Here is a 115,343-nt window from a genome sequence, read left to right as displayed (position 1 = left end):
ACAGGGCTTCGGCAAGCGCCAGCATCCGCTGCGGGGCTTTGCTTTCAGCCAGAATATAGCCTGAGAATGTAAAAAGCGGTATCGCTATAAGGGCGGGCAGGGACGCCAGCCGCAGCATTTCCACTATTACCGCCGAGGAATCTATGCCCGCCCCATAGAAAAGGTATATGGCCAGCGCCCCTATAAGGGAAAATACCGGCGCCCCCAGGAAGGCCAGCAGAAGGATGATTAAAGCGACGATAAGGGCCATATGATTAGCGAATAGCAACTAGCGAATGGCGAATAGCGAACAACGACTAGCGAATGGCTAATAGCGGACAGCGAATAGCGAATAGTGAGTGAGACCGAACCCTTAACCTCTGATCTCTTCCTTAATCACTCAATCACTTAATCTCTATATTTCCCATTCCGGGCGCTACACTAGCCGTCCTTTCCCTGAAAAGTCCTATCAGGGTATGAAAAGCGATCAGCGCGAAGGCGGCGGGCATTATTATCTCCGACCAGCCGGCTGAGACGGCCAGCCTGTTTATATAAAAAGCCACGGAGCCGGCGGCAAATTCGTCCTTTATGAATTTATAGGCGGCATAAAAAAGCAGCAAGGAGGCGGCAATGGTAAAAAGGCCCGCCAGTATTTCAAGCGGGCGGCGCAGCGCGCGCGGGGCGAATTTAACGAAAGCTTCAAGGGCGAAATGGCTGGAATATCTGGCGGCGAGCGCCGCCCCGGTAAGGCCCGCCCACACCACCATGTGGCGCATCAAAGGGTCCAGCCAGACTATGCCGGAATGGAGCAGAAGGCGCAGAAGCACCTGCGTAAACGACATCCCCACCATGGCAAAAATAAGGACGACCACCAGGGTCTTTTCCGCCTTTACGAAGTAATCCTCAAATTTGAATACTCTCCGCATAGTTTTATTATCCCGGGCTAGTGTAGTGTCTCGCAAATAGCTTTACTTTTGACTGGCCGATTTTGGAGCGAAACAAGGAACGAGGAGCGCGCATAGCGGGGCTATGTAAGTGACGAGTGACGCAGTTGCAGCCCAAAAGCGGCCAGCCCCCCGGGGGAGGCTCATCTTTGGCCGGCTGTTTCGTTGCTCCTCACTCACAGACCCCCGGTATGCTCATTCGTCGCGCCTCGCATCCGGCTCAAATCTGAGCCTTCAAAAGTAAAGCTATTTGCGAGACACTACACTAGCTTTTTTTGCCGGCGCGGAAGGTTTTAAGGGCGTCCTCCACTTTTTCCAGCAGTTCTTTTGAGTAAAGCTTGCCGACCAGCGACTGCCGGGCTTCCGCGCCGTCGCGTTCAAATTCGGCAATAACCGCGGGGCCGGCGGGGTCGGTGAACGCCAGTTTTTTGGCCCGCAGGATCTTGAGCGACTGTTCGTTATCCTTGCGGCTCTGCGCGGTGAGAGCCTTAAAATATTTATCCCCCAGCTCAAGCATCGTTTTCCGGTCCTCTTGCGACAGGGTGTCAAAAGCCTTCTTCGAAATTACCACGGCTCCCGCGGCGTTCGCTATGGGCATGGAGAAAACATATTTCATGCGGGCGAACCACTGCATGGCTATCACGGAAAGTGGAGAGCCGTAAACGCCGTTTATCATGCCGGTCTGCAGGGAGGTCATTACGTCGGTTATAGAAAGCGGTATGGGCTTGATCCCGAGGGCCGCGAAGGTGGCCTCCGCTACGGGGTCTCCTTCCCATATCCACATCTTGACCGCTTTCAGGTCTTCCGGTTTTGTTACCGGCGAAGTGGAAAAAATATTAACATTGCCCACTTCCGCCCAGCCCAGCAGGATATAGCCGCGCGTCTCAAAAATTTTGCGGAAATCGGAGTCCAGCGTTTTGTAGATATGGTCTATTTCTTTGGCGTTCTTGAAAAGGAAAGGCGTGTCCAGTATGCGCGCTTCGGGGGCGATTTCGCCTATGCCCACTCCGGTAAAACCGGCCGCCTGCAGCTGGCCGAGGCGTATTTTCCTTACCACGTCTTTGTCTTCCCCTGATACGCCGCCGGGGTAAATTTTAAATTTCACGCGCCCCGCTGTTTTTGCCGTGGTTTCGTCGGTGAACTGCTTCATAGCTTTCATCCAGGTGGAACCGTCCGGCGCCACCGTCGCGAATTTGACCACGGTTTGTGCCGCCAAAGGCAGGGGGGAGCAAATAGCGAATAGCAGAACAGCGGAGGCTGTTCTCTTCGTCCTGACCCCTAGCCCCTCGCCCCTGTACCCTGTCCTTTTAAAACAATTCATCTTTTTTCTCCAGTAATTTTTTCGCCTTGATCTTAGCCACCTCGTCCGGCAGGCGCGTGGAGCCGTCTTTGGGTTCCGCAGTCAGCACGGCGTTAAGGAGATTTTCAAAAAGTCCCGCGTCCTGCGCCGCCACGGCGGCCATTTTCGCGTACATGAAGCGGTTTAAAAGGAAGCCCTCGCCGGCTCCTTTCAGCGCCAGTTCAAAATGCGCCTTGGCCTTTTCAGGGTCGCCGCCAAGTATGCGGGGGCGTATGGAATAGTAAGCGCCCAGAATGCTCTGTGCCCCGTTATAATAATAGTCCGGGTCCAGCGCCAGTATTTTTTCGGCCGCCGGTTCGATGTCCGGCAGTTCGGCCACGGCTTCCGGCTTGTCCCTGTTGAGGTTTATGTATGAGGCCTTGCAGAAGGTCTGCCAGAAAAGCGGGGGGACATCGGCCTTACATGCTGTTTCCGGCTTAACGCCTTTAAGAGCGCGCGAAGCGTAGGCCCCGCCTTTGGCGTAAAAAATGGAGGCGCGTTCCGGGTTTTCGTCCTCAATGAACATCAGGGCGTAGCCGCAGAAACCCTGCGCGGCGTTTATCAGAAGTTTGCGGTTTGAGGGGTCGTTTTGCAGCAGTATTTCCATTAATTGCAGGTTGCCCGGCAGGGCTTCTTTAACGTATTGCGGGTCGCTTTGTGAGAAAACCGCCGGCAAGCCGCCGTCTATTATATTCGCCGTCTGGCGAACCACAAAGCGGTTTAATGAGCATGCCGAAAGCATGCTCATCGCCGTAAGCCATAAGCCATAAGCCATAAATCTGCGGGCTTGTGGCTTGTGACTTGTGACCTGTGACTTGAGACTTGTCTTATTCACTTGCGCTCCTCGCCGACCAGTTTTTTAAATTCGCAGACAAGCCCGGCATGCTTTTTTAAAAAGTGCTCAGCCGGGGTGTTAAAGCGCCAGGTCCAGTTGTGTAGGCCCAGGGTGCTGGGGGTATTAACGCGGTCTTTAATGCCCATAATATCCTGCATGGGCAGCACCACAATGGCGGAGGCGGCCTTCAGTATTTTTCGCAGCATCTGCCACTGCGCCTTATGGAAGGCGGGCGGCTTGGAATCTTCGCCGGAGATCATTTTCCAGAAAAGTTTTTTTTCAACATGGTCAACGGTGTCCCACCAGTCGGCCAGAGGTTCGTTGTCATGGGTCGAGGTGGTTGCAAGCGATACCCGCGGATAGTTTTCCGGGGACCTGTAATTTCCGTCCTTTTCTTTTTCCCAGCGCATTACCTTGTAGCCGGGCACGCCAAGTTCGGAAAGAGACTGATAGACGAACTTCGGGATAAGGCCCAGGTCTTCGGCCACCGGCAGCATGGGTCCGGCGGAAATAACGGCCTTAAGAAAACGCTCCCCTCTTTCACGCTGGCCTTTTTCGTCTTTAATGTCAAAATCTGCCTTATGGGCCGCGTCATGGGGTATCACCCAGGTTCTGAAAAAGCCCACCATGTGGTCTATCCTGAAAAAATCGTAGAAGTCCGCGGCCTTCTTTACCTTTGAGCGCCACCAGTCAAAATTATTTTTTTCTATTTCAGGCCAGTTATAAGCCGGAAGGCCCCATTTCTGCCCCGTCTCGCTGAAAGCGTCGGGCGGAGCGCCCACTTCCTTTGAAATATCGAATTCCGCCTGTCTCGCCCACACATCCGAGCTTTCCTGGTTCACCATGAAAGGCAGGTCGCCAAGTATTTTTATATTAAGAGAGGCCGCCTTAAGCCTTGCTTTTTTCCACTGACGGTGAACCAGCCACTGCAGGTATTTGAAATAAAGAACCTGGTTTTCCTCCCTGCTTTCCAGTTCCTTCAGCGCCGCGCCGTCGTGGGTCTTAAGCGGGGTTTCCCAATGCGTCCATGAGGACCAGTTATGCGTGTCTTTCAGGCGTCTGAAAAGGGCGTAATCGTCAAGCCAGGCCGAATTCTCTTTCGTGAAGGCGAAAAAATCTTTGGCCGCCTGCGTGTCTTTTAAAATGTGCCGCTCGTGGAAATGGGTGTAAATTTTCCAGAGAAAAGCAAATTTCAGGTGGCGGACTTCTTCGTAAAGTACGTGTTTTGAACGCCGCAGGTTTCTGATCTCCGTCTGAAAACCGTGGGAGCGCATTTCCCCTGCCAGGTCCGGAAAGCCGGCGAGCTCCTCAATTTCGGGCACGGCGATATAAATGGGGTCTATTGCAAAAGCGCTTAAAGCCGTGTACGGGCACGATACTCCCGGCGGCATTTCGTTTACAGGCAGGACTTGCAGAAGATCTATCCCCATTGCGCTGAAAGAGTCGAACCACAGGGCCATGGCTGAAATATCGCCTATCCCCCAGTCCTTTTTTGAACGCATGGAGAAAAGGGGGAACAATATCCCGGTATGTTTCTTTTCAAGTAATGGGTGCATAGTGGGTAGCGAATAGCGAATAGCAAACAGCGATTAGCGAATTAGATAAGAATGTAAGTTCTGCCGCTACTCGCTATTCGCTAATTCCTTACCTTGCCGCAATGGCTTCAATTTCCACCAAAGCGCCTTTGGGCAGAGCTTTTACTTCAACCGCCGCCCGCGCCGGCGGAAGTTTTGAGAAAAAGCGGGCATAAACCTCGTTCATTTTAGCGAATTGGGTCAAGTCGGCCATGAAAACCGTGGTTTTTACCACCGATTCAAGCGTGAGTCCCGCGGCCTTGAGTATAGCTTGTATATTTTTTATCGAGGCTTCCGTCTGTTTTGCTGTGTCAGCTTCCGCCAAAGCGCCGGTTGTAAGATCTATCGGCAGCTGGCCGGAGACAAAAACAAAGCCGTTGGCTTCCACTGCCTGGGAGTAAGGGCCGATAACGGCAGGGGCGGTGTCGGTCAAGATTATTTTTTTAATCATTTTTATTCCTTTTTTAATGAAGCGGTGAAATTTGCAAAAGAACGGTCATAAGTTCTTTCCGCGTCCGGACTGAATAAACAGCCGGGAAGTTCCCCGTTCGCCCTATGATAGGCTACGCATTCGCAGCAAACCCCCTTTCTGGGGCAGGGCTCGTAAGTGCAGGAGCAGCTTTTTAAGTTGGTCTTTTTTTCACATTCCATACATGTAGCCTTCTTACTATAGTATAAAATTAGAGTTCCACTTTGAAATACCGCTGCGGGGAATGGGGGGCTTCCGGCAAGATTGGCTGGGTCCCTGTGCGGGAGCGGGGGGGCTGCGCGGCAAAGTTTCAGTTCATCGTTTTATGGAGAGGTCCTGTCTTCCGGACGGAATAACCCACGCTGTCAAATAACCCCGGATGCCGGTTCGTTCAGGTTATCTTTTTAGCCTGAAAAATTCAGGTGGATTTTTCCCTTCGCGGAGCTCAGGTGTCCCGCCCTTTTGGCTGAACATTAATCCAAAAGAGCGGAGCTTGATTTGCGACCCGCAAAGCGGGGAATCCTGCATATTTTTATCCCTAATGTTTTTAAATGAGAATAACCCTGAACTGCAGGATTCGGGTTAATCCACTATGATGCCCTGCACCCTGACCGTATGAGTTATTTTCTTGTCGGGTTGGACGTGGGAAGCCCCGGCGGCAGACTTCACTTTTATGGTATCGCTCATTACTTGGGCGGGACCGGCTGAAACGTGTCCCTGTCTGGCTGAAAGCCAGGCGGAGGCTTCGGGCGGGCAGTTCCCCGCGTTGCCCGTCAGGCAGGCGTTGACCCCGCCTATAAACCGCCATATGCGGTACGGGTCGTAATTTTTGAATTTCCGGTTCTTGTACCCCGGGTAAGTCCAGTTCTCCCCGAGGCCCCCGGTAAGTTCGGAAATCGAAACTTCGCGTATGCGTCCTGTTTCGTCCGGTATGCCGCCTATAAGCCGCTCAGAAACATCAAGCCTGAGCGTTAAAATATCGTCCAGCATATAGTCATATTTCCCGGCGGCTTTTAACAGCCCGAGCCCGTAAGGAGCGCAACCCCCGCCGATTTTCGTTTCCCTGCCCTGCCTTCTGGCCAGATAGCCCTCATATGGGTCCATATTGCTGGAATAATAAAGGATTTGTTGCGGCGGGCGGGCCTGCAGAGCTTCCAGCGTGGAGCCTTTCGGGAAATGGAAGCTTTTGAAGAACTCGTTCATGTCGCGCACGCTGCCGCAGGTTTTGGCGTCAATATTCTGCTGCCAGTAGCGGGGCAAATTGCCGTTCTTCCCGTCATAATATATAAGGAACATCTTGTTCTCAATGCCGCTGATTATATGGCCGTCTATGTAGTCATAAAAAAGAACGCCCAGGCCGAGCTTTTTGTTGATCAGATTATCCTTGTCCACTTCGCGAAGGTCCTGGCCGGAAAAGCTTGTCCAGGAGTCGTAAGCGGCGCCGTCGGGCAGCGCGCACTGCACGTGGGCGAGTGTATGGCCCATTGGGGACCTGTATGACTGTGGAACGCTCCCATCTTCTCCGAAGTCGGAAACAAAATCCACCGTGTCGGAATGAAGATACTGTCCCAGGGTGGTTCCGGCGAAGTCGGCCATGGCTTCCTTGGGGGAGGACCAGTCAAGAATATTTCTCGGCGGGTAAGAGTAGATGGTCAGGGTCCCGCCCTGCAGATTGGATACGGCCGCCGGAGCGTGCGGTGCTTTCTTGGCCGGCACTTCCGGTATGGCGGTATCTTCCAGGCTCAAGCCGGCGGACTTAAGCGCCGCGTTCTCTCCCGCGGAAGCATAGGAAATAAAATTAAAAGATAAAAGTGCCGCAGCCGCAACTTCGGTAAAATTCGTCATTTCTCAGATCTCCTGTAACCGTTTGTGCTGTCACTATATTGAAACATTAGGTAAGACCTTCGCACAAGACCCATTAGGGGCTGCCTTGTCAGGATATTCGGCCCATGCATAAATGGGCACAATGGCCCCGCCGCCATGTGCCAAACGCCAGGCGGGGGGGTGAAAATTGATAAAAATACCGCCGCTTTTTGTATTATTTAAGAAAAGGTACCTTTTTGATGCCTTTTTGTATGTGGAGGGAAAAATGAAAATTTTCATCAGCGCGGATATAGAAGGAATATGCGGGGTGTCGGCCTGGGAAGAAATAACAGCCGCGAGCCCCGAATATGCCGCCTGCCGCCGGCAGATGACCGCGGAAGTGCGCGCGGCCTGCGAGGGAGCCATCGCGGCGGGCGCGGCTGAAATACTGGTGCGGGACGCCCACGGCTCCGCACGCAATATAATACATTCCGAACTTCCCCGCGAAGCCAGGCTGGTGCGCGGCTGGAGCGGCGGCCCCATGATGATGATGGACGGTCTGGAGCCGGGCTTTTCCGCCGCGGTCTATATCGGCTATCACGCAAGAGCGGGCTCCGCCGCCAGCCCGATGTCGCACACAATGTCCACCTCGCTGGCGGAATTTATCATTAACGGAAAACCGGTTTCGGAATTCGAGATAAACGCCTGGGCCGCGGCGGGGCTTAAAGTGCCCAGCGTTTTTATATCAGGCGACAAAAGCGCCTGCGCGCAGGCCAGGCGGCTGCTTCCGAACATAGGTTTTACGGCCACCAAGGAAAATATCGGAGAGGCCACGGTGCACATGCATCCGCTGGCGGCGCTGGACCGCATCTCGGCCGGGGTGCAGGCGGCCCTTATGTCGAAGGCGGCGAAAAAGCTCCCCGGGCTCCCGAAGAATCCGGTGATGGAACTGCGGTTCAAGGAGATAAAAAAAGCCCGGCGCTTTTCCTGCTACCCCGGCGCCGAACGCACCGGCGACGCAACAGTGCGCCTCAAATGCGCCGACTGGCGCGAAATAATGCGCGCGATACAGTTCATATACTGACAAGTATGAAAAAAGCACATTTCAGCGCGTTTCTGTTCGCATTGTTATTTTCACTCGCCCCCGGCAGCGAAGCACGGGGCGGGGCGAATGGTCCCGTTATCGTATTTTTAAGCGATTTCGGTATCGCCGACGATTCGGTATCGCAGTGTAAAGGCGTTATCGAATCTGTATCCCCCGGAACCGTCGTGGTGGACATGACGCATAACATCCCCCCTTACGACATCCGGCTGGCCGCGTTTTACCTGGCGGATTCCGCGCTCGCATGGCCCGCCGGGACGGTATTTCTCGCAGTGGTGGACCCGGGAGTGGGAACCTCGCGCAAAGGCGCGGTATTAAAAACCAAATCCGGACATTTTTTTGTGGGGCCGGACAACGGCCTGTTTACCCTCGCCGCGCGGCGGTTTGGGATAGAAAAAATGGTTTCCATTGAAAACCGTTCCTTTATGCGCAAGAGCGTCACCTCCACCTTTCACGGCCGCGACGTCTACTCCCCGGTAGCGGCCCGGCTCGCGCGCGACCCGCTGGTTTTGGACAAACTTGGCCCGGCCATCTCCGCGCCTGTGCTGCTGGATTGGCCCGCGCCGGTGGCCGGAACGGCGACAGTGACCGGCTCATTGCTGCGCGTTGAAAGTCCGTACGGAAATATCTGGACCGATATCGACGCCGCGGCGGTCAAGCGCAGCGGATTAGTTGAAGGGAGCGTCCTGGTGATTGATCTTGGCGGCCGCGTTTTAACCGTTCCTTTTGTCTCTACGTTCGGGGATGTGCCGGAGGGCGCGCCCCTGGCTTATATCAATTCGCGCGGGCTGCTGTCCTTCGCGCTTAACATGGGGGATTTTTCCGGGAAGTACGGGGCGCGGGCCGGCGAGCCCGTAACCGTCAGCGTCTCCAGTTCCGCTTTTGCGGCTGACGGGAGATAATTTTTCAAAATATAGCACAGCAGGCCGGCCTGTCGTGTTATGCACGGTGCCCATTTTGCTATTATTGCCTTTTAAGCCCAGGACATTGTATGGAAAATACCGGCAAAATTCATTTTTCAGGTATAGGCGGGGTGGGCATGAGCGCTTTGGCCCAATTGTCCGCCATGGAAGGGAAACCGGTTACCGGCTCCGACCGCGACTTTGACCGGGGCCGCAGCCTTGAGCTTAAAACCAAGCTCCGGTCCCTTGGTATTGAAATATTCCCGCAGGACGGTTCGGCCGTTTCGCCCGCTACCTCCGAGCTTATCGTCTCCACCGCGATAGAGGATTCAAATCCTGAAATAGCCGCGGCCAAAACCCTTGGCGTTAAAATTTCCCATCGTTCAGAATTGCTTGCCTCGTATGTCAACCGCTATAACACCATAGCCGTGGCGGGAACCAGCGGAAAGTCGACGGTTGTGGCCATGATATTTGAAATACTTGAGTTCGCGGGCCGCCGGCCGGGTTTAATTACCGGCGGGGCCCTGATCTCGCTCGGAGAACGCGGCATGGCGGGCAACGCTTTTCTGGGCGGGTCGGACCTTCTGGTGGTGGAGGCCGACGAATCCGACGGCACCATAACCCGGTATAGGCCGAAAACGGGCCTGCTTTTAAATATCACCAAGGACCACAAGGACCTGGAAGAATTGAAAAATATTTTCGGCGTTTTCGCCGGCAACTGCGGAAAATTTTACGTCAACGCGGATGATCCGGCTTCCGTGAGTTTAAAGACCAAAGCGGAATTGTTCGGCCTTAACACAGGCAAGCACAAGGTTTCAGATATAAGCTTCAGCGGTTTTTGTTCCTCTTTCAAGGTGAACGGGGTTGCTTTTAAACTTCCTGTCCCGGGCCTTTACAATATAGAGAACGCCCTGGCGGCCGTTACCGTCGCCGCGGGCCTTGGTGTGCCGCTTGCAACATGCGCCGCCGCGCTTGGAAATTACAAAGGCGTGGACCGCCGTTTCAGAATAATAGGCGAAAAGAAAGGGATAACGGTGATAGACGATTACGCCCATAACCCGGCAAAAGTCGCAGCCGTCTTAAAAGCCGTTCACATGGATAAAAACAGGCGTGTCATAGCCGTTTACCAGCCGCACGGTTTTACCCCGACCAGGCATTTAAAGAACGAACTGATAGAAAGTTTCGCCTCGGGGCTTGCGCCGGAAGACATTCTTGTCATGCCTGAAATTTATTACGCCGGCGGCACGGCGAACAAAGACATTTCCTCAAAAGATCTGACGGACGAAGTTTCGCGGAGAGGGATAAAAGCCCTGTTTTTCCAGCGCCGTGAGGAGATACCCGCGGCTGTAGCCGCGCTTATGAAACCAGGCGGCATAATACTGGTGATGGGCGCGCGCGACGCCACGCTTTCCAATTTCGCTTCGGATATTTTCAAGGCGCTATGAAGAAGCGCAAAATGCAAAGTGAAACATGCAAAATGGAGACGTGAAAAATGGCTAAAGCGCTTGTGATGATCTATACCACGCTCAGGAAAAGGCTTGGCATTTCACGGGCTGAATTCGAAGGCGAAAATATTGGCGAGCTTATAGAAAAGCTCTGCGCCCTGAAAGAACCGGAGGTTCGAAAGCTGATCCTGGACGGAGACGGCAGGGTGAAAAATTATTTCGTGCTTACCCTTAATTCCGAAATCCTTGACAACGGCAAAGCCGCGGGGGTGAAAGTAAAAGACGGAGACATACTGCATGTTTTTCCGCCGGTTTCCGGAGGGTGAATAGGGCAGGGGCGAGCGTATAGGGGATAGGTGTTTAGGGAAGGAGTTTGTTCATCCCCTCACCGCTAACCTCCAGCCCCTAGCCCCTGATATAAAAGGAGTTACTTATGAACCCGGTTCAAATAACAGAAGGTGTGTATTCTCTGCGCGTCAACCATTTCAACAGGCATCTTTTTGATTCCCTTATTCCCCTGCCTGACGGTACCAGTTATAACGCTTATCTGGTAAAGGGCTCCGAAAAAACAGCCCTGCTTGACTGCGCCGACCCCGAGAAAAAAGAGGCTCTTCTTGCCTATCTGAAGGGCATTAAAAAACTTGACTACATAGTCGCGCATCATGCCGAGCAGGACCATTCGGGTTCCATCCCCTTTGTGCTTGAGAAATATCCTTCAGCCAAAGTGGTGACAAACCCCAAGTGCAAAGAGCTTCTGATGAGCCATCTGCATATTCCCGCCGACAAATTCATGGAGGTAAAAGACGGGGAGACCCTTTCGCTCGGCGGCAAAACGCTCGAATTCGTTTATCTGCCCTGGGTGCATTGGCCCGAGACCATGGGCACTTACCTGCGCGAAGACAAGATTCTGTTTTCTTGCGATTTTTTCGGTTCGCATTTAGCCTCGGGCGAATTATTCTCGCGGGAACATACGGTTTATGTGCCCATGAAGCGCTATTACGCCGAGATAATGATGCCGTTCCGCTCAAACATTAAGGCGCATCTGGAAAAACTTTCAAAATACGAAATTAATTTCATAGCGCCCAGCCACGGTCCGGTGCATAAGAATGTCAAATTCGCGCTGGACATTTACAAAGACTGGGCCTTCGGGGAGCCGAAAAACAAGGCGCTTGTGGCCTATGTGTCAATGCACGGAAGCACTTATGTTCTGGTAAACCGTCTGGTAAGCGCCCTTGAAGATGCGGGGGTGAGCGTGGAAAAACTGAACCTGGAGCAGTTTGACGAGGGGAGGGTTGCCATGGCTTTGGTGGACGCCGCCACCGTTGTTATAGGAACGCCCACGGTCCTTGCGGGACCCCATCCCAAAGCGGTTTACGGGGCCTATCTGGCGAACGCGCTCAGGCCTAAAGTAAAGTTTATTTCCGTTATCGGTTCTTACGGCTGGGGGGGCAAAGCGGTTGAAACGCTGGCGGGTATGCTGACGAATTTAAAGGTTGAAATACTTCCGCCAGTAATGGTAAAAGGCCTGCCGAAAGAAGATGACTTGAAAAAAATAGACGATCTGGCCGCCGCCATAGCGCTCAGACATAAAGGATTAAAGGATAGTTAGTTGCAAGTCACAGGAATGGGCCCTTGAAAAAAAGCGTTTCCTCTGCTAGACTCTAATTAAGGATATTCCTTATCTTCCAGCTTCCGGCGCCCGGCGGTGCGGGAGGGGTGGAAGTAAGGTGCTTTTGTTTGTATCTTTTTCGGGGGGAAAATTAATATGGCTGAAAACGACAAGGGCAGGCCGGATGACAGCGCCAGAGACCGCCGGCACGACGGAGGCAGAAAAAAGGCGCTTATAGTATCCCTGCTGGCCTTCCTTCTTTGCGGCGGCGGGATTTTTCTTTTTTTCGTGATCCAGGGCGCGGAAGATCTAAAAGACAATAAGACGCAGAACTTTTCCTATGGCGCCGAGGCCAGGGCCGGAGTGACCGCTTTCATGAAGAACCTCGGTTTTGTCTCGGATGAGCCCGAGTTGTCGCAGGACGCTCAGAAAAGAAGCCTGGCTAGGGAGCTTGCCTCTTCCGTGTCCGATTTGGCGTCGGAGATTTCGGACTGGATGGATAAAAGCGGGCCGACGCCGAATTCTCCGGGGAATCGTTATCCTTCGGCCTCGCTGGCTTCCGGCGCTTCCGTCCCCAGAATGGCGGGTAAAGGTTCCGGCCTTGGCTCCGTAGGCGGCGCGGAGACTAAATCTTCATCCGGGCTTTCCAGGTTCGGTTCCGAAGACGACTCCGGCAATGTGAGTATTTCAAAGGCGGGCGCATTCGGCGCCAAGGGTCAGGGCGCGAAAAGCGGCACTCTTTCGTCTTTGCGAAATTCACGGGCTTTTCTTGGAGACGCCCTTAGAAGTTCTTCCGCCATGGAAGCCAAAACCAAATGGGGACAAAGCTTCGGGGTGGGGAATGCCGGTTCGGCGTCGGGGCTTGCTTACGGAAAAAGCGGCCTGGCCAAGCTTGACACTATAAAAAGCGGTGAAATTGACAGCCTTAAAATGACCGGGGCAAAATCTCTTAAACCCGGGGAAGTGAGTCCCCCTACAAGGGACAAATCGGCTGAGGCTAACGATCCCGCCCTTAATAAGATGAAAGAGGCCGCCAAAGACGCTGCAAATCCCACATCCGGTCTGGCGAATTCCATGTTCAGCCCCATGGCCAATAAGCTGGGCGCCCAGGCCCCTGAAGGAGGGGACGCAAATTCCGCGCCTCCCGCACAGGCGACCCAGATGGCGAATAAGCCGACTGCTTGCTGCGAGCCGCCATGTGAGTACCCCGGTGGTGCGGGCTCATTCAAAGATAATCCGCCGCCGTATCCTCTTGTGAGGACCAATGATGGCTGGAAGGTCACAGTATCCGGAGAGGATACAGTCAATGGTAGCGTGAGCAAGTATACCGATACACTGTGGGAATGTAAAAACCCCTGTAAGTAGCCGGAAGGGATGATCGTTTTGGCAGAGTCTGACAAAAAAACGCCGAAAAGCCCCCGTATATGCGGCGTGTGGGTGGTAGGCCGGGCCCTTGACAAGTCAAGTGTTTTCTGCTATAACATATTTGCGGTCGGAACTTTGCCTTGAACATTCCAGTAATTGTGTCAAGGAAAGTTTATAGTTGTTTGTGCGTTCTGGGTTTGAACCGGTTGAGTGGAATAAAGTATGCGGTTTCCTCCTGTGTCACCGGCGGTCGTTGCCGGGTGGCTGGAAAAAGAGAGGGGTTATGATACGGATACAAAACAAAAAATCCAAGTCCGCTCAGTACCTTGTAGGCGGCATTATCGCGATTCTCATCCTTATCGCGTGGATTTCGTTGCCGCTCATGAGTAATTCTTCTCTTGACTCTTCCGCCGCTTCCGGCAATCCTTTTAAATCCAGGGTATCCGATATAGGCGCTTTGGGCGAGGGTATCCCTTCGGAGGGCGGGGCCCCCGGCTCGCCTTTAAGCGGAGAAATGACGGATAATCCTGCGACTTCCGGCGAAAGTATGGCGTCTTCGCTTTTCCAGTCCGGTTCCGACACGGAAGACGCGCAGGCCGCGGATAAAAGCGCTTCAGCCGAAGCACAGGCGCCTGATTTGTCCGGCAAATTTTCAGCCTCAGCCGCGGCGCCGGCTCCCAGGCCTGGCGCGGGCGGCGCGAAGCTTACTCCGCAGGCCTCGATCACGGCCGGCAATGCAAATTCCATGTCCACGGGCGGCGCGCATAATAAATTCTTCGGCAATGGAAGCGCCAAAGCGGACATCGCCCCGGCCGGCGATCTGAAACCTGTAAAAGCCCCCCCCGCTAACAAAGGCGTGCTGCTGGCCATGCTGGGCAATGCCGCGGATAAAAGCCAGCTGGCCGCCAAAACCAACAACATGGATGCGGCCAAGGGTGGCGCCACCACGGCTTTTGAAAAAAGCGCCAAGGCCGATACTTCGGATCTTAACACGGGGTTGGAGAACGGCGCGGCTTCTTCGGGCCTTGCTTTGGGCCAGGCCGCTCAGGACCTGAAAAAGAGCGACCCCAGTCTGAATTCCAATAAGAGCAAGCCTCCCGAAGTGTCGAAGCCGAAAGAAGATAATACCGACGAAGAAATGAAGAAGATGATACTGCAGATGATCATACAGGCTACGCTCGGGTCGGTGTTCGGCGCTATAGGCCAGTCGATGGCCATGGCCATTAATCCCGACTACCAGCAGAAGCCTGTAGGCTGTACCCCGGGGCAGTACAATCAGACAACCGGGAAACCCTGCTGAAGCTTGACGCCGTGAGTTGCAAGCGATATGTGCGCCGGATTTAAAGGAGAAATTTATGAACTCTCAAAATGACAAAGAAGAAAAGAAAGGCGGGTTCTGGTCGGCCCTTTCCGGGCTTTTCAGGGGCGGCTCATCGGCTATGGGCGGCGCTTCTTCGGGGCTTGGTTCCGCCGGAGGCATAGGCGGATTGTTCGCCACCAAGGCCGGTATATTGGGCGTGGTGCTTGGCGGGGCCACCATAGCCGCCGGAGTGGGTGTGATCTATAACTTTGTCGGTTCGTCCTCCAAATCCGTTTACACGCCTCAGTTGTTCCAGAACAGCTATTTAGAGGAAGAGTCGCAAAAAGCCGGCATGGAAAGGGCTAACAGGAATTCGGCGTCGGGTGACATATCCAGCCTGGATATGTTCAGGGAGCAGGCCAAAAAAGACGGCCTGGGCGGCTCGCCCGACGGGGCGGGAGATAAATCGGGCAAGGACGCTTCAGCTGATGCTTCAGCCGAGGCTCCGGCCGTGGATAATAATTATGCGGCTGGCGCTTCAGGCGCTGACGCTGCGGGAGCCGGAGCGCCAAAATTGCAGGCAGCCCCGGGCTTCGGTTCAAAGGGCGGCGGTGGCGGTGGCGGCGCTTCAGGTACCACTATCCCCAGGATGCAGGACGGCGGCGGGCTTTCAAGCGGCATAGGAAATCAGTTCGCTTCCGTTTACAGGCCGCCGGCCGGCACGGGCAAAAGCTCAGCCATGAACGGCTCCCTGGCCTCAAGGGTCGGCAATTCCCCAAAATACACGGTGCCGAATTTTAACAAAAAAGGCGCCTTTGGACAGGCCAAATACGCCGGCAAGATGGGCTCCAAAGCTGCCTACTCGACCAACGCGAGCGGGTCGAGAACTGAGGCTTCACAACCTTTTGATGGCGGGAATACCGGCACAGGGGATGCGGGCGCCGCCGGTACGGGCGCGGGCCTTGGCGGGGCCGGTGTTTCAGCCGGGGCCGGCTTAAAGGGGAACGATCCCAGCCTTAACAGCAACAATTCCACCCCGCCTAAAGTGTCGGATCCGGTAAATGACGATTCAGAGGTGAAGAAATGGACCGACAGGGCGATGTACGGGATGCTGCTGGCCGCCGCTTTAATTTTCGCGACCAGCATTTTCGCCAAGAAAGCCAACGCGGCTTTGCACCAGGCTGCCGTTGACTCCGCCGCAGGCCCCGTCGGCATGGCTAAAGTGGCCGGGGATATGGCTACATACGCGTCTATGAAATCATATGCGATGTACTGCTGCATAGCCGCCTGCGTGGCCGCCGGTTTCGTTATGATAGCCGGCATGAAACTCAGGGGCCTCGACCAGAAAATGACGGGTATGATCTACATGGGGGTCGGCGCCATCCTTATGTATCAGGCCTACGCGGCTTACTCCGGCATAGGGGAGGGTGGTACTGCTGCGCAGGATATTTCAACCTTAACAGGAAACGGCAACGCTGAGTTTACGAACTTTGCGGCAACGAATAATATTAATCTCTCGAGTATCGGCGGGTCTGCTAATGCGGCGGTGGCGCCATGATTTGCAAAACTCTGGAGCGGTGAAATATGTTGATTTTAATGGGAGGTAATTATGAACGAAAATCTGCCGGAAATAAAATTTAAGGAGAAGAAAGAAAAAAAAGGTCTTCTCCCCTGGCTCAGGGCCCGCTTGGGCTTCGGCGCCAGAAGTTCCATGGGCGGGATTGAAGAAGCCGGCGGCGCGTTTCGGGGCGCGGCCAACTTCGGCAAGTTGGGCGGCTTCGGCTCGTCCTCCGGCATAGGCGCCCTGTTCGCGGGCAAGGCCGGGTTGCTTATTACCGCAGCCATAGTGGCCGTGGGAACGGGGGTTTACCTGGCCAATAATGGCCCGGCTCCCGTGCAGAACTCCGCTTTTAACAGCGGTAAAACGCCCGACAACTATGTGCCGTCCATCCTGAGGAGCCAGGCCCGGAACCAGGGCTCTTCTTTGGATATGTTCAAGGACGCCAATAAGAACTCCGGGATAACCTCCGAAGAGGAAGCCGCCAGAAAGGCCGAAGAGGAAGCCGCCGCCAAGGCGGAAGCGGATGCCGCTAAAGGCGCTTCGGCGGACCAGAGCCAGAACCAGCCTGCGCCCGGCAATAATATGCAGCAGGATATGATGGGTAAACTGCAGGGGGCTTCGATGGGCTCTCTTACCAGTTCCCTTGGCGGAGGGGAAAGCAAGTTCAGCGGCATGGGCGGGTTCGGCAATAAGTTCGGCAAGGGGGCGGTGGGTCCGCAGGTCGGCCTTAGCAGCGTAGGCTCCGGCTTTCAGGGTATGCCTAAGTTTGACCAAAGGAAGAAAGTGCTGGCCATGAAGGGCAGTTCAAGGCCCGTGTTTTCAAGCGCGAAGAGCGGCAAAGGCGCCAAGTCCGGCCCGGGGTCGTATAATCAGGCCAAGGGTATAAAGGCCACGCAGAAATCTTACAGCGGCTCAAATGTCGATTCCGCCCGCTCAACCCAGGATAAGGCCTGGGAAGGTTCCACCGCGGAAGGAACCACCGGCGGCGCAGGCGTTGGCGCCGGCGACGGCGGGGCCGGCGTGGTTACTTCTCCTTCGCTTGACAATACCAGCAGCAGCGGAGGAAGCAGCACTGCGGGAACAGGTGATGAACCGGTTGTCCCTGACACGACAGGAAAAACGGATGCGGACAAGGCTTTGACCAGCATGTGTAATATGGCCATGATGCTGATACTGCTTTCCGCTGTCTTGTCCGCCATTGGCGGAGCTTTGGTAGCGGCGGGAGAAGCTGCTGAGGCAGCTTTCGGTTCGGGTTCTGCCTTGATAACAATCGGCGATATACTGAACGTTATAGCCATAATCCTCGGTGTGGCGGCTATAGCTTTGGGCGTCATGATCATGACCAGCAAAGGGCAGGCTATGATGGGCGGTATATATATTATCGGCGGAGGTGTTGCTGTTATGGCCGGCATTGCGGCCTTTAGCGGCGAAGCGCTCGGCGTAAGCGCGCTTATGTGGTCAGCCATAGCGGGAATAATCGGCCTGCTCGGCGCTATGGCCGGCGGTTCGATCGGTAAGTAAAGGCGGTCTGTTTTATCCGCGGAGCAGCGCGGTTTGTCGTCCCGCCCTTTTGGAACGGAGTGGCCGCTTATAGGCGATGCCATGCGTTCCAAAAGGGCGGGACGGGAGGTTTTTTATGGGCGGCAAATTTACAGAGAAATATAAAAAAAGATCCCTTTTAGCCACTCTGCTTCTCCTTTTCAGGGGCAGAGCCAAGTATGTGACCATCGCCCTGTTGATGGCCGCCACTTCTTTGCCTTTTGTGGCCTCTACCGAAACCATAGAACGGATGCTGGAACTGCCGCCTGTGGCCGCTTTTCTTAAATCGATGGGTTTGGGCAGCATCCTTTCAGCCATAAATCCCAGGTACTCCACCGCCGGGTTCAAGGCGGCTCTGGATAAGGCCACGGCCGACAGTTCACGGGACTCTTTTTGGAATAAGTTTTTAAGCAGCCTGAATTCAACCCTGCCGCCGGCGGGCAGTCCTTCGTCCATGGCCATGATTCGCGGCGGGGGAGACCTTGACCTGTTCGGCATGCCTGTTATGAAAGACGAAAAATCCGCGGGGCCGGTTAAGGGCGTGGTGAATGCCGAAGAGAAAGCGCGCGGCGAGGACGGGAGCACTGTGAGCCTTGATGGTCTGAAGGCGGGCGGCGGCGCTGATGCCGGTGGAGTGTACGGCGACCTGATGGGCTCGAATCTTGCCGAGCGTCATGGCGACGGCAGCTATGGTTCAAGCCCGTTCAGCAGAATGCTCACTGCAGGAGGCAGCGTTATCTCCAAGAGCCAGGGCGTATATAATTACGCCTTATCTCAGGCCGGCAGCAGAATACCGGTGCCGGGCAGCCCGCAGAAAGTAAAAGGCATGAAAATGGGCAAGGCCACCGGCTTTTCCTGGAAAAATGTGGGTTATAAGACCAAAACCAACAAGATCAATGTCGTTAACACCTCAAAAGCGCCCCTTTTCCAGCTTGCGGCTACTTTTTCAATGACCGACTCCGCTTATAGATCAAAAACCGCCGCACCCGAATACCAGGCGGCATACGAGGGGTCCACCTATGACGGCAACGATGTAAACGAAAAGATAGCACAAACCAACTACGACACGGCTTCTGCTGTTCCGGTCCCCCCGGCAGCCTTTGTGGTCCCCGATCCGTCAGCGCCGCCTACGGTCGTAACCCCAGGGGTACCCCCCGCCACTCCCCCGACTAATTTTGGTCCCATACTGGGAATGTGCCAGCAGGCGTTGTCGCTTATAATGCAGTCTGTAATGCTGTCTATTGCCGGCGCCGCCATGGTATTGACTGGCATGGCGATGATGGCGAGCAGCTGGCCGCCCACCGTCATCGCAGGCATCATGCTGTATATCGCCGGTATAATGGTGTGCATTAAGGCTCTTATGATGGCGATACAGGCTATGATGATCGGCATGGCGCTTATTGGTATGAGTCAGTTGCTGCTGGGAGGCATTTATGTCCTTGGTGGCTCCCTCGCGGCAGCGGCGGCGATCGCTGCGATGACCGGTGTGGGCATCGTAGCAACTATCATCTTAGGCGGCATGGCCGTTGGAGCGGCGGTCTTAGCCGGCATGGCCGCTGGCGCGGGACCGGTCGGTAGCCCGGTCGGCACCCCGCCGCCAGCACCTGACCCATCTACTGACCCGGTGACGACTGATCCGGCCACGACCGACCCAGGCCTGGCCACTACTGACCCGGTGACGACTGATCCGGCGCCGGCATCTTCGCCATAACGTTTCCATGCCGGAGTATGACGTTAAAAGTGAGTTGTATTTTTTGTCTCTGAGCCCGAGGTTTCAAACTTAGTTTGCCCCGTTAGACGATCAGTAAGCGGTGTTCAACGGGGTATAAGGAGCGTAGTCCCTTGCAAAGAGAGTTTTTTCGACGGTGCCGCCGGCCTTTCGAGGGCCTATGGCGCTGTCCGCGACCGAGGCGCGTCCGCTGTTTCAGCGGGCAGTCTTTTGAGTGTGAGTCTCTTTCGCAAGGAACTATCTCCAGGTTTGCGCCCGGGCTTTTTCTATTGGAGGGAACAGAGGCCTTTGTGCCTAGCCGGCTATAGGACGATTGGCACTTGGCTTTCGGTGTAATATTAGCTAGATTATATCAGGCCGTCGGAAAGCCATAGGCTTCGGTACGGCGCCTGGGTGTGTATTGGGAACGGAGTATTTTGCCGCTATTATGTTTTGTCGTTGACGGGTATTGAACGAAGTTGCCCGCTACACGTTTACGAATCGAAGATTCGCCTTCGGTAAATAAGCGGGCGGCGGGGTTAAGCAGCCGCGGAAGCGGAAAAAATCCTGGTTTGAGATATCGGAGGAGTTTATGAACTTACATAATGACGACGAGAAAAAAGACGGTCTGCCGCCCATCATGGGTTCGGCGTTTAAAAAAACCGCCTCTTTCGGCAAGACTACCGGCTTTTCAAGGACCGCGGGCAGCATTATGGATAAGCTGAAGAACCTTTCCAGAAAAGACATGGCTTTTGTCGGCATAGGCCTGAGCATTCTGGTTATGGCTCCCGTGGCGGAATACCTGATGTCCAAACCCGCGTCCGATGGTTTGCTCACCCCCGGTTTCGGCGGAAGAGAGAAGGGCTCCGCTTCCGGGCTCTACGAACCCGGCATTAACGGGCTCAGCCAGGGCTCAACGGACGGTTCCGGAGAGGTAATAACGCCTTTAAGCTCAAGGGACCCGATGTCGCTCATACTTGGCTCACAGTCTTCAACACCGCCGCCCATTACTTCCCCCGCGCCCAATGTCAGCATGCGCGACGCAATGAAAGATGCGGGCCGGATGGGGTTTTCTGAAGCGGCAAAATCAGCCGGAGCTCCCACGCCTATTCCCAGGCTGCAGAGCGCTTTACGCTCTTTCGGTTCTTTCTTCAGCGGCGGCGAAAGTTCCCGCACGTCGGGCGCGCTTAACGGAGATAAGATAATACAGGACGCTAAAAACGCTTCAAGCAAGACCACGTCCAGGTCCATGCTCGGGCCGGTTGCCATGGCCGGTTACAAGGGCGTGGCCTCAAATACGCCGAACAGTTCAAGCAGGAGCGCTTTTGAAAAACTGCGCTCGCAGGCTGATAAATCCGCCGGCAACTTTACCGGAGGAAGCGCCATGAACTCGCTGGACAGGGCGGCCGCGGACGCGATCGACATAGGAAAAGGGGCCGGAGGCATGGGCGGGGGCGGCACCAGCGACGCGACCAAGGGCACCTCAAATTCCACCGTTAAAGACTCGAATAGCCACGGCACCGAGTGTCAGTCGCTGGAGTGCAAGGCGAACGAGGAGAGACAGAAGAACCAGCTTGCCTGGGAGGAATACCTGAAGCATGGGATCAAAAAAGAGATAGTAGAAGCCATGGTTCAGAATCTGGTCATTGACGGCCTGATAAAACCCCTGGGCGATATGATGTCCAGCAACATGAACAGCCTGCTGGGGAATTATCCGCCGACCCAGTTCTGCTGGCAGCCGTTCACATGTCCGACCGGGGACTGCGCCGCGCAAGTAGCTAAATATAATGTGCTTGGGCCTGGAGATCTCTGCCAAAAGCAATATGGCGGCGCGACAAGCTTCAAAATGACAGCGGCTGGCGGCAAGGATTCCACCGGCGGCGGGCAGATAAAGTATTGTATATGCGGTGAAGGGTCCAAACCTACCACCGGTGTGCCGCATGACGGTTCAAGCGTTACTCCGCCGCCGCCCCAAGGAGGCGGCGCAGCACCCGTGGCTCCTGTGCCGCCCGGAGGCCCGGGTAGCACAACTGATAACGGCGGAACTCCGCAGCAGGTTTCAGATACCGCCGCTAAATCGTTCACGGATTATGACACGGTACTGAAGGATATGGTAAACCAGACCGGAGTTGCCGAGAAAAATTCTTCCGATGCTGTCACGGTGGAAAAGAGCGCAAGAAGCGTGAGAGGCGGTTTTGACAACCTCCGTGACCAGGCCAGCCGGGTAATAGAGCAAAAACTGAATCCCGCCAAGAGCGACGCCCAGGCAGCAAAAAGTAGTTATTCCGACGAAGTGGCCAAGGCGCAGTCGCTGGTCAGCAAAGCGCAAGAGAACTACGGTAAATTCGTCGGGCAGATCGCCGTGTTGCAGAAAGACGTGGATAATAACACGATCAGGATGAAAACCAGCGCCGCAAGCGGTCTTGGTGATACTAAGATCAAAGCGGTTGCCGACACGGGCAGTGAGCAACGAAAAGCTATAGTTGCCGCTCTCGCCAAATGGAAGAAGCAGGGTTCCCTTGGTATCAACGCTGCAGCCAGCCTGTATGCTTCTCACCGTGACTGGTTAAGCGCTTACACGGATCAAATTGCCAATGTGGGCGACGGAATAACCGCCATTCAGAACAAACATGGCGACGTATATACGGCGGCAAGTAATATAAACATGGACGACGGCAAAAAAGACTGGCCGGCTAAACTGACACAGATGACCGGCAGGCCGATAAGCGTCGCGCCCGTTGTCGCCGATGAGACCAAAAAGAAGGCCGCCTCGACTTCCGGCATTCCCACTAAAGCGCCCGAAGTTCCCGCCGCCAATAACACGGATAAAGGTCCTTCCATGAAACAGGCGGCCTATGGAGTGCGCGCCCTGGACTGGGATGCTCTTTGGCCGCCGGGGCTTAAGTTTGACAGTTCCAAAGCCGCCGGTGACGAAATAAAGGCATGGAACGCCTGGCAATCCGGCGGAGGCAAGGGCGATTTGGTTAAGCCGGATAATTTTGTGTCCAACAATATGCGCAGCAACGAAATAAAAGTGGATATAACGTCAAAAATAGCGGATATTAAAAAGAATATACCGCTTGGTCTTAAGGACACTGCGGATATTATGTCTCTCACGAAAGGGGATATACTGGGCGCCGGCGCGGATCCGTCTTATTTCCCGGAGAACGGGGGCGGTACGAACCCTAACCCGATCGCCCCGGTGATCACTCCTCCTGTCTCCGGCGTGAGCGACACTCAGCGCAAGCAGGCCATGGAAGCGTACACCAACACGGATGGTTACATCAGCGGGGTGAAGAACACCTCCAGACCGTGGGAGAGCGAGCTCTCAGGGATGAAGAAAAGCAAACTGGCGCAGGGCGCGGTTTCCGCCTATAGGACAGAGATGGGCGAGATAGACAAGCGCAAGGCCGATATACAGGTGAAAATCAACGACCCCAAGCTGACCGACCCCAAGCTGCTTGAAACATATACCGCGAGCCTTAAGAACCTGGAGCAGCGGGCCGACAAAGCCTCCGCCACGCTTGCCAAGGCTTATGAAGATATAACTCACAAGCCCAGCAACGGCAATACTAATCAGATCAACATATCCGGCGCGCACAACAACACATTCATCCAGCCGCTTAAACCTCCGGTTCAGCCGATTAAGCCTGACTCGAAAATACCCGCTCCGCCGCGCGTGATAAACAGCCTTATACTGTACAATGGGCCGGCGCTGATCAGGGCCTGGGACAAAGACGGCAAGGCCATCCTTTACTGGGCCTGTGACGGAAAGATAACTCCCAAACCTGCGTGGCAGATAGGCGGTGAGATCTTTATCGGCGGCACTTATGACATCGTCAAGAAGATGTTCGGCAAAGATCCAAGGAACACCAGCAGGTGCAGCACCGGCTGGGTGAGTAAGCAGGCCACTGTTAATATCGAGGACATGAACCTGGCACCCGACGGCATGGTGCCGCCTTTCCAGAGCCAAAAGCTGCCGTATGTCCTGCCCTACAAGGAACGTATCTGGATAGGCAATGCCGATGCTAACCCGCAGGTAGCCAATGGAATGGTGCATTATGCCAGGGAACAATGGAGCGCTGTGGAACGCGGCCATTACAAGATGGATGTGGATGTCACCTGCGTATACAACAAAGCCAAAGGGTTTTGGGTGTTCGAAGACGGGGAGGTCAGGATGAGCCACGGAGGCGGCGATACTGTCACCGCGTACTCGGTAGAGGGAGGGATAAGCGTGGGTATAAAAGTGGTGGATGTGAGCGGAAAAGTGAGTTATACCCATGAGCAGCAGCAATTCAACTTCGGCGTGTTGACCAGGTATCCCAAGTTCAACGGCCTCCAGTGTAAATAGTTTCCGGCGAAAACCGGCCAGGCCCCCCGCCGAAAGCGGGGGGCCTTTTTTTGCCCAAAAGCCGCCGCAAATCGTATAATGTATACGGACCAGACAGCTTGCCGGCTGCATGTTTCCGTCCGACATCCAACGGAGTAAGAACAAATGCCAAAATTTAAAAAATCCGATTACTTAAAGGAGACCGTAAAACACATTGACATAACAAAGCACAATGTGGTGCCTTTGGTCGACGCGATGGGCGATATGGCTTTCTCCGCCCGCGATCTTGCCAGGGCCGCCCGCATCTACAGCATGATGCTCTCCGACAAAAACTGCTCCGTTATTTTAACGCTTGCCGGCTCCCTGTTCTCGGCCGGCCTCAAAAAAGTCGTGGTGGACATGGTGAGAAACAATATGGTGGACGCCATAGTTTCCACCGGAGCCGTTATAGTGGACCAGGACTTTTTTGAGGGGCTGGGCTACAACCATTACAAGGGCTCCCCTTACGGCGTAGACGACAATGTTCTGCGCGCCCTTCACATAGACCGTATTTACGACACTTTCATAGACGAGGACGAACTGCGCGTCTGCGACGAAACCACCCGCAAAATCGCGGATTCCCTCGAGCCCCGGCCTTATTCCTCACGCGAGTTCATCGAAGAGATGGGCCGCTATCTTGCAAAACACGGTAAAAACGATGAGTCAGTGGTGCTGGCCGCTTATGAAAAACGCGTGCCTGTTTTCGTGCCCGCTTTCTCGGACTGTTCTGCCGGCTTCGGCATGCTGGAGCACCAGTGGAATAACCCCGCCAAGCATATGTCCATGGACTCGGCCAGGGATTTTCTTGAGCTGACCAGAGTTAAAATCGAGGCCAAAGACACCGGCCTTTTCATGATAGGCGGCGGCGTGCCGAAGAACTTCACGCAGGACACCGTGGTGGCGGCCGATATCCTTGGCGAAGAAGCGCCCATGCATAAATACGCGGTGCAGGTAACCGTGGCCGATGTGCGCGACGGCGCTCTTTCTGGTTCCACGCTTAAAGAGGCCAGCTCCTGGGGCAAGGTGGAAACTGCCCACGAGCAGATGGTTTACGCCGAGGCCACGCTGGCCATGCCTTTAATAGCCGGCTACGGCTATCACAAAGGCGCCTGGAAGAACAGAAAGGCTAAATGCTACTCTGATTTTCTGAACAAGGAATTGGTGAAAGTGTAAATAGGCAGTAAAAAGGTAGCGTCTACCTTTATGTACTTCAGCACTGGAATAGTGAATAAAAAAACATGGAGGGAAAATGAAAAAAATAATGTTGGCGGCGGTCGCTTGCGCGGTTTTAGGACTTAACACGGCGGCGTATTTTGACGGGGGGGTTAACGCTGTTTCCGGCCCTCACGGTTATCGCGGAACGAACATTAACCTGGTTATAGGTTCCGATAACTTCGCCTTTGAGCCCTCATTGGTTTCTTATACCTCCAATGCGCTGGACAGCACTTATCGCACCTACGCCCTGCGCGGCGCCTGGGAAACCGACAAGCGCACCATCGGCGCGGATGCCGGTGCGACTCCTGAAGTCAACGGCTACTCAAATTATTTTGGCGGCGCCGATATAACTTTTTCCCTTACTCCCGGCTCGGGCGGACATTCCCGTCTTGCCGGGCCCGGTTCCCGGGGTGCTGCGCGCGGCGGACAGGGCGTAACCCGCATTGACGTGGGCGCGAGTCTCAAATACACGTCGCATACTCAGAAGGCCCCGAGTGTTGATAACAAAACAGGCCAGGCCGAAGCTTCGCTTTTTGCAGGGGCCAAAGTCTTCATGATCAACCTTTCGGCCGCCTATACCGGCTACAGCTATGGAACTAAAAACGTGACGCCGCAGCTCTTCGTAACCGGCCTTAACTTCGCCCTGGCGGCTCTCCCCAAATCCAGCGTTAATGTTAAACTGGATCTGCCGGGACAACCCATGGTCACTCCTTTCGTGTCCTACACCAGGACCCAATACAAGGACAGTGCCAAAGACAGTTCCGCCTACCTGCTTGGCGCGTATGTGGACCTGAGCATGGTGACGGCAAATGTCGGCTACCAGATATTTAACGACGGTTCCAGTACAAACAATTTCCTGTCGATCGGCGCGGGAATAAAGTTCTAGCAGCAGGGGTTAGCGTATAGAGATTAGAGGATAGCGAAGGAATCGGATTCCCCATACCTTCCCTAACCGCTAGCCGCTAGCCGCTAGCCCCTATCCCCTTGTCCTTACTATGTACGAAAATCTTGCCGCCAAATACCGCCCCAAAAATCTCCAGGAGGTTTTGGGCCAGGAAACCGTAAAGCAGACACTTGCCAATGCGGTTAAGCTGGGCCGTATCGCGAATTCCTATGTTTTTTACGGACCGCGCGGCTGCGGTAAAACCACCATAGCCCGCATACTCGCCAAAATATTAAACTGCCACGATCCGAAAGACGGCAAGCCCTGCGACAAGTGCGCCTCCTGCATTGAAATAGCCGAAAGCAAATCCCTGGATGTGATAGAAATAGACGCCGCTTCCCACACGAAGGTGGAAAATGTGCGCGATATTATAATTGAAAATGTGGAGTTCTCTCCTTCCCGCGACAAATATAAGATCTACATTCTGGATGAAGTGCACATGCTTTCCGAAAAGGCTTTCAACGCGCTTTTGAAAACCGTGGAAGAGCCGCCGGACCATGTTGTGTTTATTATGGCCACCACCGAACAGCACAAGGTGCCTGTCACGATACTTTCGCGCTCGCAGTGCTTCCGTTTCAGGCCCCTTGCCGAAGAGATTATGTTTGAGCGGCTGAAGGAAGTGGCGGAAAAAGAAAAAATAAAATCCGAGCCGGAAGCCCTGAAAATAATAGCCAAAGCGGCTTCAGGCGCCATGCGCGACGCCATGACACTGCTTGACCGCGCGGTTTCATTCGGACGCGGCGAGGTAAAAACCGAGGTTTTAAACGAGCTTCTGGGCCACGCGGGCGAAGACCTTATAAATTCCCTGGCGCTTGCGCTTGTCGGGCGCGACGCCGCGGCGCTGCACGCGGCTTTTGACAAGCTTAACGCCGAGGGCTACGACATTCTTACGGCGCTTCGCGACCTGCGCAACCTTTTAGCCGGGACTTTTTTTTACATGCGGGAATTTTCCGGGGCAAAAACGACTTTGGCGGCCGTTTTACCTAAGGACTTTTCGGCTTCAGCGCTGGCTAAATTATCCAGAAAAGTGAATTTAGCGGTGGAAGAAGTGAAGTTTTCCGATTCACTTTCCATAGCGGCCGAAATGGCGCTGTTTACCCTTATAGATACGCCTCAGGACCTGGACGCTTTGGTCAGGCGGCTTGAGGGCCTTGAGCTGCGTCTTGCCCCGGGTTCCCACATTAGCCCGGTCGGCATGGGGGGAGGGCAATCCCCGGCAATTGAGCCGGCTGCCGCGCCCGCGCCGTCCGCGCGGCAAAAAAAAAATGACATTTTGAACTCGGAGCCGGCAAAACCGGGTACAGACACCGGTTTCACCTCCCAAAAAGAGCCCGCCGCCGCTTACCGATCAGTTCCCGATTCTCCGGCGCGGCCATCCCCGTCCATTCCTCCTTCCGCCCTTTGGAAAAAGCTGCTTGCCCATATAGCCGGGAAAAAGCCGCTGGCTTATAATATGCTGCTTTCTGTAAAAATAACATTTGACAGCGAGACGAAGTGGCGTCTCAATTCTCCGACTAAACTTGAAGCGGATATGATCGAGAGGGTCCGGCCTGCGCTTGAAGAGGCTATGGAAAACCTCTCCGGCAGAAAAATAGAATTTATCGTGGGACATTCGGCTTCCGTTAAATCCGCGGAGCCCGTGCTTGAGGATTTGTCCGCTCCGCAGACCGCTTCTGAGGTCGAACCGGAGGCTGAAGCGCAAAACGAGCCCCCGGCGGTGGAAGGCCGCTGGGAAGATTTGCCGGAAGCCGGCGTCTCCGAAATTGAGCCGGAACTTAAAAAACTTTCAAAAGTGTTTCACGGCAGCAAGATAACGAAAGTGACTAAAAAGCCTGTAACAGGAAAAAGCGAATAATAAAAGCAGAGTAGAGCGGTTAGCGGATAGGGGATATGAAAGGAATACCTTCCCTAAAACCCTGACCTCTAACCCCCAGCCGCTGTTTTCTTATATGAAATCCCTGGACAAACTTGCCTCGCTTTTCCGCCGCTTGCCCGGCGTTGGCCCGAAGCAGGCGGAACGTTTCGCCCTTTACGCCGTAAAGGCCTCCGAGGGGGAAATCGAGGATCTGGTCGAGGCGCTGCGGGCGGTGAAAAGTTCGGTAAGTTATTGCGCCGAATGCTGTAATTACTCGGAGGAGCGCCTTTGCTCCATTTGCGCCGATTCCGCCAGGGACAGACGCATTATATGCGTGGTGGAGCATCCGCAGGATGTGGCCGCCATAGAAAAAACCAAAACTTTTAACGGCGTATATCATGTCCTGCACGGCGCAATTTCTCCCACCGAAGGCGTGGCGCCGGGCGCCATAAAACTCAAAGAACTTACAGACAGAATAAAGGCCGCGGATGGCGCGGTGGAAGAATTGATCATTGCCACCAATCCCGATACCGAGGGAGAGGCCATGTCCCTGTACCTTACCCATCTTTTAACCAAGTATGTGCCCAGGATCACCCGTATCGCTTACGGCGTGCCCCTTGGCGGGGATATAGACTACCTTGATGAAATTACCCTTGGCTACGCTCTGAAGGGCCGCACGAAAATATAGGGATAGATGACAGGGGCGGGCGTATAGGGGTTAAGGAAGGAGTCCCTTATTTCCGCGCCCTCTACCTAGCCCCTCACCCCTATACGCTATCCCCTGCTTTTTATGCTTTTTTCCTATTACAAAAGGCCGCTTTTCATTTTAACCGTCCTCTACGCCCTGCTCATTATTGCTTTTCGCCCCTGGTTTGAGCGCCGGGCCGCCGGCGACACTATAAACCTTCCGCTTTACGACGCCGAAGTTGAAGGCGTAATAAAAGAATACCCCATAAAACATTACAAACTCTGGCGCATGGAACTGGAAACAACAAGCGTGGACAGCCGCCCGCTTAAAACCGAAGTTATGGCGTACACCGGCGATCTGGGCGGCGCTTCTTTGGGCGATACGGTGATTTTCAGGGGCGACTTAAAAAAACCTTTCAGTAATGTGGTTCCGGGAAATCTGGACTGGCCGCGCTATCTGTCCCGGCGCGGCATAAACACGGAAGCGCGCGGTGGAGCGTTCAGTATAAAGCGCAAGGCCAGTTTCGCGCTCGGAAAAGCGGCGGATTTCAGGCGGGCCGCGCTGGCTGTTTTTGACTTAAAACTCAGTTCCGAGGCCGCCTCGGTGGCCGGCGGGGTGGTTATCGGTGAAAAGAAGAATATCTCCCCCGGGCTTAAAACCGCTTTCCAGGATTCCGGTTCCATGCACCTGCTTGTGGCCTCGGGTTCAAATGTGGGTTTTGTGGTGATAGTGGTTTATTTCCTCTGCGCCGGGGCCGGGCTGAAAAAGCGGCATTCCTGGCCGCTCGCGCTTCTATCCGCCGGTTTTTATGTAATGGCGGCTGGTTTTGATCCGCCCCTTACCAGGGCGTATTTTATGTTCGGTTCCGGTCTTGCGGCTTTGCTTCTTGAGCGCCGTCCGGGCATTTTCCAGGGCCTCGTAATCGCCTGCCTGCTGATCCTTGCTTTTGAGCCGCTGGCACTCTTTGATGCCGGCTTTCAAATGTCTTTTGCCGCCGCGTACGGTTTAAGTATTGGGATGACACTTTGGGGGGAGCGCCTCCGTTTCAAGGGCCTTACCGGTATTTTGGCCGGGCTGTTCGCGGTAAGCTTTTTCGCCCAGGCGGGGCTGTATCCGCTGATGGCCTACTATTTTCATAAGATCTCCCTTGTATCGCTGGTCTCGAACATAGTGCTTGTGCCGGCTTCGGGAGTGATAATGGCGCTTGGTTTTTTGCTGGTTTTTTCTTCGAAGATCTCCGTTTTATACGGATTATTTTCCGTTATCACACAGAGGGCGCTGGATCTGTTCATCCTGTTTATCAGATTTTTCGCCGGTTTTTACTTTTCCGCTGTGCGCGTGAGCGAGCCCTCCGCCTGGTCCGCGGCGGCGTTCTTCGTGCTGGTTTTTATTTTTCTTCACGCTCCGCTTTTTAATTTCAAAAAAAAGCCTGTTTGGGCGATGTTCGCCCTGGCGCTGCTTCTGTTCGGCTGCGGTAAATTTTTTCCCTCGCGTCCCGGCGCCTCCCTGTTTTCAGACGGCAAAAGCGCGGCCTTTCTGTTCAGAGCGGGCGATGGCGGGCTTTTTCTGGTTAATGCGGGATTGAGCGGAGCCAAGCTTTCAAACGCCGTTCTATCCTCCGGCGAGCGGGAGTTAAAGGGCGTCTTCCTGCCGTCGCTTGATGAAAACGATTCAAGCGGGCTTGAAGAGCTCGGGAATTTAATCAGAGTGCGGCGCTTATTTCTGCCCTACGGCCCGCTGCCTGACGGCCTTAATACCGAAATTGAACAGCTTTCTAAAAAAGGAACTGTGATCTTAAAGCTTTGGCCCGGAGAAAGCGTTCTTCTGGATGATATAAAGGTTTCCGCCGCATGGCCCTGCTATGCCCGCGGAGGGGAAAAAACGGAGGCCGCGCCGGGCTATACCGGCTTTATGGAGGAAAGCCGATTATCTTTTGTTTTTAGTTCGCGCGGCGGCGACGCGGAGGTTTGCTCAGGCGGCAGGCAGGTTTTTCTGCAAGGCCGGGCTTTTGAGGAAGGCGGGCGGTTCCTGGAGGCGCCGCGCGGAGCCTCTATTGAAGTCCCCCTGTAAGCGTATTGCGAATGTGGAACCTTTCTCGCAGCTCTAACTCTGTCTATCTAAGTGTAACTAATTTGCCATTGACTGCCGGTAATATATAATCTAAAATTACACATATAGTTAACCAGCTTGAAAGCGGGGGAGATTTTATGAAAAGAACTACAGCTATGTTTGCCGCGGTCGTTGTGTTGGCGCTGTCGGCTTCCGGAGCTGCGGCCGGGGAAATGGACATAAGGCTGCAAAAGATGGTGAAGACCTTTGTGAAAACCGCGACGGATGCCAAGCTCGCCAACGTTGCGCTGGCGGTATTCCCGTATACGGCGGACAAAAAACTTTCGTCCCGCCGCATTGATTTTGCCTGCACGGAGCTGGTTACCACCCGCTTTATGGCCGACGGCGCTTTCAAGGTGCTGGACAGAAGCCAGGTGAATACGGTCATGACCGACCGCAAGCCGGGGGCCGCCATGGATATCGCGACGGCGGCGCAGCTTGGCAAGCAGGCGGGCGCGCGGCTCGCGGTGTCCGGCATCGTTACGAAGCTGGGGGACTTCTACCACATCAGCACCTCGCTGATCAACACGGAAAAGGGCGAAATAATAGAGACCGATGTCACCGAGGTGCCGACGCAGCTTCTGGACGAGGAAGCTTCGCATTACGGCGCGAAGGCGAAGGAGCCGGAAGGCGAGCAAGGCGAGCAATCCCAGTCCGTCGGCTTGTATGTGGTTATGGGCGGCGGTCCGCTGAAGATGGAGAAGCTTCCCTCGCAGAACTTTTATTGGAACGTGTCCCCCAGCCCCGTCAACGCGACAGTTACTCCTAGAAATGCCAACGCTTCATTTATGGCCGGGGGCTTGGGCGTGCGTTACTGCCCGGGGAAAACCTGGATGTTTGACATTACCGCCTTTCTCCACTCCGAGTTTTCGCCGCGTTCCGTATTCAATGTCGCTTCAAGCGGCTCCAACTACGGCGGCCAGTTCCCGCCAGAGACCAACGTCCAGGGCGACGGGCCCATGATGCGGCTTACGCTTAATAAAATAGTCAATCTTTTCGGCCCGTTCCGCGCGATAATCGGCGGCGGCATCCTTGGGATGAAAATGAGAATACAGGATGGGCAAGGGTCGGGGTCGTCACCGATCTGCAACGGGAGTGTATGCATTGGCTACAACAACAACAATAACAATAACAATAACAATAACAATAATAATAATAACAACAATGGATATACCACTCCGACGGCGCGGCTGGGTCTTGAATGGAAACTGCAGAAGCGGCTGGGGTTTTCGGTGTTCGGAAATTATAACTTCAAAAAAATGGAATACACCGATACAATAGAGATTTATCCGAACAGCGCCAACTATCCCAGCAACCACCGGACTATGGTAGTGCGGAAGTTGTATTATCCGCAGTTTTTCGTGGAAGCCGCACTATCGTTGTACTTCTGAATATTCGCCCGATCGCGTAAACTCCGCCCCGCGCAAACGCGCGGGGCGGAGTTTTATGTGCGCAATGCGTCCGCTTTGGGATGAAGGATGAACCGGAAGCCGGATTTACCTGCTTTTGGAGAAAATGCCCGCTTAAAAGTTGTATTATATCGCTATGAAACGGATAAAAAGCGTTGTGATCTTTTATAACTCCAAAAGAAGGAAAGCCATTGTCTTCGCAGCCGGCATAGAAAAAAGGCTGTCCGCCGCCGGAACGCGGGTTTCCAAAATATGCGTTAACGACGCCTTTTGCGGTTTCAAGGCCGCGGACGCCGCCATTGCCGTGGGCGGCGACGGCACGGTGCTTTACGCCGCCCGCCACCTGATGAAACACTCCGTGCCCGCGCTCGGCATAAACGCCGGGGGGCTCGGATTTTTAAGCGGAATGGAGAACGCGGAATTTATCTCAAGGATCGATGATTTTTTGGAGGGAAGATTTAAAAAAATAAAACGCAGCCTGCTTTCAGTGGAGGTCGTGCGCGGTTCCAAAAAAGTATTCGGCCCTTTCCCCGCCTTAAACGACTGCGTGATACGGAGCGCAGAGGCCAGGGCTTTCAACCTTAATGTGTCGTATGGTAGCCAGTTCCTGTCAAATTATTTCGGGGACGGGCTGATAGTGTGCACTCCCACCGGCTCCACCGCCTATAATCTGGCGGCTTTGGGACCTATAGCCATGCCTGAGCTTGAAGTGGCATTGCTTTCCCCTATATGCCCGCATACCCTTACTCACCGGCCCCTGGTGCTGTCAGCCGGAGAAAATATAAAAATCAAAGTGCTTTCGGCGCGTTATAGCCCGCATAATGTGATGTTATCCATTGACGGCCAGGAAAATTTTGAGTTGAAGGCCCGTGATGAGGTGATTATTAAAAAACATCCGCAGATATTTGAAATGCTGGTGCCGGAAAACTTCTCCTATTTTGATATTTTGAGAAAAAAGCTCAGGTGGGGGGAGAGGTAGGGGCTAGTGGATAGGGATTAGCGGTCAGGGAAGGAGTTCCTTAATGCCAGGGTGTGGTGGCAGTATAGAGAGCGCAGAAATAAAGATTTCCTCCCCTAACCCCCTAACCGCTCTTCTCTAGCCGCTGATTCTGTTCTATGCTGAAAAAACTTACCATAAAAAATTTCGCGCTCATAGAAAATCTGACGCTTGAACCGGGGCCGGGGCTCAATGTTTTCACCGGCGAGACGGGGGCCGGTAAATCCATAATTATTTCCGCCCTCGGTTTTCTTCTGGGGGAAAGGGCCGGCTCGGACATCCTGCGTCCGGGGGCGAATTTGGCGGAGGTTTGCGGAGAGTTCTTGACCGCCGGCCTTGGGCGGGAGCTGAGCGAAAGTTTCGGTCTTGAAAAAGATTCTTTTACGCTTAAAAGGCAGAGCGATTCCAAAGGCCGCGCCAGGTCTTTCATCAACGCCAGGCAGGTCCCGCTTTCCACCGTCTCCGCTCTGGGCTCGGCGCTGGTGGACTTCCACGGACAGAATGAGCATCAGAGTCTGCTTAAAACTGAAGTCCAGCGCGCGCTTCTTGACCGCTATGGCCGCCTTGAAAAACAGGCGGGAGCCGTGCGTGAGGCTTTTCTCAAAGCGCAGGCGCTGCGCGGCCGCCTTGAAGCGGTTTCAATGTCGGAGCGCGAGCGGGAGCGCCTGCTTGAACTTTACCGCTTCCAGATCAAAGAAATAGAGGACTCCGCGCTTAAATCCGGCGAGGAGGCGGAGCTTGAGGCGCTGTATCCAAGGCTTAAAAACGCCGAAAAGCTTTATCTGCTTTCAAACGCCGCGTATGAACTCGCGGCCGGCTCCGACGGCGCGGCCAAGGCAAATCTTGAAAAGGCCCTTGAGAGGCTCAAAGCCCTTGGCGAATTGGACGAGGGCGCGCCGGAACTTGCCCCCCGGCTTGAAAACGCCCTGATCGAGTTAAGCGATATCTCGGAGGAGCTTTACAAGTATTCAAAAGGCCTTGATACCGACCCCGCAAGGCTTGACGCCTGCCTGTCGCGGCTTGAAAAAATATCTTTGCTGAAGAAAAAATACGGCCCGGACGAAAATGCCGTGCTCGCAAAAGGCGCGGAACTTAAAAACAAAATAGCGGAGCTTGAAGACCTTACCCTTAACCGCGAGCAGGCCCGGAAAGAGCTTGAAAAAAGCGAAGCCCTGCTGCTTAAGCTCGCGCGCTCTCTGCACGCCGCCCGTAGCGCCGCCGCCATAAAGCTGGCCGCCCGGACAAAGGACGAGGCGGCGGATCTTGGTTTTAAAGAATTGCGCTTTGAGGCGGCGGTGGACGGAGATGAGGGAAACATCTCCTCCTATGGCATGGACGCCGTTGAATATCTTTTTTCCGCCAATCCCGGCTACCCGCTGCGCCCTTTAAGGTTCACTGCTTCGGGAGGGGAAATGTCGCGCCTTATGCTTGCCCTGAAAACCGTGCTGGCCGCGGCGGACCGGATAGGAGCGCTTGTATTTGACGAGGTGGACACAGGCGTAGGCGCGGTAACGGGGCGCCTGGTGGGCCAAAAGCTCCGCCGGCTTGCCTCGGAGAAACAGATTTTCTGCATCACCCATCTGCCGCAGGTGGCCGCTTTTTCCGAAAAGCACTTTATCGTTGAAAAGACCTCGCTTAAAAACTCAGCGGCCGTCACGGCGCGCGAACTTTCAGGCGCTGAGAGGACCGCTGAAATCGCCCGCATGCTTGGCGGTAAACAAAAATCCTCCGCCCAGGCCGTAAAACACGCCGCCGAACTTCTTGAAGAAAGCCGTCAGGTTACAGGCAACAGAAAAAGTTGAGAGTTCAGGGTTTCAGCGTTAAGGAGTTCGGAGTTAAGAGTTCAAACTTGCAGCTTCCCGGTTTTTAGCTCCTGACTCTCAACTCCAGACTCCCTGCTCCGCACTGATTCTATGAAAATAGCTTTTATCTGCCCGCCATCCTTGATCGTCTACGGTTCAATCCATGCTAAAAAACTTTTTGGTTTTCCATTGGGAGTGGGCTATATAGCGGCTTATGTGCGGAAAGCCGGTCACACGGTGAAAATTTTTGATCCCGAGCCTTGCGGGATGCCGCTGGAACTGATGTGGAAGAAAGTAGCGGAATTCAGGCCTGATATCGTAGGTATTACTTCGGTAACTTCTAATTTCATGTGGGCGCGGCAGGCGGCCATAGAAGCTAAACGGCGCTTGAACTGTATGGTGATCATGGGGGGGCCGCACGTAAACGCGGTGCCGCGCTCAACCCTGCAAAGCATGCCGGAACTTGACGCCGTGATATTGGGGGAAGGGGAAATCCCCATGCTTGCCTTAGCCAATGAATTCGACGCGCGCGGGAAAGTTGATTTTAATAAAATACCGGGGGCCGCGTTGATGGAAGGCTGGGAATACAGGGAAATTCCCCGCCCTGAAATAATCTCCGGGCTTGACCGCCTGCCGTATCCGGCCCGCGACCTGCTGGACATCGATTTGTATCTTCCGGGTCAAAAAACCGTGACGCTTATTTCCAGCCGCGGCTGCCCTTCCCAATGCACGTTTTGCGCTAATATCTGTATGGGCCGTAAATTCCGCGCGCATAGCCCCGAATTCGTAGTGGGTGAAATGGCTTATGTGGCGGAAAAGTACGGTATCCGGCATTTTAGGATCTATGATGATTGTTTTACGGCCGACCCCGTGCGGGTCTCCAGGATCTGCGATCTGATCATCAATGAACATCTGAATATTACCTGGGATGCGGCTGGACGCGTTAATACGCTTCAGGATGACGCTTTAATCCTGAAAATGAAGCAGGCCGGCTGCATCTGCATACTGCTGGGAATTGAAACGGGCAGTCAGCGTATCCTGGATTTGATGAAAAAGGGGACTACGCTCGCAATGGCTGAGGAATGCTGTTCCAAGTTGCGCAAGCGCGGGATATCGTATGTTAATTCGTTTATGATAGGCAATGAGGGCGACACGAAAGAAACTGTTATAGCTACCATCGCTTTTGCCAAAAAGTTAAAATCCGCCGCGGCGGTGTTCAACATACTGATCCCATATCCCGGAACACTTTTGTTCGACAAATACTACAAGGAATATGACACGCCGGAGACGGATTGGACTCACTGGTGTTCACAGCGGGATGACCGGCCGTATGAACCGAGGCAAACGGCTCTTTCCAAAAAAGACACCATACGTTTGAGAGCCCGTGCGTATCAGCGATACTATTGTAACCTTTCCCAGATCCTGCGCACTCTGGCTTTTAACAGGTAAATCCGGTGACCCTGCGCGTTATGGAGGCTTATTGCCGGGATTTTCCCGGTTTTATCTGTATGTCCTTTAAGGCCATAAATCGCGCTGAATTGAAAATGGCCGGCTTTTTATGAAGATCGCTCTTATCAATCCGCCATTCCCGCTTTCCTATGGACTGATCCGTTTTGGGAATTATTGCGGTTTTCCGCTGGGGCTGGGCTATATAGCGGCGTATGCGCGGAAAGCCGGTCACACGGTAAAAATTTTCGATCCGGAGCCTTACCGGATGCCGATGGAGCTGATGTGGGCGAAAGTAGAGGAATTCCGGCCTGATATCGTAGGTATTACTTCGGTAACTTCCAATTTCATGCTGGCGCGGCAGGCGGCCATAGAAGCCAAACGGCGGCTGGGATGTCTGGTGGTCATGGGGGGGCCGCACGTGAATGCTCTGCCGCGCTCAACCCTGCAAAGCGTACCCGCGCTTGACGCCGTGATACTGGGGGAAGGGGAGATCCCCATGCTTGCCTTAGCCAATGAATTTGACGCGCGCGGAAAAGTTGATTTTAATAAAATACCGGGGGCCGCGTTTATCGAAGGCTGGGAATACAGGGAAATCCCCCGCCCCGAAATGATCTCCGAGCTGGACCGCCTGCCGTATCCGGCCCGCGACCTGATCGACATCGGTTTATATTACCGGCATCGTTTTTCCAGGCGGGGGCGAAAAAGCGTGACGCTTATTTCCAGCCGCGGCTGTCCGTCGCAATGCACGTTTTGCGCCAATCTCTGCATGGGCCGTAAATTCCGCGCGCACAGCCCCGAATATGTAGCGGGTGAAATGGCTTATTTGGTGGAAAAATACGGTATCCGGCATTTTCATATTTATGACGATTGTTTTACAGCCGACCCCGTGCGGGTCTTCAGGATCTGCGATCTGATCATTCAGAAACATTTGAATATTACCTGGGATTCGGCCGGACGCGTAAATACGCTCAGGGATAAGGCGTTACTCCTGAAAATGAAGCAGGCCGGCTGCGTCTGCATACTGCTTGGAATTGAAGCCGGCAGCCAGCGTATCCTCGATTTGATGAAAAAAGGGGCTACGCTCGCAATGGCGGAGGAATGCTGTTCCATGCTGCGCAAGCAGGGGATCGCATATAATAATTCGTTTATCATCGGCAATGAGGGGGAAACGGAAGAAACTGTCATGGCTACGATCGCTTTTGCCAAAAAGTTGAAATCCCCCACGGTCGCGTTCGGCATACTGACCCCGTATCCCGGAACGCCGTTGTTTGACAAATATTACGGTGATTATGACACCCCGGAAATGGACTGGGCACATTGGGGTTCACAGGGGTCTGACAGGCCGTATGAACCCAGGCAAACGGCTCTATCTAAGAAAGAGATCATGCGTTTGAGAGACCGCGCTTATCAGCAATACTATTTAAGCTTTTTCCGGTTCATGCGCGCTGTGAAGGGAGTTTTCAGAAATCTTTAAAAGAGCTTAAGTCAGGCCGCTTCTCTTTTTCAACGGCTGACTACAGCCAGCCGCCTGCTTTCCCTATGCAATTTGCTATTATTGACAATCTTAATGAAAGGGGACTTTAAACTATGGAAGTGAGAACCAGATTCGCGCCCAGCCCTACCGGGTATATGCATATCGGCAACCTTCGGACAGCTCTGTATGCGTATTTGCACGCGAGGAAGAACAAGGGCAAATTTATACTGCGGATAGAGGATACCGATCAGGCCCGGCTTGTGGCGGATAGCGTCAAGGTAATATACGACAGCCTCGCGGTCACCGGTCTGGAGCACGATGAGGGGCCCGATATTGGCGGGCCCGTTGGGCCTTACGTGCAAAGCCAGCGTCTGCCGATCTACCGGCAGTACGCCGAGAAGCTGCTGGCCGAGGGCCGCGCCTACCGCTGCTTCTGCGAGAAACAGGAAAAGCAGGAGGAACCGGGCGAGGAGCAGGACGGCCTGATACTCGGCTACGACGGGCGCTGTGCCAGGCTGTCCGAGGCAGAGGTGAAGGAGAACCTCGCCAAGGGCATGCCTTACGTCATCCGGCAGAAGATAGACAAGGAAGGCTCGACCACATTCAATGACTTCGTCTACGGCCCCATAACCGTGGACCATAAGCAGCTGGACGACCAGATCCTGCTGAAGCGCGACGAGTACCCGACGTACAATTTTGCCAATGTAGTGGACGACCACCTGATGGGCATCACCCACGTGATGCGCGGCTGCGAGTACATCTCCTCCACGCCGAAGTACATCCTGCTCTACAAGGCTTTCGGCTGGGAGATCCCGGAGCATATCCATCTGCCGCACATCCTTGGCCCGAGCGGTAAGAAGCTCTCCAAGCGCGAGGGCAGCGTGGCGCTGTCGGATTTCCTCAACAAGGGCTACCTGCCTGAGGCAATACTGAACTACATAGCCCTGCTGGGCTGGAACCCCGGCACCGAGCAGGAGTTCTTTACCAAGACGGAACTGATAGAGAAGTTCGATATCGCCAGGATAGGCAAGGCGCCGGCGATGTTCGACGAGACCAAACTGCTCTGGCTCAACGCCCAGCATATTAAGGCGCTCGCTGGTCCAAAGGCACACGATGAATTTCTCCCTTTTTACCCGGAAAGCATACGGAATAACGATGAATTGGCGCGGGGAGTTACCGGCTATTTTCAGAGCAAGGTGGAAAAGCTCTCCGATCTGCCGCAGATGACCTCTTTCTTGACGGCTTTTGACGGGAACTATTCCACTGAGCTGTTCATAAACAAGAAGAATAAGACCACGCTGGAAGGGAGTCGCGCCGTTCTGTCGGACCTTCAGACCATTCTTTCCGGGCTGGCCTCCTGGGACCACACCTCTATCTATGGCGCTGTCAATTCCTATGCCGTGGAGAAATCCTCCAAGATCGGCCCGATAATGTGGCCGCTGAGAATAGCTCTTTCAGGTTTGGCCGTCACCCCGACCGGCGCCATTGAAATAGCCGAGCTGCTGGGTAAGGATGAAACCCTGCGCAGGATCTCGGCGGGTATCGGGAAATTGTAGCCGCTTCGGAGGGGGAAAGGCTGCCGCTTTGCCATGCGGCTCCGGCGGCGCAAAAGATTTCGCTTGGTTGATATCCCGATGAACCGCCTCCCGGCCATACCGGCTCGGGTATCCAGTGGTTTTACTGTCCGGATTTTCCGCAACAATTTTGTCATATCTTGGCCTTAAATTCTAAATACTCTCTTGGTAGAATTACACTGTGAAAACTTTATGAAATACTGGTTCTACTCCGAAGGCAATATCCTTGGTCCCTACGCGCCCGATGAACTGCTGACTCTTCCGGCTTTCGCGCAGGACAGCCTTGTCTGCCGTGAAAATTCCACCGGAGATAATCCGGTCGATTGGCAGGCGGCTTCCCAGGTAGGGGAGATCGCGGAAGTCATGAGTGTCGGGACCGGCAAAATAATTTCTTCAGGCTATGGCGGCGGCGACCTTTACGCGCTTGAAAACGCTTTTTCACAGGCTTCACAGCCCGCGTATGAAAGCGCTCCCGATCAGGATTATTCCTACGAAAATCTGCTTAACACCATTGACGGCATCCTTAAAACCGGGGCGGGCGTTACCGACAGCGCGCCTGAGCAGGAAAAGTCTTTTGACTACGGGCTGATGGATAAATTCGATATCCGCCTCTCAAAAATACAGGAGGAGCTTGAGGCGGCCCGCTGGGAAAAGAACCTGTTGCTTGAAAAAATGAGAATGAAGGAGCTGGAGGACAAAGCGCAGCGTGAACGGATAGCGGAGCTGGAAAGCAGGCTGAAAGCGGCGCTAGGCCAGGAAGGAGCCAAGGATAAAGAGCTTGAGGCGGCCCGCTGGGAAAAAAACCTGTTGTTTGAAAAAATGGATATTAAGGAGAGGGAGGACAGAAAACAGCGCGAGCGGATATCCGAACAGCTCCGTCACCTGGCGGACCTTAAAGAAAAAAATGAAAATGTAAAAAAAACGGAGAGTGCAAAGCAGGAGGGTTTCTACAAAGCCCCGAGTTCTTTCTCGTCCGAGGAGCTGGTCCGTAACGCTTTAAACGGGCAGCCTGCGGCTGAGCCGGAAAACATAATTAAAGAAAAAGACGGCAAAATTTTAAAAAATCTGACAGCTTCAGGCGAAATAAAACTGGAACGGCATGACGGGAGCGATATGGCCGCCCAGGAGGGAACCGGTATAACCAGCGGTAAGCTGAAAAGCCTGGGCGGAAGCGCTAAAAGCCTGGCCGACTTCGGACCGGGCTACGGCGAACCGGCGCAAAACCCTCCCGCGAGCGAGCCTGAAAGAGTTGTAAAGCCGATTGGCGAGCCGCCGCCGCAGGCGGCGCCGGAACAGCCTCTGCCGGAAAAACCTGAGCCGCTTCCGCAGCAGGCCGGCGGGGTGGTTTATGATTTTACCGTGGTGACCGCAAAAAGCGTTGAACCGACCGAGAAAGTTCAGTTTAAGATAGAGACGCAATTCCCGGACAATGCCGGCAGCCCGGCGGTGCGCCAGTGGCAGCAGGAGGCCTCTCCGGCGCCGGCTGTCAGTCCTGGCGGCGGCCAACCCCAGCCGGCGTATCAGGTACCCGGCGTCTCGGCCGGAAATTCACAACAGCCTTCCCAGTTGGCCCAAGCGGGCGAGGCGGACAGGCCAGGGTCACGGCCACAATTTCAGAGCACCTGGCAGGCTACGGAGAGCCGCGCCGGCAAGCGGGCGCCTGAATCGGGCCCGAAGAGCGCCGCGGACAGCGCCGGCGGCCCCGCGACAAGCCAGGGGCAGCCCGCTGCCGCAAGCGGAGCCGGATCCGACAAACCTCCAACACCTGTGAGTGACATGGAGAAGACCGAACGTATAACCATTTCCCCCGTAAAGACGCAGCCTGAGACAAAAACAGCCGCAAAACCGGCCCGTAAGGGCGGAAAAATGGCTTTCCTGATAATTTTAATCGTCTTTGGAGCTATAGCCGCGGGTGGGCTTGGTTTCTTTTTTCTGGGAGACGGCTTGAGCTTTTCCGAATTTTCAATGCTTGATTTTAATTCTTCAAAGCGTTCCAAAAAAGGCATAATGCCTTCTCAGCTTGAGCCGCAGGCGAAGGATAAAAATGCGGCCCAGACGGCGCCGGAGGATGCGGCAAAAAAAGCGCAGGAAGCCGCGGCGGGAGGATCACAGAACCCGGCGGTTCCGCAGACGCCCGAGAAAGCCGCAGCCCCGTTAGCCGCGAACGAGAGCGTGAAAAATGCGATCGTTATAGTTAAAAACTACAAGCTTTCCGGAGGCAGGGGCGCCATCAGCGGCTGGTTCGCCAACTCTTTTCTTTCCGGCTCTTCCAGCGGCGCGAGCGAAGAGTGGTCGGCCACGCCTCTTCACGGGGATATACTGGTCGTGCAGTACCGCCTGATAAGGCAAAAACATGATCCGCTTATTTATCAATTCGAAGTGGACGCGGTAAAAAATGACATAATCCGCGGAATAAACAATAACGCCATAGAGCTGCTGGATTTTTCCCAGGAAAACAAGGCTCAAAAGGAAGTGGCCGGCAAAGCCGGGCAGGCGGGGGGCGGAGTGACGGCGCCGGAGGCGGGAGCGGCGGATAAGAAAATATCCGTAAAAAAACTTTCCGCAAAGGCCAAGCCGGCGAGAAAAACGCGTAAGCCCGGAGAAATTGCCATACTCCCGCTGCCTGACGCGCCCAGGGCTGTGACTAAAAACGAAGACCCCACCGGTTTTGAGGATGCGCAGGGTGAGGGCGGAGAAAAGGTAAAATACATAAAAGCGCAGGAATCCGACGAGGAGCTGTTTTAGGACCGCAGCGAACGGGGATGCGGTAAAATTTTTGAATAGGCCCGATCCTTCACGATCCGTTGCCGTTATAAAGCCGGCTTCCTCCCTAAAACACTATTCACTATCCGCTATCCGCTGTTCACTCTGTTCCCTTGATAATAATGTTAAAAATGGTAAAATAATTCTGTTCAAAAGAAAGGGCCGCTGAAGACGGCTGCAAAGGTCGTGCTGGTATTCACGCAATACTTGACGATTTCTGTTGCCTGTTTTCTATTGTTTAACGTATTTTTACGTGTTTTTTAGGAGCTATTTATGGTTACAATGAGCGAACTGTTCATAATGATGCACGAAAAAAACGCCTCCGATATTCATCTTACCGCCGGAGCGCCGCCCATGATGAGAATTGACGGCGAACTGCTTCCCAGTCCCTTCGAAAAACTTACCCCCGACCTGGCCCAGACTCTGGTCTTTTCGCTCATGACCGACGCCCAGCGTCAGCGTTTTGAAGCCACCAATGAGCTGGATTTCGCTTTCGGCATAAAAGGCATGGGCCGCCTGAGGATGAACGCATACCGCCAGCGCGGCGTGATAGGCGCGGCTATCCGCTCCATTCCGAGCAAATTCAAAACTTTTGACGAGCTGAACCTGCCGCCGGTAATTTACGAAATAATGAAGCTTACCAAGGGGCTGCTGCTTGTCACGGGTCCGACCGGCTCGGGCAAATCCACCACGCTCGCCTCGATGATAGACTATTTGAACGAGCACCGCAATTACCACATAATCACCGTGGAAGACCCCATTGAATATGTGCATACCCACAAAAAGAGCATTGTAAACCAGCGCGAGGTCGGTTCCGACACCGAGACTTTCGGCTCGGCCCTTCGCCATGTGCTCAGGCAGGACCCTAATGTGATACTGATAGGCGAAATGCGGGACCTTGAAACCATAGGAGCGGCTTTGAATATCGCGGAAACCGGACATCTGGTGTTCGCCACGCTTCATACGTCTGACGCCGCCCAGACCATAAACCGCATTATAGACGTGTTCCCTCCGCATCAGCAGGAGCAGATACGCGTTCAGCTTTCCTTCGTCCTGCAGGGTGTTTTTGCCCAGCAGCTTCTGGCTTCCTCTTCCGGCACGGGCCGCGTGCTTGCCTGCGAGGTGCTGATGGCCAACTCCGCGGTAAGAAACCTTATCCGCGAGCAGAAGATAGAGCAGATAAACACCATCATACAGACCGGCGGAAAGTACGGGATGGTCACCATGAACCAGGCCCTGGTGGATCTCTATAAGAAACAGAAAATTACCTATCAGGAAGCCGTCACCCGTTCTTCCGACCCGGAGGACTTAAAGAAGCTGCTGCAAAAAACACTATCTGTGTAAAGCTGAGTTTAGTGTAACTACTCAGGTTGTTCGGTTCACGGTTCAGGGTTCTTCAAAGTGATTGTTCTTTATGCTTTGTCTGCCTTTGAACCATTAAACCGCTGAACCGCGAACCTGGGTAGTAACGTTTAATAACCATGAAATTTTCATACACAGCAAGAGGAACCGATGGCGAGACGCTGGAAGGCGTGCTGGAAGCCTCCGACCAGAAAACGGCCATTGCCCGCCTGCGCGAGCGGAAACTGGTTGTTGTTGAGGTAACGCCGCAAGCCAAAAAAAAGTTTTTCAGATCGAAGGTCTCCAATAGTGATATCGTTATTTTTTCCCGCCAAATGTCCACTTTGGTGTCTTCCGGCGTGCCGATAGTTCAGGGCTTGAACATTCTTGAAGAGCAGGCGGAAAACCCGTACTTTAAAACCGTGGTCGGAGCGCTTCGCCTGGATATAGAATCGGGGCTGTCTATCGCGGATGCCATGCGAAGGCATCCCACGGTGTTTGACGAACTTTATGTGGCCATGATAAGAGCGGGCGAGGTGGGCGGTATACTTGACGCCATCCTTGAACGCCTGTCCTCTTACCTGGAAGCCACGGAGGCCCTGAAAGCCAAGGTCAAAAGCGCTTTAATGTATCCTTTGGTTGTGTCCATAGTCGCGGCGCTCATTACCGTTTTTCTTATCGTATTCGTAATCCCGATATTTAAGGGTATCTTTTCAAGTTTCGGCGGCCAACTGCCTTTTCTCACCCGGAGTATAATTGCTATATCTGAGATACTGCGCGGCCCGGCAGGCATAGTGCTTTTGGTGTTCGTTATCCTGTTTATCTGGGGCGTGAAGAAATACATTAATACCGAGCATGGCCGGGAACACTTCGACGACTTATCGCTGAAGCTGCCGGTATTCGGCATACTGCTCAAGAAGGTCGCCATCGCCAAATTCACAAGAACCCTGGGTACGCTGATAAAGTCCGGCGTGCCCATACTGCAGGGGCTTGAAACCGTGGCAAAAACTTCCGGCAATGTGATGATAGAAAAAGCCATTAACAGCAGCCGCGACTCCATAAAAGAAGGAGGACGCATCTCCGATCCGCTTAAAAAAGCCAATATCTTCCCGCCCATGGTCATACAGATGATAAGCGTCGGGGAAGAGACCGGCAGCCTGGATAACATGCTTAACAAGATAGCCGATTTTTACGACCAGGAAGTGGATACGGCGGTTAAGGGCCTCACCTCGATGATAGAGCCGCTTATTATGGTGGTGTTGGGCGCGGTTATTGGCACGATAGTTATAGCCATGTTCATGCCCATGTTCAGCCTGGGCGAACTGGTCAGCAACGGCTAAATCACCGGCATACATTGTTCGTTTCCGTAATATACTTTCCAGAACTCAATAAGCGGGGATTGAAAGCAGCGGCACGTCATTTCGGGTGGCGTACCAATCGAACTATATTGTTACAGAGGTTTAACATGAAACTTATTTTGGTGGGTTTGTTCCTGTTCCTGGCAGTCCAGCCATTTGACCAGCCGGCATTTTGCGACGAGCCTGACGCAGCTCCAAAGCAGGAACTGAAGTCGGAAAAGCCGGATAAGACAGTCAGGTCGCCGGACCCCGGCTATCGGGGAATGGGCCTTGAATTCGATAGCGACAGCGTATTTTATATCTCACCGGACGAGAGTGTGGATATTATAACGGTTACAAGTAAATTTTCAGCGACGGTGAAAGCGGAGAAAGTCGCGGCTACCCTTTTAAAAAAGGTGCGTGTTATCGCCGTGAAACCTTCAGAGACAAATAAGGGAAGGAGTATCGTCCAGTTCGCGCTTAATCCCTACGAAGCTCAGTACCTGGAGCTGGCCTCGCATCAGGGGGATATCTGGCTTTCTTTGCGCAAGAAAGGGGATTCGGAGGACGCCCCGATGCAAATAGCGTCTTGGAAAAAATTTCTTGCCGATGTTATACCGCTTCGAAGTTCCAGCGGTCCGCAGGGCGCAGGAGAGGCCGTGGTTGAAGAGGCCGCGCCGGTCCCCGCCGGAAGCGGCGCCGATCGGCCCGCAATTATTGCCGCGGTGCAGGACCTGATGCGGGGAGAATCCTCCGTGGCGCTGAACTGTTCGATCGACGATAATAAAGTTATGTTCGTTCAGGTGGGAGACCGGATAGATGTTTTAGCCACTCTGGACTTGAAGGAGCCTAAAAAGCAGAAGCTTCAAAAGACCACTCTGACCTTGCTGCAAAATATCCGCGTGCTGGATATCCGAAGATCGGAGTCCCATCCGGGACGAAGCATTCTTCTTCTTGAACCAAATTTCAACGAGGCCCAATATGCGGCGTTAGCCTGGAATAACGCGGATGTCCAAGTCTTATCGCGGAACAAAAAGGATGCGGAAATACATTCCATGCAGCCGGCAACCTTTGACTACCTGTTTCGGTAAAAGGAGACGCTTCTTTATAAAAGGCAGCGTCTACCTTTTCTTACAAAACCCGGGCCTCCGCCCGGGTTTTTTATCGAGTTTGTCCATGCGGATATGAGGTGGAATCGGGCTTTGGGTTGAGAGCCGCAAACTAGAATGGTCGGGGCTTGTCCCGCACTTTAACCTCTGGAAAAAGTGCGGGGTCCTGTCCGGGGTTTGGTTCCGCAAACACGGGGTCGGGGTGGGGAGCGGGCCAGTCATGGGATTGCCCTTCCGCCACGTAGGAAACCCTCCCGTGGTTTCCCTCCAACCTGGATTGTTGGTTGGAGCCTCCCATCCGCTATGTGGCTCCAGAGCAAACCCATGCCTAGCCCTTAAAGGAAATTATTTTAGTATAAGGTAAATATCTTATCCGGAAAACCCCCGCAAATATATCCCGCCACCCCTCCATTTATCAATGCTCCGGCGCTTATTAAAATTAATAGGTTGTTGACCCCGCCCTTTTCACGATACATCACAATAACCCACCCAGTGGTTGCAGCCAAGTCTTAAATATAAAATAGGCAAAAAGGTAGACGCTACCTTTTGAATTCCTCCGGGTGGGTAAATAGGAAGTATCAAAAACAGGGCGGGCCCCGCACTTTTTCCGAAGCGGCCAAAGTGCGGGGCGGGGACACAGTTAAATTAAAAGTTTTGACGGTAAGAAAGAGCCGGCGGGTTTCCTGGGCGCTCCTTAGAGGGTTTAAGCATGGGGTCTGGAGCGAATCCTTCAGGGACGGCGAGGATGTTTGAGGCAAAAAACTTTGTTTTTTTGCCGAGTTCCGGAGCCGGCGTAAGACCCCGTGCTTCTTCCCCAAAAACCCGGTCTTGGAGCGTTCAGGGAACCCGCTGGATCTTTCCTTAATATAAAATCAAAATCCAGGTGCTTTTTCTTTGCGCAGCAGGCTGCGCTTTGCCGACAGGCCGCCTGCGCCTGAGAACCCGCCAATGGTGCCGTCCGACTTTATTACTCTGTGGCAGGGAACTATGGGCGCGAAAGGGTTCTTGCCGAGGGCCGAGCCTACCGCCCTCGTCGCGCCGGGCTTGCCAATCTGCTTCGCTATCCACTTATAACTGCGCGTCTGCCCCTTCGGAATTTTCATACAGGCGAGCCATACAGCCTGCTGAAAAGGCGTATAGGACTTCATTTTTAACAAGACTTGGTTTAGTTTCATAAATTGCGGGCACAGCTGCCCGGTAAAAGTCCTTTCGTGTTTTGCGCGGGTGCGGGCCGGAAGTGGGATTGCCCTTCCGCCGCGTAGGAAACCCAATACCTGCGTAGGTGCCGTATCAGAGCCTATGGCTCTCAGACGGCCTCCCGTGGTTTCCCTCCACCCGTTCCGGGTGGAGCCTCCCATCCGCTATGCGGCTCCAGAGCAACCCCGCTCCCGGCCCTCCAGTCGTAAACCGCTGGCTTCCTTAAAAATACAAATTACCCCACCCTTATTAAGGTGAAGCGGAATTTCCCACCCACAATGAAAGATAATCTAAAATAATTACAAAAGAACCTAAACTGATTTTGCTATGCCTCTATATTGCTAAGCATCTTCAGCTACCTCTCCAACTCCGCACGGCCGCGCAGCAGGCGGTGGTAGCGTATTCCGAAACGGTGAGCCTCGTTGCGCAGCGCTTCCAGCAGCAACAGCCCTGGATGAGCCTGATCAAGAATTAAAGGAAAAGCCCGGCCCGGCATGTAGATCTCCTCAAGCCGCTTGGCCAGCCCAATAATCGGTATCTTCATTTCAGCCGTCCGCAGCGCCTTCATTGCCGCCGCTAATTGCCCCGGCCCTCCGTCAATAAGCAGCAGGTCCGGCGGGGTCTCGCCGGTCTTTTTTATCTGCGCCAGCCGCCTGCCCACAATTTCCTCCATCATCGCAAAATCATTGCCGCCTTCGGGAGTGTTTTGGAAATTAACCCGGTACTTGCGGTAATGCGCAGTATTTTTCTCCCCGTTGATAAAACAGACCGAGGACCCGACCGCCTGTTTACCGAAGAGGCTTGAAGTGTCAAAAGCCTCAATGTGGGCGGGGGGCCGCGCAAGCTGCAACGCCGTTTTAAGCGCCGTCACCGCTCCCGTGCGCCCCGTGGCCGTTTCTATAAAATTCTCCGGCAGCCGGTTGACAAAAACCCGTTCCTGCATATGGTCAAAAGCCGACAAAAAGTCCCGGTATTGCCCGGCCTCTTCGTAGGCGAGCTTTTTGGAGGCGCGGGCCATTTTTAGCCGGAACGCACCGCGCAGTTTTTTGAAATCCCCTTTCAGAAAGTCGGCCACTCGCCCGGCCAAAGATGCATAGGCGTTTTTTGATATTTTGTCGGCGCAGGGGGCGGGGCATTGGCCGGTATGGAAATAAAGACAGGCGTTTATTTTACGCTCATCCAGAGGCTTGGCAAGCGAAAAATCCCAGCGGCAGCGGCGCAGATCTATGAATTTTATGCGCCACAAATAGCCGAAAAGCTTTTTAAGCGGTTCCAGCTTAGGGTAGGGGCCGAAATAAGCCGCGCCGTCGCGGGGTTTTGAGCGCGTGAAAAGAACGCGGGGAAAATCTTCGCGCGTTATTTTTACATACGGGTAGGACTTTGAGTCCTTCCACATCTCATTGAAAAAAGGCTGGTAACGCCGGATAAGGACTCGCTCGGTCAGCAGGGCTTCCCGTTCGCTGGCGGAGGCCACATAGTCTATGGAGCGTATAAGCGCCACCAGGCTGGGGATTTTCCATCTGCGGTCGGAGGGGTTCTTTTTGAAATATTGCGCCACCCGTTTTTTCAAATCTTTCGCCTTGCCGATATATATTATCGCGCCCGATGCGTCACGCATCAGGTAAACGCCGGGAGAGGGGGGGAGATGGGTAAGGTCCATAATTTAAAAAAACCTTGTTTGCTATAGGCTATACGCCATAGGCCGTAGGTTTTAAAGGAATTCCTTATAAGCTTATGGCTTAAGGCCTCCGGCTTATGGCAGCCAGTTAAAACATTCCCCTCGTCACCAGTTTTCTGTCCTCGCAGCCCAGAGCTTTGAGGGCCCAAAAATATACCACAAGCCCGGAGACTACGCCAACCGCGGTCAGCGGAGCGGAGGAGAGAAAACTTTCACAAGAAAGTTTTACGGCCAGCACAGCAAGGCCCATAGCTGCGGAGGCCGTCGTTATTTTAAAAAATGAGCTCTTATCGCCGAAAGCCCTGAATCCCGTGGCCTTTTCAAGCCGCAACAGTAAAAAAACGGCTGCTCCCCACGAACTGGCGCTGGTGGCGAGCATCAGCCCTTTAAGGCCCATCGCCCGCATGAGGGGAAACCCCAGCAGGGCGTTCGCGCATAGCTGGAAAAACAAAACCTTTACAGGCAGCATATTTTTTCCCGCTCCGTAGAAAGCGGAGACCGCCACCTTGTTGGCGCCGAAAGCCGGCAGGCCGAGAGCTAAAAATAAAATGGCCCGCGAGGTGACGGCGCTTTGTTCATAGGTGAAACGGCCGTGTTCAAAAAGGGCGCGCGAAATGGGCAGACTTAAAAAAACAAGGCCGATGGCCGCCGGCAGCAGGATAAGAGCCGTGGTTTTAAAAGCGAGTTCGAGGGTGGCGGCGTTCACGTTTTTTTCGCCGGAGCCGGCGGTTATTCTTGAAAGTTCGGGCAGGCTGACCGCGGCGGCCGAGGCCGCAAAAAGAGAAACCGGGAACTGGACTATGCGCGCCGCGTTATATATGGCGGTGATCGAGCCGGGTGCCAGGAAACTTGCGTAAACCGTATTTATGAGCATGGAAAGCTGATCCTGCGCCAGCGCCGCAGCCGCGGGCAGAGCGAACGCCAGCGCCTGTGTCCCGTTAAGCGCGCGCCCGGGCGAGCTCAGACCCAGACAATAACCCTCTTTTCGCATCATGGGTGCAAGTATTGCCAGTTGTGCCAGGCCCGAAGCCGAGGCCACTATGGCTAAAATAGTTATTTTCTGGGCGGGGCTTAAAGAAGCGGCAAATCCGGCGCGCAGGAAAAGCAGACAGGCTATAACCGAAAGGGAAAACACCGCGGGAGCCAGAGCCGGCGCGAAAAATCTGCGCGCTGAGTTTAAAGCGGCCTGCAAAAGCGCCGCCGCATTCACAAAAACAAGATGCGGCATCAAAACGGCGGTAAGAAGCGCCGTAAGAGCGAGCTGTTCCGGGTTGGCGGCGAATCCGCCGGTAAAAAACCTTACCAGAGGCCGGCGCAGTATTATGCCGGCAAGCGCCAGCGCCGCGGAGACGCATATAATAAGCGTCCAGACGGAGGAAAAAAAAGCCTTCGCGCCTTCTTCCGATTTGGCGCGTTCTTTTTCGAGCAGGGGAATAAAAGAGGCGTTGATCGCTCCCTCTCCAACGGTGCGCCTGAAAACATTCACCAGCCGGAAAGCGGCGTAGTAGGCGTCCGTAAGCGCCCCGGCTCCGAAGTAGGCCACCAGCAGGACATCCCGGGCATAGCCCAGTATTTTGGTGACCAGGGAGGCGAGCGCGAACCCCGAGACGTTCTTCGCGAATGAATTTGATTTTTCGCTCATAAAGTGATAAACTACGTTCTATGGCTAAACTTAAGACTGGACGACATACCAGCGCTATTAAAGCATGGCGCAAATCCGAGAAGCTGGCCTCCAGAAACAGGGGCGTCAGGACCAGAATTCACGACGCCGCTAAGGAATTTGACGGCTTGATCGCCAAAAAGGACGTGGAAAGCGCGCAGAAACTGCTGCCGAAAGTACACGCTCTCCTTGATAAAGCCGCCAAAACCGGCACCATCCACTGGAAAGCCGCCGCCCGCAAAAAATCAAGGCTTGCCCTGCGAATTAAGACCGCGGTACAGACACCGGCTGGCAAATAGCGAATAGCGAATGGCGAATAGGGGTTGAGTTTTCTCCCTTTTCACACTTCGCTATTTTGTTTTCCTAATATCAAATTTGTCCTGTTTTCTACTTCAGCTTTAAAATTTCATAAAGCAGTTGGCGTATCAGCAGCCCCGGGTCCCGTCCGGAAGAAGATTTCAGCAGCGCTTCCGTTTCCAGGCAGCGCTTAAGACCCCTTAAAAGTTTGTCTTCGGAGTAGGCGCCAGCGGCCTTGGCCAGGTGTCTGTAATGGCCCGGGCTTACACCAGCCTGGTAGGGGGCCGAGGAACCGGCGCCCGCGGCCTCAAGCCTTTTAGCTTTCAGCAGGCGTTCAAGCGTTTTTGAAACACTGTTGAGCAAAAAAAGGGGCTCGGCGTCTTCGGCCAGCAGCCGGTCCGTTATGGCGGCGGCGGCGGCGGCGGCGCGGTCACAGATCGCTATTGACAGGTCAAAAGGGTTCTGGCTTTTTGAAAAGCCGGCCAGCTCCACCGCATCGGAGGCGCTGAGCGGCTTTTTGCTTCCGTGGTGGTGGATGGCTATTTTTTCCGCTTCTACTGCAATGGTGCCCGCGTCATTGCCAAGCAGTTCAACCAAAGTTTCAAGAGCCTCGCCTGAAACCTCGCAGCCTGAGGCTTCAAGCTTCTGTTTCAGGAACTTACGCGCTTCAAATTCATTCAGCTGCTCAAACATCACCAGGGCGCAGTCCGGCGCAAGCGCTTTGGCGAATTGGTCCGAGGTATCGCATCTTTTTGGGGAAACAATGAAAAGCGAGGTGAACGGCGTGGGGTTCGTGAGGTATTCGGCCAGTATGCGCGCGCCTTCTTTTTTCAGCTTATCGCAGCGCTTCAGGACCACAAAACGCCTTTCGCTGAGCATGGGGGCGGTCTGGGCCTCACCTGTTACGTTGTTTATGTCCGCGGTTTCAGCGTCGTGGACGGAAAAATTGAAAGTATCCGGTTTGAAAAGCGCTTTCAGCCGCGCCAAAGCCGTCTGCGCGAGAGTTTGTTCCTCCCCGCAAAAATAATATACCGGCCGCAGTTTGTTTTTGCGCCATTCTTCCTCCAGGGACTGCGGGTTAAGGATCTGCATGAGGGGTTATTTGCCCGCTCCGGTGGATACCGCAACGGCCTGCCCGGAGCCTGCCGCCTGCGGCATTCCTGCCGGGAGATTTTCCGCGGTGGCGCTGGCTTTATCTATGGTGCTGTTCGCGGCATCAGGTATGCCTTTCTTTGAGACGCTTGTGACGGAGCCGAAGCCTTCCACCGTGCGCCGCACTATGTCTTTTGAAAGCAGTTCCCAAAGCGCTTCCCTGGCCTGCTCTTCGCTGAGTCCCCCGGGCAGAGTTGAGGCGGAATAGATCTTTGTCACCTGAAAGGCCGGTTCCTCCCATATGTAGCGGTTATATTCCTTGTCAAGCAGCCGCACCACTGCCACCACATTAAGCTTGTAGACCGTGGGCACCAGGTTTACGTCGTATTGTATCGGGGTTAGTATGTAATGGCTTATTTCTCCCACTAGCACGCCTTCGGCCGAATTCTCCGGAGACACCGAATATTCCCCGTTTTTCAGGAATTCGTCTATAATTTTAAGGTTCAGCTTTTCCTCAAGGCCGAATTGCTGTGTTTTGTTGACGAAAGGCCTTACAGCTATCCTTTTTATATGCTGCGGCATTTTTTGCTCCGCCGGCCTGTAAAGTATGTCGGAATTTGAGCAGCCCGCCATGGCAAGCGCCGCCGATAATATTATAATTCCCTTTTTCATAATGTCCCCCAGTTTTTATTTTGATGATAAGTCTAAATTATAGGGTATAGGGGCTGGCGTATAGGGCCATAGAGTGCGGAAATAAGGAACTCCTTCCCTAAACCCAATCCCCTGGAGGTGCCGTCTCAAAGGCCTCTGGCCCACAAACGGCCCTGACCTCTCTGCGCTAGTCTCTTACTTTATAACAATACTGACCAGCCTGCTTTTAACCACTATCACTTTTACCAGCGTTTTCCCGATCATGTAGGGAGCCGCGCTTTCAAGCGCCAGGCGTTCAAGCTCTTTATCGCCGGTGGTTTCCTTAACCTTCAGCCTGGCCTTTAATTTGCCGTTTACCTGAACCGGCACTTCAATGTCGCGCTCCGAGATCACTCCCGCATCCGGCCGCGGCCAGGCGGCTTTCATAAGCGTGCCGGAGCCGCCGGAACGCTCCCACAGCTCGTCCGTTATGTGCGGGGCCAGCGGGTGCAGCAGGCGCATGAACACGGAAAAATCTTCCTTTGAGGGGCTGGCTTCCCGGCTAAGGCGGTTGAAATAGATCATCAGGGCCGAAATAGCCGTGTTGAATTTGAGGCTTTCCATATCTTCGGTTACCTTGGCTATGGTCTGGTGGCGTAGTATCAGCAGGTCTTTGGGCGGTTCCGCCTCCGCAAGCTCTATGCCGCAGCCCCAGGCCCAGACGCGCTTCAGGAAGCGGTGGGTGCCTTCTATGCCGCGCATGTCCCAGGGTTTCGAGTCTTCAAGCGGGCCCATGAACATCTCGTACATCCTGAAAGCGTCCGCGCCGTAGGCGGCAACCAGTTCGTCGGGATTAACAACGTTTTTTTTGGACTTTGACATCTTTTCCACAACGGGTTTTATCGTTTCGCCCTCTTTTGTGACGGCTGTGCCGTCGTCCTGGATGTCAAGTTCTCCATAGGCGCGGTAAACGCCCTTTGAATCGCGGTAAGCGTAGGAAAGTATCATGCCCTGATGTATAAGCTTTTTGAAAGGCTCGGCAGTGGAAACAAAACCCAGGTCATGAAGCACTTTGTGCCAGAATCTGGCGTATAAAAGGTGAAGCACCGCGTGCTCGGAGCCGCCTATGTAGAGGTCAACCGGCATCCAGGCCCGCTCCAGCCCCTTGTCGGCGAAAGCGTGGGAGTTTTTTGGGTCTATGAAACGCAGGTAATACCAGCAGGAGCCCGCCCACTGCGGCATGGTGTTGGTTTCCCTTTTTGCCGGGCCGCCGCAGGCGGGACACGAGGTTTTTACCCAGTCATCAATAAGCGCAAGGGGGGATTCTCCGGTGCCGGTCGGCTGATATTTTTCCACATCTGGCAATTTTAATGGCAGGTCGTTTTCCGGCACCGGCACGGCGCCGCATTTGGCGCAGTGCACTATGGGTATAGGCTCTCCCCAGTAGCGCTGGCGGGAAAAGACCCAGTCGCGCAGCTTGAAATTCACCTTGGCCCGGCCCAGACCCTTTTCTTCCAGCCAGGCGGTCATCTTTTTTGTGGCTTCAGGCGTTGACAGCCCGTTTATGGCGGGGGAGTTGACCGCTATGCCGGTTTCGCAGAAAGCCTTGTCGGCGGGCCAGCCTTCCGGAGGCTTGACCACTTCAATTATTTTAAGGCCGAATTTTTTCGCAAATTCCCAGTCGCGCTCATCGTGCGCCGGCACGGCCATTATGGCCCCGGTGCCGTAGGTGGTAAGCACGTAGTCCGCGGTCCAGACCGGCAGCTTTTGCCCGTTAACGGGGTTCACGGCGTAGGCGCCGGTGAATACGCCGGTTTTATCTTTGGAAAGTTCGGTCCGTTCCAGGTCGGACTTGTTCGCGGCGGCCGAGACATAAGCCGCCACTTCAGATCTGCGCTCCGGAGCGGTAAGGCTTTCAACCAAAGGATGTTCCGGGGCCAATACCATGTAGGTGGCGCCGTAAAGCGTGTCGGGGCGGGTGGTGAAAACCGTAAGTTTGCGGCCCGCGGACAGTTCAAAATCAACTTCCGCCCCTTCCGAGCGGCCTATCCAGTTCTGCTGCATCAGCATGGTCGAGTGCGGCCAGTTAATGCCTTCAAGATCGGCCAGCAGCCGGTCGGCGTAGGCGGTTATGCGCAGCATCCACTGTTTAAGTTTCTTCTTTTCAATGGGGGTTTCGCAGCGGTCGCACTTGCCGCCGAAAACCTCCTCGTTGGCCAGGCCGGTCTTGCATTTGGGACACCAGTTTATGGGTATGGTCGCCTCGTAGGCGAGCCCTTTCTTGAAGATCTGCAGGAATATCCATTGCGTCCAGCGGTAATAGTCCGGGTCGGTGGTGTTTATTTCCCGGCTCCAGTCGTAGCTTAATCCGAGCGAGTCTATCTGGCGCCGGAACTTGGAAATAAATTTTTCCGTGGTCAGGCGGGGATGTATACCGGTGCTGATGGCGTAATTTTCGGCGGGCAGGCCGAACGCGTCCCAGCCCATAGGGTGCAGCACGTCAAAGCCGTTCATGCGTTTGAACCGGCAGAGAATATCGGAGGCGGTGTAGCCTTCGGAGTGCCCCACATGCATCCCGTCTCCGGAGGGGTAGGGAAACATGTCAAGACAATAAAACTTTTTGGCTCCCGGTCTGGCCGCGGCGCCGAAAGCGCCGGAGGAGCGCCACTTGTCCTGTTGTTTCCTGTCTATGTCCCTGAAATCCGGCATGTCGGCTGGTGTTTTCACTTTACGGCCTCCGCTTTTTTGCCTTTCAGTTTGTTGAAAATTATGCGCACGCGGCCCGGGGCCTGTTCCACTTTATATTTTGCCGGATTTACGCCGGCGGGCAGGGCCATTATTTTTTCATGGCGCTTTAAGAAAGAGGTCTTCATATAAGTGCCGTCCGGCCTTTTTATCTCCTGCTCGTCTTTGGCGGCATAGGCCATTTTTATGCGGGCCTTGTTAATGTCTATCTTGATGGAATCATTCTGCGCCTGGGGCGTTTTAAAATCAAGCGCCACGGTGTCTTCGCCGTTTATTATGTCCGGCTCCAGGTCGTTTACCTCAAGACGGTCCGCCACCCATTTGTGGTATGAATTTCCAAATTGCTTTTTTTGGTTTTCCAGGCGGTCGTTCACTTTTTTTTCAAGCAGTTCAATGTCCTTGAAGGGAGTGGAGGAGTTGGAGAAAAAATCATCGTTGAACATCGCGTCAAAATCGGCGGGGGTTACCGCCTTGTCGGAATTAAGCTTGGCGGTTATCTGGCCTAACCAGCCGTCTATGCTGGCTGAAAGGTCCTGGTCCAGCTTTTCAGAAGCGTTCGTCTCCGTGGCCGGTTCCTCGGCGAAAGCCGGCAGGGCCGACGGCATAAAAAGAAAGACCGAAAAAAAGGCATAAAAAAACATAATGCGCCTCCGTCTATTCAGTTCCAGCTCTAAAAGCCGAAGGAACCATGAAGTGCCGGCGAAAGAGTTTACTGGTTACACCGCCAACTATTCATTTTATCAGATTAAGAGCGGGGCCTCAATCAGGTGGGCCCGCCAGGCTGTTAAATAAAAAGCCCCCCTCGGAGGGGGGGCTTTTTAAAGGCCACACGGTTGATTAGAAATTATACCAGAGATCTGTCCCTTTGATGTCAGAATGGGAGCAGTTCACCCATATAGTGCCCCAGTTAGTAGCGTCGGTGTTGTCGTTAAAATATAGCCAACCGCCTGCATCAAAGGTCGGGGTGGGTGCATCTGTGGTGATGTTTACCACCGGTTGTATATACGAAGAATCGTAGTGACGGGTGGGAGTCTTGGCCGCAGGTATGCTGCTGATGTATTTGCCGTTACGTGTAAGACAACCAAGCGTATCGGTCGGGAACCAGCCTTCGTTATCGGCATAATACACCTGCAGAGCGCCCCTTATCGACGAGATCGCTCCCTTGGTAGCCCCTTCCTTGGCTTTATTGATGAGGTCGGCGAACTTCGGTATGGCAATAGCCGCCAGAATACCGATGATAGCCACCACGATCATGAGTTCTATCAGGGTGAAGCCCTTCCTATGGAGTTTCATTTTTCTACCTCCTAAGATAACCTATGTGCCGGAACACCCGTCACATGCGATAAGAAGTTCCCGGGATAATATATAACATGATACCCGGAAAACTATTACCGTCCCATAGTATACCTGACCATTACCGATTTTGTCAATGGCTTAAAGGTTATATAAAGGTTAAATAAAAGTTACTTGCAGCGATTTTTTTAAAATGTCATGGTTCCAGATAGAATGGACTTCCAGCAAATACAGGCATAATTGGCGGCTTTTGGCCGTATATTGGACATTGTCCCTCACTTTAGGCCCTTTTTGGAAAAAAGTGCGGGGCATAGTCCCTTTACACCCTTTTTAAAAACGGTACAGACCTGCTTTTGTCAACCTTCTGGACAATGCCGGAAAATAGCGGAATCGCCGGTATAATAAATGAACATGCCTGTGGTCCGCCGGACGACGATTGTGAACTGCACCCGCCCGCCCGGAAGGCCGCCGGGCATGGGAGGATGTTTCGGGATTTTATAAAAACACCCTGACTTTTTGTATTATAGAGGTAGAGGATTGCTTTTTGAAAACCTTCGGAGGCGTTCTGAAGCTTCGGATGAGTGAAAAACTTATGATAACGGGTTTTATGCCGCCTGCGGATTCCGCTAAAAAGAGGGCGGCATATTGTTGGTTTGCGCAAGGAAAATCCTATTCTACCCCGGTTCTTTCCATAACTAAGGAGGATATATGAAAAAAACAATATTTTTTACCGCGCTGTTGGCTGGCTTCACAGTTACGGACATAGCCATAGGCCCGTGGCAGGCCAGCGCCGCCGCCTGGGCGGCCGGGCCCAAGGTTGTGGCCACCGTAAACGGGAAGGCCATAACCGCCGACGAGGTTACAATGCGCCTTTGGTGGCAGCATGCCACACAGACTCTTTCCGATATTATGGACGATCACCTTTTGCTGGAGGAGGCCTCACGCCGGAAAGTGACGGCGGATGAAAAGGAAGTGGATAAAAAACTTGAGGAACTGCGCGCCAATTACAAAGACAAGGCGGAATTTGAACACAGCCTCACGGCCGTGAACTGGAGCGAGCAGGACCTGAAAAACCTTATACGGAACCAGATAACCATCAGGAACACCGTGATTAAGGCGGGAACGATAACCGTAACGGATGAAGACGCCCAAAACTACTATACTAAGAACAAAGAAAATTTTATCACGCCCGAATCCGCGAACCTTCTTCAAATATTCGTTGATACCAAGACCGAAGCCGATGACGCTTACCTGGCGCTCAAAGCCGGAGCCGATTTTGCCGAGCTCGCAAGCACTAAATCCACGGACGAGAACCTTAAGAAAAACGGCGGGAAAATGGGCTTCGTCTCAAAAGGCAGGCTGCTGCCGGGGATTGAAAAAGAGGTTTTCGCGCTAAAGCCGGGCGAATATACCAAACCCCTGCCAACCGGCGCCGGATACAGCATACTGAAGCTGGAAGAGTTAAAACCCCGGCAGGAAGTAAGCTATGAAACCGCCAAAGAAAACATAAAGGCATCCCTCCTGAACCAGGCCTTATCAAAGGAAATACCGAAGCTGCTGGCCGAACTGCGCGCAAAGGCAAAAGTGGATATGGCCAAGTAATAAAGCCCGTCTTTTGCTTTATCAGATCTTAGTTCCGCATTCGCCGCAGAAGTTGACGCCCTGCTGGTTCTGCGCGCCGCACTTCGGGCATTTTACCAGCCCCAGCGGGGCGCCGCAGTTGCCGCAGAATTTTCCCTCGCCGGCGGGCTTGCCGCATTTGGGGCAGATGGTCTGCTTGCTTTCCACCTTGCCGGTAAATACCGGCGTGGCGGCGGCCGCCGCGTCTATGTCCTGCACCATTTTCCTGGATTTTGCCGCGGCTATTTCCACATTCGCCCTGGGCGCGTCCGTAACGCAGAGCCCTTCCTGCTCGTTCCAGCAGGTTTCGCAAACCCATTTATTGCACTTGGGGCATCGCTTGAAATATCCCCTGGCTTCGTTTTGCGCCAGTTCAAAAGCTGTTTCATGCTCTTTGTGCCATTCAGGGGACATGCCGGTAAAGCGTTCGCTTATGGCATCGGTGCCGCGCGATATGCCATAGCCCAGGCCGGACTTCCCGGCCATCTGCGCCACAGCGCCGATGACATCCCCCAGCCCTTTAAAGAATTTCTTTTTCTTGTATGTTTTGGATTCAGTGAAGCGGGTTTTATAGCCTTCCTTGCAGGTGTCGCAGAAGAAGGTGAACTGGAAGCCGGCCTCGGTGCTGTTGTCCGCGAAATTGCTGGTGAAGCCTATAAGGTTCTCTGACATTTTATTCTCCTCCCTTGTTATTAAGCGGTTTTCCGCATTTTCGGCAATTTGGCGTGACAGGCGGCTGTTCTTCTCCGCAGCTCTTGTTCGGGCAGACCACGGTAAGACGCGCCCCGCATTTCGAGCAATAGTCTCCGAAAAAGACGGCGCCCCCGCAGTTGGGGCATTCTGTCTCCAGTTTAAGCCCGCAGGAAGCGCAGGCCTTCCAGCCTTCTTTTACCGGCGCGCGGCATTTGTGGCAGCGGAAATCCCCATAGGGATTTATTTTAGCGCAGGCCGGGCAGGCGTTGGCGTCCGGCGGCACAAGCTCGCCGCAATAGCGGCACGGATGTTTATATCCTGGCATTATTTCGACTCCTTCTTATCTGCCTTCGCCGTCTTCGGTGCGCCGGACGGTTGTCCGCGGGCGGATCCACATGAAATTATAGAATCCGTCCCGGCTGACAACTGTGCAGGTGTCCGCCAGTCGCGGACAGCGCCATAGGCAGGGGAAACCGCAGTGCGGTATCCCATTGCGGCAAATCCCCGGAAAGGGTCACGTCAAAAGCGGGGCTCACGGCCCGGTTAATTCAGCAATTCGTGGATTTCGGCCGGCTCGCTATAGCCTTTGAATTCCATGGCGCCCAGGCTGTGGTAGGTGAAGTCCGCCATGGTTTTCTTTTGAACCGCCGAGGAAACATAAACCGTCCCGGCCGGAGCTTTGCCCTGCAGCCGGGAAGTGAAATTTACCGTATCGCCCATTACCGTGTAATCCATACGGGATTCGGACCCGACATTCCCGGCTATCACGGGGCCGCAGTGCACGCCTATCCCTACGCCCAGGATTTTTCCGCCCGCGGCTTCCTGCTCCCTGTTGAAGCGGGCGATCTCTTTCTGCATCTCCGCGGCGCAGATTACAGCGCGTTTTTCCGCGTCCGGCTGGTCGAACGGGTCGTTGAAAACCACAATGAGCGCGTCGCCGACAAATTTATCCAGCGTGCCGTTGTGCTTGAACACAACGTCCACCATGCGGCGGAAGTAAGCGTTGAGCAGTTTAAGCAGTGCTTCCGGCGCCATCGCTTCCGACATGGGGGTGAAGCCGCGTATATCGGAAATAAGGATGGCCACATGCGTGCGCCGGCCGTCCCGCATTATTGCGCCGCCGTCCGGGGAATCCAGTATCTGCCGCGCGACCTGGTGCGAAACATAGCGCAACAGGGCGTTTTCGGCCAGTTCCCTGCGCACAAGGTTATCGGCGAATTTAAGAACAAGCCCCCGCATCTTCATTACCACATAACCCACGATCACGCCCATCACGACCATCGCGATTATGTTAATTCCCGCCGCATAGGCGGGAACCGGCTGTATGCGCGGGTTCCCGAACGAGAACCACCACACTGCCGCGTAGCCGGCGGCAGAAAGCCCCGTAACGGCGAAAATCGCGCGCCTGCTGTAGCGGAGGGCCGAGTGCGCGATTAAAAGGTAGTAAAGCGAGATCAGCGGGCCGCTGTTGGCCTCGAGCGCGATTATTATAAAAGTCAGGAAAAGAACATCCACGCTGGTGGATACGTACTTCATCCACCTGGCGTAACCTCCCCGCAGGTTAACCTGCCGCCAAGCGGCGAACGCAAACAATTCCCAGGCGGCGAGCGTCCATATGGTGCGGATATGTATCCTGAGTTCCACAGCCCCCAGCAGATAATAGTTGAGCATTTCATCCGCAAAAAAAACCGCTATAGCGGCAAGGCGTATTATGTTTACTTTCTGTTCGCCGGCCTTTTCCTCTTCCGAAAATAGTTCGTTTATCTTTTCTTTTGTCATATGCGTTGCAGACCCGCTTCCGGCTGACGACTGATCTTTCAGATCTACGGATAGACCAGCTTCTTCAGTATGGCGGCAGTTTTCAGATTCATGCGGCGGCGCAACACGGGGGTGGCATCGTCCATTCCGGCCAGATGCAGCGCTCCGTGCGCGGAAAGTATCAAGAGTTCCGTTAAAAGCGAGTGGCCCATGGCCTGCGCCTGCCTGACAGCCTGAGGCAGGCACACATAAATGTCGCCAAATACGGGGGGGGCGTCGAAGCCGGGCGGGGCGGGGTAGTTGAAAGCGATGACATCCGTGACGCGGTCCCTGCCGAGAAATTTTTTATTCAGTTCTTTTATGCCGGAGTCGCCTGTGAAGATCAGGCATACGCCGCGTTTTGCGAACCGGGCCCCGAGGGCCTTGCGCAGCGCTCTTTTTAAAAGCGCCGGGGCGCGCTTTATCGCGGCGGGGGCCGGCGTTTCAAAAAATATTTTTATCGGCATTTTAACAGCTATGCGAATAACCGGCGAATTAAAGGACCTTCGAACATACTACGAATGACGAATATGCGAATGTGTGCAAAACATATAAGAATTCGAATTCATTCGCGTAAAATTCGCATTGGATTTACCATTGCCATTTGGAAATGCCGCGCGGTATTACAACGATGCCATCGGGGTCTATGTAGTAACTCTGGGCGTCCTGGTCCGGATTGTAGCCGATGACCGTTTTTGCCTCCAGCGAGTTGTAGCGGTCGATTATGACTTTTTTCAGGCGGGAACCCGCCTTGATCTCGCAGGCGTCCATTATAATGCAGTCTTCAAGCTGGCATTTTTCGTGCACTACCACCTCGTTCGACAGGATGCAGCGTTTGAGCGAAGACTGGTTTATAATGCAGCCGTCCGAGATCATGCAGTCCTGCAGATGCGACTCCATAACCTTTGCCGGGGCGGAATTGTATTGGGAGGAGTGTATGGGCCAGTATTTATTGTGCAGGTCAAGCTTGGGCTTCGGGCCAAGCAGGTCCATGTGCGCCTGCCAGAAAGAGTCAAGAGTCCCCACATCGCGCCAGTAGCTTTTTTCCTCATAGGATTTCATGCCGGCCAGTTTCTGGGAGTCAAAATTATAGGCGAACACGCGGTAGCGCTTGTGCAGTGACGGCAATATGGTCTTGCCGAAGTCAAGCGCCACCGTCTCGCCGGATTCTTCATGCAGGATCTTAACCAGCGCTTCATAGGAAAAAATGTAATTGCCCATGGAGGCGAAGGCAAAATTCGGGTTCCCGGGTATGGGTTTCGGGTTTTTTGGTTTTTCCTCAAAGCCGCTGACTCTGCCTTTAGCGTCCACCACCACGGTGCCGAAGCGCGAGGCCTGTCTGAGGGGCACGCTAAGCGCCGATACCGTCACATCGGCCTTGTTTTCCAGGTGGAAGGCTATCATCTGGCGGATGTCCATGCGGTAGATATGGTCGGCGCCGAATACGGCAACCAGGTCAGGGGCGTAATCGTGTATCAGGTTAAGGTTCTGCTTCACGGCGTCAGCCGTGCCCCTGTACCACATCTCGCCAAGGCGCATCTGCGGCGGGACCACGGTGACAAAGTGGTCCTTGGTTATTCCGCCGCTGCTCCAGCTTGAGCGTAAATATTCTATCAGCGACTGCGACAGGTACTGTACCAGCACATAGTTCGAAAAAATGCCGGAGTTGATAAAGTTCGACAGTACGAAGTCTATAATGCGGTATTTGCCGCCGAAGGGCACGGCGGGTTTTGATCTTTCCTTCGTGAGCGGATAAAGCCTTTCACCCTTTCCGCCGGCCATTATCATGCCTATGGTTTTCATAAATTTCTCCCTGGAAAGTTGCCTGTCTTAAGACGTAAGTTTTAGATACGGCTATTGCCATAGGTTATACGCCATAGGCCATACGCAGAAATAACCGTAAAGGAACTTCCTTGTAAAGCCTATGGCTTACGGCCTAAAGCTTATGGCAACCTTTTGCTTATGGCAAAGCTTCTTAACTTATCGCGTCAAGTATTTCCCTCAGGTCACGGCCCACGCATAAAAACACCGGCTTGTCGGCGGCTGTGTAATTTTTTATGCGCAGTTCGCGCAGTTCCCTGGTGGCGCTTATCAGTTCGTCCAGGTGCCGGGACTCGCGCGCCACTATCATTTCCTGCTCGTCCAGACCGAAGGAAGTGAAAAAATTCTCCCGTATCTCGTGGTAGCGGCCTATCACGCAGGAGCGTTCCGAGATCATGGCGTTGCGCTCCTCTTCCGAGAGCTCGTACCAGACATGGGACTTGACCACCGGGTGTATGAGCATGAATTTATAAAGGCCGAAGGACTCCTTGGGCAGAAAGCCGAATTCCAGGTCTTTTTTAGGGGCGGACTGTTCCGGCGCCTGATGCACGCCCAGGAAGGAGTGGATGTTCAAAAAGTACCGCCCGGCTCCGGTGGAGAAGGTGCGGGCGCAGTTTTCCTGGAGAAATTCCAGGTCGTCGGACATGCGCCAGAAGAGGATGTCGGAATCGGCGCGCAGGCCGGCGATCATGTAAGTGCGCAAAAAAAGCTTTTCCTGGCATGCGGCCACCATATTTTCAAATTCCTGCTTGGCGGCTATTTTTTCGTTTGAAATAAGGCGCCTGAAAGCCGGGTCCAGCTTGATGAACATGAAATTCGAGTAAATATTATTCTGCTTTTTTATCTTTTCCATGGGTTTGCTCCGTGCCTGCCGGGCTCAAATAATGCAGGCCGTTGTTGCGGATCTCTATTTCGGTCGCGGTGGCCAGCCCGGTTTCCACTTCCAGGATGAGATATTTGCGGCCGTTTTTATCTATCAGCGAGTTCTTGGGCACCACGTGGGTGTTTTCGCTTCTGGCCACGAACATGTAGCCGTTAAAACGCTCTCCAATCTTTATGCCGGAGCGAAGTTCCATCGCCTCCAGCCAGATGCGGTTATAAAGCGGGCTGCTCTGGATGGGCATAAAACTGGTAAGCGTGGTTTTAAGTTTAACGGCTTCGTCCCTGGAATAAAGCATGTCAGCGGTAATGCCGGGAGCCAGCGGTGAATAAAGGGGGTCCGTGGTTTTGCCGACAATTATTATTTTCCTGGCCACGGTAAAAAGGCGGTCGCCCTTGTAAACCCGGGCTTTCGGCTGAACATAAATATTGAGGACTATGCCCTGGTTTTCGGGCTTGACATCGTAATACTTATAGACATCCTTCCAGCGCCTCTCGGTCTGCTTTCGCTCCTCCGGGGTGGTTGCGTCAAGGAGCGCCGCCATTTCCGTGGATACCAGGCGGGTAACCGCGTTTTCCGGGGTGACAAAGTCAAACAGCTCGGGCGTTATCTCTTCTATCCTGCCGTCAAAGGGGGCGAGCACGTCGTAAGTGTCCTGCGCTGTGGCGATGCCGGTGACTTTCGTGTAGATCTCAATATCGCTTCTTTTGAGTTCGTTTTCAATGTCGCCTACCATTATCGGAGCGGAGGAAACCGCCGGGGCGCCCGCAGGCGGCTTATCCGGCGATTGAGCCTGGGCCGGGCGCGTAAACGCGAGGCAGAGCGCGGCAAGGAGAATCCTAATTGGCGGATTTGGCATGTAGTTTTAAAAAAGCCTCCCAGGTCCAGGGCATTTTATCCCTGAAAATTTCCGAAATGGCGTTGGCGTAATCCCGTATCTCCGACTGCGCGTGAGCGTCCATCCGAAGCGACAGGAAGTTAAGCAGGCTGCGCGCGTTAACGCTCCAATAGAACTGGGTGTATTGCGATACCGGCAGAGCCATGCGGGCCATTTCTCTGGCCGCTCCGGCCTCAAGCAGTTTCCTGTAGGCCTGGTAAGAGGCCTTCACGCTGGCTTCGTAGACGGCCAGCATTTTTGACTGATTAAGCTCAGGCGAGGCTGTGGAGCCCTGCCGGTTTATTCTGTCCTGCGCCCGAAAAGCTTTGGGCGTGTAAAATTCCTCGGCTACCTCGGTGTAGCGCGCGCTGACCTCGTTATAAGAAGCCATGCGGTGGCGCATCCACTGCCTGGCTACGAAAATGGGGCATTTTATGTGGAATTGAAAAACGCAGTGCTCGAACGGCGTGTGGTGATCGTGGGCCAGCAGGTACTCTATAAGTCTTTTGTCTTTTTCCTCGCCCTTGGTCTGTGAGCCGAAAGTTACCCTCGCGGATTGCACCGCCCGAAGGTCGCCTCCCATGAAATCCACCAGTTTCACAAAGCCTTTATCCAGCACCTGGTACAGGCCTTTGTCAGATTTCTTCTCTGTTTCTATCATACGCCCTCCGCGGCTGTAAAGGCCGCTTTTTTGCAAATCTGCGATAAAATTATATACTTTTCAAGATTCAAATGAAAGAAGAATAGATAGTGAAACCTAACTTTTGCCGAAAAGCCGGAAAACCTGCGGACAGTTCAAGTCTGCGCGCGCTCGCGCGCATAATGGACGCGCTGCTGGCGCCAGGGGGATGTCCCTGGGACCGTAAGCAGACGCACCGCACGCTTTTAAAAAATCTCCATGAGGAAGCGTTCGAGGTCGACCAGGCGGTTAAAAAGAGCGATTGGGAAAACCTGAAGGAAGAGTTGGGCGATGTCTTGTTGCAGGTGGTCTTTCACAGCGCTCTCGCCGAGCGGGAGGGGCATTTTAAGCTTTCTGACGTGATACGGACCATTAACGCCAAACTGGTGCGGCGGCATCCTCACGTTTTCGGCGGGAAAAAGCTTTCCACTTCCGCCCAGGTGCTGGTTCAATGGCGCAGAATAAAAAAAGCCGAAAAAGAGAAACTTATCCTGCGGCGGAAAAAATGACCCCCGGAAAAATTGCCAGGCTGATCTACCCGGAATTCCGTTTCGGGCACACTCCGCTTGATTACGCCCTTAAACTGGTTGAGGCCGGGGTGGGGGGGTTTTGCTTTTACGGCGGCACGGTAAGCGAGGTTTATGAAACCGTAAAAATTCTCAGATCCGCCTCCGTCACTCCGCTTATCTTCGCGGCTGATTACGAAAACGGCGCGGGGCAATGGCTGAAAGAGGCCACCGAACTTCCCACCAACATGGCGATAGGGGCTTCCGGCTCCGAAGCTTTGGCGCGCCGCAAGGCGGAAATAACCGCGCTTGAAGCGAGGGCTCTGGGGATTGACTGGATTTTCGCTCCTGTGGTGGATCTGGCTTACCGCCCGGGCAACCCTATAGTAAACGCCCGTTCATTCGGCAGTTCCCGCGCGCTGGTAACGCGGCTGGCGGGAGCGTATCTTTCGGGGCTTAGCTCGCACAACGCCCTGTCCTGCCTGAAACATTTTCCGGGCCACGGCGATACGGAGGCCGACTCCCACCTTACACTCCCGACTGTCGCTAAGAGCCGCGAGGCCATGGAACAGGATGATTTAAAACCATACAGGGCTCTGGTCCGTCAGGCGGATTCAGTGATGGTCGGCCATCTCAATATCCCGGCGCTTGACCCTGACAACATCTCTTCTCTTTCTGGAAAAATTATCACGGGGTTGCTGCGCAAAGCGCTTAATTACGGCGGCTGCGTTATTACCGACGCGTTGAACATGAAAGCCATTTCCGAAGAAGTGACGCCGGGCGGCGGCAGGCGGCAGGCCGGGGTAACCGGTGTGAAGGCTCTTTTGGCCGGGGCCGATATACTGCTTGTGCCGGAAGACCCGTTCAAACTTTACGACGCCCTTCTGCGCGCCGCGCGCGACGGTCTTATAACAGAGGCGCTTGCGGACTCCGCCATAAAAAAACAGGAGACGATGCTTTTAAAGCTTTCCCTTTCAAGGCTTTCACCTCCGCCGCGCGATGTGGTCTATTGCTCCGGGCACCGCTCTTTTGCGGCGGAGGCCGCGCCGCAGTGCCTGGCATGGGGCTATGGCGGCGGGGCGTTCCGGGTGAAAGCGGGCGAGACTGTGGGTTATTATGAGCCGCTCACCGCGCAAAAAGACTGGAAAGGGCGGATTTTTGTGGAAGAGCTCCGCCGTCTCGGCGTGAATGTCCGGCCCTGCGAAGCGGGAAAAACACAAAAGGCCGTGGCCGCCGATTTTTCAAGACCGCGCGCTTATAGCGGAAGCATCAACCTGGCTGCCGAAGAAAAAACCGCGCTTCAGGAAGTTTTTAAAAACGCGTCCGACTGCGCCTTTGTCGCCTTCGGCAGCCCTTTCGTGCTGGCCGGTTTTGAGAAAGCCCCGTCCGCCGGCCTGGCCGCTTTTTGCGCGCTGGCGGATTTTCAGAAGGCGGCCGCGCGCGTTCTGACCGAACAGGTTGAGGCCAAAGGCGTAATGCCGGTGGATCTGCATGAGGGCTGAGGAATACGGTTATAGTAGTAAGTAATTGTGGGTAGCTGTTGACAGGGTCCGAGGTCCTGTCGGGGAACTGGAACGCAAAACCAGGGTCGGGCACACCGTGCCCGCCCTTCCCATCCTCGCCTTCCGCGCTATGCAAGCGTCGGGTTCCGGAGGGTTTTGCTTATCCAGCTTCCCCGCCACCCGCTCCATTTGGTCCCAACAGGGAACCGACGGAGAATCCGAAAGGACCGTAATCGGTAAACGGTAAAGTAGCCGGTAACCTATTGTTTCTGACCTGTGCTCGTGTGACTTGAGACCTGTGACAAGCCTATGGCAATGCCGTATCGGGGCCTATGGCCAACAAACGGCCTTGCAGATTGGAGTTTATATGGAAGAAATTTCAGCGCTTGAAAAAGTAACCGGCCTGGGGTGGCCCGATTATTCTCTGGTGTGCATCGCGGTGGCGGCTTTGCTTCTTATTTCCTATTTCAAGGGAAGGGGAGAAACCGACACGCAGGACTTCTTTCTGGGCAGGCGCAGGATACCGATCTGGGCGGCTACGCTCTCTTTTGTGGCCACGGAAATAAGCGCCATGACCATAGTCGGAGTTCCGGCCACGGGGTTCAAGGAGAATTGGCAATATCTTCAGTTCTTTATCGGTTCCGCCGCGGCGCGCATAATTATCGCCTACCTGTTCATCCCCGCGTTTTACAAGTATAACTGCACCACCATTTATGAATTTCTCAAACACCGCTTTGGCCCGCAAACTCAGTATGCCGGCTCATTTTTCTTTTTTCTCACCAGGCTTTTCGCCTCCGGCCTGCGGCTTTACGCGGCGTCGCTCGCGGTTTCGGTTATTATGGGCTGGCCTCTTTCCTGGACACTTGCCTTCTTTACCGTGATAAGCGTGCTGTTTATAGGTTTTGGCGGTATCAGGGCTGTTATCTGGACCGGCACTTTTGAGGCCATGAGTTTTTATCTGGCCGGCGGGGCGGTGCTGCTTTATCTTTTTGCACATATACACGGCGGTTTCGGGGAAATATTCAGAACGGCGGGCGCGGCCGGCAAGCTTTCGCTTTTTAACCTGGGCTGGAGCGCGAAGGATCCCAATGTGCTTTGGATAGCCATCCTGAACGGCGTTTTCGGTTCCATGGCGTCTTTCGGAACCGACCAGGAACTGATGCAGCGCCTGCTTACTCTGGAAACAAGGGAGGCCAGCCAGCGGACCATAATAGCCACCATATTCGCCACCATCCCGCTGCTAATCCTCTATCTTTCGGTGGGGACGCTTCTTTTTGTCTTTTACGGCCAGAACCCGGGCCTGCCGCTTCCGGACAATTCCGACAAGATACTTTCGCATTTCACTGTGCATGTTTTACCGCAGGGGCTTAAGGGCCTGGTGCTGACCGCGGTGATACTTGCAAGCATTGATTCCCCGTTAAGCTCGTTAAGCTCGTCTTTTGTCACGGATATTTACCGGCCTTTGATCAAAAAAGACGGGACTGAAAAACATTATCTGCTGATTTCGCGCCTGAGCGTGGCGGTTTTTGGCCTGTTGCTGGCCGGTATCGCCTATTACTGCCGTAAAACCGAGGGAATGCTGTGGCTTGCATATAAGGTCAACGGAGTGACCGCGGGCAGTTTGCTCGGGGTCTTTTTACTCGGCCTGCTTACCAAAAGGCGCGCCAATCTGGGGAATGTGGCCGCTATGTTTATCAGTGCGGGGCTGGCGGGAGTGGCGCTTTATCTTTCGGAAACAGGCCGCCTGGCCCTCGGCTGGAGCTGGATGATAGTGCTTGGCACCGTCTGCACTTTCGCTTTCGGCTGGATTCTCGGAAAAAGTGAAAATCCCGCGGTGCTGAGCGCAAATGAAAAACCACGCGTTTAATTAAACGCGTGGTTTTAAATACAACGCAGGAACCCTTAATTCTGGTGCTTGAGCAGCTGGTCTTTGCGGTGCTTTATTTCTTCTTCCAGTTTTGCCAGTTTTTCTTTGGCTTTTTCTTTGGTTTCGTCCATCCAGTCGCCGACCTTTTCGCGGGTTTCTTTGCCGGAGGCCGGGGCAAAAAGTATGCCCAGGGCCGCGCCTATAAGTCCGCCCAGTAAAAACGCGCTTACTACCTCACCGGTTCTGTTCTCAGACATTGTATCCTCCTGAAAAAATAAATGCGGAAATTACCTTTCCTTAATCTTATACATTGCGGGGGAGTTTGTCAAATTCCGTCCATCTGACAGTAACATCAAGACTTCTGTGTAATTTCCCAGTTGCAGGGTTCGCGGGTCCTGTCAGGGGCCCGGAACGCGGAACCGGCGTCGCGCACACCGTGCGCGCGCCTCCATTCCTCGGCCTCCGCGCTTCGTATGCTCGGCCTCCGGACGGTTCCGCTTATCCGGCTCCCCTGCCACCCGCTCCATCTACATCGCCAGGGGCTTATCCTTCCAAATCATATTTTGCCTATTGAAAATGGCAAAAATTATACGCTAAACACTTCTATTGTGACGCGCGCAGGTCATGCGGCTGTTGCGGCCGCGTCATATGCCCTACGCCGGAGGCCATAAGTTCTGAGGGAATTCCTAACAAAAAGCATATAGCATACGGCTTAAAGCTTATGGCAGTCTTATATTGTAAAATTATCTTATGCGGAGCCTGTTGTTTTTTGTTTTTTTACTGCCTCTGGCGGGTACGGCGCGCGCCTACCAATATGATGAGAGGTTAGGGGCGGTTTTGGCCGGGGATTTTGAAAAAATCATAAAGAGCCTGCCCCGCGGTCTTGAGGTTTATTCAAAGCTCGCAGGCTCGGGGGTTAAAAACTCTCAACGCCGTGTGTTTCTGCGCCGTGATAACGGGCCGTGGCTCGCTTATTTCTCCTGCCGGGAAAACGCCATCTATTTCAATTCCAGGTCCATAACCAGATTTTTCGGAGTGAAAGGTTATGAAGACCGGGAAATAATCGAGATCCTGCTTAAAAATCCCAAAGCCCGCGCCGAGTTCGTAAAACGCGCCGATTCCGTTTATCTGCACGAGCTGATTCACGCCCTGCAAAGCTATCTTTATCCCGGTTATAGCGTCTCAGCGGCGGCCATCCCGCTTGAATTCGAATATGAAGCCTATTTTACCGAAGACTTGTATACTCATGAAAAAATGAAACGCTCGCCAAAACTGCTGAAGGCTTTCATAAGCGGGGCTTATTACGACATCTACACCGAAAACGCCATGGGCGGTTATCTCACGCTGTCGCTCGACCCCGCCGCCTATCGCGAGCGCATCCGCAAAAAATATGAAGACGAAGCGGGCGGGTATCTTAGTTTTGAAAAGGCCGAGATCTATAAAAAAAACAGCGTGCAGGATGCGAAAATACTTTCTTACGCGTCCGGACGCGTGGAGGATTATATCGGCGAAACAGCGGCGCTTGCGCTGCTGCAGCTTGAGAAAAACGCCTATGGCCGCTATCTGGAGGACTTTTACCTGAAGCGCTGGCCCGCTTTCAGCGCGGAGGCGCTGCTTTTCGTGGGTTCGGCGGCGCTTGAAGTTAAAAATTATCCGCTTGCGCTGGACTGCCTTGCGGTGGCCGATGAAAACGCGGTTAAATACAGCGCGCCGCAGGACGAACTGATGTCCCTTAAAACCAAGGGGGCGCTTGCGATACTTGAGGCGGCGGACTTTATCCGCGACCGAGCTAAAAACATGTCTTTGGAAATACTCAGCCAGCACTTGAAGGCCGTTGAAAAAGCCTGCCTTAAAACTGCGCGGCCCTTCCCGCCCGGCCTTTCGGCTTTGCGCGAAAAAAACTATCCCGAAGCGGCGGCCTGGTACGCCAAAAAAGCGGGGCTTGAAAAAGACCCGGATAAGTTCGAATATTATATGGAAAATTTTAATTACTTCTCCGCCGCGGACAGCGCCATAGGCCCGCGGCAGGCCCCGCCCTTTTGACTTGGGACGCGTGGCTTACCCCCCAACCGAACCTCCCATTGCCAGCGATCGCGGCAAAAGAGCGGGGCAGGCCAGCGGCACCGCCGCCGCACAGGGGGCCGGGTCGGCTTTGGGCAGCAAGATGAATCTTTCTTCTTGAATTATAAATTTTAATTGAGTAAATTATAAATGTAGTGTAATAAGGACACGGCGGATAATCTCACGGAGGACCCTATGATCGATATAACAAAAAATCTCGCAACCGCGCCCAGGCGCACCAAGGCATCCGTAATAAGAGAGCTGCTTAAACTGACCAACAAGCCGGGTGTCATCTCGTTCGCCGGCGGCCTGCCGGATCCGGAACATTTCCCTTACGATTTTGTGGCTGAATCCGTAAAAGAAATAATGGCTAAAAAAGGCAGGGTGGCCCTGCAGTACGGCCCCACCGACGGCCTGCCGGAATTGAAAGAAGAATTTATAAAATTTCTGAAAAAATACGAGGGGATAACCGCCAAGCCTGAAAATCTCATAGTTACCACGGCCTCACAGCAGGCGCTTGACCTGGTGGGCCGTCTTTTTATTGACGCCTCAGACCCCGTGCTGGTGGAAATGCCGAGCTACATGGGCGGGCTCCAGGTTTTTAAGTCCTACGGCGCGGATTTCGTGGGTGTAAAGCTTGAGGACGACGGGGTAAGCACTGAAGTGCTTGAAGAAAAACTTAACTGGCTCAAGAACCAGGACGAGCATTACAAGTTCGTCTACCTGGTGCCGGACTTCCAGAATCCCAGCGGCGTCACCCTTTCCGGTGAAAAGCGAAAAAAAATCATAGAGCTTTCTGAAAAATATAACGTGGCCGTCATAGAGGATTCTCCCTACCGGCAAATACGCTTTGAGGGAAAGGCGCCTGATATGCTTTACCGCCTGGACCAGAATTCCAGAAAGACCGACAACATCATCTCCCTGTTCACGTTCTCAAAAACTTTCGCGCCGGGCCTGCGCCTCGGCGTAATACTTGCCCATCCCCAGATCGTAAAGAAGATGGAGATCCTCAAGCAGTCGCTCGACCTCTGCACTTCCAGCCTGAACCAGCTGATAGCGGCCGACTTCCTGCGCACTGGTTATTTTGAAAAACACATAGAGGTGATAAAAAAAACCTATAAATTGAAGAAGGACACTATGGTGGGCGCTCTTGAGAAGTATATGCCTGACGGCGTTACCTGGACAAAGCCGGAGGGCGGCCTTTTCCTGTGGGTGCGCCTGCCGGAAGCGATGAGCGCCGACGATATGTTCAAGGAGGCGATAAAAGAAAATGTCGCTTATGTGATCGGTTCCGCTTTTCACTGCGATGGTTCCGGTAAAAACACCATGCGGCTGAATTTTTCCTATCCGACCGTAAATGAAATAGAAGAAGGCATAAAACGCCTGGCCAATACCGTGAAAAAGTGCATGGTCGTAAAATAGGGTATAGGGGTTAGTGTAGAGGGTAGAGATATTGGGAACTCCTTATACTCTACCCTCAAATTTACTATGTCCGATTTTTCCTCTGAATTTGGCCGGGTTCTGAGAGCTGCGGGCGTGGTGGGCGCCGGCGGAGCGGGCTTTCCGGCATATATTAAGGCGCAAAGCCGCGCCGACTGCGTTATTGTGAACGCGGCGGAATGCGAGCCGCTGCTGAAAAAAGACCAGAAACTGCTTGAATATTTCCCTGAAAAAGTTTTTGACGGCCTTGAGCTGATGATGCTCTCCACCGGCGCAAGAGAGGGCGTGGTCGGCATCAAGAAAAAACACGAAAAAACCATCCTGCGTCTTGAGGAAATAGCCCGCGCAAGAAAAAATATCCGCGTGGTAAAGCTTGGCGACTACTATCCGGCCGGCGACGAGCAATGTCTGGTTTACGAGGTTACGGGCCGCGTTGTTCCGCCGGGCGGCCTGCCGCTTGAAGCGGGCTGCGTGGTGAACAATGTGGAGACGCTCTACAACGCGGCCCTTGCGCGAAACTGCCCCGTGACGGAAAAATGGGTAACCATCACGGGCGCGGTCAAAAAACCCTGCACCATAAAGGTCCCGGTCGGCATCTCCTACGCCGAAGCCGTTGAAATAGCCGGCGGAGCCAAAATAAAAGAGCCGGTTGCCGCCATAGACGGCGGGCCCATGATGGGCAAGGTTTTACTGGATCTTAATGTTCCGATAACCAAGGCCTCGGGAGGGTTGATAGTTTTGCCGCGCAGCCATCCGCTTATAGCCAAAAAGGCGCAAAGCCGTTCCGTGTTCTCGCGCATAGGCAGGTCCGTCTGCGACCAATGTTCTTTCTGCACCGAACTCTGTCCCCGGTATTTACTGGGCCACAATGTTCAGCCGCACCGGGTAATGCGCAACCTGCTTTTCTCGGGTCCGGAGCGCAAATTGCACAGCCAGTACTCCCTGCTTTGCTGCGAGTGTTCTCTTTGCAGTCTGTATTCCTGCCCTGAAGGGCTGCACCCGTCGGCTGCCTGCGTTTCCGCCAAGGCGGATCTGCGCGAACAAAAGATAAATATAAAGAACTCATCTTTGGGTTCACCGCGCGGGGATGCGGTACACCCGCTCCGGGATTTTAGAAAGGTTCCGGTTTCAAAACTTATAAAGCGCCTGGGGCTTGCGGAATACAATGTGGATGCGCCCTGGCTTGATACGGACTATAAACCTGCCGGGGTGAAAATTTTAATGACCCAGCACATAGGAGTTCCCTGTGTCCCGGCGGTTAAGCCGGGTGAAATCGTGCAAAAAGGCGCGGTGGTGGGTTGTGTGCCGGAGGATAAACTTGGCTGCCCCGTTCACGCGAGCATTTCCGGCACGGTGGCGAAGGTTAACGAGAAATACGTGGAGATAGTGAGATAGCACTTAAGAGCTGAAGCGCTGAAGTGCTGAAGTAAATTCATCAGGCTTCAGCGCTAACAAACAGGAATGACTATGCTAAATTCTATAGGCGGCGTTGAACTTTCAAGCGTGGCCAAGGGGTTTGAGACCGCCGATGCCATGCTGAAAACATCCAATATCAAGCTTTTGCTTTCCAGATCGATATGCCCGGGGAAATACATAATTCTTGTGGCGGGCACGGTTGCCGATGTAAATGCCGCCGTGGAAGCCGGGGCGAATAAAGCAGCTCATGCGCTTGTGGACAGCTTCGCAATCCCTAATATACACCCGGATGTGTTTCCGGCGATAGCGGGCACGGTTCCGGAGGGCGAGCTTGAGTCGCTTGGCATTATAGAAGCGTTTTCAGTTTCAGCTCTTATAGAGGCGGCCGATGCCGCCGTTAAATCCGCTTCGGTGAAGCTGCTTGAGATCCGCCTTGCCATGGCGCTGGGCGGAAAGGCTTTTGTAACGCTTACGGGCACTGTCGCCGCGGCGCAAACTGCCGTGGAGGCCGGAGCCGCCGTAGTGGCGAAAAAGGGCTTGCTGGTGGAAAAAGTTGTAATACCCCAGCCCAGGAAAGAGTTGTTAAGTGAAATGATATAATTGCTCTGTTTGCGATATAACGCAGCGTGCGGTTTTTTGGATAACTATGAAAAACAAATCTTTTATATTGACCTTGATTTTGTTGCTGCCGGGTTCGACTTTTGCTGTGGAGAACGGCGATAAAACCAGGGATTTTGCCGGGATGGTTCAGGCTGAGATCGTCAAAGGGAATATTATCCGCAGGGTTACGGATATAAGTGAATTTAAAAACATGTTCGGTGCTCCGATCAATGAGGAAACGGCCCCGGACGGCGGCGGCACTTTTACTAAATTGGCTTACCCGGATGGCGGCGCGGCATGGTTCAAACAAATGCAAACTGACAGCCCCATCGTTTTGTCGCGTCTTTTTGTGAACGGCCGAACTGTGGATTTAGGCAAGCCTTTGCTGCGAGATACGTCCGATCTGCTTAAGCTGGACAGCTTCCTCGGCCTGCAGGGAGTTTCTCTTGCCAAACTGGATCTCCGGGACAGCAAAGAGTTCCTTCTGAACATGTCATTCGACTCGCTAACCGAATGGCCGGCCAAAGAAAAACTTCCCGCCGGATTTGATCCTGCGCGGATATTGGAAAACGGTGAAAACCCGGGACTTGGCATAAAAAAACTGCATAAAGCGGGAATTACCGGGCGCGGAGTGGGGATAGCCATTATAGACCAGCCGCTTCTGCTCGGCCATAAAGAATACGTGTCCCGCATCATTTATTATAACGCGGCTGGATTGGCTGAAGTCGGTCCGCAAATGCATGGCCCGTCAGTCGCGAGTTTCGCTGTCGGCGAAAACATAGGAACGGCTCCGGAGGCGGTCTTGTATTATCTGGCCGTGCCCTCCTGGAAAGCGGATAATGTTTACTATACGGACGCGCTCAATACTATCATTGAGATGAATAAAAGCCTTCCGGCCAATGAAAAAATACGGGTCGTCAGCATATCCACCGGAATGTTCAGGCAGTTTAAAAATTATGATAAATGGCTGGAGGCGCTGCATAAGGCCGAAGGAAATAATATTTTGATGATAACCTGCGACCCGGACACAATAAAATTCGGGAACCTCACCAGGGATCTGGAGAAAGACATGGATTTTCCGGAAAGTTATATGCCGGAAAGCTGGGATACGGGAAAATATCCTTTATGGGTGCCCGGAGGCCGCCGTACCAGGGCAAGCTATCAGGGCGCTGAGCTGTACGTATTTGATGCGGTCGGGGGCAGAAGCTGGTCAACGCCGTATCTGGCAGGGGTAGCGGCTTTGGGTTTTCAGGTTAATCCCGGGCTTACCCCGGAGGCCGTAAAAGAAATGCTGATAAAAAGCGCTTCGCCGGGAAAATACGGGAACGTGCTGAATCCGGCCGGCTTTATAGATCTGGCGCAACGGAGTTTAAAAAAATAAAACACAGAGGTCTGAAAAACCATGAATAAAAACAGAATACCGCTTATAGCAGGGAACTGGAAAATGCACCTGACCGTTAAAGAGGCGCGCGAGCTCGCCGCCGCCATTAAAAAAGGGCTTGACCCCGATCTGAAACACGAAGTTCTGCTTGCCCCCACATTCACCAATTTGCACGCTGTGAAGGAAGCCATAGCCGGTTCAAAGATATTTTTGTCCTCACAGGATGTGTGCTGGGAGGAAAAGGGGGCTTTTACCGGCGCGGTTTCGCCTTCGCAGCTTTTGGACGCCGGCTGCACCCACGCCATAATAGGACATTCGGAACGGCGCAAGATCTTTCTTGAAACCGATGAGGTCGTAAACAAAAAGATGAAAGCGGTTATCAAAGCCGGGATTACGCCGGTGCTCTGCATAGGTGAAACGCTTGAAGAGCGGGAGTCGCAGAAGACCTACCGTGTGCTTGAAACCCAGTTGAACGGCGCTTTCTCCGGCATTCCGGTTTCAGACGCGGCTAAAGTCATTATCGCTTACGAGCCGGTATGGGCCATCGGCACCGGCAAGACAGCCACCCCGGAGCAGGCTCAGGACGCGCATGTTTTCGTGCGTAAGCAGGCCGAGCGCATATACGGCAAAGATTTCGCGCTTGCCGTGCGCGTGCTTTACGGAGGCTCGGTTAAAGCCGACAATGTGGATGAACTGATGGCCCAGCCCGATATCGACGGCGCGCTGGTCGGCGGAGAAAGTCTCAAGGCGGATAAATTCCTGCGCGTGATACATTATCAGGAAGCGGTGGTGAGATAGGCGCTAAGAAAGCTAGGCTGAAGGCGGAAGATAAACAAACAGCATTCTGCTTCTTCTCCTTCAGCCTAAAGCCTGATTTTATGGATGAAAAACTGGTGAAGGAAATAGTGCAGGACCTTAAACTCCGGCAGGAACGGGCGGATAAACCGGTGCCGGTCGGAGTTTCTAACCGGCATGTGCACTTTACCAAAGAGGATTTTAAAGCCCTCTTTGGCGCGGATGCCGAGCCTGTGCTGTACCGCCAGCTGCGCCAGCCGGGTTTTTACGCCTGTAACGAACTTGTTTCTATAGAGGGGCCGAAGGGCGCTATAAAAAATGTGCGCATGATAGGCCCTTACCGTCCCTATACTCAGGTGGAAGTTTCGCTGGCCGACTCAAAAGTCCTGGGACTGGAGCCGCCCATAAGGGACTCAGGTAAACTTGAAAACTCTCCCGGTATCAGAATAACAGGCCCCAAGGGGACCATTACAACAAAAAACGGCGTAATTCTTTCAAAGCGGCATATACATTTTCATCCCAAAGACGCCGAAATTTTTAAGATCAAAGACGGTGAGCATGTGCGCGTGCGCTGCGGCGCCGGCACCGACCGTGAAGCTATTTTTGAAAGGGTCCTTTGCCGTGTTTCCGAGAAATTCGCTTTGGAATTGCACTTGGATGTGGAAGAATCCAATGCCGCCGGCCTTAAAAACAGCGACCCGGTGTATATAGTGTGAGGAAAGTGATTAAATAATTGAGTGATGAGTGATTGAGTTCAAGAAAAGGGGTTAGTATTCGTCGGGATTTTTAATGCTTAATCACTTAATCGCTGAATTACTGAATCACTATACAGTCGAACGGAGGATATGAAAATGGAAGCATTAGGAATGATAGAAACAAAAGGTTTAGTGGCCTGTGTGGAAGCGGCTGACGCCGCCGTGAAAGCCGCCAATGTAAAAATTGTCGGCTACGAGAAAATCGGTTCTGGCCTTGTTACCATTCTTTTCAGGGGCGAAGTTGCCGCCTGCAGGGCCGCCTGCGACTCCGGCGCCGCCGCCGCGCAGAAAGTGGGAGAACTCGTTTCCGTGCATGTGATACCGCAGCCGCATCAGGATCTGGAAGGCAAACTGCCGATAAGCGAAGCGCGTAAGAAATAGTCTGAGAGTCGGGAGCCTAAGAGTCTGAGAGCCGCGGAATGCCGCGCTTTATAAAGACGCCAGGACTCTCGACCCCAAGACTCTTAGACTTCGTTTTGGAGGAATCATGCTATTTGCACGAGTTGTAGGCAATGTCGTTTGCACCCGTAAGGATGACAAACTGGTGGGTACCAAGCTGTTGATGGTTCAGCCGGTGGGCCTTGATGACAAACCGAAAGGCAATACTTTGGTCGGTATCGACTCTGTCGGCGCCGGTGAGGGGGAACTGGTGCTTATCGTGCAGGGTTCAAGCGCGCGTCAGACGTCCAAAACCGAGAATACCCCTGTTGACTGCACTATCTTTGCCATAGTCGACACTATTGAAAAAGACGGTAAAGCGGTATTTACAAAGAAAACCGACAAAATGAGCGTTTGAACAGGGTAAAATATGCCCATAAGCGAAGAAGAGCTTAAAAAAATAGTCGCCGAGGTGGTAAAAAATCTGGACCCCGGTCTTAGCGCGGGCGCGGAGCCGGCGGGTGAGGGTCCGGTATTTAACACGGTGGATTCCGCCGTCAAGGCGGCTGAAAAATCGCAGATAATTTTTCAGGAGCTTGGTCTTGAGGCGAGAGAGAAAATAATAGCCGCCATGCGCGCCGCATCAATTGAAAACGCCGGGCGCTGGGCCGCAATGGCGGTGGCCGAAACCGGCATGGGCCGCGTGGCGGATAAAATACAGAAAAATTTGCTGGTGGCGAAAAAAACTCCCGGAGTTGAAGACCTGCGCTCTCTGTCCTACACCGGCGACAAAGGCCTGACTTTAGTTGAATACGCGCCGTTCGGCGTGGTCGCCTCCATCACACCCTCAACGAACGCCGTGGCTACAATTATCAGCAACGCGATAGGCATACTTGCCGCCGGAAATTCCGTTGTGTTTTCTCCGCATCCCGCGGCAAAAAAGTGCGTTCAGGACGCGGTGATCATCCTTGAACGCGTTGTTCGCTCCGCCGGCGGTCCGGCTGATCTTATCGCCACCGTGGCGAATCCCACGCAGGAAAGCACCCGCGAGCTGTTGGCCCATCCGAAAGGGCGCATGAACATCGTGACCGGCGGTCCGGCCATCGTAAAAGTGGCTATGACCGCGGGCAAGGCCTGCAAAACCATAGCGGCCGGCCCCGGCAATCCGCCCATCGTGGTGGATGAAACCGCGGTTTTCCCCGATTGTGCGCGTGAGATAATAACCGGCTGCGGTTTTGACAATAATGTCCTTTGCATAGCGGAAAAAGAAGTGATAGTGACCGAAAAAGCCAAGGCTGGTTTCTTCGAGTGCATGAGAAAAGACCCGCGGGCTTATGAACTTTCATCAAGGCAGATTGATCAGCTTACGAAGCTCGCCATACTTGAATCCGGCCGCGAGCCGAAGCTTAACCGCGATTTCGTGGGTAAGAACCCGAGCGTGATGGCTAAAGCCATCGGCCTTGATATTTCGGACGATATCCGCGTGCTTTGGGCCGAAGTGCCGAACGATCATCCCTATGTGCTGACGGAGCAGCTCAGCCCGGTGCTGCCCGTAACGGCGGTAAGGGATATAGACGCCGCAATTGAACTTGCTTATTACGCGGAGGGGGAAAATCACCACACCGCGGGAATGTATTCTACTGATGTGCGCAATATGACAAAAATGGGCCGGCGCATGGCTTGTTCTATATTCGTGAAAAACGCCTGCACATTGCACGGTCTGGGTCTTGGCGAGGGCTACGCCTCAATGTCCATAGGTACGCCCACCGGCGACGGCATAACCAAAACCGGCCATTTTTCCCGGCCGCTGCAATGCAGTCTGGTGGGCTATTTCAGGATCGCGTAATATAGCGCTGAAGCTGTCTGCGGTGTTACTTCAGGTCTTCAGCGCTTCAGATCTTCAGAGCTAGGTTAGGCAAGGAGATGATTTATATGCAGGCAAATATCGCTGTCGGACTTATTGAAACTTCCTCCATAGCCAAAGGTGTGGAAACGCTTGACGCCATGTGCAAGGCGGCGGGGGTCACGCCCGATCTGCACCTGGCAATTTCCAAGGGTAAATATATTATAGCCGTGTCCGGCCCCGTGGGGGAAGTGGAGTCGGCCATGTCAAAAGGCGTGGAAATAGCCGGTAGTACCCTTGTGGCGAAACATATCATACGGAATATCCACGCGGGGGCGCTGGCCGCGCTTAACAAACGTGTTAAGTCCGGAGTAAAGCTTGAGGCCGTAGGCATAGTTGAAACCAAAGAAGCCCTGCCGGCGCTGTTTGCCGCCGATGCCGCCGCCAAGGCCGCCTTTGTGCATGTGGTTGAAGTCAATACCGGGCGCGGGATAGGCGGCAAGGGTTACCTGACTATTACCGGTGAGGTCGGGGCGGTGCGCACAGCGGTTTCAGCCGCCGTTAAAGCGGTGGGCGAAGACGCAATAGTAAGCCGCATCGTAATACCGAATGCCCATGAGGATATCGCCGGGGCGATATTCTAGCGCTGAAGTGCTGAAGACCTGAAGCGCTGAAGTCCTTTGGATGTTGCTTCCGCTCTGACAGGTCAGGTAAGGAGATTTTATGAAACTTGTTATCGGCGCCGATCACGCGGGTTTTGAGGCGAAAGAAAAAATTAAAAAGTTTCTTCAGGGGCTTGGGCACGAGGTGACGGATTTCGGCTGCTATTCAACGGAATCCGTGGATTTCCCGGATATCGCCATGCTGGTCGGCGACGCTGTGCGTAAAAAAGAATTTGAAAAAGGCGTTCTGGTGGATGGTTTCAACGGCGCCATGCCGCTTGCGGCCAATAAAATTCACGGCATCAGGGCGGTAGGCGCATACGATATTATCTCCGCGCGCTTTGCCGCGGCCCACGAGGATTGCAATGTGCTGTGCCTGGGCGGCAAAACGCACGGAGAGCTGGCCCTGCAGGAAATGCTGAAAGTGTGGCTTACTACCCCGTTCGAGGGCGGCAAATACCAGAAGCGTCTTGATAAAATAACTGCGATAGAGCAGCGCTGCTGTTAAGAATCGCCATATGCCGTATGCTTTAGGCCGTAAGCTTTTAAGGAACTCCTTGACAAGCTTATGGCATAAGGCTTAAAGCTTATGGCAATGGATGTATCAAAATTTTATGAAACAAGCCAAGGTCATCGGGCGGGTGTTTTGCGCAAGACAATGCTGCGGCATGGATAGTAAAACCCTGCTTTTAATACAGCCGCTTGACTGGGAAACGGACCAGCCGGCCGGGGAACCTTTGGTGGCCGGCGACACTGTCGGAGCTGGGGCGGGTGAGACGGTTTTTTTTGTGGCTTCGCGCGAAGCCATAGTGGCTTTTGAGAACTGGGAAGGCGGGACGGCTGTTAACACGCCGCTGCCCCCGGTGGACGCGGCGATAGTCGGAATAATTGATGGCAAAAACATCCGCGCATAGAGCGTGGATGTTTGCCATAAGCCATGCGGTTGTTTCAACCGGGCCATATGCCGTACGCTTTAAGCCATAAGCTTGTTAAGGAATTCCTTTAAGCCTATGGCGTATGGCTTAAGGCTTATGGCAGTGATGGCCTATGGCGTTAAGCATATGGCAATAGCCGTACCAATAAATTATGTTCATCGCTAAAGTTATCGGCAATGTCTGGGCCACCCGCAAGCACGCGGGGCTTAAAAACGCCACCTTGCTTATTGTGAAAGCGGTGGATGTTTCAGTCCCTGGCAAGCTGACAGGTGAGGCGACGCTTGCCGTGGACGGGAACCAGGGCGCGGGCGTGGGTGACACCGTGCTTATAGTTGACGAGGGCGGCTCCGCCCGTAAAATTTTAAAAAATTCCAAGGCGCCGGTTCGCACAGTGGTGGCCGGCATAGTTGATAAGGTATACATAAAGCGATAAATCCGCGCGCTGTGCAGTACTGGGTTTTAATCCCTCCTCTCTCTCGAACGAGAGGGAACAGGCCAACTGCTTGGCCTGTGTAGGGATTCAAAAGGCGGAGCAATATCGAGTCAGCAGGCCGTCTGTCGGGCATAGCCATTGTTACGGCACGCCCATAGGTCAGACGAAATTGCGAGTAGGGACCGCGAGTTCAGCCGAGCGACGGCGAGGCTGAAACTTGTGGCCGACAATAAGGAAGGTTTGCTTATGAACGATGAAGATATAAAAAAGATAGCGGCTGAGGTGGCCAAAATTTTAAACGAAAAAGGCCGGGGCGCGGCTTTGCGGCAAATGCCCGGGGATTCGGTGACCATAGGAACGGCCGGCAAGGTCTTTCAGCACCCGCTGGTTAACCCTGTCGGAAATGCCCAAAGGCCGGCGCCTGCCAAACCCTGTCCCTCCCCGCAAAACGAGTGCCGCCTGGAGGAAAATACCTGCGGTCCAAGCTGTCAGAAGTGCAATCCGCTTAACAGCTACAGCGCCCAGCAGGTCAAAGACATGGGCGTGGACAGGGTAAGTTTCTGCAACCCCGATTCCCAAAGCGCTTCAATTGCCGGCATGATAGACCACACTCTGCTTAAGGCCAACGCCACACAGGAAGAAATAGGCAAACTTTGCGAAGAAGCGCGCAAATACGGGTTCGCTTCGGTTTGCGTGAACCCCGGTTATGTGGCCATGTCCGCGCGGCTGCTGCGGGGCAGCCGCGTTAAAGTCTGCACTGTGATCGGTTTTCCGCTCGGTTCCACCACCCCCACGGTAAAGGCCATTGAGGCGCGCGACGCCATGGCGAATGGCGCCGACGAAATAGACATGGTGATAAACATCGGCGCGCTCAAGTCAGGCAACGACCAGATCGTGCTTGACGATATTAAGGCCGTGCGCGATGCCACCCGCGGCAAGGTTTTAAAGGTTATCATTGAAACTTCCTATCTTACCAAGGATGAAAAAGTGCGCGCCTGCCGCATGTCGAAACAGGCCGGCGCCGACTTCGTGAAAACTTCCACCGGTTTCGGCTCCGCCGGCGCCACCGTTGAAGACGTGGCCCTTATGCGCGAAACAGTGGGGCCGGAGATGGGCGTCAAGGCTTCCGGCGGCATAAAAGACGCGAAGATCGCGGAGGCCATGATAAAGGCCGGGGCTACCCGCCTTGGAACCAGCGCAAGCATCGCCATAATTTCAGGCGGACAGGCTGTGAAGGGGCAGTATTAGAAGAAGTTTAGAGTGTAGAGTCGAGAGTGTAGAGCGTTTAAGGTGGTTCCTTGAATAATCTCTCCACTATTCACTATCTACTCTCCACACACAAGGAGCAAAACATGTCAGAACCGAAACCAGCGTTGGGAATGATCGAAACAAAGGGCTTCATAGGCATGATAGAGGCGTCGGACGCCATGGCCAAGGCCGCCAATGTGCGCCTTATAGGCTATGAAAAAATAGGCTCGGGCTATGTTACTACGCTTTGCACGGGCGAAGTGGGTGCGGTGCGGGCCGCTGTTGAAGCCGGAGGAGCCGCCGCGCAGAAAGTCGGCGAACTTGTGGCCATTCATGTCATTCCGCGGCCGCATGACGACCTGGATAAGTATATGGCCAGAATATCCGTAAAAGTCAGTTAGTCATAGGGGACTGCCATAAGCCTTAAGCCATACGCCATAGGCTTAAAGGAATTCCTTAACAAGCTTATGGCCTAAGGCATACGGCATATGGCTTAGTGCAGTTCGGTCGCATCCATTATGCTTACCAAGGGCGCTGTCGAAGACATTATAATGCTGCACCTCTCCCGGCCGTATCCGGGGGGGGCGGCGCCCGTTTCAAAAAAAATTGCTGAGCTGGGGAAAAAAGTTTTCCTGAGCGACTGGGAAATGCGCCGCCTGTTCAAACCCGGGGCGCGCGCCGTAACAGTCCCCGCCAACGCGATTATCAGTCCTATGGCCCTTGATTGGCTGGAATATAACGGTATAGAGATCGTCCGCGGATAAAATGATCTTTCAGGTAAAATTTCCGCCATTAAATAAATTCCGTTTCCGGTTTTTCCCGTTCCTTGTGAAGCCTTGCCTTAAATAGCTAATATAGTCAATAAGAATTTATTCGGAGGAAACATTAATGATACGGTCCAAGGTTTTTATTTTATTGTTAATCTTGCCGTTTGTCTGCATTGCGCAGACCCCGGCCCAGGATGAACCCGCGGAGAAAGATGCTGCCGCCGTTATCAGCGGCGACGCCACCCCGCCCGCTTCGACCGGAGTTGAGTCCGCGCCCCGGAAATTATCCGAACAGTCAAAAGAGTCCGTGTCCGTTGCCGAAAATGCGGAACCGCAGGAAAGGCCTTTGTCTGCGCCCGCGAACATCGGGCTCAAAGCCGCGGCGCCCGCGGGCATTATGGAAGTTGAGTGGAAATTCCTTAAAACATACGGGGAAGATAAGGATGAGGATGTCGCGGCCGCCATACTTGTGCAGCTGACCGACTGGCTGAAGCTTTATCCCGACAGCGAATATGCCGATGAGGCCCGGCTTTTAAAAGCCCGCCTCCATCTGAAACTGGGAGACTATAAATCCGCGATCGTGGACCTTTTAAAACATACGCAGGAATATCCGGACTCCAAATTCAACGCGGATGTCAGGAAGCTTCTGAATGAAACGATCGAAAAGAAAATAGATAAAAAAACAAAACCCGTGTTAAATGAAATAGCGACAGCCCCTGAGACAGGTGATAAAGCGGAAAGGATTGCGCTGTTCCTTGAAAAGCTGGCGGACGGCGCCGGAGAAGTTTTTTATGTGCCTGCCGCGGCGGAATTCCGGGAATTTTTCAGCAGGTTCCCTTTGTACGCCGGGCGGGATGGAGTGCAGCTTGTGCTTGGGAATCTTCATTCCAAAAAAGAAGAATATCTCTCCGCCAGACTGGCTTATGAAAGATTGATCCAGGTTTACCCGGACAGCCGGTTCCTGCTCAGGGCCAAAAGCTCGCTGGGCGGGGTGCTTGCAAATAACATCAAGGATTATAATGCCGCGATAAAAGTCTATCAGGATATCGCCGCTAACTTCCCCGGAACCGACGAAGCGTGGATGGCTTATCGCCAGCTGGCCAGGCTTTCGGAACACCAGAAACAGTATCCTCTTGCCGTGGATGTTTATGAAAAAATGATCACGCTTTATCCGGATAAAACGGAGGTGTATACCGCCTTCAATTCCGAAGCCCGTATCCTGCGCGATGAGATGTCGAAACCTAAGGAGGCTGTGGATGTGCTGGGCAGGCTGGCGGATAAATTTAAAGGCGGGAAAGCCATAGACGCGCTCTACTTAGCCGCCGAAATAGCCAGGAAGGATATGAAAGACCTGGATACTGAAATTCAGATGTATGACAGAATAGCGGCCGATTATCCGGACAATGCGCAGGCTCCGAAAGCCATTCTTACGGCCGGCCAGGCCTTCGAAAAAAACAAGAACTTTGACAAAGCCAGGGAATACTACACGAAGATCACGGAAAAATATCCCGAAGACCCGTTGGCTAAAAAAGCGCAGAAATATTTTGATTCTATAGCGTTCAAATAGGAAATATCGGGCTCCTGCCGACTTTTGGGGTCAAAAGTCGGCAGGAGCCTTTTTTTACGCCACATTGAATTTATCAATCAGGGTGTTCCGGAAAAAACATGGCGATCGCTTGGCAGCAATCGGCCGGCAAATAGTATTCCGTTGAATTCCTCGGACTTTGGGAGAAGCAGAATAATCCAGATCTTAACCGATAGAATTGACCAGTTTAAAAGATGCCGTTTAAACGCTTAAATGCAGAGGGATACAATGACTAACACTCAAATCGGCGTGATTGAGGGGTTTTACGGTGAGCCGTGGAGCTGGGCGGAGCGGGCCGGGTGGGCAGCTTTCCTTAAAGAGCACGGGTTTTCCTTTTACATCTATGCCCCGAAGGCCGACGCCTGCCTGCGCAAGAAATGGCGCGAGCCGTTCCCCAAAGACCTTGAAGAAAACCTGACGCGCCTGTCCGCGCAGTGCCGCGCCGCCGGCATAGAATTCGGCCTGGGTTTCAGTCCGTACGAAATTTACCTCTCGCCGTTTAACGACGAAGTGCGCGGCCTTTTGCGGAACCGCATAGACGCCTTCAACCGCATAGGCGTTGATAAACTCGGCATACTGATGGATGACATGAAAGGCGACTTGCCGAACCTTGCCGAACGCCAGATAGAGATAGTGAACTGGATAGCCTCGCGTTCCACCGCGAAACAATTCATTTTTTGCCCGACCTATTATTCACTGGACCCCGTGCTTGAAAAACTCTTCGGCAAAATGCCGGAGGATTATCTGGGGAGTCTGGGCCGCGGCCTGGACGCAAAAGTCAGCCTTTTCTGGACGGGGGAGCTGGTCTGCTCAAAATCTTACAGCGAAGAACATCTGCGCGCCGCCGCCGGGTTCCTTGGGCGCAAACCCTTCCTTTGGGACAATTACCCGGTTAATGACGGACCCAGGATGTGCAAGTTCCTGCACCTGCGGCCAATGACAGGCCGTCCCGCCGAAATCGGCAAATGGCTGTCCGCCCATTCGGTTAACCCCATGAATCAGCCTGCGCTTTCTAAAATCGTGCTGCTCACTCTTAAGCTGAGCTACGAACAGGGCGCGGCTTACCGCCCCGATATGGCTTTCCTGAGCGCCGCCGAAACGGTAACCTGCCAGGAAATGGCCAGTTGGCTGGATGGCGATCTGCCGGCTTTTATGGACAGGGGCCTGGACCAGCTGCCGGAAGAAGAAAAAGAACAACTGCGCAAAGCCTACCGCCCTTTTCTGGCCTCAAAGCAGAATTTTACCGCCCAGGCCGCGCAGGAAATAATAGACTGGCTGGATGGAAAATACACGGTGACAAAAGATTTATTCCTGACGCAATGAGAATATGGGACGTGGCTCCGCGCAGGCTTTGCCGCAATCATCTGCTTGGCGAGCACCGGGAGCTCCATGCGGTCTGGGTAATACTGACGCAGGGGAAAAAAGGCTATGCCAGGCATCCTGAGACGCTGCGCTGGCACGGCAGTCTAAAGGCTCTGTATCTGCGCCATGCAAGGCTGGTTGCTGAGATGGCTTGTAGGGGCTATTCCCACAGAAGCCCTTTGGACAAGCGGCTGGCCACGGGCCGGGCCACGCAAAATAAATATATAGATCCACCACGGAGGCAGTTGAAACTGTTGCGGGAAAAAGGCTGCGCCTGCCGCGCATAAGGACTGAACTATGGCTGAGATCGTTCTGGTAACTGGCGCGTCGTCCGGTATCGGCAGGGCCACGGCGGAACTGCTGCTAAAAAAGGGATATACGGTTTACGCGGGTGCGCGCCGGATTGATAAGCTTAAAGAACTTGAGCCGCTTGGCGCCGAAATCTTATCACTTGATGTGACCGATGAGGCGTCTTTAAACAATGCTGTAGACACTGTGTTTAGGGCGGAGGGTCGTATTGACATACTTATAAACAACGCCGGCTACGGAGCCCACGGCGCCATTGAAGATGTACCTATGTCCGAAGCCCGCCGCCAGTTCGATGTGAATGTTTTTGGCCTGGCCCGCCTTACCCAGCTGGTTCTGCCCATAATGCGCAAGCAGGGTTCAGGCAAAATAATAAACATTTCTTCCATCGCCGGCAAGCTAACCACGCCGCTTGGCGGCTGGTACCACGCCACCAAACATGCCGTTGAAGCATACTCCGACGCCCTGCGCCTTGAGGTCGGCCGCTTCGGGATAAAGATAATAATTATAGAACCGGGCCCGATAAAAACCGAATGGGACGGAGTGACGCTGGCGAACCTTTCAAAATACTCCGGTTCAGGCCCTTATGCCCGGCTTGCCGATAATCTGACCAATAAATTCAGGGCCGGTTACCGGAAGGGGGCGCCAGGGCCGGAAGCCGTGGCCGTGGTAATCCTTAAGGCCCTTCGCTCCAAATGTCCGGCCGCCCGCTACGTAGTGACTTTTCAGGCCAAAGCGATACTGTTCATTAAATGGCTGCTGCCCGACCGTGTGCTGGACGCGGCCCTGCGGTTTGCTTTAAGAGGCTGAGGGCTTCAGCCTTACAATTATGAAATACAGGAATTTCGGCAAACTTGACTGGAAACCTTCGGCGCTGGGCTTCGGCTGTATGCGCCTGCCCTGCGTTGACGGCGCGCCGTCCAGCCCTAATATAGACGAGGCCGGAGCCATAAAGATGATACGCTGCGGCATAGAGCGCGGGATAAATTATGTGGACACTGCCTATCCGTATCACAACGGCAACAGCGAACTTGTGCTGGGTAAAGCCCTGATGGACGGCTACAGGCGGAAAGTGAAGCTTGCCACAAAATCGCCTGTGTGGCTTATAAAAAAGCCGGAAGATTTTGACATGTTCTTAAATGAGCAGTTGAAGAAACTCCGGACGGACCATATCGATTTTTATCTGCTGCACGCCCTCAGCGAAGAGCGCTGGGAACTGGTGCTCAGATTTAAAATGCTGGAAAGGGCGCAAGCCGCTATCAAGGACGGCAGGATAGGGCATTTGGGTTTTTCTTTCCATGACAGCTGCGAGGCTTTCCCGAAGATAGTTGACGCCTATGACGGCTGGACTTTCTGCCAAATACAATATAACTACATGGACACGGATTACCAGGCCGGCGCAAAAGGTCTGAAATACGCGGCTTCAAAGGGGCTTGGCGTAATAGTGATGGAGCCGCTCAGGGGCGGCGCTTTGGCCAGTCCTCCGGCGGCGGTAAAAAAAGTATTTGAGGCATTTCCGAAAAAGCGTACCCCGGCCGATTGGGCGCTGCGCTGGGTTTGGAACCAGCCGGAAGTTTCTCTTCTGCTGAGCGGCATGGGCGCGATGGCGCAGCTTGAGGAAAATCTCCGCACAGCGGGAGCCGCGGAGGTGAATTCCCTGAAAGCTGAAGAGCTGGCTCTTATCGCGAACGCGAGAAAAAAACTGGAAGAAAGAACGGCTGTTCCGTGCACTCGATGCGGCTATTGCATGCCTTGCCCGAACGGCGTGAATATCCCGTTCAATTTTGAGCTGTATAACGCGGCTGAAATTTATGAGGATGTTAAAGCCGCCCGTTTCAGGTACATGCGTTTTATGGATGAATGCGAACGGGCCAAAACCTGTGTGGGCTGCCGGGCCTGCGTGGAAAAATGCCCGCAGAAAATACCTATAAGCGAATGGATGCCCAAAGTAGCCGGCACGCTGGAAGAAAAGCAGGAGCCTATCCGGCATAATTAGCACTCAGGCTAACCTATTGACAATTAAGAGCGCATGGTGTATAATATTTTTAGCAGTCGGACATATCGATTGCTAAAAATAATCGGGCGGTTTTTGAGGATTGCCATGAGAGTTTTAAAACCCGAAGCGGCTCAGGACCGCAGAGACAAGATCCTTAACTGGGTGGTGTATAACTATGTAAGCACCGGCCGCCCGGTAAGCTCCGAGCTTATAGCTTCCGAGGGGCGCTTTAATGTTTCCAGCGCCACTATAAGGAACATATTAAAGGAGCTTGAAGAAACCGGCTACCTGTTCCAGGCCCACACCTCCGGCGGCCGCATCCCTTCCGACAGGGGTTACCGCGCCTATGTGGACAATATCCTCCGCCTGCAGAAGCTCGCCGTCACGGAGAAAGGGCGCGTGGAAGACGATTATGAGCGCCGCGTTGAGCAGCTGGACGGCTTTTTAAAACATACCTCAAAAATGCTGGCGGACATGTCGAAGTGGGCCGGTTTTGTTATTTCAGCAGATATGGACCAGGACAGCTTAAAGCGCATTGACCTTATAAGCCTGGGCCCGAAAAGCGTGCTGTCAGTGCTGTTCGCTCATTCGGGGCTTATGAAGCACGCGGCTTTCCAGCTTGATAAACCGCTTGAAAAAAGCGCGGTAAAAACGCTCTCCATAAAATTAAACAGGCGACTGAAAGACCTGCCCGTGGCCGATATCCCCCGAGTTATCTGGAAAGAATTCCCGCGCAAATCGGGCGGCTCCGGCCAGGACGAATTGCTTGGAAAACTTGCCGATTATTTCAGTAATCTGGCGAAGAACGACGACCAGCTTTATTTTGAAGGCCTCAACCGCATTTATGAGAATATTGAAGCTGATAATTTCGAGGATATCCGCAGCGTGGCACGACTGATGGAGGAAAAAGATAGATTTTCCGGCATGCTCAGGGAGCGCCTGCGGGATTGCGCCCTTAAGAGCCGTTCCCTGACCGGCCCGGAGGAACATAAACACCAGGTGGATGTCACTATCGGCTCGGAGAATGCCGTGAAGGAGTTCAAGAATTTCAGCCTGGTATCATCTTCCTACTGCGTAAACAACAGGGCGATAGGGCTTGTGGGGATACTCGGCTACAAGCGTATGGAATACCCGCGCATGATCTCCATAGTGGACAATGTAAGTTCCATGGTGGAGGAGATGCTGGGTGAATGGGAAGGAATGGACTTTGAAGAATAAGAAGTATGGGAACATTATGGATAAAAGTAAAAAACATAAAGCGCAGGAAACGCAAAAAGAGCAGGAAAACGGACAGCCCGGCGTGGAAAACTGCGAGTGTGTTTGCGGCGACGGCTTGAATACGCTCAAGTCCGGGGCGCCCAAAAACGCCGCCGCCGTGGGTGACACCGTGCCGCCCGGGGGCGCAAAAGAGCCGCCTGATTATTATGCCCAGCTTGTGCAATTGAAGGCGGATTTTGAAAATTACCGCAAGCGGATGGAAAAAGAGCGCCCTTCGCTTATCAACTGGGGAAAGTCGGAGGCGATATTAAGGTTCCTGCCGCTCTATGATATGCTGCTGGCGGCCCATCAGCATGTGGGAAAATTGCAGGACGGCGCGGAGGTGAAACAGGTGGAGGATGTAGTAAAGGGCCTTGAAATGATATTCAAGGCGTTTTCAAAGGTTTTTGAAGACGAAGGCATCAGGCCCATGGAACCGGTCGGCAAGCCTTACGACCCGATGGCCACCGATATACTTGGCGTGGTGGACGGAGACGAATCCAACGACGGCCTGGTAACGGAGGAACTGCAGAAAGGGTTTTATTACGGCGACAAAGTGCTCAGGCCGGCAAGAGTAAAAATAGCCAGGAAGAAAGCGCCGCCCCCGGCGGAAGAAACGGGGGAAGTGAAAAATGAAAAATCAGAATTTGGGGAGTAAAAATTTAAGTAAAACAAGTATTTTTGGAGGAAACTAATATGTCAAAGATAATAGGAATAGACTTGGGAACTTCAAATACCGCGGCGGCGGTGATGGAAGGCGGAAAGACCACCATCATTCCGTCGGCCGAGGGCACCACTCTGGGCGGCAAGGCTTTTCCGTCCTATGTGGCTTTTACAAAAGACGGCCAGATGCTGGTCGGCGAACCTGCCCGCCGTCAGGCCGTGGCAAATCCGGAAGGCACAGTTTCAGCCTTTAAACGTAAAATGGGAACCGGCCACGAATACACGATAGGCGGAAAAAAGTTTACGCCCCAGCAGCTTTCGGCTTACCTTCTGCAGAAAGTCAAGAAGGACGCCGAGGCTTTCCTGGGTGAAAAGATCGAAAAGGCCGTTATCACCGTGCCCGCTTACTTTAACGATAACCAGCGTCAGGCCACCAAAGACGCCGGCACGATAGCGGGTCTTGAGGTCGTGCGCCTGGTAAACGAGCCCACGGCGGCCGCGCTCGCCTATGGCATAGACAAAGAGGGCAAGGACCAGAAGATAATGGTGTTTGACCTCGGCGGCGGCACGCTGGATGTCACTATTATGGAACTCGGAAAGGAAGGCACTTTTGACGTTATTTCCACTTCCGGCGATACCCAGCTTGGCGGCACCGACATGGATAACGCCATGGTGGAGTATATTACCGACGAGTTCCGCAAAGACACCGGGATTGACCTGAAAAAAGATTCGACCGCCATGCAGAGGATCCGGGAAGCTTCCGAGAAAGCCAAAATCGAGCTTTCAACCGTGATGGAAACCGAGATCAATCTGCCTTTCCTGTCGGCCGACGCCTCGGGCCCGAAGCACATGGCGCTGAAGTTCTCCCGCGCCAAGCTTGAATCTCTGGTCGAACCCATAGTAAAGCGCTGCCAGAAGTCCATAGACACCGCTTTCGCCGATGCCAAGCTTAAAAGCTCCGACATCCATCGCATCATATTCGTGGGCGGCCCCACCCGCATGCCTATCGTGCACCGCTTCGTCGAGGATTCCGTGGGCAAAAAGATCGAGCACGGCATAGACCCCATGGAATGCGTGGCTTCGGGCGCGGCCGTGCAGGCCGCAGTGCTCACCGGCGATGTCAAAGATGTTCTTCTGCTGGATGTCACTCCGCTCTCGCTCGGGATTGAAACGCTCGGCAGTGTGATGACCCGCCTGATAGACAAGAACACCACCATCCCGGTAAAAAAGACGCAGGTGTTCTCGACCGCGGCGGACAACCAGCCGGCCGTTACCATACATGTGCTGCAGGGTGAGCGCGCTATGGCCGGCGACAATGTGCCTTTGGGAAAGTTCGACCTGGACGGCATACCTCCGGCGCCGCGCGGCAGGCCGCAGATAGAGGTGACTTTTGATATAGACGCCAACGGCCTGCTCCAGGTTTCCGCCAAAGACCTGGGCACCGGCAAGGCCCAGCACATCACCATCTCGGCCCCGAACAAGCTGTCCAAAGCCGACATAGACAAGTTCGTGAAACAGGCCGAGCAGTTTTCGGAGCAGGATAAAAAATACAAAGAGAAAGTGGAGGCCAAAAACGAGGCCGACACCGTGCTCTACTCCACCGAGAAGGCCCTTAAGGAACACGGCGATAAAGTTTCCGCCGATGACCGCCTTGCCATAGAGCGCGCTGTGGGCGAGCTGAAGGAAGCGATTAAAGGCGACGACCCCGAAAAGATGCGCAAAGCCAAGGAAGAAACGCTTACGGTCTCGCAGAAACTGGGCGAGGCTATATACAAGGATTCCCAGGAGAAGGCCGGTCCGGGCGGAGCCGGAGCTCAGGCGGACCCTCAGGGCGCGCCGGGCGTGGAACCAGAAGGCGCTAAGGCCTCAGCCGGCGCGAAAAAAGAAGATGTAGTGGACGCCGAAGTGGTGGATGAGAAGAAGTAGCGTATAGCGGCCAGGGGATAGCGTATAGCGAGTTGTAGTACTAACCCCTATACGCTGGCCCCTGTACGCTGTCTTTATATTATGTCCTCAACCGATTATTATAGACTTCTTGGCGTGGCCAGAAACGCCGGCCCGGATGAGATAAAAACGGCCTACCGCAATCTGGCGCTTAAACACCACCCGGACCGCAACCCCGGCAATAAAGATTCCGAGGGCGTCTTTAAGGAAATAAACGAGGCCTACGGCGTATTATCCAACGTCGAGAAACGCAGAATTTACGACCAGTTCGGCGCGGAAGGTCTGAAGGCCGGCCGCGGCGGAGCCGGAGGGTTCGGAGGCTTCCAGAACGCGGACTTCGGGGACATTTTCGGCGACATTTTTGATAACTTTTTCGAGCAGGGCGGGCGCAGCCGCAGCCCCCGCCAAAGGCGCGGCGCGGATCTGAAGTACGGCACAGAGATCACGCTGGAAGAGGCCTTCAACGGGGTGAAAGTCCCGGTGAATTTTGACCGCACCGAGATCTGCGAGATCTGCGGCGGCACAGGGGCAAAGCCCAAAACCAGCCTTAAAAAATGCCCCACCTGCCGCGGCTCCGGCCGTGTGCAGTACGCGCAGGGCTTTTTTTCCTTCAGCCAGACCTGCCCCGATTGCGGCGGCCAGGGAGAGGTTGTAAGCTCTCCCTGCAGGGATTGCGGCGGTTCGGGGCGCAAAAGGAAAGCCGCTTCGCTGAATATAAAAATTCCGGCCGGCGTTGAGGAAGGCACCGTGCTCAGGGTTTCCGGCGCGGGCGACGCGGGGTCGCGCGACGGGGCCTCCGGCGACCTTTATATACAGGTCGCGATAAAGCATAATACGCATTTTGAACGGCAGGGCTCGGATCTGGTTTATGAGTGCCCTGTAAGCGTGGCGCAGGCCGCTCTTGGCGCGGAAGTTGAGGTGCCTGTGATAGAAGGCAGCCGGGTAAAATTAAGACTTCCGCAGGGCACGCAGCACGGCAAGGTTTTGCGCGTGCATGAAAAAGGGATGCCCGCGGCCGGCCTTAAAAAAAGGGGGGATCTGCTTGTAAGGGTAAAAGTCGAGATCCCGCACGATCTCACCCCGAAACAGCGCGAGCTCTTTGAAGCCCTTGCCGCCTCTTTCGGGGAAACGCCTCCGCCGCAGCACAAAGAAGAAGAAAAAAGTTTTTTTAAAAAGATACTTGGTTAGTGTAGAGTGGATAGTAGATAGTGTAGAGTATAAAGACAGAGAATATAAATTTAAAAATCTTAAATCTTAAATTTTTGCCTTGATCTCTACACTCTACACTATTTACTCTACACTAATTTGTCGATTTCAATAAAAAGACCATGCCCCAATACTTTATTCCCAGGGAAAATATCAGGGACGGACGATTTTTTGCAGGCGAAGAAGAGTCCCGCCACATAGTCAGAGCCGCCCGCGGGAAAAAAGGCGACCGGATAGAGATTTTTGACGGGCAGGGAGTCCGTTATTCGGCTTTAATAGAAGAAATAGAGGACGGTATCGTTTCAGGCTCCATTCAAGATGACATAGAAAGTTCTTATTATAAGCTCAAACTTACTCTTTGTTTTGCAGTGGTTTCCCGCGCTGCGATGGAGAGCCTGCTTGAGCACTGCACCGAGGCGGGGGTGGAAACTTTCCAGCCGGTAATGAGTTCCAGGTCGCAGTTCGACCTTTTCAGCGACTGGAAGCGCAGGTCCTTGCGTCTTAATAATATAATTCTTTCAGCTTCAAAGCAGTGCGGCCGCGGCCGTCTGCCCGGCCTTGAGAAGCCCCGGAAATTTGACGATCTGCTTTTGGAGGGTGTTCCTTCCGTTTTGGCTATGCCGGGAGGAAAAAGCGCGGCGGAAATCGCGCTCGCTCTCGCCGGGAAAACGGATATCCGGCTTTTTGTGGGGCCGGAGGGCGGCTTTACCAAAGGCGAGCTTGATTTTGCCGCCGGAAAAGGCGTGCTGCCGCTTGATCTCGGAAAGTATACCCTGAGGGCCGAAACCGCCTGTCTGGCCGGCACCTGCGCCCTCCTGAACACCCTCGGATAAACACTCCCAAGTTTCACGTGCCCCGGAGAAGCTGAAACGCCGGGTTGAGTGGCTTTGGATTTGAGAACCGCGAGAATTATAGTCGGGGCTTGCCCCGCACTTTGGCCTCCGTTGGAAAAAGTGCGGGGGCCTGTCGAGGGTGCGGGCCCGTCGGGCGCGGCGTCGCGCACACAGTGCGCGCGCCTCACCACTCGGCCTCGGCGCTGCGCAAGCCTCGGCCTCCGTGAAGGCCCGCCGAACCCGCACCCTCGCCACCCCTTGGCTTATCACCTTTCTTGGGCCTATCCCCCGGCGCTTCCTTAAAAATATAAATAGCCCCGCCCTTTTTACGACACATCACAATATCCCGCCCGTCAGTCGAAGCCAGCCTTAAACGGCAAAAAGGTAGACGCTACCTTTTCATAAATATCCCCGCCCTTTTTCACGATACATCACAATATCCCACCCGTCGGTCGAAGCCAGCCTTAAACGGCAAAAAGGTAGACGCTACCTTTGAATTCCCTCTAATTTTCCCAAAAAACTTCAAAAATAGCTTTTTTCAACGCGACAACCAGTTGTCGCGTTGGTCTGCTATGCTATTTAATAAATACGGAGGAATTATGTTTAAGTTAGAGAAAGGAACTCCTTCCATCTCAAAGGAAAAGCTTGTACAAGAGGGGTTATTCCAAATTAGTTATAATATAGATATGTCCACCATGGCTAAGGCAAAATCCTCTACCATAATAAATCCTCTTGTATTACCAATCCACTTTCACTCACCGCCTAGAGGGAAAAACCCTTTCTTGACAAAACTTGAGGGGGAAAAGAACCCTGATAAATCTGTCCAATTATATTATAAAAAACAACAAGGGAAGCTCTTTCTCGGCGACTCTCTTGTCTGGCTAAAGAGTTTACAAGCTGAATCAGTTGATCTCGTCTTCGCTGACCCGCCATACAATATTAAAAAAGCTGATTGGGATAGATTCGAAAGCTCCGACCATTATGTCTCATGGTCAAAAGAGTGGATTAAAGAATCAGCGAGGATATTAAAACCAAACGGCACATTATACATATGTGGGTTTACGGAAATTCTGGCAGATATTAAGGTTGCAGCAATGCCTTTCTTTGAAAGTTGCAGGTGGATTATATGGCATTACAAAAACAAAGCGAATCTTGGAAATGATTGGGGCCGCTCCCACGAAAGCATTGTCCATTTCAGAAAAGGAAAAAACTTTATCTTTAATATTGATGCCGTAAGAATTCCTTATGGTGCCCACACGCTAAAATATCCCAGTCATCCTCAAGCTGAAACAAGCCAGTACGGTAAAAGTGCAAACAATAAACCCCGCGAGAATTGGATCCCGAATCCAAAAGGCGCTAAGCCTAAAGATGTAATGGATATTCCTACAACATGTAATGGAATGGGAGAAAAGACACCACATCCGACACAAAAGCCAGAAGAACTTCTCCGAAAGATTGTATTAGCCTCCTCAAATCCGGGAGACCTTATAGTGGATCCTTTTTCTGGTTCAGGAACGACATTAGTTGCTGCGGAACAACTTGGCAGGCGATGGTATGGATGTGATTACAGCAAAGAGTATAATGAATTTGCTGTTAATCGTCTTAATTCTATAAGTAGACGTTCAGTTCAAGAATGGATAAAATTCGATGCTGATATAGCCAAAAGAAGAGAGAGCATCCGATGACCTTAAATAAATTGGTTAAAATTGCCTCCAATAAAGAAAATTTCAAAGATTTAAAAAACTATGTTGAATTCTGCGAAGCCTTTATGGACTTCGTAGGAACACCAAGCAATATTCAAGCCGAAATCGTTTCACGAAATGAAACACATTATCGATTCCTCCAATTTAAGAATGAGACATTCAGCGTAACAAGACCTTTGAATTACGATCTGCTATATACGGGCAAGACAGCAAAGCAGCAGCTGATTCAGTTTCTTAAGGTCCTCGACGGGGTGAAGGGGATGGACACACCCATGAACCGAGAAGTTGTTAACCGCGCCGTCTACACAATTCAGCAGTCAATAGGGGCCTCTTTAGATGCTTTGCCGGCAGGGCTTTCCAATAAAGCCCGTAAAATTAATGGCGATTTATTTGAACGGCTTATCCGGCTGATTTTAGTCCGGGTTGGTATTGATTGCACGTCAGGGGTCGTTAGTGTCCCTGTTAAAATGAAAGACGGCGACGCAGATTTTATAATGAGCTACCAGCACGACCTGATTATTAAGTCTGGGGCGCTTGTAAAAATTATTGGGTCGGTAAAAACAAGCAGCAAAGACAGATTGGACAAGATCTTCGTAGATAAGTTCCTATTAGCCCGGCTTACAGGTAAAAATGTTCCACACATCGCTATATTTCTTAACGATGTCCAGAGAAAAGGGAAGACGCCAAAAGAATACGGCGTAAACGCCACCTTCCTGCCGGGGCACTTCAAGGGATATACGATTAAGCTGAACCCCCTGGATGGCGTTTATTATTTTGATATCCGTCCTAATATGCTCACGGAAAAAATCCTCAAAGATCATATTCGTACATTTGATCATTTTTTATTCAAAGACCTTTGGACTCTCCTTAACAAAACCGCTATCGTGGCTCAGATTAAACCAGTGGGTAAATAAAGGTGTTGTTTTAGATTCTGAGCCTGTCTATACAAAAAGGTAGACGCTACCTTTTGAGTTCCCTTTTGAGTTCCGCAGGTTAAGGTAAGAGCAAGTCGTCGCCGGCGGCGATGACGGAAAAAACAACTCCTAACAGACAGACAATAAGCCCGGCGGGATAGATCTGGATCCTAATGGTCGTCGGCAGGTATGGCCCGCCGCCGGTTAAGAACAGCAGTACCGCAAAAATCGCGGCCCCGGTCCCGCAAACCATTAGAACCGTCCGCCAGCCACGCCAGGTGCGTATCATTGCGTGGGATATGCGCGTCCTGCGCAATTCAAGCATTAACCAGCACTTCCACGCCGGATAGCCAAGATAGAGCACCCCGCCCCAGATATTGCCCCTGTAAAATTCGTACGCTGTTGCGATGAGCGAAGCCAATAACAGAACCAGACTGGCCCGGTGCCACAACCAGTCCGTATAACCTCCGCCGTTCCCTTCATTGAGCGTGCCTTCTATATCACTTACGGAGCTTTCACTGGTGGAAAACATGAAGAGAGCAACAAGGACAGCCACCGCCAATATCCTGCCCATACCGATAAAAAAGCCTTCGGTAGAAGCAATTTTTTCAATAAAAGTAAAAATCACCAATATCGCGTAATATGAAACTATTCCCAGACGGGTATACGCGGCCATCCCTTTATGTTCTCGATGCAATTCATCCCTGAACAACTGCCATAATGAAGGTCTTTCGTTATTTTTCATAATCATACTCCGCGTAAAAGACCATAATACAAAAAAATCACCCGTCACCTCCTAATGGGTGGGTAAATCAGAAGTGTCAAAATAAGGGCGGGGGACATTATAATAAAAAAATTTTCACAATTAAGAGATAAGAAAGAGCCGGCGGGTTTTTCGCGCGCTCCTTGTAGGATTTTAAGGCCGGGGTCTGGAGCGTATCCCTACCATGAGGGACGGCGAGGACCGTTCAAGCCGGACCGCTGTGCGGGCCGGCGCGTTCCGGAGCCGGCGGAGGACCCCGGACTTACCACCCAAAAACCCGGTCTTGGCCGTCTGATGGACACCGTCCTTGATACGGCACCTACACAAGTATTGGAGCGCGCGGAGAACCCATCGGCTCTCCTTACTTCGAGCGCACGGGAATTTGTAGAATGTGGGGGTGAAAGTTTACTTTAAAACCATTGGGTGCCGCGTTAATCAGGTGGAAACTCAGAGCCTGCTTGAAAAGTTCGCCGCCCTGGGGCACAGCGCCACCTCGGACCTGGTTTCGGCGGACCTGGTACTGATCAATTCCTGCAGCGTCACCGAATACGCCGATCGCGACGCCGTAAAATTCCTTAAAAAGATAGCCGGCTCAAACCCCAAAGCGCGCATAGCCGTCACCGGCTGCCTGGCCACCCTTGACCCCAAAAAAATACTTTCCATCGCGCCCGCCGCGCTTATTTTCAACAACACCGACAAAGAAAAGATCCCATTCGAACTTTGCGGCGCGCCTTTCAAGCCCGATGCTTTCGCCGTAAGCCGTTTTGAAGGTCGCACGCGGGCTTTTGTGAAATTGCAGGATGGCTGCAATCTGGTATGCAGTTACTGCCTGGTTCCCAAAGCGCGCAGTTCTATAAGTTCAAAGCCCGCTTTGGCGGCTGAAAATGAAATTAAAAATCTGATCATGGCGGGATTTAAAGAAATAGTGCTTTGCGGCACGCGGCTTGGCATGTATAACTGCCCTGAAACCGGCCTTGATCTGGGCGGTTTAATGGAGCGCCTGCTGGCACTTCCAGGCGAGTTCCGTTTAAGGTTCTCTTCGCTCGAGCCGATGGAGATTTCCGAGGGTCTGATGACGATCCTCGCGCGCGGCGGGAAAAAATTCTGCCCGTATTTTCACCTGCCCCTGCAGTCCGGTTCGGACAAGGTTTTAAAAGAGATGCGCCGCCCCTATGACACGGCCTCTTACCTGTGTAAAGTCGGCTTTATAAGGGCGGTTTTTCCGTGCGCGGGTCTTTACACCGACGTTATAACCGGCTACCCCAGCGAAACCCTGCAAGATTTTGACGACACACTGGCGTTTATAAAGCGCTGTGAGTTTTCCGGGCTGCATATTTTCAGCTATTCAAGCAGGCCCGGCACCGCGGCCGCGTCCCTTAAACCGCTTAGCCCCCAAATCGTAAAAGCCCGCTCAGCCGCGCTGCATGAACTGGATGCGGAACTAAGGGCCGTTTTCGCGGCCTCCATGATAGGCGGAGAGCTTGAAGTTCTTATACTCAAAAATCAGGCGGACCCCGCCCTTTTGGCCCGGGAAGCGGAGCTTAACCCTCCCGCCGATATATTCCACACCGGCAGCTTTCCCCAAAAGGGCGGGGCAAGCCGCTCGCTTGGGCTGGCTGATAATTTTTTAAATATCTCCGTGGAGGGCCGCCTTGAACCTGGCGGGCTTTACAATGTAAAAATTACAGGCGCCGAAAGCGGCTGTTGCCTCGGGGAAGTTGTGGGAGCGGGAAGCCGTAACCAATAACCGGTAAGCGGTTGTAAAGGTGGTCTTTCACACTGGTTACGGATTACCGGCTACCGATTACTGTCTTTGTCCTACCCAAGAACTTTCAAAAAACTTGCTATAATTAATTACAAAGCCAAATAAACGGGCTTTGCGTATTATTTATCATTAATATTCTAAAAGGCTCCGCCTTTTGTTGAATCGGCGGAGCGCTGCGGCGGGGGAACTGATATGGCAGAGAAAAACGGCAAGAAAAAAGAGTCCATACACGACATTCTCTCTGATTTAAACGGGCTGCTTAACCGCATGCCTTCACTTCTTGACGGCATAAAGCTGCCGGAGCTTAAACCGGTGGTGTTTGAAAGCCCCGCCAATGAGCAAAAGGCGGCAACGCCGCCGGAGCCGCCGGATTCCTCCCCGCGGGAACAAAAAACCCGGCTCGAAGCCGAAACAGAGAGCGAATTGCAAACACCGGCCGCGCAAGAACCCGTTTCCCTTAAGGCGCCCGATTCCCCTGCCGGGGCGGAACCTGAAAAAATCGTGATCCAAAGCCTTGGCGAGTCTTTGTTTGCCGGGGATGAAACAGGGCCGAAAAAGAATGAACCCTTGCCTGAAAAACAGGAAGCTGGGGTTTTGGAGAGCGGTTTTAAAAATGCGGGTTTGGAAACTAAGCCAATCGGGCTTTCCGTGCCCGCAGAATTTACCCTGGAAGAAATAGCGGCCAAGGCTGAAACCCGTAAGGAAACTCCTGAAAAACCTTTGATTGCCTCGGGCCGGGATGGCGCTTCTGATCTGGCGCCTGAACCTGTTGAAAATGAACCTTTGGGTCCAGCGCCTATAGAGGCGGCTCCGCTTTTTGGTAATACAGGCGGGCGGGATATTGAAGATGGACTTTCCGCTCCGGAAGAGGGACCGGTAAATCCGCCCGATGCTTCAGTCGCTGACAACGCCATAGGCCAGCGACAGGCCAGTGTCACAGCCGCCGGGGAGGGGGTGCAGGGCAGTTTCACTCCAACATCTGCCGCAGATGCGGGGGATACAGTTTCCGCCGAGCTGCCCTCGCAGGATACTGAAACCAGCCCACCTGAGTTGGCCTCCGAAGCGCCTGAAGCCGGAAAAGCGGGCGGGGGCGCCGGTTCTTATGAGGCAACCGCAGATCCCGGTATCCCTGACGCAGATGGCATGTTTAATATTTTGCAGGGGAAAGAGTCTGACCCGAATGTGCCAGGCCCCGCCCTTTTGGCACAGGAAGAGGGGAGTAACCTTCCCAACGATATGTTGAAAACCGACAGTTTACCCCAAAAGAGCGGGGTCAGCCAGCCGGATACGGAATCTTCTCCGATAGGATCTAATCCATCCGGCGCTGAAACTCCGGAGCAGAAGCTTGACAAACCCGCATTAACCGATGAAGGCCAAACCGGGCCGCAAAATGCCGATACCCTGGCTGACGCCTTCGGGCAAACTGCCAGGCCTGCGGCGGAACCTGCAACAGTTACCGGCGAAGAGGCCGCATCCACGACTTTAAGTGAAAAAAAGCCGGAGCTTAATCCGACCGAAGCCGAAATACAGGGGCTTGTGTTGTCCGACTCTGACGGCCTTGGGCTGGAACCGGCTCCGGCTCCGGCCATTTCTCCCGCTGAGCCGGTTGCCGGGGCCCCACTGCCGCCCGAGGACGGCGGCCTGGTGATAGAAGAACCCGGCGCCGCTCCTGCCGGTAAAAATCCTTTTGGAGACGATAAGACACCTGCGGCTGCGCCAACAGCTGCCGGCGCGGAACAGACTCCGTCCGGCTACGGCGGCCTTGAGCTGGAACCGGCTCCGGCCGTTTCTCCCGCTAAGCCGGTTGCCGGGGCCCCACTGCCGCCCGAGGACGGCGGCCTGGTGATAGAAGAACCCGGCGCCGCTCCTGCCGGTAAAAATCCTTTCGAAGACGACAAGACGCTTGTAATTGCTTCATCCTCGTCCTCCGGAGAGTATGAACATGCGGTCAGTGACGAACCCGGCCAGTCCGACTTTTCGAAGCGCTCACAAAGCCGCAGCTTGGATACGCTCTCTAAAAAACAGCCGCCCGCGGCTGTTCCGCAAGAGCGGATAATAACCGTGGCGTTTCTCTATTCGGAGGGGAATGAGTCATTGATGACCTCAATACTTTCAGAGCTTGACGCTATTTGCCTGAAATCCGAGACCAAGCCGATGTTTGTGCGCCGCGCCTTTGTTAAAGTTTATGAACAGGATGCAAATCCTAATTTTATACTGAAAAACGTTTCAGCCTCCAAAGCCGCCGGACTTATTTGCACGGGTGATATCCCCTCGGAAAAGTTCGATGACCTGGAAAATGTTTTTTCCCCGTCAGGCCTCTTTTTACGGCATCTGACCGCCGAAAATTTCAACCACTCTTCCGCGCTGGACCTGATACTCGAACTTATGCTGCGTTAAGTTTTTCTATATGATCAAAAAATGGGAAGTTTCCCCCGCGCCAAGCGAAAAAAATTCCGCGCGGCATAAGCTTTTGATAAAAGGGGAGATGAAAGACATCTTTCTGATCGTCAAGAAGCTGGGGGGCCTTTGTTCCCGGCCGGAGAAAGCCTCCGGCGAGTTTAATTTTACCATCTATCTGTCTAAACTTGAAATGGAGACCATGACCAAGCTCAAAGAAGTAATGGGGGAGCTTAGCGCCGGCGCCGCGGCGCAGTCAAAGGCCCCGGACAGCGGCGCGGGTTCCGGACACGCCGACGCGCCGGAAGCGGCTCCTGAGCTGTTTGAACTGCCGAAGAAAAAAATAAAAATTGAGCCGGAGCCCAGACCTGCTGTGGCTAAACCGCCCGTCGCAGCTGCGCGCAGCACCCAGGCCCCCGCTCCGCGCCAGGAGCCGGCCGCCGCGCCCCCTCCCCGGAAAGCGTCTCCCGCGCCTGAGCCGCGGAAACCGGAAATAACCCCGCCACCCGCTGCGGAGCCGAAAGGGCCCTCCAAATTCGGGCGGGCGGATAGCGGGCTAGCCATGCCGCCCGCGGCCGGACCGGCCAGTGCCGCGCCGTCCATGAATTTCATGCCTTCAGAAACGGCCAGGGCTAAAAAAGAGGAATCGGATCGCGCTAAGGCCCCGAAGGAGGATATTAAACCCGCCTCCGCCCCTGAACCGGCTCCGGCTCCGGCCTCAAAGTTAAAGGCGCGCTGGTCCATGGAACTGCCGCTTATTCCCACTTACAGTTTTCAGACGCTGGTGGCGGGATCGCATAACCGTTTCGCGCACGCCGCCGCCATGGCCGTGGTGGAAAATCCGGGGGTTATTTATAATCCGCTGCTGGTTTTCGGCGTGCCGGGCACCGGAAAAACTCATTTTGTGCACTCCGTTTCCTACGGGCTTTCCTCCTCAATAGGCCAGAATAATATCTTTGTCACCGACGGGATAAAATTGTCAAAGGGCGTGGAAATGGCCATTAATGAGGGCACAATAGCCAGGCTTGAGGAAATGTTTTCAAAGATCAAGGCGCTTATTATAGACGACATTCATCTGCTGATGATTTCCCCGTCCAATAAAAGATATATTTCAAAATGGCTCAATGATTTCGTGGCCCAGAACAAGCAGATAATGCTTACCTCTGTCTTTCCGCCCAAGTCCCTTTCGGGCCTGGAGGATGCCGTGGGGTTTCAATTTACGCAGGGGTGGATGGTTGACCTTAAGCTTCCCGCCGCCTCCTCCTACAAGCTTATCCTGAGCCAGCTTTTGCAGAGCATGGACGTCAAACTTTCCGAGGATGAGCTTAATAATATTTTCGTGCAAAAAAGCATGCCTTTCGGGGAAGTCGTTAAAGTCCTTGAGAGCATGAAAAAACTTGAAAAAATGACGGTTAACGCCAGCAACAGTTCTTCCCACTCCCAATTGGTCGAGATGCTGCTTGGGACGGGGGAAACCGATATGGGCAGCACCTTGACCGACGATGAATACTCTAAAGCCAAAAATTGGTCGCAGCCGGGGTCCAGCGCCTGGTTCAAGTGGGGGATTTTTTATCCCCAGTCTATGGAAAGGGAGGCGAGATTTGTCCTTTATAAAATGCACGAACGCGCAGCTGAATTGGGTCTCAGGGCCGAATGGACGCAGGTTTTTATGGAGGAATACAATTCCGACGAAACTTACGGGATTCCTTTCAAGATAGGGAATTACGCCGCGGAGCGCGGCGTGAACGGGGTTATAGTGCTGGGTCCCCAGCCCTCTTCCGCTCTGGGCTCGCAGGAGGCGGAGTTCAAGCATATCACGTTCAAGATCCTTGACAGCTATCTGCTCAAGGGCGCGTGGATACCGGCTGAACGGATCAAATCACAGGCCGTTTACACTAAAACGCTCATGGACCTCATTTAGAACTATGAGTTACTACATAGGTAGACAGGATTCAGTAGTCAGAATTCAGAATAGCGGAACCTTTCTCGTCGTCTGCGTTCTCATTCTGACTCCTGAATTCTGACTTCTGGCTACCTGAGCAGTTACAACTATGAACTATTTCATCCCCGTACTTGTTCTTGGGGCGGTTTTAGGATTTGCCGTCTACTGGTACATAAAATTCAGATTTCTGCTGCCGGTCGAGAGCCGCCTTAAAGGATACGAGCGCGCCTTTTCCGGCTTCATGGCTTTTTCAAAAGAAATACTGGACCACACTTATATTCCGGATTCCCTTGAACATTACGGCGATATCACAAACTACTATCTGATCAAACTCCACAAGCTTTTCCCCGACAGTTCCATGCTGGTTTTTGAAAAAGAGGAGGGCGGCTGGAAGCTGATAAATTACCTTAAAAATTTCAAGGTTGAGCCGAAACTTATGAGCAGCTGTAATTGGGCCGCGCTTGACAGCAGCGCGCGCCACGGCGAGACCATACGGCTTGACTCCATTTCAGGCGCAGGGTCGTCGGCGGAACTGCTGGCCGTTTTTGACATTCAGGCCGCCGTTATCTGCCCGTTCATGCCCTCGGCGCCGGAAGGCTACCAGCGGCTGCTGGTTTTCGGGGCGCGAACGCCCGCGGATTTTGAACTGGCCGAAACACACCTGCAATTCATCGCTTTGCAGCTGAACTCGGTTTTTAAAATAAAAGAGAGAGTATTTGCGCTGAAAAAGGAAACCGACCACCTGAAAGCCGAGCTTAACGCCGTTGTCAGGGAGCTTGATATGGCCGGTTCCCGCTTGATACAGCGGGCCAAGGAGCGGAAGGCGCTCTATGAAGTGGTGACTAAGGTTACCGGCAGCGAGAAAGACGCCCAGGTCGGCTGCTCCGCCATACTTAACATAGTGGCAAAAATAGTGGAGGCCGATGTGGTGGCCTGCCTGCTTTTTGACGAAGCGGCGGGTGAGCTTAGCGTCGGCCCCGGCCCTTACGGCATTCTGGACGCGGAACGCGCGTTCTACAGCATACCGGTTTCAAACAACGCTTCAGCTTCGGTCCGGACTTTCCTGACGCGAAAGCCCTTTATCTCTCCCGACGCGCAGAACGATCCCGAGGTTTTAAGCACCTACTCCAAGCGTTCTAACATCCATTCGCTGATGCTGGTGCCGATCTCCACCGGCGATCGCGTTATAGGGGTCTTGCGCGTGGGCAGCCGCAAAATTAATTATTTTACGCAGGATAATCTGGAGTTCCTTACCATTATAGCGGACGAGCTCGCCATAATAATAGAAATGGTCACGCTATACGACAATATTTCGCGCAAGGCCGAGGAACTGGCCCAGCTTAACCGCCTGAAAGATGAGTTCCTTTCCACCGTCAGCCACGAGCTTAAAACCCCGCTTACCACCATAAAAGGCTTTGTTTCGGTGATATTAAGCGGCGAGGTGGGCCCTTTAAACGAGCAACAGTCGAATTTTTTAAATATCGCGGATCAGTCCGTCAACCGCCTCACGCATCTTATTTCAAATCTGCTTGACATCTCCCGCCTTAACAGCAAAGTGGAAATGGAGTTCCAGCCGGTGATCCTGGGCGAATTGATTAGAACTTCCGTTTCAAACATGATGCTTAAAGCCCGCGAAAGCGGCGTGACGCTCGCAAGTTCCGTGGACGACGCGCTGCCTGCCGTTCATGGCGACCCGCGCTGGATAATCCAGGTGATAGACAACCTGATCTTGAACGCCATAAAATATTCCGGCAAAGGCTCAAATATTATGGTTACCGGCCGTGATAAGAGCGGAGCGGCGGTAATAGGCGTGGAAGACAACGGTCCGGGCATACCGGAGGCCGAGCAAAAACTGATCTTCGAGAAATTTTATCGCGGCAAAACAAGAGCCAATCAGGTGCCCGGCACGGGACTCGGCCTTGCCATCTCAAAATCCATAATCGAAAAACACGGGGGCAAGATCTGGCTGGAATCAAAGCCGGGCCAGGGCGCCAAATTCTTTTTTGCCTTGCCGGCTGATACGCGGGATGTAAGGGATGAAGGCTGAAGGCAGAGCAACTGCTTTAAGCCGTATGGCGGTTTATCAGCCTATCCGTCTGAGAAGTTACTTAAAACGGCGGTTTTAAATATGAAAAAAAATATTAAAAGTTTAAGTTTCCCCTGCTTTGTGGCGCTGGTTTTCTCTTCCTGCGCCCATACCTCGCGGCTGGCCGTTAAAGAGTCTGTTGAGCCCGTTGAGACGCGGGGCCTGGCCGATTTTAACCAGAAGGATCTGGCCGCCTCAAAAAACGCGGCGTTGGCCGACGCCTTTAAAAACGCGGTAACTGCGGCCGCTTCGCTTTTTGCGCAAGACCCCGCTGAAATTGCGGCCCTGGGCGCAAATCCTCATCCCTATATGCGGAAGTATAAACTGCTTTCCGAGGTCAGGGAGGGCGGTTCATACAGAGTGAGCGTAAGGGCTTATGTAGAACTTTCAAAAATAGCCGCGGACTTGCGCGAACGCACCTCGCTCGCCGTGAGCCGGACCGGAACCAGGGCGGCGCTTGCGGTTACGGAGAGCGGGCCCGGCGCGGGAGACAACTTTGCCGCCGCTTTCAAAAAAAGCATGGGCGGCAGGGCGGTGGTGTTCGAAAATTACCCATGGCTGAAGGATGGTTCCACCGCGGGTAAGCCGCCTGAAGAACTTTTAATCCCGGCCCGGGATTCAGGAGCCGATCTTCTTTTTTACGTAGAAGCGCAGGCGCGTCCGGCGGGCGCGGGTCTAGCCACCGGATTTTACCCGATAAATTCGGAAGCGAAGCTGTCTGTTTACGACGCGCTCTCGGGGCAGCGGCTCTTCCAAGCGTCCACCCAGGCCAACGCTCTTGACTCCTCCGAGTCCGCTTCCGGCGCGAAGTCGCTTTACTCGACCGGAGAACTTATGGCCCAAAGCGCGGCCTTAAACCTTGAGCGGCTGGCAAGAAAATCAGTTGAAATAACATTGCGTGTAAGAAAGCTGGGAGGGTTTGAGAATCTTAAAATCCTGAAAGGCGAGGCGGATAAGCTGGGGGCCAAAAGCCTCCAACTGGAAAGCTACTCGGACGGAGAAGCGGTGTTTATGATCTCTCCGGCAAATACCGATCCGCAGGAGCTTGCAAGCGCTCTTCTGCGTCAGGATGCACTTGGCCTTGAACTTGAAAGCGCGACGCAGACTGAAGTGGTTTTTTCAGCAAATAAGTAACGGCAGCGAATAGCGAATAGGGGATAGCGGTTAGGGAATGAGTTCTTTATTTAATGTTCATTTTCTGGATTTGCACACTATTCGCTATTTGCCATTCGCTATGCGCTGTCTTATGATATGAGGCAAAAAAAAAATCGGAATTTTGGTAAACACGCCGCTTTTGCCTCAGTTTTGGGCATACTATGCGCCTGCGCTTCCGGGGGGGGGGCATATTTTGTTTCCCCCAATCTGCGCACGGCGGCGGACTCAAGGGTGGCGGTTCTGCCCTTTGACAACCAGTCCACCGATATTACGGCCCCGGAATATATGCGTAAACTTTCCGGAGAGCATTTTTCAAAGTGGGGATATGCGCCGGTCGCTTTTGAGGATGCCGACGAAAAACTGAAAAGCATGGGCATCTCGGACGGCGGCCAGCTTCCCTCTGTTACGCCGGCCCGGCTGGGGGCCGTTCTGGGGACGGATCTGCTTTGTTATGGGTATGTTGAGGACTTTACTTTCCAGAATCTGGCATTCGTGGTGCGCAAGTCCGTGGTCCTGCGGCTTAAAATCGTTTCAGCCTCAAGCGGCGAGACGCTTTTTGAGGCCTCGGGCGCGGGCAAGGACATAAAATTCTACCTGCATAAAGAAGATGCCAAACAAGCTTTTGTTGAAAACGCGGCGGTAAAACTGGTGGAAAACATCTTCAAATCTCCGCTGCATCAGGAAGCTGAACTGGCGGTAAACCATGTGTTTGACAGGATGCCAAAAAGGTAGGAAGCAGAGCTGGTAGGCGTGTAGGCTGGTATGCTAGTATGCTTTTTGTGGGATTACTAAATTAGGCTTACAAGCCTACTCGCATACTAGCCTGCTAGCAAAATCAAAATTACCGGAGGAGAAAATGATTAGAAATAAACTTGTGGCACTCAGCGGATTTGTAATTCTGGCGGCCGCTTGCGCGCCTTCAAAAACAGTCAAAATGCAGCAGGCGCTGAGCGCCAATGAAACAGAACATCTCGAGTCAAAATACACCGGCCCCAAGCGCCGTATAGGCGTGGTGGAATTTGAAAATAAATCCGCCTACGGCCAGGGGCGCCTTGGAGGGGCAGCCTCGGACATCCTTATAACCGAACTGGTAAAGTCGGGCAAATTCATAGTGGTGGAACGCGACAAGATGAATAAAATAATGGAGGAGCAGAAGCTTCAGGCCCAGGGTACCATAGACGCCCAGACGGCGGTGCAGCTGGGTAAAATAATGGGGCTTGAGGCCATAATTGTCGGCTCTGTATCCCAATTCGGAGTGAAAACGGAAGGGTCCGATTATCTTATAACACAGTCAAAGCAGCAGGTAGCCGATGTTACCGTGGACATCCGCCTGATAGATACGCAGAGCGGGCAGGTTTTAATGGCCGATTCCGGCAAGGGGCAGGCTAAGTCCAAAAAAAAGAGTTTCCTCGGCATGGGCACGAAAGGCGGCTATGACGAAACTCTTGAGGGTGAGGCCCTGCGGGCTTCCATAGCGCAGTTCGTGGACAACATAGCCAGTCAGCTCAACAAAAAGGCCTGGTCCTGCATGGTAGCGGACGCTTCCGGTGAGGAGCTCTACCTTAACGCGGGACAGGACTCCGGTGTTAAGCCCGGCATGAAACTTGATTGCTTCCACCAGGGTTCTGAAATACGCGACCCGGGTTCCAATCTGGTAATAGGCCATAGGGAAGAGTATATCGGCTCGGTGGAAGTGGACCGTTATTGCGGCGATTCCGGGGATTGCTCTATAGCCAGACTGACGCGCGCCGCGAGCGCGGGCGCCAAGGCGAAAGATATCTGCCGGTTGGCAAAGTAGGAAAGCAGCGCTTCAGGGCTTCAGAGCTGATTTGATTGAGATCTGATTTATGCTGGCAAAAATACGAACTCTCGCCCTTCGGGGCATAGACGGCTTCAATGTAAGCGCCGAAGTTGATATTGCCGCGGGACTGCCGGCGTACGCCGTGGTGGGCCTGCCTGATGCCGCCGTAAAAGAGTCTAAAGACAGGGTGATAGCCGCCGTGCGGAATTCCGGTTTTGACTTTCCCTCAAAAAGAATTACGGTGAACCTCTCCCCGGCGGAGCTTAAAAAATCAGGCACTCATTTCGATCTGCCCATAGCGCTGGGAGTGCTTGCGGCTTCGGGTGGAATTGAGAAACCCTCTCTTGAAAAACTTGAAAATCTGGCGTTTATAGGCGAGCTTGCGCTTGACGGCAGCCTGCGGCCCGTGGCCGGAGTGCTGCCAATGCTGGTTTCACTTAAAAAAACAGCCGTAAAAGCCGTGATAGTGCCGGAAGGCAACTCCCGGGAAGCCGCGGCGTCGGGCATTGAGTGTTTATACGCGGCTAACCTGAAGGAAGTGGCGGCTTATGTCAACGGCACCAGCCCTTTAAAACCCTGCGAAGCGGATACTGCGCCGCGCGCGGAAAACTCTTTGGGGGATTTTTCCGAAGTTAAAAATCAGGTTTTCGCCAAGCGCGCCCTTGAGATAGCGGTTGCCGGTTTCCATAATGTCATCATGGTGGGTCCGCCGGGCGCCGGTAAAAGCATGCTGGCGCGCCGCTTCGGCGGGCTTTTGCCCGAGCTCAGTTTTGAGGAAAAACTCGAAACCACTAAAATTTATTCCGCCAGCGGCCTGGTTAAGGGCTCGCGCCTGATAAGCGAGCGCCCTTTCAGGGAGCCGCATCACACTATTTCGGATGCCGCGCTTATAGGCGGAGGCTCAAACCCGAGGCCTGGCGAAGTGTCGCTGGCGCATAACGGGGTGTTATTTTTGGACGAGTTCACGGAATTCTCAAGGCCGGCGATAGAGGCCTTGCGTGAGCCGCTTGAGGCCTGGAAAGTAACGGTATCCCGCGTTAAAGAAACGGTAGTCTATCCCGCCCGCTTCCTGCTGGTCGCCGCCATGAACCCCTGCCCCTGCGGCTATCTTGGCCACCCGACCAAGGAATGCTCCTGCACGCCTTTGCAGGTGCATAAATACAGGAGCAAAATTTCGGGGCCGATACTTGACCGCATAGATCTGCATATACAGCTTTCCGCTATAAAATACGCCGACTGGGAAGCCATCCCCAAAGGCGAAAGTTCGCGCGCCATAGCGGAGCGGGCGCTCAAAGCCATAAACATACAGCGGGAGCGTTTCGCGGTTTCAAAAACGAGGGCCAACGCCTTCATGGGCGTATCGGAGATACGAAAATATTGCCGCGTTCCTGAAGGCGCTTCCGCCGTGCTTGAAATGGCTATGAACAAACTGGGCTTCTCGGCCCGCTCGCTTGACAAAATACTCAAAATTTCAAGGACCATCGCGGATTTGGAAGGCGCCGCAGAGATTAAAAGGGAACATATAATAGAAGCCGTACAATACCGGATGCTTGACAGGGCGTCGGAGTTGTCGGGGTTGAGGTAAGTGTTTCATTCGAATCAGATGCGAATTGAAGGATATGCGAATAAATTCCAATACTGTCACAAATCGCTGATTCGCATAAATTCGCATTTTCATCGATTCGCAGTATTGTTCGCATGTACGGAGGCTATATGAAAAGATTTATTTTTGCGGCGCTTTTATGCGCTTTATGCGGCGGGCTTAACGCGCAGCAGGCGCAACCGCTGAAAATCGAATTAGCAGCTGACAAATCCAAAGCCGGGGTTGCCGTAAGCTCCGCACCGGCGGGTCCTGAGGTTAAACCCGCCATAAACCTTTCCACCGCCGCCGTAAAAGCGGAAACTGAACCTGCCGCGGCCCGGGTCGGGCCCGTTGCGGCCGCGGCCAAGCCTGAAACCGGAGGCGGCCTCACCGTTAATAAGCGGCACATCGTGGTCCGGGGTGACACGCTTTGGGATCTTTCCCGTAAATATTACGGCGATCCTTTCAAGTGGGGGAAGCTATACAACGCCAATCGCAATTCCATTTCAAATCCAGACCTCATTTATCCTAAAAATAAGCTGGAAATCCCGGACTTAACCGAAAACTTAATAATAGGCGAGGATGAAACGCTAAAAGAGCCGGAGCTGAGGTCCTCCGAAATTATAGCAGCGGAGGAGGCCTCCTCGCCCGCAAACCCGGATGCCGTCACAACCGGAGCTCAGACGAAGCCGCTCCCGCAGCCGGCAGAAAAACTGGAGGAATTATTCAAAGACGGCGATCTTTCTGAAGATATGCCTCAGGGTCAGAAGGAATGGAGTTCCGGTGTTAAAATAGTCGGAGATAACTGGCGCGAAGACGGCGTTATAACCGCGAAAGCCGCCTCTAATAACGAAATGGAAGACAGCTTTTCATTGAGCGGTGAGACAGTGCTGGTCGGCCTGCGCTCGAAAGATTCCGTAAAAAAAGGCGATTATCTTGACGCTTATCTAAAAGGGGCATCCGCTTACGATAAAAAAGGCAAAAGGCTGGGTTTTGAACTGCAGCGCGCCGGTATGCTTGAGGTTTTAAGCGTGGACGGCAGCCGGGTAAATGCAAAAGTGCTGGACGCTTCAACTCCCATACGCAAAGGCCTGCTGGTGAAAAAGAAATAGAGGCGGGGGAAAATGCAAAGTGTAAAGTGCAAAATGGAAAGTATCTAGGGGAATATGGCTGTTTCAGCTGAAGAAGAAAAACTGGCCAGGGTGAGGATAAACGCTTTTTCCTGCTTGAGAAGCGATTGGGCGCTGCGCCTTATCGCGCTTTACGGGGGGGCGCGCGAGATACTTTACAGAACTCCGGCTGAATTGTCCTCGGACGGCGGCTTAAGTCTTGAAACCGCGGAGCGTTTTGTAAGGGAAACTAAAACTTTTGACCCCGTCAAAGAGCTTGACCTTGCCCTTAAGGCCGGCGCGCGCGCTTTGACCGCGCTTGACCCCGACTACCCCCAGCTGCTTAAAGACATTTACGACCCGCCGCTTGTCCTTTATGTAAAGGGGCAATTCAGCGCGGCGGCGCCTGCCGTGGGCGTGGTGGGTACGCGCAAAGCCACGAACTATGGACTGAGAACCGCCGCGCGGCTTGCATGTGAACTTTGCGGCGCCGGCGTTACCGTGGTAAGCGGGCTCGCGCGAGGGATAGACACGGCCGCCCACGAGGCCGCGCTTAAGGCGGGCGGCGTCACATGGGCCGTTATCGGCACAGGCTTGAATATTTGTTATCCGCGTGAGAATACCCGGCTTGCCCGTGAAATAGTTGAAAAAGGCGGGGCCGTTTTTTCTGAATTCCCTATGGGGGCGGGCGCACTGCCGGTAAGTTTCCCAAGGCGCAACCGGGTTATATCAGGGCTTTCTCGCGCCGTAGTGGTGGTGGAGGGCGATTTTAAATCCGGAGCGTTGATTACCGCCCGCGCGGCCCTTGAGCAGGGCAGGGAGGTGCTGGCGGTGCCGGGGCAGGTGGATTGCCCGGTGGCACGGGGGCCCAATTATCTTATTAAAAACGGCGCCGCGCCGGCCGAAGACGCTTTGGATATTATCTCAAGCTTTCCGCCGGAAGCTATGTTCGGCCTTAAAACCTCGGCGTTTTCAAAGCCGGAAGGGGACGGCGGCGCCGGTATTCTAAAAACGCTTTCGGAAGACGCCAACGCGGCCTGGGCCGTGCTCAAAGAATCGCCCGAAGGCCTTTGCGCCGATGAAGTGATGCTGAAGCTTTCCATGGCGGGAACGCCGGGCGCCGCGGCCTGGGGTGTCCAGCGCGCGGGAGCGGCCCTTTTTGAGCTTGAAACCTCGGAATTGATCGTGTTAAAAAGCGGCAAATATTCCCGTTCCGTTTAACCTTCAACTTTTTTTAGAAATTGTAACGCCGGGTTTATGGCTTTGGGTTGAAGTATATATGTTGGTTGGGGGCCTGTCGAGGGTGTGGGCCCGGAGGGCACGGCGTCGCGCACACAGTGCGCGCGCCTCACCACTCGGCCTCGGCGCTGCGCAAGCCTCGGTCTGCGTGAAGGCCCTCCGAACCCACACCCTCGCCACCCCTTTCAGTTATCACGTTTCTCCGGCACTTCTTTAAATTAATAGGTGTTTGTCCCGCCCTTTTTACGATACATCTAAATTGCCCACCCAATAGTCGCAGCCAGCCTTATAATTAGCAGGGCATTTGCCCGAATATGTTAAAGGATTAGATAAGCAAAGGTAACTTTTAATAAAAAATGATTTTAGTTGCAATTTTTTTTATTGATATCTATATAAAATACAAGTATGACATTTTAAAAAAATAGCTACATTTTTTATAATTTCCTATTCCGTCCACGGGAAAAAAGCTAGAATATACAAATATTATGGCTGAAAAAAATAAAACAGGCAGAAGTCTTGTTATTGTCGAGTCTCCCACCAAGGAAAAAACCATAAGCCGGTTCCTTGAAGGCGCTTTCACGGTCAGAAGCTCGTACGGACACGTGCGCGACCTGCCCAAGGGGGAGCTTGGGGTGGATGTGGAACACGGTTTTACCCCGAAGTATGTGGTAATTGAGCGCGCGAAAAGAATAATCGCGGAGTTGAACACGCTTGCCAAGGGCGCGGACGTCATTTATCTTGCCACCGACCCCGACCGCGAGGGGGAAGCCATTTCCTGGCATTTGCGCGAAGTGATGAACGCGGACAAAGCCAAATTTAAACGCATTTCCTTTCATGAAATAACCAAAACGGCCATCGCGGCCTCCCTTAAATCTCCGCGTGAGCTTGACCTGAACATGGTAAACGCCCAGCAGGCGCGGCGCGTGATAGACCGCCTTGTGGGCTACAAACTTTCGCCGCTTCTTTGGGCGAAGATAAAAAGCGGCCTTTCGGCCGGCCGCGTGCAGTCGGTGGCGGTGCGCCTTATCGCAGAGCGCGCCAAAGAAATAGCGGCTTTCAACGAAGAGGATTATTACACGCTGGCGGGTATGCTGACCAAGGGGGAAAGCAAGCCCTTTGAGGCTAAGCTTGTCCGCTGGCAGGCAAAGCCGGTGGAACAGACCATTACGCTTAAGCTTTTCGCCGAGGATTACCGCTACAAGACCTCTGTTTTCAAAAAAATGGAAGATACGGTCGAGGCCGCCACGCTTCTGCGCCGCAGCGTTTTAAAGGTTTCAAAGCTTGAAGCCAAGGTAGTAAGGCAGAAGCCGAAACCCCCGTTCATTACAAGCACGCTCCAGCAGGACGCTTACAATAAACTCGGCTTTTCCTCGGAGCGCACCATGAAGGTGGCGCAGAGCCTTTACGAGGGCGTGGAAATGGGCGGCGAAAGCGCCGGCCTTATCACCTACATGAGGACCGATTCTTTTAATGTCGCCCTTGAGATGCAGAAAGAAACCGCAAAGTTCATAGGGGAGTTCTACGGCAAGGATTTTGTGCCCGCCAAGCCGCCGCTTTACCTGAAAAAGGTAAAAGGCGCCCAGGAAGCTCACGAGGCGATACACCCCACCGGCGTAGCGCGAAAACCCGAAGACATGGGCAAGTTCCTGACAGGCGAACAGGCCAAACTGTATGACCTTATATGGCGGCGGTTCGTGGCAAGCCAGATGGAAGACGCCGTTTTTGACTCCGTCAGCGTTGAATTTTCGGACGAAAAGGGCGCGGCGGTTCTGCGCACCAGCGGGCGCACGGTTAAATTTGAAGGATACCTGAAGGTTTATATAGAGGAAAAGGAAGAGGATGTTGACGCCGAGGGCGAAGAAGAGGCCGCGATACCGCCGTTAAAAGAGGGGGATATCGTGAACCTGAAGGATGTGGAGGCCACCGCCCATAAAACCAGCCCTCCTCCCAATTATAACGAGGCCAGCCTGATAAAAACGCTGGAAAAGAACGGCATCGGCCGTCCTTCTACCTACTCGGCCATAATCAGGAATATCGTGGAACGGGGCTATATAAACAAAGAAAAAGACCGCAAACTGCTTATCACCGAACTTGGCGCGCTGGTCACCGAAAAGCTGAAAGGCTTTTTCCACGAGATCATGGAAATTTCCTATACCGCCTCCATCGAGGACAAACTGGACGACGTGGCCGACGGCACCGTGGACTGGGTGAAGCTGATGGGGGAATTTTATGTTCCCTTCTCTAAAACGCTTGCCAAGGCGGAAAAGGACATGATTAAA

The 115,343-nt window shown here is 53.5% G+C and carries 96 protein-coding genes and 1 pseudogene (2 of these 97 only partly in view); 71 read left to right on the top strand and 26 right to left on the bottom strand.

What is annotated here, in order from left to right:
- The 8 genes from NTX59_13995 to NTX59_13960 all read right to left on the bottom strand — a co-directional run.
- On the bottom strand, positions 1–250 hold the 5' portion of the coding sequence (locus NTX59_13995) for a TRAP transporter large permease subunit (protein ID MCX5786789.1). It extends 1,010 nt beyond the left edge of the window; 250 of the gene's 1,260 nt are visible here — the first part of the coding sequence; its start codon is at positions 248–250; its stop codon lies off the left edge, out of view.
- Positions 251–383: 133 nt separating this feature from the next.
- Entirely contained in the window at positions 384–905 is a 522-nt protein-coding gene (locus tag NTX59_13990; protein MCX5786788.1) for a TRAP transporter small permease subunit, read from the bottom strand.
- 283 nt (positions 906–1,188) lie between these two features.
- Entirely contained in the window at positions 1,189–2,124 is a 936-nt protein-coding gene (dctP, locus tag NTX59_13985; GenBank protein ID MCX5786787.1) for a TRAP transporter substrate-binding protein DctP, read from the bottom strand.
- Between the two features lie 106 nt (positions 2,125–2,230).
- Positions 2,231–3,037 (bottom strand): TRAP transporter TatT component family protein, encoded by an 807-nt coding sequence (locus NTX59_13980; protein ID MCX5786786.1) that lies wholly within the window; start codon positions 3,035–3,037, stop codon positions 2,231–2,233.
- Between the two features lie 56 nt (positions 3,038–3,093).
- Positions 3,094–4,653, bottom strand: a complete 1,560-nt coding sequence (gene malQ, locus NTX59_13975) for a 4-alpha-glucanotransferase (GenBank protein ID MCX5786785.1) — start codon at positions 4,651–4,653, stop codon at positions 3,094–3,096.
- Positions 4,654–4,741: 88 nt separating this feature from the next.
- Entirely contained in the window at positions 4,742–5,119 is a 378-nt protein-coding gene (locus NTX59_13970) for a RidA family protein (GenBank protein ID MCX5786784.1), read from the bottom strand.
- Positions 5,120–5,124: 5 nt separating this feature from the next.
- The gene (locus NTX59_13965) at positions 5,125–5,322 is read right to left on the bottom strand and encodes a DUF6485 family protein (protein ID MCX5786783.1); all 198 of its coding nucleotides are present in this window, start codon (positions 5,320–5,322) and stop codon (positions 5,125–5,127) included.
- A 400-nt stretch (positions 5,323–5,722) separates the two neighbouring features.
- Positions 5,723–6,985, bottom strand: coding sequence for a hypothetical protein (locus NTX59_13960; protein MCX5786782.1), 1,263 nt, complete (start codon positions 6,983–6,985; stop codon positions 5,723–5,725).
- Between the two features lie 244 nt (positions 6,986–7,229).
- On the opposite strand from NTX59_13960, the gene NTX59_13955 reads away from it, so the two are divergent.
- From NTX59_13955 to NTX59_13830, 26 genes are all read left to right on the top strand, one after another.
- The gene (locus NTX59_13955; GenBank protein MCX5786781.1) at positions 7,230–8,027 is read left to right on the top strand and encodes a M55 family metallopeptidase; all 798 of its coding nucleotides are present in this window, start codon (positions 7,230–7,232) and stop codon (positions 8,025–8,027) included.
- Between the two features lie 5 nt (positions 8,028–8,032).
- Positions 8,033–8,947: an SAM-dependent chlorinase/fluorinase gene (locus NTX59_13950; GenBank protein MCX5786780.1), complete on the top strand. Its 915-nt coding sequence runs from the start codon at positions 8,033–8,035 to the stop codon at positions 8,945–8,947.
- A gap of 89 nt (positions 8,948–9,036) precedes the next feature.
- Complete coding sequence (locus NTX59_13945) at positions 9,037–10,392, top strand: Mur ligase domain-containing protein (GenBank protein ID MCX5786779.1); 1,356 nt, start codon at positions 9,037–9,039, stop codon at positions 10,390–10,392.
- Positions 10,393–10,439: 47 nt separating this feature from the next.
- The gene (locus tag NTX59_13940) at positions 10,440–10,718 is read left to right on the top strand and encodes a MoaD/ThiS family protein (protein MCX5786778.1); all 279 of its coding nucleotides are present in this window, start codon (positions 10,440–10,442) and stop codon (positions 10,716–10,718) included.
- A gap of 107 nt (positions 10,719–10,825) precedes the next feature.
- Positions 10,826–12,001 (top strand): FprA family A-type flavoprotein, encoded by a 1,176-nt coding sequence (locus tag NTX59_13935; GenBank protein MCX5786777.1) that lies wholly within the window; start codon positions 10,826–10,828, stop codon positions 11,999–12,001.
- Between the two features lie 156 nt (positions 12,002–12,157).
- A complete protein-coding gene (locus NTX59_13930; protein MCX5786776.1) occupies positions 12,158–13,366 on the top strand; it encodes a hypothetical protein in 1,209 nt (402 codons plus the stop codon).
- Between the two features lie 283 nt (positions 13,367–13,649).
- The gene (locus tag NTX59_13925; GenBank protein MCX5786775.1) at positions 13,650–14,666 is read left to right on the top strand and encodes a hypothetical protein; all 1,017 of its coding nucleotides are present in this window, start codon (positions 13,650–13,652) and stop codon (positions 14,664–14,666) included.
- 55 nt (positions 14,667–14,721) lie between these two features.
- A complete protein-coding gene (locus NTX59_13920; GenBank protein ID MCX5786774.1) occupies positions 14,722–16,224 on the top strand; it encodes a hypothetical protein in 1,503 nt (500 codons plus the stop codon).
- 51 nt (positions 16,225–16,275) lie between these two features.
- A complete protein-coding gene (locus NTX59_13915; protein MCX5786773.1) occupies positions 16,276–17,748 on the top strand; it encodes a hypothetical protein in 1,473 nt (490 codons plus the stop codon).
- Positions 17,749–17,863: 115 nt separating this feature from the next.
- Positions 17,864–19,477, top strand: coding sequence for a hypothetical protein (locus NTX59_13910; GenBank protein MCX5786772.1), 1,614 nt, complete (start codon positions 17,864–17,866; stop codon positions 19,475–19,477).
- Positions 19,478–20,066: 589 nt separating this feature from the next.
- The gene (locus tag NTX59_13905) at positions 20,067–23,825 is read left to right on the top strand and encodes a hypothetical protein (protein MCX5786771.1); all 3,759 of its coding nucleotides are present in this window, start codon (positions 20,067–20,069) and stop codon (positions 23,823–23,825) included.
- Between the two features lie 144 nt (positions 23,826–23,969).
- Positions 23,970–25,016: a deoxyhypusine synthase gene (locus tag NTX59_13900; protein MCX5786770.1), complete on the top strand. Its 1,047-nt coding sequence runs from the start codon at positions 23,970–23,972 to the stop codon at positions 25,014–25,016.
- A 76-nt stretch (positions 25,017–25,092) separates the two neighbouring features.
- The gene (locus tag NTX59_13895; GenBank protein ID MCX5786769.1) at positions 25,093–25,944 is read left to right on the top strand and encodes a hypothetical protein; all 852 of its coding nucleotides are present in this window, start codon (positions 25,093–25,095) and stop codon (positions 25,942–25,944) included.
- 109 nt (positions 25,945–26,053) lie between these two features.
- Positions 26,054–27,856: a DNA polymerase III subunit gamma/tau gene (gene dnaX / locus NTX59_13890; GenBank protein MCX5786768.1), complete on the top strand. Its 1,803-nt coding sequence runs from the start codon at positions 26,054–26,056 to the stop codon at positions 27,854–27,856.
- A 94-nt stretch (positions 27,857–27,950) separates the two neighbouring features.
- Positions 27,951–28,544 (top strand): recombination mediator RecR, encoded by a 594-nt coding sequence (gene recR, locus NTX59_13885; protein ID MCX5786767.1) that lies wholly within the window; start codon positions 27,951–27,953, stop codon positions 28,542–28,544.
- A gap of 102 nt (positions 28,545–28,646) precedes the next feature.
- Complete coding sequence (locus NTX59_13880) at positions 28,647–30,614, top strand: ComEC/Rec2 family competence protein (GenBank protein ID MCX5786766.1); 1,968 nt, start codon at positions 28,647–28,649, stop codon at positions 30,612–30,614.
- Between the two features lie 137 nt (positions 30,615–30,751).
- Positions 30,752–32,044 carry a hypothetical protein gene (locus NTX59_13875; protein MCX5786765.1) on the top strand — a complete coding sequence of 431 codons (1,293 nt, stop codon included), beginning with the start codon at positions 30,752–30,754 and terminating at the stop codon, positions 32,042–32,044.
- A gap of 154 nt (positions 32,045–32,198) precedes the next feature.
- A complete protein-coding gene (locus tag NTX59_13870) occupies positions 32,199–33,041 on the top strand; it encodes an NAD(+)/NADH kinase (GenBank protein ID MCX5786764.1) in 843 nt (280 codons plus the stop codon).
- Positions 33,042–33,178: 137 nt separating this feature from the next.
- On the top strand, positions 33,179–34,861 hold the full coding sequence (gene recN, locus NTX59_13865) for a DNA repair protein RecN (protein MCX5786763.1): 1,683 nt from the start codon (positions 33,179–33,181) through the stop codon (positions 34,859–34,861).
- Positions 34,862–34,972: 111 nt separating this feature from the next.
- Entirely contained in the window at positions 34,973–36,310 is a 1,338-nt protein-coding gene (locus tag NTX59_13860) for a radical SAM protein (protein MCX5786762.1), read from the top strand.
- Positions 36,311–36,419: 109 nt separating this feature from the next.
- Positions 36,420–37,784 (top strand): radical SAM protein, encoded by a 1,365-nt coding sequence (locus NTX59_13855; GenBank protein ID MCX5786761.1) that lies wholly within the window; start codon positions 36,420–36,422, stop codon positions 37,782–37,784.
- A gap of 113 nt (positions 37,785–37,897) precedes the next feature.
- The gene (gene gltX / locus NTX59_13850; protein ID MCX5786760.1) at positions 37,898–39,340 is read left to right on the top strand and encodes a glutamate--tRNA ligase; all 1,443 of its coding nucleotides are present in this window, start codon (positions 37,898–37,900) and stop codon (positions 39,338–39,340) included.
- 210 nt (positions 39,341–39,550) lie between these two features.
- Positions 39,551–42,103: a hypothetical protein gene (locus tag NTX59_13845; GenBank protein MCX5786759.1), complete on the top strand. Its 2,553-nt coding sequence runs from the start codon at positions 39,551–39,553 to the stop codon at positions 42,101–42,103.
- Positions 42,104–42,394: 291 nt separating this feature from the next.
- Positions 42,395–43,465, top strand: a complete 1,071-nt coding sequence (locus NTX59_13840; GenBank protein MCX5786758.1) for a type IV pilus twitching motility protein PilT — start codon at positions 42,395–42,397, stop codon at positions 43,463–43,465.
- A 137-nt stretch (positions 43,466–43,602) separates the two neighbouring features.
- The gene (locus NTX59_13835; protein ID MCX5786757.1) at positions 43,603–44,802 is read left to right on the top strand and encodes a type II secretion system F family protein; all 1,200 of its coding nucleotides are present in this window, start codon (positions 43,603–43,605) and stop codon (positions 44,800–44,802) included.
- 125 nt (positions 44,803–44,927) lie between these two features.
- The gene (locus tag NTX59_13830; protein ID MCX5786756.1) at positions 44,928–45,890 is read left to right on the top strand and encodes an RcpC/CpaB family pilus assembly protein; all 963 of its coding nucleotides are present in this window, start codon (positions 44,928–44,930) and stop codon (positions 45,888–45,890) included.
- A gap of 890 nt (positions 45,891–46,780) precedes the next feature.
- On the opposite strand, the gene NTX59_13825 is transcribed toward NTX59_13830, so the two are convergent.
- The 3 genes from NTX59_13825 to murJ form a co-directional block, all read right to left on the bottom strand.
- Entirely contained in the window at positions 46,781–47,056 is a 276-nt protein-coding gene (locus NTX59_13825; GenBank protein MCX5786755.1) for an MGMT family protein, read from the bottom strand.
- A 404-nt stretch (positions 47,057–47,460) separates the two neighbouring features.
- Entirely contained in the window at positions 47,461–48,765 is a 1,305-nt protein-coding gene (locus NTX59_13820) for a GIY-YIG nuclease family protein (protein ID MCX5786754.1), read from the bottom strand.
- Between the two features lie 106 nt (positions 48,766–48,871).
- Positions 48,872–50,425, bottom strand: coding sequence for a murein biosynthesis integral membrane protein MurJ (gene murJ / locus NTX59_13815; protein ID MCX5786753.1), 1,554 nt, complete (start codon positions 50,423–50,425; stop codon positions 48,872–48,874).
- Positions 50,426–50,445: 20 nt separating this feature from the next.
- Between murJ and rpsT the strand changes: the two genes are divergently transcribed.
- Positions 50,446–50,742, top strand: coding sequence for a 30S ribosomal protein S20 (gene rpsT / locus NTX59_13810; GenBank protein MCX5786752.1), 297 nt, complete (start codon positions 50,446–50,448; stop codon positions 50,740–50,742).
- A gap of 88 nt (positions 50,743–50,830) precedes the next feature.
- On the opposite strand, the gene holA is transcribed toward rpsT, so the two are convergent.
- The 5 genes and pseudogenes from holA to NTX59_13785 all read right to left on the bottom strand — a co-directional run bounded on the left by holA (position 50,831) and on the right by NTX59_13785 (position 56,500).
- Positions 50,831–51,832: a DNA polymerase III subunit delta gene (holA, locus tag NTX59_13805; protein MCX5786751.1), complete on the bottom strand. Its 1,002-nt coding sequence runs from the start codon at positions 51,830–51,832 to the stop codon at positions 50,831–50,833.
- Positions 51,833–51,838: 6 nt separating this feature from the next.
- Positions 51,839–52,504: an LptE family protein gene (locus NTX59_13800; GenBank protein MCX5786750.1), complete on the bottom strand. Its 666-nt coding sequence runs from the start codon at positions 52,502–52,504 to the stop codon at positions 51,839–51,841.
- Between the two features lie 174 nt (positions 52,505–52,678).
- Positions 52,679–55,171 carry a leucine--tRNA ligase gene (gene leuS, locus NTX59_13795; protein MCX5786749.1) on the bottom strand — a complete coding sequence of 831 codons (2,493 nt, stop codon included), beginning with the start codon at positions 55,169–55,171 and terminating at the stop codon, positions 52,679–52,681.
- A gap of 14 nt (positions 55,172–55,185) precedes the next feature.
- Positions 55,186–55,848, bottom strand: coding sequence for a hypothetical protein (locus NTX59_13790; protein MCX5786748.1), 663 nt, complete (start codon positions 55,846–55,848; stop codon positions 55,186–55,188).
- A gap of 535 nt (positions 55,849–56,383) precedes the next feature.
- Positions 56,384–56,500 (bottom strand): annotated as a pseudogene (locus NTX59_13785) (prepilin-type N-terminal cleavage/methylation domain-containing protein).
- Positions 56,501–57,208: 708 nt separating this feature from the next.
- Between NTX59_13785 and NTX59_13780 the strand changes: the two are divergent.
- Positions 57,209–58,102, top strand: coding sequence for a peptidyl-prolyl cis-trans isomerase (locus NTX59_13780; GenBank protein MCX5786747.1), 894 nt, complete (start codon positions 57,209–57,211; stop codon positions 58,100–58,102).
- A 21-nt stretch (positions 58,103–58,123) separates the two neighbouring features.
- Here the strand turns inward: NTX59_13780 and NTX59_13775 are convergent, their stop codons facing one another.
- From NTX59_13775 to thyX, 8 genes are all read right to left on the bottom strand, one after another.
- Positions 58,124–58,792 (bottom strand): zinc ribbon domain-containing protein, encoded by a 669-nt coding sequence (locus NTX59_13775; GenBank protein ID MCX5786746.1) that lies wholly within the window; start codon positions 58,790–58,792, stop codon positions 58,124–58,126.
- A 1-nt stretch (position 58,793) separates the two neighbouring features.
- Complete coding sequence (locus NTX59_13770) at positions 58,794–59,138, bottom strand: hypothetical protein (GenBank protein ID MCX5786745.1); 345 nt, start codon at positions 59,136–59,138, stop codon at positions 58,794–58,796.
- Positions 59,139–59,356: 218 nt separating this feature from the next.
- Positions 59,357–60,592 carry an adenylate/guanylate cyclase domain-containing protein gene (locus NTX59_13765; GenBank protein ID MCX5786744.1) on the bottom strand — a complete coding sequence of 412 codons (1,236 nt, stop codon included), beginning with the start codon at positions 60,590–60,592 and terminating at the stop codon, positions 59,357–59,359.
- 44 nt (positions 60,593–60,636) lie between these two features.
- The gene (gene ybeY / locus NTX59_13760) at positions 60,637–61,077 is read right to left on the bottom strand and encodes an rRNA maturation RNase YbeY (protein MCX5786743.1); all 441 of its coding nucleotides are present in this window, start codon (positions 61,075–61,077) and stop codon (positions 60,637–60,639) included.
- Positions 61,078–61,201: 124 nt separating this feature from the next.
- On the bottom strand, positions 61,202–62,413 hold the full coding sequence (glgC, locus tag NTX59_13755; protein MCX5786742.1) for a glucose-1-phosphate adenylyltransferase: 1,212 nt from the start codon (positions 62,411–62,413) through the stop codon (positions 61,202–61,204).
- A 172-nt stretch (positions 62,414–62,585) separates the two neighbouring features.
- Positions 62,586–63,284: a chlorite dismutase family protein gene (locus tag NTX59_13750; protein MCX5786741.1), complete on the bottom strand. Its 699-nt coding sequence runs from the start codon at positions 63,282–63,284 to the stop codon at positions 62,586–62,588.
- On the bottom strand, positions 63,259–64,170 hold the full coding sequence (locus NTX59_13745) for a hypothetical protein (GenBank protein MCX5786740.1): 912 nt from the start codon (positions 64,168–64,170) through the stop codon (positions 63,259–63,261). Before NTX59_13745 ends, NTX59_13750 begins: the two co-directional genes overlap by 26 nt.
- The gene (gene thyX / locus NTX59_13740; GenBank protein MCX5786739.1) at positions 64,151–64,849 is read right to left on the bottom strand and encodes an FAD-dependent thymidylate synthase; all 699 of its coding nucleotides are present in this window, start codon (positions 64,847–64,849) and stop codon (positions 64,151–64,153) included. The genes NTX59_13745 and thyX overlap by 20 nt, the downstream gene beginning before the upstream one ends.
- An 89-nt stretch (positions 64,850–64,938) precedes the next feature.
- Here thyX and NTX59_13735 point away from each other — a divergent pair, with 89 nt between their 5' ends.
- The 3 genes from NTX59_13735 (at position 64,939) to NTX59_13725 (ending at position 68,742) form a co-directional block, all read left to right on the top strand.
- Positions 64,939–65,376, top strand: coding sequence for a nucleotide pyrophosphohydrolase (locus tag NTX59_13735; protein ID MCX5786738.1), 438 nt, complete (start codon positions 64,939–64,941; stop codon positions 65,374–65,376).
- The gene (locus NTX59_13730; protein MCX5786737.1) at positions 65,373–66,875 is read left to right on the top strand and encodes a hypothetical protein; all 1,503 of its coding nucleotides are present in this window, start codon (positions 65,373–65,375) and stop codon (positions 66,873–66,875) included. The genes NTX59_13735 and NTX59_13730 overlap by 4 nt, the downstream gene beginning before the upstream one ends.
- A 367-nt stretch (positions 66,876–67,242) precedes the next feature.
- Positions 67,243–68,742 carry a sodium/solute symporter gene (locus NTX59_13725; protein ID MCX5786736.1) on the top strand — a complete coding sequence of 500 codons (1,500 nt, stop codon included), beginning with the start codon at positions 67,243–67,245 and terminating at the stop codon, positions 68,740–68,742.
- Positions 68,743–68,777: 35 nt separating this feature from the next.
- Here NTX59_13725 and NTX59_13720 read toward each other — a convergent pair whose 3' ends face one another.
- A complete protein-coding gene (locus NTX59_13720) occupies positions 68,778–68,999 on the bottom strand; it encodes a YtxH domain-containing protein (GenBank protein ID MCX5786735.1) in 222 nt (73 codons plus the stop codon).
- 493 nt (positions 69,000–69,492) lie between these two features.
- Between NTX59_13720 and NTX59_13715 the strand changes: the two genes are divergently transcribed.
- The 29 genes from NTX59_13715 (at position 69,493) to NTX59_13575 (ending at position 97,225) form a co-directional block, all read left to right on the top strand.
- Positions 69,493–70,785: a hypothetical protein gene (locus NTX59_13715; GenBank protein ID MCX5786734.1), complete on the top strand. Its 1,293-nt coding sequence runs from the start codon at positions 69,493–69,495 to the stop codon at positions 70,783–70,785.
- Between the two features lie 213 nt (positions 70,786–70,998).
- A complete protein-coding gene (locus NTX59_13710; GenBank protein MCX5786733.1) occupies positions 70,999–72,225 on the top strand; it encodes a PLP-dependent aminotransferase family protein in 1,227 nt (408 codons plus the stop codon).
- A 66-nt stretch (positions 72,226–72,291) separates the two neighbouring features.
- The gene (locus NTX59_13705) at positions 72,292–73,638 is read left to right on the top strand and encodes an SLBB domain-containing protein (protein MCX5786732.1); all 1,347 of its coding nucleotides are present in this window, start codon (positions 72,292–72,294) and stop codon (positions 73,636–73,638) included.
- Positions 73,639–73,710: 72 nt separating this feature from the next.
- Positions 73,711–74,259: a BMC domain-containing protein gene (locus NTX59_13700; GenBank protein MCX5786731.1), complete on the top strand. Its 549-nt coding sequence runs from the start codon at positions 73,711–73,713 to the stop codon at positions 74,257–74,259.
- Between the two features lie 46 nt (positions 74,260–74,305).
- A complete protein-coding gene (locus tag NTX59_13695; protein ID MCX5786730.1) occupies positions 74,306–75,640 on the top strand; it encodes a S8/S53 family peptidase in 1,335 nt (444 codons plus the stop codon).
- A gap of 21 nt (positions 75,641–75,661) precedes the next feature.
- Positions 75,662–76,438, top strand: a complete 777-nt coding sequence (tpiA, locus tag NTX59_13690) for a triose-phosphate isomerase (GenBank protein MCX5786729.1) — start codon at positions 75,662–75,664, stop codon at positions 76,436–76,438.
- Between the two features lie 80 nt (positions 76,439–76,518).
- A complete protein-coding gene (gene pduL / locus NTX59_13685; protein ID MCX5786728.1) occupies positions 76,519–77,151 on the top strand; it encodes a phosphate propanoyltransferase in 633 nt (210 codons plus the stop codon).
- Positions 77,152–77,280: 129 nt separating this feature from the next.
- Positions 77,281–77,571 (top strand): ethanolamine utilization microcompartment protein EutM, encoded by a 291-nt coding sequence (gene eutM / locus NTX59_13680; protein ID MCX5786727.1) that lies wholly within the window; start codon positions 77,281–77,283, stop codon positions 77,569–77,571.
- 106 nt (positions 77,572–77,677) lie between these two features.
- The gene (locus NTX59_13675; GenBank protein MCX5786726.1) at positions 77,678–77,986 is read left to right on the top strand and encodes a EutN/CcmL family microcompartment protein; all 309 of its coding nucleotides are present in this window, start codon (positions 77,678–77,680) and stop codon (positions 77,984–77,986) included.
- Positions 77,987–77,998: 12 nt separating this feature from the next.
- Entirely contained in the window at positions 77,999–79,414 is a 1,416-nt protein-coding gene (locus NTX59_13670; GenBank protein MCX5786725.1) for an aldehyde dehydrogenase, read from the top strand.
- An 86-nt stretch (positions 79,415–79,500) separates the two neighbouring features.
- The gene (locus NTX59_13665) at positions 79,501–80,055 is read left to right on the top strand and encodes a BMC domain-containing protein (GenBank protein ID MCX5786724.1); all 555 of its coding nucleotides are present in this window, start codon (positions 79,501–79,503) and stop codon (positions 80,053–80,055) included.
- 79 nt (positions 80,056–80,134) lie between these two features.
- Positions 80,135–80,581, top strand: coding sequence for an RpiB/LacA/LacB family sugar-phosphate isomerase (locus NTX59_13660; GenBank protein MCX5786723.1), 447 nt, complete (start codon positions 80,135–80,137; stop codon positions 80,579–80,581).
- 106 nt (positions 80,582–80,687) lie between these two features.
- On the top strand, positions 80,688–80,987 hold the full coding sequence (locus tag NTX59_13655; GenBank protein ID MCX5786722.1) for a EutN/CcmL family microcompartment protein: 300 nt from the start codon (positions 80,688–80,690) through the stop codon (positions 80,985–80,987).
- Positions 80,988–81,159: 172 nt separating this feature from the next.
- On the top strand, positions 81,160–81,441 hold the full coding sequence (locus tag NTX59_13650; protein MCX5786721.1) for a EutN/CcmL family microcompartment protein: 282 nt from the start codon (positions 81,160–81,162) through the stop codon (positions 81,439–81,441).
- Positions 81,442–81,978: 537 nt separating this feature from the next.
- The gene (gene deoC, locus NTX59_13645) at positions 81,979–82,689 is read left to right on the top strand and encodes a deoxyribose-phosphate aldolase (GenBank protein ID MCX5786720.1); all 711 of its coding nucleotides are present in this window, start codon (positions 81,979–81,981) and stop codon (positions 82,687–82,689) included.
- 104 nt (positions 82,690–82,793) lie between these two features.
- Complete coding sequence (locus NTX59_13640) at positions 82,794–83,090, top strand: BMC domain-containing protein (protein ID MCX5786719.1); 297 nt, start codon at positions 82,794–82,796, stop codon at positions 83,088–83,090.
- A 117-nt stretch (positions 83,091–83,207) separates the two neighbouring features.
- Positions 83,208–83,453: a hypothetical protein gene (locus NTX59_13635; protein MCX5786718.1), complete on the top strand. Its 246-nt coding sequence runs from the start codon at positions 83,208–83,210 to the stop codon at positions 83,451–83,453.
- Positions 83,454–83,577: 124 nt separating this feature from the next.
- Positions 83,578–85,023, top strand: a complete 1,446-nt coding sequence (locus NTX59_13630) for a tetratricopeptide repeat protein (protein MCX5786717.1) — start codon at positions 83,578–83,580, stop codon at positions 85,021–85,023.
- Between the two features lie 246 nt (positions 85,024–85,269).
- On the top strand, positions 85,270–86,364 hold the full coding sequence (locus NTX59_13625; protein MCX5786716.1) for a beta-N-acetylglucosaminidase domain-containing protein: 1,095 nt from the start codon (positions 85,270–85,272) through the stop codon (positions 86,362–86,364).
- Positions 86,361–86,690 carry a pyrimidine dimer DNA glycosylase/endonuclease V gene (locus tag NTX59_13620; protein ID MCX5786715.1) on the top strand — a complete coding sequence of 110 codons (330 nt, stop codon included), beginning with the start codon at positions 86,361–86,363 and terminating at the stop codon, positions 86,688–86,690. The genes NTX59_13625 and NTX59_13620 overlap by 4 nt, the downstream gene beginning before the upstream one ends.
- A 10-nt stretch (positions 86,691–86,700) precedes the next feature.
- Positions 86,701–87,519: an oxidoreductase gene (locus tag NTX59_13615; protein ID MCX5786714.1), complete on the top strand. Its 819-nt coding sequence runs from the start codon at positions 86,701–86,703 to the stop codon at positions 87,517–87,519.
- Positions 87,520–87,538: 19 nt separating this feature from the next.
- Positions 87,539–88,705, top strand: a complete 1,167-nt coding sequence (locus tag NTX59_13610) for an aldo/keto reductase (GenBank protein MCX5786713.1) — start codon at positions 87,539–87,541, stop codon at positions 88,703–88,705.
- Between the two features lie 105 nt (positions 88,706–88,810).
- Entirely contained in the window at positions 88,811–89,923 is a 1,113-nt protein-coding gene (gene hrcA / locus NTX59_13605) for a heat-inducible transcriptional repressor HrcA (protein ID MCX5786712.1), read from the top strand.
- A gap of 16 nt (positions 89,924–89,939) precedes the next feature.
- On the top strand, positions 89,940–90,620 hold the full coding sequence (locus NTX59_13600) for a nucleotide exchange factor GrpE (GenBank protein ID MCX5786711.1): 681 nt from the start codon (positions 89,940–89,942) through the stop codon (positions 90,618–90,620).
- Positions 90,621–90,658: 38 nt separating this feature from the next.
- The gene (gene dnaK, locus NTX59_13595; GenBank protein ID MCX5786710.1) at positions 90,659–92,551 is read left to right on the top strand and encodes a molecular chaperone DnaK; all 1,893 of its coding nucleotides are present in this window, start codon (positions 90,659–90,661) and stop codon (positions 92,549–92,551) included.
- A gap of 81 nt (positions 92,552–92,632) precedes the next feature.
- Positions 92,633–93,757, top strand: coding sequence for a molecular chaperone DnaJ (gene dnaJ, locus NTX59_13590; protein MCX5786709.1), 1,125 nt, complete (start codon positions 92,633–92,635; stop codon positions 93,755–93,757).
- Between the two features lie 140 nt (positions 93,758–93,897).
- The gene (locus tag NTX59_13585) at positions 93,898–94,608 is read left to right on the top strand and encodes an RsmE family RNA methyltransferase (GenBank protein ID MCX5786708.1); all 711 of its coding nucleotides are present in this window, start codon (positions 93,898–93,900) and stop codon (positions 94,606–94,608) included.
- A gap of 599 nt (positions 94,609–95,207) precedes the next feature.
- Positions 95,208–96,293 (top strand): DNA methyltransferase, encoded by a 1,086-nt coding sequence (locus NTX59_13580; GenBank protein ID MCX5786707.1) that lies wholly within the window; start codon positions 95,208–95,210, stop codon positions 96,291–96,293.
- Positions 96,290–97,225, top strand: a complete 936-nt coding sequence (locus NTX59_13575) for a hypothetical protein (protein ID MCX5786706.1) — start codon at positions 96,290–96,292, stop codon at positions 97,223–97,225. The genes NTX59_13580 and NTX59_13575 overlap by 4 nt, the downstream gene beginning before the upstream one ends.
- Before the next feature lie 79 nt (positions 97,226–97,304).
- Here NTX59_13575 and NTX59_13570 read toward each other — a convergent pair whose 3' ends face one another.
- Positions 97,305–97,970, bottom strand: coding sequence for a hypothetical protein (locus tag NTX59_13570; protein ID MCX5786705.1), 666 nt, complete (start codon positions 97,968–97,970; stop codon positions 97,305–97,307).
- Positions 97,971–98,385: 415 nt separating this feature from the next.
- Here NTX59_13570 and NTX59_13565 point away from each other — a divergent pair, with 415 nt between their 5' ends.
- From NTX59_13565 to topA, 11 genes are all read left to right on the top strand, one after another.
- Positions 98,386–99,735, top strand: a complete 1,350-nt coding sequence (locus NTX59_13565; protein MCX5786704.1) for a MiaB/RimO family radical SAM methylthiotransferase — start codon at positions 98,386–98,388, stop codon at positions 99,733–99,735.
- A 210-nt stretch (positions 99,736–99,945) separates the two neighbouring features.
- Positions 99,946–102,150, top strand: a complete 2,205-nt coding sequence (locus tag NTX59_13560) for a hypothetical protein (protein ID MCX5786703.1) — start codon at positions 99,946–99,948, stop codon at positions 102,148–102,150.
- 10 nt (positions 102,151–102,160) lie between these two features.
- A complete protein-coding gene (locus NTX59_13555) occupies positions 102,161–104,071 on the top strand; it encodes a DnaA/Hda family protein (GenBank protein ID MCX5786702.1) in 1,911 nt (636 codons plus the stop codon).
- Positions 104,072–104,201: 130 nt separating this feature from the next.
- Positions 104,202–106,139, top strand: a complete 1,938-nt coding sequence (locus tag NTX59_13550) for an ATP-binding protein (protein ID MCX5786701.1) — start codon at positions 104,202–104,204, stop codon at positions 106,137–106,139.
- An 81-nt stretch (positions 106,140–106,220) separates the two neighbouring features.
- Entirely contained in the window at positions 106,221–107,312 is a 1,092-nt protein-coding gene (locus NTX59_13545; protein MCX5786700.1) for a hypothetical protein, read from the top strand.
- A 117-nt stretch (positions 107,313–107,429) separates the two neighbouring features.
- Positions 107,430–108,065 carry a DUF799 family lipoprotein gene (locus NTX59_13540; GenBank protein MCX5786699.1) on the top strand — a complete coding sequence of 212 codons (636 nt, stop codon included), beginning with the start codon at positions 107,430–107,432 and terminating at the stop codon, positions 108,063–108,065.
- Between the two features lie 124 nt (positions 108,066–108,189).
- Positions 108,190–109,131, top strand: coding sequence for a hypothetical protein (locus NTX59_13535; protein ID MCX5786698.1), 942 nt, complete (start codon positions 108,190–108,192; stop codon positions 109,129–109,131).
- A 49-nt stretch (positions 109,132–109,180) separates the two neighbouring features.
- A complete protein-coding gene (locus NTX59_13530; protein MCX5786697.1) occupies positions 109,181–110,719 on the top strand; it encodes a YifB family Mg chelatase-like AAA ATPase in 1,539 nt (512 codons plus the stop codon).
- Between the two features lie 128 nt (positions 110,720–110,847).
- Entirely contained in the window at positions 110,848–111,828 is a 981-nt protein-coding gene (locus NTX59_13525; GenBank protein ID MCX5786696.1) for a LysM peptidoglycan-binding domain-containing protein, read from the top strand.
- A gap of 54 nt (positions 111,829–111,882) precedes the next feature.
- Positions 111,883–113,046 carry a DNA-processing protein DprA gene (dprA, locus tag NTX59_13520; protein ID MCX5786695.1) on the top strand — a complete coding sequence of 388 codons (1,164 nt, stop codon included), beginning with the start codon at positions 111,883–111,885 and terminating at the stop codon, positions 113,044–113,046.
- 503 nt (positions 113,047–113,549) lie between these two features.
- Positions 113,550–115,343 carry the 5' portion of a type I DNA topoisomerase gene (gene topA / locus NTX59_13515; protein MCX5786694.1) on the top strand. The gene runs 339 nt beyond the window's last position, so the window shows 1,794 of its 2,133 coding nt (coding positions 1–1,794); the start codon lies at positions 113,550–113,552; its stop codon lies beyond the right edge, outside the window.

This window comes from Elusimicrobiota bacterium, from assembly GCA_026388155.1.
Classification (GTDB): Bacteria; Elusimicrobiota; Elusimicrobia; order Elusimicrobiales; family UBA9959; genus UBA9634.
The sequence above is the reverse complement of the archived record's forward strand: the minus strand, read 5'-3'. Positions and strand labels throughout refer to the sequence as shown.

Excerpts from the sequence above, each read along its gene's own strand:
- NTX59_13990 (MCX5786788.1), bottom strand. The coding sequence starts at position 905 with ATGCGGAGAGTATTCAAATTTGAGGATTACTTCGTAAAGGCGGAAAAG.
- NTX59_13980 (MCX5786786.1), bottom strand. The coding sequence starts at position 3,037 with ATGGCTTATGGCTTATGGCTTACGGCGATGAGCATGCTTTCGGCATGC.
- malQ (MCX5786785.1), bottom strand. The coding sequence starts at position 4,653 with ATGCACCCATTACTTGAAAAGAAACATACCGGGATATTGTTCCCCCTT.
- NTX59_13965 (MCX5786783.1), bottom strand. The coding sequence starts at position 5,322 with ATGGAATGTGAAAAAAAGACCAACTTAAAAAGCTGCTCCTGCACTTAC.
- NTX59_13960 (MCX5786782.1), bottom strand. The coding sequence starts at position 6,985 with ATGACGAATTTTACCGAAGTTGCGGCTGCGGCACTTTTATCTTTTAAT.
- NTX59_13955 (MCX5786781.1), top strand. The coding sequence starts at position 7,230 with ATGAAAATTTTCATCAGCGCGGATATAGAAGGAATATGCGGGGTGTCG.
- NTX59_13950 (MCX5786780.1), top strand. The coding sequence starts at position 8,033 with ATGAAAAAAGCACATTTCAGCGCGTTTCTGTTCGCATTGTTATTTTCA.
- NTX59_13945 (MCX5786779.1), top strand. The coding sequence starts at position 9,037 with ATGGAAAATACCGGCAAAATTCATTTTTCAGGTATAGGCGGGGTGGGC.
- NTX59_13940 (MCX5786778.1), top strand. The coding sequence starts at position 10,440 with ATGGCTAAAGCGCTTGTGATGATCTATACCACGCTCAGGAAAAGGCTT.
- NTX59_13935 (MCX5786777.1), top strand. The coding sequence starts at position 10,826 with ATGAACCCGGTTCAAATAACAGAAGGTGTGTATTCTCTGCGCGTCAAC.
- NTX59_13930 (MCX5786776.1), top strand. The coding sequence starts at position 12,158 with ATGGCTGAAAACGACAAGGGCAGGCCGGATGACAGCGCCAGAGACCGC.
- NTX59_13925 (MCX5786775.1), top strand. The coding sequence starts at position 13,650 with ATGATACGGATACAAAACAAAAAATCCAAGTCCGCTCAGTACCTTGTA.
- NTX59_13920 (MCX5786774.1), top strand. The coding sequence starts at position 14,722 with ATGAACTCTCAAAATGACAAAGAAGAAAAGAAAGGCGGGTTCTGGTCG.
- NTX59_13915 (MCX5786773.1), top strand. The coding sequence starts at position 16,276 with ATGAACGAAAATCTGCCGGAAATAAAATTTAAGGAGAAGAAAGAAAAA.
- NTX59_13910 (MCX5786772.1), top strand. The coding sequence starts at position 17,864 with ATGGGCGGCAAATTTACAGAGAAATATAAAAAAAGATCCCTTTTAGCC.
- NTX59_13905 (MCX5786771.1), top strand. The coding sequence starts at position 20,067 with ATGAACTTACATAATGACGACGAGAAAAAAGACGGTCTGCCGCCCATC.
- NTX59_13900 (MCX5786770.1), top strand. The coding sequence starts at position 23,970 with ATGCCAAAATTTAAAAAATCCGATTACTTAAAGGAGACCGTAAAACAC.
- NTX59_13895 (MCX5786769.1), top strand. The coding sequence starts at position 25,093 with ATGAAAAAAATAATGTTGGCGGCGGTCGCTTGCGCGGTTTTAGGACTT.
- dnaX (MCX5786768.1), top strand. The coding sequence starts at position 26,054 with ATGTACGAAAATCTTGCCGCCAAATACCGCCCCAAAAATCTCCAGGAG.
- recR (MCX5786767.1), top strand. The coding sequence starts at position 27,951 with ATGAAATCCCTGGACAAACTTGCCTCGCTTTTCCGCCGCTTGCCCGGC.
- NTX59_13880 (MCX5786766.1), top strand. The coding sequence starts at position 28,647 with ATGCTTTTTTCCTATTACAAAAGGCCGCTTTTCATTTTAACCGTCCTC.
- NTX59_13875 (MCX5786765.1), top strand. The coding sequence starts at position 30,752 with ATGAAAAGAACTACAGCTATGTTTGCCGCGGTCGTTGTGTTGGCGCTG.
- NTX59_13870 (MCX5786764.1), top strand. The coding sequence starts at position 32,199 with ATGAAACGGATAAAAAGCGTTGTGATCTTTTATAACTCCAAAAGAAGG.
- recN (MCX5786763.1), top strand. The coding sequence starts at position 33,179 with ATGCTGAAAAAACTTACCATAAAAAATTTCGCGCTCATAGAAAATCTG.
- NTX59_13860 (MCX5786762.1), top strand. The coding sequence starts at position 34,973 with ATGAAAATAGCTTTTATCTGCCCGCCATCCTTGATCGTCTACGGTTCA.
- NTX59_13855 (MCX5786761.1), top strand. The coding sequence starts at position 36,420 with ATGAAGATCGCTCTTATCAATCCGCCATTCCCGCTTTCCTATGGACTG.
- gltX (MCX5786760.1), top strand. The coding sequence starts at position 37,898 with ATGGAAGTGAGAACCAGATTCGCGCCCAGCCCTACCGGGTATATGCAT.
- NTX59_13845 (MCX5786759.1), top strand. The coding sequence starts at position 39,551 with ATGAAATACTGGTTCTACTCCGAAGGCAATATCCTTGGTCCCTACGCG.
- NTX59_13840 (MCX5786758.1), top strand. The coding sequence starts at position 42,395 with ATGGTTACAATGAGCGAACTGTTCATAATGATGCACGAAAAAAACGCC.
- NTX59_13835 (MCX5786757.1), top strand. The coding sequence starts at position 43,603 with ATGAAATTTTCATACACAGCAAGAGGAACCGATGGCGAGACGCTGGAA.
- NTX59_13830 (MCX5786756.1), top strand. The coding sequence starts at position 44,928 with ATGAAACTTATTTTGGTGGGTTTGTTCCTGTTCCTGGCAGTCCAGCCA.
- NTX59_13825 (MCX5786755.1), bottom strand. The coding sequence starts at position 47,056 with ATGAAGTCCTATACGCCTTTTCAGCAGGCTGTATGGCTCGCCTGTATG.
- NTX59_13820 (MCX5786754.1), bottom strand. The coding sequence starts at position 48,765 with ATGGACCTTACCCATCTCCCCCCCTCTCCCGGCGTTTACCTGATGCGT.
- murJ (MCX5786753.1), bottom strand. The coding sequence starts at position 50,425 with ATGAGCGAAAAATCAAATTCATTCGCGAAGAACGTCTCGGGGTTCGCG.
- rpsT (MCX5786752.1), top strand. The coding sequence starts at position 50,446 with ATGGCTAAACTTAAGACTGGACGACATACCAGCGCTATTAAAGCATGG.
- holA (MCX5786751.1), bottom strand. The coding sequence starts at position 51,832 with ATGCAGATCCTTAACCCGCAGTCCCTGGAGGAAGAATGGCGCAAAAAC.
- NTX59_13800 (MCX5786750.1), bottom strand. The coding sequence starts at position 52,504 with ATGAAAAAGGGAATTATAATATTATCGGCGGCGCTTGCCATGGCGGGC.
- leuS (MCX5786749.1), bottom strand. The coding sequence starts at position 55,171 with ATGCCGGATTTCAGGGACATAGACAGGAAACAACAGGACAAGTGGCGC.
- NTX59_13790 (MCX5786748.1), bottom strand. The coding sequence starts at position 55,848 with ATGTTTTTTTATGCCTTTTTTTCGGTCTTTCTTTTTATGCCGTCGGCC.
- NTX59_13780 (MCX5786747.1), top strand. The coding sequence starts at position 57,209 with ATGAAAAAAACAATATTTTTTACCGCGCTGTTGGCTGGCTTCACAGTT.
- NTX59_13775 (MCX5786746.1), bottom strand. The coding sequence starts at position 58,792 with ATGTCAGAGAACCTTATAGGCTTCACCAGCAATTTCGCGGACAACAGC.
- NTX59_13770 (MCX5786745.1), bottom strand. The coding sequence starts at position 59,138 with ATGCCAGGATATAAACATCCGTGCCGCTATTGCGGCGAGCTTGTGCCG.
- NTX59_13765 (MCX5786744.1), bottom strand. The coding sequence starts at position 60,592 with ATGACAAAAGAAAAGATAAACGAACTATTTTCGGAAGAGGAAAAGGCC.
- ybeY (MCX5786743.1), bottom strand. The coding sequence starts at position 61,077 with ATGCCGATAAAAATATTTTTTGAAACGCCGGCCCCCGCCGCGATAAAG.
- glgC (MCX5786742.1), bottom strand. The coding sequence starts at position 62,413 with ATGAAAACCATAGGCATGATAATGGCCGGCGGAAAGGGTGAAAGGCTT.
- NTX59_13750 (MCX5786741.1), bottom strand. The coding sequence starts at position 63,284 with ATGGAAAAGATAAAAAAGCAGAATAATATTTACTCGAATTTCATGTTC.
- NTX59_13745 (MCX5786740.1), bottom strand. The coding sequence starts at position 64,170 with ATGCCAAATCCGCCAATTAGGATTCTCCTTGCCGCGCTCTGCCTCGCG.
- thyX (MCX5786739.1), bottom strand. The coding sequence starts at position 64,849 with ATGATAGAAACAGAGAAGAAATCTGACAAAGGCCTGTACCAGGTGCTG.
- NTX59_13730 (MCX5786737.1), top strand. The coding sequence starts at position 65,373 with ATGACCCCCGGAAAAATTGCCAGGCTGATCTACCCGGAATTCCGTTTC.
- NTX59_13725 (MCX5786736.1), top strand. The coding sequence starts at position 67,243 with ATGGAAGAAATTTCAGCGCTTGAAAAAGTAACCGGCCTGGGGTGGCCC.
- NTX59_13720 (MCX5786735.1), bottom strand. The coding sequence starts at position 68,999 with ATGTCTGAGAACAGAACCGGTGAGGTAGTAAGCGCGTTTTTACTGGGC.
- NTX59_13715 (MCX5786734.1), top strand. The coding sequence starts at position 69,493 with ATGCGGAGCCTGTTGTTTTTTGTTTTTTTACTGCCTCTGGCGGGTACG.
- NTX59_13710 (MCX5786733.1), top strand. The coding sequence starts at position 70,999 with ATGATCGATATAACAAAAAATCTCGCAACCGCGCCCAGGCGCACCAAG.
- NTX59_13705 (MCX5786732.1), top strand. The coding sequence starts at position 72,292 with ATGTCCGATTTTTCCTCTGAATTTGGCCGGGTTCTGAGAGCTGCGGGC.
- NTX59_13700 (MCX5786731.1), top strand. The coding sequence starts at position 73,711 with ATGCTAAATTCTATAGGCGGCGTTGAACTTTCAAGCGTGGCCAAGGGG.
- NTX59_13695 (MCX5786730.1), top strand. The coding sequence starts at position 74,306 with ATGAAAAACAAATCTTTTATATTGACCTTGATTTTGTTGCTGCCGGGT.
- tpiA (MCX5786729.1), top strand. The coding sequence starts at position 75,662 with ATGAATAAAAACAGAATACCGCTTATAGCAGGGAACTGGAAAATGCAC.
- pduL (MCX5786728.1), top strand. The coding sequence starts at position 76,519 with ATGGATGAAAAACTGGTGAAGGAAATAGTGCAGGACCTTAAACTCCGG.
- eutM (MCX5786727.1), top strand. The coding sequence starts at position 77,281 with ATGAAAATGGAAGCATTAGGAATGATAGAAACAAAAGGTTTAGTGGCC.
- NTX59_13675 (MCX5786726.1), top strand. The coding sequence starts at position 77,678 with ATGCTATTTGCACGAGTTGTAGGCAATGTCGTTTGCACCCGTAAGGAT.
- NTX59_13670 (MCX5786725.1), top strand. The coding sequence starts at position 77,999 with ATGCCCATAAGCGAAGAAGAGCTTAAAAAAATAGTCGCCGAGGTGGTA.
- NTX59_13665 (MCX5786724.1), top strand. The coding sequence starts at position 79,501 with ATGCAGGCAAATATCGCTGTCGGACTTATTGAAACTTCCTCCATAGCC.
- NTX59_13660 (MCX5786723.1), top strand. The coding sequence starts at position 80,135 with ATGAAACTTGTTATCGGCGCCGATCACGCGGGTTTTGAGGCGAAAGAA.
- NTX59_13655 (MCX5786722.1), top strand. The coding sequence starts at position 80,688 with ATGAAACAAGCCAAGGTCATCGGGCGGGTGTTTTGCGCAAGACAATGC.
- NTX59_13650 (MCX5786721.1), top strand. The coding sequence starts at position 81,160 with ATGTTCATCGCTAAAGTTATCGGCAATGTCTGGGCCACCCGCAAGCAC.
- deoC (MCX5786720.1), top strand. The coding sequence starts at position 81,979 with ATGGGCGTGGACAGGGTAAGTTTCTGCAACCCCGATTCCCAAAGCGCT.
- NTX59_13640 (MCX5786719.1), top strand. The coding sequence starts at position 82,794 with ATGTCAGAACCGAAACCAGCGTTGGGAATGATCGAAACAAAGGGCTTC.
- NTX59_13635 (MCX5786718.1), top strand. The coding sequence starts at position 83,208 with ATGCTTACCAAGGGCGCTGTCGAAGACATTATAATGCTGCACCTCTCC.
- NTX59_13630 (MCX5786717.1), top strand. The coding sequence starts at position 83,578 with ATGATACGGTCCAAGGTTTTTATTTTATTGTTAATCTTGCCGTTTGTC.
- NTX59_13625 (MCX5786716.1), top strand. The coding sequence starts at position 85,270 with ATGACTAACACTCAAATCGGCGTGATTGAGGGGTTTTACGGTGAGCCG.
- NTX59_13620 (MCX5786715.1), top strand. The coding sequence starts at position 86,361 with ATGAGAATATGGGACGTGGCTCCGCGCAGGCTTTGCCGCAATCATCTG.
- NTX59_13615 (MCX5786714.1), top strand. The coding sequence starts at position 86,701 with ATGGCTGAGATCGTTCTGGTAACTGGCGCGTCGTCCGGTATCGGCAGG.
- NTX59_13610 (MCX5786713.1), top strand. The coding sequence starts at position 87,539 with ATGAAATACAGGAATTTCGGCAAACTTGACTGGAAACCTTCGGCGCTG.
- hrcA (MCX5786712.1), top strand. The coding sequence starts at position 88,811 with ATGAGAGTTTTAAAACCCGAAGCGGCTCAGGACCGCAGAGACAAGATC.
- NTX59_13600 (MCX5786711.1), top strand. The coding sequence starts at position 89,940 with ATGGATAAAAGTAAAAAACATAAAGCGCAGGAAACGCAAAAAGAGCAG.
- dnaK (MCX5786710.1), top strand. The coding sequence starts at position 90,659 with ATGTCAAAGATAATAGGAATAGACTTGGGAACTTCAAATACCGCGGCG.
- dnaJ (MCX5786709.1), top strand. The coding sequence starts at position 92,633 with ATGTCCTCAACCGATTATTATAGACTTCTTGGCGTGGCCAGAAACGCC.
- NTX59_13585 (MCX5786708.1), top strand. The coding sequence starts at position 93,898 with ATGCCCCAATACTTTATTCCCAGGGAAAATATCAGGGACGGACGATTT.
- NTX59_13580 (MCX5786707.1), top strand. The coding sequence starts at position 95,208 with ATGTTTAAGTTAGAGAAAGGAACTCCTTCCATCTCAAAGGAAAAGCTT.
- NTX59_13575 (MCX5786706.1), top strand. The coding sequence starts at position 96,290 with ATGACCTTAAATAAATTGGTTAAAATTGCCTCCAATAAAGAAAATTTC.
- NTX59_13570 (MCX5786705.1), bottom strand. The coding sequence starts at position 97,970 with ATGAAAAATAACGAAAGACCTTCATTATGGCAGTTGTTCAGGGATGAA.
- NTX59_13560 (MCX5786703.1), top strand. The coding sequence starts at position 99,946 with ATGGCAGAGAAAAACGGCAAGAAAAAAGAGTCCATACACGACATTCTC.
- NTX59_13555 (MCX5786702.1), top strand. The coding sequence starts at position 102,161 with ATGATCAAAAAATGGGAAGTTTCCCCCGCGCCAAGCGAAAAAAATTCC.
- NTX59_13550 (MCX5786701.1), top strand. The coding sequence starts at position 104,202 with ATGAACTATTTCATCCCCGTACTTGTTCTTGGGGCGGTTTTAGGATTT.
- NTX59_13545 (MCX5786700.1), top strand. The coding sequence starts at position 106,221 with ATGAAAAAAAATATTAAAAGTTTAAGTTTCCCCTGCTTTGTGGCGCTG.
- NTX59_13540 (MCX5786699.1), top strand. The coding sequence starts at position 107,430 with ATGAGGCAAAAAAAAAATCGGAATTTTGGTAAACACGCCGCTTTTGCC.
- NTX59_13535 (MCX5786698.1), top strand. The coding sequence starts at position 108,190 with ATGATTAGAAATAAACTTGTGGCACTCAGCGGATTTGTAATTCTGGCG.
- NTX59_13530 (MCX5786697.1), top strand. The coding sequence starts at position 109,181 with ATGCTGGCAAAAATACGAACTCTCGCCCTTCGGGGCATAGACGGCTTC.
- NTX59_13525 (MCX5786696.1), top strand. The coding sequence starts at position 110,848 with ATGAAAAGATTTATTTTTGCGGCGCTTTTATGCGCTTTATGCGGCGGG.
- dprA (MCX5786695.1), top strand. The coding sequence starts at position 111,883 with ATGGCTGTTTCAGCTGAAGAAGAAAAACTGGCCAGGGTGAGGATAAAC.